Below are 111404 nucleotides of genomic sequence, written 5' to 3'. Positions count from 1 at the left end.
AGACCTCGCGCAAGCTGATCCTGCCGACCTCGGACCCCGCCGTGCGCGTGGTGATCGTGCGCGCTTCGGACGTGCCGACCTACGTGCAGTACGGCGCCGCCGACTTCGGCGTGGCCGGCAAGGACGTGCTGATGGAGCATGGCATGGCCGGCCTGTACGCGCCGATCGACCTCAATATCGCCCGCTGCCGCATGTCGGTGGCGGTGCCGGCCGGGTTTGACTACGCCAGCGCGGTGCGCCAGGGCGCGCGCCTGGCGGTGGCCACCAAGTACGTGCAGACCGCGCGCGAGCATTTTGCGAAAAAGGGCGTTCACGTCGATCTGATCAAGCTGTACGGTTCGATGGAGCTGGGCCCGCTGGTGGGCCTGTCCGATGCCATCGTCGACCTGGTCAGCACCGGCAGCACGCTGCGCGCCAACAATCTGGTCGAAGTGGAAGAGATCGTGCAAATTTCGTCGCGGCTGGTGGTGAACCAGGCTGCGCTCAAACTCAAGCGCGAGCGGCTGGCGCCGATCCTCGACGCTTTCGAACGCGCTTCGGCGGCGCTGGTGTAGGGCCACATCGGGCCACATCAGGCCGGTACCGACCGAGAAGGAAAAGAAGTCATGAACGCAACCGTATCCGAAATGGAAAACCTGCCGATCCGCCGGCTTGATTCCAGCGAGCCGGGCTTTGCCGAGGCGCTGCGCCAGGTGCTGGCCTTCGAGGCCGGCGAGGACGAGGCCATCGACCGCGCCGCGGCACAGATCCTGGCCGACGTGAAGGTCCGCGGCGACGCCGCGGTGCTGGAGTACACGAAGCGCTTCGACCGCATGGAAGCGCCGTCGATCGCGGCGCTCGAGCTGTCCCAGACTGAACTGGAAGCCGCTCTCGAAGACCTCGAGCCCAAGCGCCGCGCCGCGCTGGAAGCCGCTGCCGCGCGCGTGCGTGCCTACCACGAGAAGCAGAAGATCGAGTGCGGCAGCCACAGCTGGGAGTACACCGAGGCCGACGGCACCATGCTGGGCCAGAAGGTGACGCCGCTGGACCGCGTCGGCATCTACGTGCCGGGCGGCAAGGCCGCCTACCCATCGTCGGTGCTGATGAACGCGATCCCGGCGCGTGTGGCCGGCGTGAAGGAGATCATCATGGTCGTGCCCACGCCCGGCGGCGTGCGCAACGAGCTGGTGCTGGCCGCCGCGCAGATCGCCGGCGTCGACCGCGTCTTCACCATCGGTGGCGCGCAGGCCGTGGGCGCGCTGGCCTACGGCACCGCGACGCTGCCGCAGGTCGACAAGATCGTCGGCCCGGGCAATGCCTATGTGGCCGCGGCCAAGCGGCGCGTGTTCGGCACCGTCGGCATCGACATGATCGCCGGGCCTTCCGAGATCCTGGTGATCTGCGACGGCACCACCGACCCCGACTGGGTGGCGATGGACCTGTTCTCGCAGGCCGAGCACGACGAACTGGCGCAGTCGATCCTGCTGTGCCCGGACTCGGACTACATCGCCCGCGTCGAAGCCAGCATCCAGCGCCAGCTGCCGACCATGCCGCGCCGCGACGTGATCGCTTCGTCGATCTCCGGCCGCGGCGCGCTGGTCAAGGTGCGCGACATGGAAGAAGCCTGCGAGATCGCCAACGCGATCGCGCCGGAGCACCTGGAAATCTCCGCCGAGAACCCGCGCCAGTGGAGCGAGAAGATCCGCCACGCCGGCGCCATCTTCCTCGGCCGCTATACCAGCGAATCGTTGGGCGACTACTGCGCCGGCCCCAACCACGTGTTGCCGACCTCGCGCACGGCGCGCTTCTCGTCGCCGCTGGGCGTCTATGACTTCCTGAAGCGCTCGAGCCTGATCGAGGTCAGCGAGGGCGGGGCGCAGATGCTTGGCCAGATCGCCGCCGAGCTCGCGTATGGCGAAGGTCTGCAGGCCCACGCCCGCAGCGCGGAATACCGTTTCAAGCGCAGTTGATTTACTGAACCAACGCAGTCAAACCAGGAGTTTCCATGTCAGCCGTAGAGCCCTCCCTGATCGAACGCATCATCCGTGACGACGTGCGCGCCATGGGCGCCTACCACGTCCCGGATTCGCACGGTCTGGTCAAGCTCGACGCGATGGAAAACCCGTACCGCCTGCCGCAGGAGCTGCGCCAGCAGCTGGCCGCGCGGCTGGGCGAGGTGGCGCTAAACCGCTACCCGGTGCCCAGCAGCGAAGCGCTGCGCGCCAGGCTCAAGGATGTGATGCAGGTGCCCGCCGGCATGGACGTGCTGCTGGGCAACGGCTCGGACGAGATCATCAGCATGCTGGCGCTGGCCGCGGCCAAGCCGGGCGCCACGGTGATGGCGCCGGTGCCGGGCTTTGTCATGTATGCGATGTCGGCGCAGTTTGCCGGGCTCGAGTTCGTCGGCGTACCGCTGCGCGCCGACTTCACTCTCGATCGCGACGCCATGCTGGCGGCGATGGCCGAGCACCAGCCCGCCATCATTTACCTGGCCTATCCGAACAACCCCACCGGCAACCTGTTCGACGCGGCCGACATGGAGGCCATCCTCCGTGCCGCGCAAGGCGATGTCTGCAACAGCCTGGTGGTGGTCGACGAGGCCTACCAGCCGTTCGCGCAGCAAAGCTGGATGCCGCGCCTGACGGACTTCGGCAACCTGCTGGTGATGCGCACCGTGTCCAAGCTCGGCCTGGCCGGCATCCGCCTGGGCTACCTGGCCGGGGCGCCGGAGTGGCTGGCGCAGATCGACAAGGTGCGCCCGCCCTACAACGTCAACGTGCTGACCGAGGCCGCCGCGCTCTTCGCGCTGGAGCATGTGTCGGTGCTGGACGAACAGGCCGCGCAACTGCGCGCCGAGCGCACCCGCGTGGCCGACGGCATGGCCGCGCATGCAGGCGTCACGGTGTTCCCAAGCGCCGCCAACTTCCTGCTGGCGCGCGTGCCGGATGCGGCACAGACCTTCGACCGCCTGCTGGCGCGGAAGGTATTGATCAAGAACGTGAGTAAAATGCACCCGTTGCTGGCCAATTGTCTGCGCGTCACGGTCAGCACGCCCGAAGAAAACGCGCAGTTCCTTGAGGCATTCGCAGCGTCGCTGCAGGATTAACACCATGCGTGTTGCAGAGGTCACCCGCAATACTTCGGAAACGCAAATCCGCGTTTCCCTGAATCTCGACGGCACCGGCCGCCAGAAGCTGGCGTCGGGCGTGCCGTTCCTCGACCACATGCTCGACCAGATCGCCCGGCATGGCATGTTCGACCTGGAGGTCGAAGCCACCGGCGACACGCATATCGACGACCACCACACGGTGGAAGACGTCGGCATCACGCTCGGCCAGGCCGTCGCCAGGGCCATTGGCGACAAGAAGGGCATCACCCGCTACGGCCACAGCTACGTGCCGCTGGACGAATGCCTGTCGCGCGTGGTGATCGACTTCTCCGGCCGCCCCGGCCTGGAATTCCACGTGCCGTTCACCCGTGCGCGCGTGGGCAGCTTCGACGTCGACCTGACCATCGAGTTCTTCCGCGGTTTCGTCAACCATGCGGGCGTGACCCTGCATATCGACAACCTGCGCGGCATAAATGCCCACCATCAGTGCGAAACCGTGTTCAAGGCCTTTGGCCGGGCACTGCGCATGGCGGTGGAGCTGGATCCGCGCGCGGCCAACACGATCCCGTCGACCAAGGGTACGCTCTGAGCTTCCTGAACCCGTAGGCGTGCCGGCTGGTTGCGGCGCCCGCCCACCTCTCTATCCAATACCGCCAGCGATGCTGGCAACCCGCAACCGATGGATACGCTCAAGTCGTTTATCTCGCTGCTGGCGCTGATCAACCCGATCGGGGCGATCCCGTTCTTCATCAGCCTGACCAGCCAGCAGACCGAAGCGGAAAAGCTGCGTACCATCAAGATCGCGTCGATCTCGGTGGCGATCGTGGTGGCGGTGTCGGCGTTGCTGGGGCAGCAGATCATCGAGTTCTTCAATATCTCGGTGGCATCGCTGCAGGTGGGTGGCGGCCTCATCATGATCATGATGGCCATGAACATGCTGAACGCGCAGACCGGCCGCACCAAGGCCACGCCGGAAGAAGAGGATGAGGCCGAGGTAAAGTCCAGCATCGCGGTGGTGCCGCTGGCGCTGCCGCTGCTGACCGGGCCGGGCTCGATCAGCACGGTGATCGTCTATGCCGGCAAGACCCAGCACTGGTACCAGCTGCTGATTTTGGTGGGCATTGGCGCGCTGCTGGGTTCGGTGGTGTACATGGTGTTCCGCGCGGCCGACCCGATCGCCCGGGTGATCGGCCGCACCGGCATCAATATCGGCACGCGCCTGATGGGGCTGATCCTGTCGGCGCTGGCTGTTGAATTCATCGTGGACGGGCTGAAGACATTGTTGCCTGTTTTGAAATCATGACTACCATAGCAATTGTGGATTACGGCATGGGCAACCTGCGCTCGGTGGCGCAGGCACTGCGTGCCGCGGCACCGGAAGCGGACGTGCGGGTGGTGGATGCCCCCGAAGGCATCCGCAGCGCGGATCGCGTGGTGCTGCCCGGCCAGGGCGCGATGCCGGACTGCATGTCGGCACTGGGCGCCTCGGGCTTGCAGGAAGCGGTGGTCGAGGCCGCCGGCAGCAAGCCGATGCTTGGTGTGTGCGTCGGCGAACAGATGCTGTTCGAGTTCAGCACCGAAAGTCGTGCTGGCGCGGACCGCACACCGGCGCTGGGGCTGATGCCCGGCCAGGTGGTGCGTTTTGCGCTGGACGGCATGACGCAGCCCGATGGCTCGCGTTTCAAGGTGCCGCAGATGGGCTGGAACCGGGTGCGCCAGGCGAAGCCGCACCCGCTGTGGGCCGGGATTCCCGACGACAGCTGGTTCTATTTCGTCCACAGTTACTACGTGCAGGCGCAGGATCCGGCCCATATCGCCGGCGAAACGGAGTATGGAGTCGTGTTTACCAGCGCGGTAGCCCGCGATAATATTTTCGCGACGCAGTTCCACCCCGAGAAGAGCGCGGCCCTGGGCCTGCAGCTGTACCGGAACTTCGTCCACTGGAATCCATAAGGCGCACCGGACACCCCGAATCGCTTGTTTGACGATTGTTCGACCGAGAACCAGACAGACCCGTCACCGGACCCTGACCCTGACCCTTCACGCAACCCGTCAAGCGACCAGTTCCCGATCGAACATCGACCCCGACCTGACCGGCCTCGCCGGTCTCGCTCAACCTCACTTACTCAACCACGCTCGTCACGCATATGTTGCTCATTCCGGCCATCGACCTGAAGGACGGTCAGTGTGTACGCCTCAAACAAGGCGACATGGACCAGGCCACCGTCTTTTCCGAAGATCCCGCCGCCATGGCACGCCACTGGGTGGAGCAGGGCGCGCGGCGCCTCCACCTGGTGGACCTGAACGGCGCGTTCGTGGGCAAGCCCCGCAACGAGGCGGCCATCAAGGCCATCATCGCCGAGGTCGGCGATGAGATCCCGGTGCAACTGGGGGGCGGTATCCGCGACCTGAACACCATCGAACGCTGGCTGGACGACGGCTTGTCGTACGTCATCATCGGCACCGCGGCGGTGAAGAATCCCGGCTTCCTGAAGGACGCCTGCTCGGCCTTCGGCGGCCACATCATCGTCGGCCTCGATGCCAAGGACGGCAAGGTCGCCACCGACGGCTGGAGCAAGCTGACCGGGCATGAAGTGGCGGACCTGGCGCGCAAGTATGAAGATTACGGTGTCGAAGCCATCATCTATACCGACATCGGCCGCGACGGCATGCTGCAGGGGATCAATATCGACGCCACCGTCAAGCTGGCGCAGTCGATGTCGATCCCGGTGATCGCCAGCGGCGGCCTGTCCAACCTGGCGGATATCGACAACCTGTGCGCGGTCGAGGGCGAGGGTGTGGAAGGCGTCATCTGCGGCCGCGCGATCTACTCCGGTGATCTGAACTTTGCCGATGCGCAGGCCCGTGCCGACAAGCTGCGCGACGGCCAGTAAGGCCAACGCGGGCCCAACGCAAGCCAACGCGCCCGCGGGCGCAGCCGCTGTCGCACCGGTGCCTTGCCGGCGCGGCGGCGGACAAGGACTCTCATGCTAGCCAAACGTATCATCCCCTGCCTGGACGTGACCAACGGGCGGGTGGTCAAGGGCGTCAACTTCGTTGAGCTGCGCGATGCGGGCGACCCCGTGGAAATCGCGCGCCGCTATGACGAGCAGGGCGCCGACGAAATCACATTCCTCGACATCACCGCCACCAGCGACGGGCGCGACCTGATGCTGCATATCATCGAGGACGTCGCCTCGCAGGTGTTCATTCCGCTGACGGTCGGCGGCGGCGTGCGCACGGTCGAAGACGTGCGGCGCCTGCTCAATGCCGGCGCGGACAAGATCAGCGTCAACTCGTCGGCCATCGCCAACCCGCAGCTGGTGTCCGACGCCACCGCCAAATACGGTTCGCAGTGCATCGTGGTGGCGATCGATGCCAAGCGCAGCTCCGCCCCGGGCGAGCCGTCGCGCTGGGAAGTCTTCACCCACGGCGGGCGCAAGGCTACCGGCCTGGACGCGGTCGAATGGGCGCGTGAAATGGCCGCGCGCGGCGCCGGCGAGATCCTGCTGACCAGCATGGACCGCGACGGCACCAAGAGCGGCTTCGACCTGGAACTGACCCGCGCCGTCAGCGACGCGGTGCCGGTGCCGGTGATCGCCTCGGGCGGCGTCGGCGGGCTGCAGGACCTCGCCGACGGCATCACCAAGGGCCGCGCCGACGCGGTGCTGGCCGCCAGCATCTTCCACTACGGCCAGCATACCGTGGGCGAAGCCAAGGCATTCATGGCCCGCGAGGGCATTCCCGTGCGGATCTGATCATGGCAAAGAAGTGGCTCAACAAGGTCAAGTGGGACGATAACGGCCTGGTGCCGGTGATCGTGCAGGAAGTGGGTTCGAACGACGTGCTGATGTTCGCGTTCATGAACCGCGACGCGCTGCAGCGCACCGTGGAACTGGGCGAGGCCGTGTTCTGGTCGCGCTCGCGCAAGCGCCTGTGGCACAAGGGCGAAGAGTCCGGCCACGTGCAGAAGGTGCATGAGATCCGCCTCGACTGCGACGAGGACGTGGTGCTGCTCAAGGTCACGCAGGTGGACAGCATCGCCTGCCATACCGGGCGCCATTCCTGCTTCTTCCAGAAATTCGAGGGCGATGCGGAGGCGGGTGACTGGCAGACCGTCGAGCCCGTGTTGAAAGACCCTGCACAGATCTATACCAAGCCATGAGCGACACCCAACCGAGCAGCAGCGATGTGCTGGCACGCGTGGCCGAAGTGCTCGAATCGCGCAAGCCCGCCAATGGCGGCGACCCCGCCAAGTCCTATGTTGCCAAGCTGTACAGCAAGGGCGACGACGCGATCCTGAAGAAGATCGGCGAGGAAGCCACCGAGACCGTGATGGCGGCCAAGGACGCGCGCGCTGCCGGCCACAGCGGCAGCGAGGCCGGCAAGCTGGTCTATGAGGTGGCGGACCTGTGGTTCCACACCCTGGTGTTGCTGGCAAACTTCGGGCTGGGCCCGGACGACGTGGTCAACGAACTGGCACGGCGAGAAGGGCTCTCCGGCCTGGAAGAAAAAGCCCGGCGCAAGGAAGAGGGCTGACCTGCTGACCAGTCGCTGTGCTGGCCAGTTTCCCGCCTGCCGCGAGGCAGGCCATCGCAGAACAAGGGCAAACATGGCGAACGACTATACCGCGCAGGTTACCGGCCCCAGCAGCGAACAGCAGAGCAGCCTGCGCAAGCTGCTGCATATCCTGTACGCGCTGTACGCGATCTTCTGGCTGACCGGCGGCATTACCGCGCTGATCGCTATCATCATCGACTACGTCAAGCGCGACGACGCGCGCGGTTCGCTGTATGCCTCGCACTTCGCATGGCAGATCCGCTCGTTCTGGTGGTCGGTGGCGTGGGCGGTGCTGGGCGGCGTGCTGTTCGCCACCGTGGTGCTGATGCCGCTGGCGTTTGCGGTGTGGGCCGTGCTGTCGCTGTGGATGCTGTATCGTATCGTCAAGGGCTGGCTGTACCTCAACGACAGCAAGCCGATGTACCCGGATCAGCAGTTCTGATGCCGGGCGGACACGGTACCCTCGGGGTGCAGGGTTCGCCGCAATGAAATTTTCATGAACGTTCAGGATAATTGCATCTTCTGCAAGATCGTGGCCGGCCGGATACCGTCGCGCAAGGTGTACGAAGACGACGACATGGTGGCCTTTCACGATATCCATCCCAAGGCCCCGGTACACCTGCTGGTCATCCCCAAGTCGCATGTCGGCTCGCTGGCCGATTGCGGCGCCGGCGAAGGGGAGGTGCTTGCTAGAATGATGCTGAAGGTGCCTGAACTGGCGCGCGCGGCAGGCTGTGGCAACGGCTTCCGGACGGTGATCAATACCGGGCCGGACGGCGGCCAGGAAATCTACCACCTGCATCTGCATGTGCTCGGTGGGCCGCGCCACGAGTGGAAGGGACCGCTGCCCTGAACGGGCAGCCTTGGCATGGGAGCGCCCGGGCGGCAACGCCGGGGCAAATGCTGCGCCGGCAACCGTCGCCCGGCGCGGCCATAACGGGACGGAACAACGGGTCCGGGCGACTATGACTACGCCCGAGGCTTCACCAGGAGCAAGAGATGGGTTCGTTTAGCATTTGGCACTGGCTGATCGTGCTGGTGATCGTCATGCTTGTGTTTGGCACCAAGAAGCTGCGCAATATCGGCCAGGACCTGGGCGGCGCGGTCAAGGGTTTCAAGGATGGCATGAAGGACGGCGAAGACAAGGAAAAGTCGGCCCAGGCCGCCCAGTCCAAGGAACTGCGCGACTCCACCACCATCGACGTAGAAGCCAAGGAAAAGTCGCGCCAGCAGCAGTAAGCCGGCGGTGCGCTATCCCCTTCCCGCGATCGTGGCTGCCTGTGCGCAGCCCCGCGTCTCCGCTGTCTTCCGCATGATGTCCGCATGATTGATCTCGGCATTTCCAAGCTGGCACTGATCGGTGCCGTGGCACTGATCGTGATCGGTCCCGAGCGGCTGCCCAAGGTCGCCCGCACCGTTGGCGCTCTGGTCGGCCGCGCGCAACGCTATATCAATGACGTCAAGGCCGAGGTCAGCCGCGAAGTCGAGCTGGAAGAATTGCGCAAGATGCGCTCTGAATTCGAGGAAGCGGCGCGCGACGTCGAGCGCACCATCCACAAGGAAGTCAGCGAGCAGACCCAGGCACTGAACGAAGCGCTCGGCGGCACTGAAGCGGGCACCGAAGGCGTCAGCGCCGGCGGCGACAGCTTCGTGCCAAGCTGGGACGCGGCGCACAAGGCTCACAACGGCCGCAAGAGCTGGCGCGTGAAGCAGGGCGCGCGGCCGCTGTGGTTCAAGCGCCAGCACAATGTGCGGGTCTGGGTGCAGTCGGGCGCCGCGCGCGTGAAGCGCCACCGCCCGGCCAGCCGGCCGTCCCGTTCCTTCTTCGAGTGAGCATGTTGCGCGTGCCGGCCCATGCCGGGGCTGCCGCCGCCATCGCCATGCCCGTCCAACCGCGCCGCGCCGAGCGGCATCATCGATCCCACCTTGCCAGCCTGCGCGGCTGAGCGGTCCACGCCATGAGCGACACCCGGTCCCCAGATCCCCAAGACCCGCAAGACGAGTCGCAGCAGGAAACCTTCATTTCCCACCTGATCGAGTTGCGCCAGCGCCTGGTCAAGGCGGTGGCCGGGATCATCCTGGTCTTCGTTTGCCTGGTCTACTGGGCGCCGGTCATCTTCAACCTGTTTGCGGCGCCGCTGATGCAGTCGCTGCCCAAGGGCGGCAAGATGATCGTGACCGACGTCACCGGCTCGTTCTTCGTGCCGATGAAGGTCACGTTGCTGGTGGCGTTCCTGATCGCGCTGCCATGGGTGCTGTACCAGGTCTGGCAGTTTGTCGCGCCCGGGCTGTACCAGCATGAGAAGCGGCTGATCCTGCCGCTGGTCTCGAGCAGCTACATCCTGTTCCTCTGTGGCGTGGCGTTTGCGTACTTCCTGGTGTTCCCGACGGTGTTCCACTTCATGGCGCACTACAACGCGCCGCTGGGTGCGGACATGTCGACCGACATCGACAAGTACCTCAGCTTCGCCATGACTACCTTCCTGGCCTTCGGCATCACCTTCGAGGTGCCGGTGGTGGTGATCGTGCTCGTCCGGTTCGGCGTGGTCGAACTGGAAAAGCTCAAGCAGATCCGCCCGTATGTGATCGTGGGGGCGTTTATCATCGCCGCCATCGTGACGCCGCCCGATGTGCTGTCGCAGTTGCTGCTGGCGGTTCCGCTGGTGCTGCTCTATGAACTTGGGCTGGTCATGGCGCGCTTCGTCGGCCGTCCGGCCGCGCAAACCGAGGCTTCAGCGGAAACGCAGACGGACTAATACCGCTGAGGTAGGTATACCGAGCCATCCACCCCGTTTTTGCACCAAAACGGGGATTTTTTTGCCCGGCCGTGTTGTTCGATCACAACAAAAACCGTTGGTAAGCGTGGTTTACGCCGAAAAAGCCTTCTGAGGGCTGGGGGGGCTGGCACATAATACGCAGCAGACGTGAATGTAAATACGTCGCCCAAGCACTTGGGCAACCAAGATTTCCCAATCAGTTGACAAGGAAAGTGTCGATATGAAGATGAAACTGTTTGCTGCTGCCGTCGCCGCTCTGGCCGCTGGCGGCGCGTATGCCCAATCGAGCGTGACCCTGTACGGCGTGGCTGACGTTGGCCTCGAGTACAACACCAATGCCAACGCCGCTGGCGACGACCTGTTCCGTATGGCGTCGGGTAACCAATCCGGTTCGCGCTGGGGCCTGCGTGGCGTGGAAGATCTGGGCGGCGGCCTGAAGGGCGTGTTCGTGCTGGAAAGCGGTTTCGAACTGGACAACGGTACTTCGGCCCAAGGCGGTCGTCTGTTCGGTCGTCAAGCTTACGTCGGTCTGCAAAGCCAATACGGCTCGCTGCTGCTGGGCCGTCAACAGACCTCGTTCTATGACTTCGGTCTGATCTATGACCCGATGGCCATCTCGTCGCGTTATGGCATCCTGGCTCAAGACTCCCAGTTTGCTGCTCGCGCTGACAACACCGTCAAGTACATCGGCACCTTCGGTGGCCTGACCGCATCGGCTTTCTACAGCTTCAACAACAACGGCCAAGAAACCGCTGGCGCGTTCCGCCGCGGCCAACAGTACGGCGCGCTGCTGAACTACGCAGCTGGCCCGTTCTCGGTTGGCGCTGCCTACGACGAAATCCACGGCACCGTGTCGGCTGCTGGTGTTGACCAAAGCGGTCAGCGCACCCGCCGCGCTACCGTTGGCGCCAACTACGCCTTCGGTCCGGCCAAGGTGTACGCTGGCTATCGCTGGGCCAAGGCTTTCGACGGCGCCCCGCTGACGGGCGGCACGACGGTTGACAACGGTGTTGTCACCACGTCGACCTCGTCCAACCTGTACTGGCTGGGTCTGGGCTACCAACTGACCCCGGCGTTCTCGCTGTCGGGCGCTGCTTACTACCAGGACTTCCGCAAGAGCGACGCAGATCCGTGGCAATTCGTGATCACGGCCGACTACGCGCTGTCGAAGCGTACCGACGTGTACACCTCGCTGTCGTACGCTCTGAACGACAAGGGCTCGGCCCTGGGCGTGAACGGCTTCAACACCGCCACGACCACCAACGTTCAGCCGAACAAGGATCAGTTCGGTGCTGTGGTTGGTCTGCGCCACAAGTTCTAATCCAGCGCGAGCGTAAGCTCGCTTGAGATTGGCTTGCAGAAGGCCGGCGTCCGCAAGGATGCCGGCCTTTTGTCTTGTCTGAGAAGTCTTGGCGTCGGGGCAGAGGCTCACGAGCAGGCGGGAGCCAGCCGGGACCTCTGTACAGCGTCGCGGCGCGTACTATTACGCAGCAGGAGGGTCGTGGTTCGTGGCTCGGGGTTCGGGGTTCGGGCATGGGCAACGGGCTACGAGCTGAACTGGGCCGCAACGATCGGAAAAAGTGCGCGGCACTGATTCGACTTTCGCGCATTCGTTCGCTTGTCTAGCCCACCGGCAGTCGCGCCGCTGCCCGTCAACCTTCACTGGGTCAGCCCATCCTTCGCGCAATAAAAAACCCCGCCATCGCTAGCGGGGTTTTGCATCCAGGCCGGGAACGACTCGGTCTCACTCCTCCTCTTCGAACGGCATCGCCCGGCGCGGCGGAGGCGGGCGCTTGCCAATCGTTACCGTCAGTTCGGTAGGCTTGCCGCGTCGGATCACCATCATCTTGATGTCGACACCCGGCTTGAGCTGGGCGATGGCATTCAACAGCGCTGTCGTGTCGGTGATCGACGAGCCATCCACCTTGGTCAGCACATCGCCCGGCTTCACGCCGGCCTTGTCGGCCGGGCCGCCCTGGACCACCGCGGCGATCAGTGCGCCTTCCTTGGCATCGAGGCCGAACGATTCGGCGATTTCCGGCGTCATGTCCTGCGGCTCGACGCCGATCCAGCCGCGTGTGACGCTTCCGGTGGAAATTATCGACTCCATCACTTGCTTGGCCGTGGATACCGGGATCGCAAAGCCAATCCCGAGCGAGCCGCCCGAACGCGAGTAGATCGCCGTATTGATGCCCAGCAGGTTGCCCTGTGCGTCAACCAGCGCACCGCCCGAATTGCCCGGGTTGATCGCCGCGTCGGTCTGGATGAAATTCTCGAAGGTATTGATGCCGAGATGGCTCCGACCCAGCGCCGACACGATGCCCATCGTCACCGTCTGGCCCACGCCGAACGGATTGCCGATCGCCAGCACCACATCGCCGACCTTGACGTTCTCCAGCCGGCCCAGCGTGATCGCGGGCAGGTCCTTCAGCGTCACCTTGAGCACAGCCAGGTCGGTCTCGGGGTCGGAGCCGACCACCTTGGCGTTGGCCTTGCGGCCATCGGTCAGCGCGATCTCGATCTCGTCGGCGCCATCCACTACGTGGTGGTTGGTTAGAATGTAACCCTCGGCACTGACAATCACTCCTGATCCCAGGCTCGACACCGGCTCCTGCCGCTCAGGCAGGCGGTCGCCAAAGAAGAAGCGGAACCACGGATCCTCGGCCTGCGGGTTGGGCGAGCGCTTGTTGCCGTTCTTGCTGGTAAAAATATTCACCACCGCCGGCATGGCGGACTGTGCGGCTTCACTGTAAGACCCTTCGGCGGCAGGGCCGGACACGTTAGGCACGACTTCCTTGAGCGCCACGATCGGCGACCCGGATTGGACCGCGACGCGCCCCCTCTGCAGCCAATCAGGCTTGAGCGTTGCCACGACGAACCAGACCGCCAGCACGACGGTGACAGCCTGGGCAAAGAACAGCCAAAAGCGCCGCAACATATTGGAGTTTTGAGCAGGAAATGAAAACAAAAGAGCTTGAATTGTACTTGAACGACCTGTTAGAGGTTTCCCGTTACAAGGACTATTGTCCCAACGGGCTGCAAGTGCAAGGTCGACCGGAAGTCACTCACGTCGTCACCGGCGTCACGGCGAGCCTGGCACTGGTCGAGGCCGCGGCCGAAGCCGGCGCCGATGCCATCCTGGTCCATCACGGCTATTTCTGGAAAAACGAAGATGCGCGTGTGGTCGGGCAGAAGCACGCGCGTTTGAAGCGGCTGCTTGGCGCCGACATCAACCTGTTCGCCTTCCACCTGCCGCTGGACAACCATCCGGAATTCGGCAACAACGCGCAGCTCGGGCTGCAACTCGGCTTCACGCCGACCGGGCGTTTCAGCGATGACCAGCTCGGCTGGACCGGCACCTTGCCCGCGCCGATGCCGCTGTCCGCGCTGGCGGCACACGTCGGCGGCGTGCTCGGGCGCGAGCCGCTGTCAATCGGAGAGCCGGAGCAGATGATCCGCACGATCGGCTGGTGTACTGGTGGGGCGCAGGGTTATTTCGATGCGGCGGTAGCCGCGGGCGTCGATGCCTACCTCAGCGGCGAGGTCTCGGAGCAGACCACGCACCTCGCGCGCGAGAGCGGCGTGGCGTATCTGGCCGCCGGCCATCACGCCACCGAGCGCTACGGCATCCGCTCACTGGGCGAACATGTGGCGCAACGCTTCGGATTGCGGCACACATTCATCGATATTCCCAATCCTGTCTGACCCAAAACAATACGGCCCCATCGGGGCTAATGCCGTTCAGTTAAGGTCCTTTCTGAGGAACCGGACGGTGTAGCGCTTAGGCAGGGCTTTGACTTCACGGGGGCACTTACGCCCCCGTCGCTTTTGGACGATCGCCAACTGAAGTTTGGCGCGCATGCGCTGCAGGTGGGCCGGCAGCTTGCCTGGGGCCATGCCGGCTGCCCAGATCAACTCGCCCTGTATCAGGCGCAAGGCCAGCACAAAGCTCAAGTCGGTGGGCTCGGCGCGGGCCTCGAGCGCAGCCTTGGCCATCTCCAGACGCACCAGGTTGTACGCAATCAGTGCCCCCCAGATTTCCTGATGCACGCCCTCAGGCTGGCGGCTGCGCAAGGTCAGTTCGGCCCCGAGCATCGTCTGCTTCAGTTCCCGATAGCTGGTTTCGATTTCCCAACGGCGCTTGTAGCACCCAATGATGTCGGCTGCCTTGAAGCGCCGACGGTCTGTCAACGAGGTCAACAGGACGCGGTCTGAGTCCTCGTCCCGGATCGCGCGAGCTGTCCAAGTCTCTGGCAAGGCAGGATTCTTGCGGCGAGCCTGAGGCGAGACCTTCATCTGGACGATGCCATCGCCCTCGTTGCCTGAGAGCAACTCCCACTGCAGATTCTTCTTAGCGGGGATCAGGAAGTGGCGCTCGCTGCCGCCCATGCGCAAGCCCCACAGGATCTCTGCGGCCAGAAAGCCCTTGTCAAAGATCGTTAACGAATGATCCGGGATCCGCTCAATGAGCTCCTTGGCATAGAGCATCTCGTTGCGCCCATAGCAGCCAAAGGCGATATCGGCAACAAGATGGGTGGGAACAGCCGTGAGCGAGACCCCGCGGACTTGTGGATAGCTGGCGACCTTGCCGCTGGCGTAGCTCTGCGCGCCAAAGTGGAGGCGATTCTCAGGGCTATCGGCAGTGCGGAAGGTGGTCCCATCCATGGCGTAAAGCGCCAAGCCCTTCCATTTGTAGTGCGCAGCATCCTGAGCCACCCACGCCCGTGCGGTCTGCTCGAACAGCCACAACAGAGGCTTGTCTCCAAGCCGCTCGCGGGCTTGGGCGATCCCGCTCTTGCTGACACAGGCGTTGGCATCGTTGGGCAGTGCCAGGTCCAGCGTCTCCAGCACATCGGGAATCGATTGGTGCCGATAGAGCGCCAGCGCGATGACCAGCCAGACCACCTGCTCTGCTGGCAGTCGGCGCCGGCGAGCGGACGCTGTCCCCGAGGCTGCCAGCGCTTGCTCAATCCAAGCCATCGGCAGGTGCTCGCTGAGCCGGGCAAAACTGGCCGGCTCACTAAGCTCAAGGGTGGCGTGGACTTGTTCCGATAGCATCGGAACGGCAAGTTAACAGCTCGACACCTTGTTTACAACCCCTGCAAAGAAAAATGCCGTTCAGACTTAACTGAACGGCATTACCCCATCGGGGCCGTTTTATCGTTCTGGGCTCAGCGCGTCTTGAGGGCGTCGCGGATCTCGCGCAGTAGCACCACTTCTTCAGGCGGCGCGGCCGGCGGCGGGGGCGGCTCCTTCTCGCGCATCTTGTTGAACGCGCGCACCATCATGAAGATGATGAAGGCCAGGATCACAAAGTTGACAACGATAGTCAGGAAACTGCCATAGGCAAATACGGGCACACCAGCCTTCTTCAACGCGTCCAGCGTCAATGGCGTTCCAGGCGGTGGATCGGCCAGCGTGACGAACATACTAGAGAAGTCCAGCTTGCCGACGACGCGGCCCACTACCGGCATGATCAGGTCATTGACCACTGAATCCACAATTTTTCCGAATGCAGCGCCAATGATCACACCGACCGCGAGGTCGATGACGTTGCCGCGCATTGCGAAGGTCCTGAATTCCGAGACCATGCCCATGGGGGGTTCTCCTTCTTGTTGCTAGCGATGAACGGTATCAAGCTGTCAGCCTGCCGCATCACTGCCCGGAAAGCAAGTCTGGAGGCGGATTCCCGGCTTGCATGTCCGATTATCGATCAAGGACAAGGCAATTTGCGCCTATCTAGTGCGCAGATGTCTAAGGTACACTTTATGGTTGACGCAAAATCTAAATTGACTTCCCCTGGGGTTTGGAATGAGTGACCAGCAAGACGTGAAGAGCGTGGATAAAGGTCGCCGCAATTGGTTGATCGCGACATCCGTCGCTGGCGGCGTCGGAGGCGTGGCGGTAGCGGTTCCTTTCGTCAGTACCTTTGCACCATCGGAGAAAGCCAAGGCCGCGGGTGCGCCAGTCGAAGCAGATATCGGTGCGCTGAAGCCGGGCGAGATGATGACTGTCGAATGGCGCGGCAAGCCGGTCTGGATCATGAAGCGGACCGAGGAACAGCTGGCGTCGCTGAAGAAGACGGACGGCGAGGTGGCCGATCCGAATTCCGAAATTCCTTTTACCATGCAGACGCCGGATTACTGCAAGAACGAAACCCGTTCGCGCGCAGAACACAAGGACGTCCTGGTCGTGGTCGGCATCTGTTCCCACCTTGGCTGCTCGCCTTCCGGCCCCTTCGCTTCCGGTGCCAATCCCCAACTCGGCGCCGATCCCGGTTTCCTTTGCCCTTGCCACGGCTCCACGTTCGACCTGGCCGGGCGCGTCTTCAAGAACAAGCCGGCTCCGCAAAATCTCGATGTTCCCCCCTACCAATTCCTGACTGACACCAAGATCGTGATCGGCAAGGATGAGAAAGGAGAAGCCTGATCATGGCGGCCGAAAAACAAGTCAAGACGACCGGCCTGATGGGCTGGATCGACGCCCGTTTCCCGGCAACGCAACTGTGGGAAGACCACCTTTCCAAGTACTACGCGCCGAAGAACTTCAACTTCTGGTACTTCTTCGGTTCGCTGGCGCTGCTGGTGCTGGTGATTCAGATCGTCACGGGTATTTTCCTGGTGATGAACTACAAGCCGGACGGCACGCTCAACGCCGCCGGCATTCCCGTGGCCTTCGCCAGCGTGGAATACATCATGCGCGAAGTCCCGTGGGGCTGGCTGGTGCGCTACATGCATTCGACCGGCGCCTCGGCCTTCTTTGTCGTGGTCTACCTGCATATGTTCCGCGGGCTGCTGTACGGTTCGTACCGCAAGCCGCGTGAACTGGTCTGGATCTTCGGCTGCCTGATCTTCCTGTGCCTGATGGCGGAAGCCTTCATGGGCTACCTGCTGCCGTGGGGCCAGATGTCGTACTGGGGCGCGCAGGTGATCGTGAACCTTTTCTCGGCGATTCCCGTGATCGGCCAGGACCTGTCGCTGTTCATCCGCGGCGACTACGTGGTGAGCGATGCCACGCTGAACCGCTTCTTCTCGTTCCACGTCATCGCGGTGCCGCTGGTGCTGCTGGCCCTGGTGATCGCGCACATCATCGCGCTGCACGAAGTGGGCTCGAACAACCCGGACGGCGTCGAGATCAAGGCCAAGAAGGACGAGAACGGCGTGCCGCTGGATGGCATCCCCTTCCACCCGTACTACTCGGTGCACGACACGCTGGGCGTTGCCGGCTTCCTGATCATCTTCTCGGCGGTGATCTTCTTCTTCCCGGAAGTGGGCGGCTATTTCCTGGAGCATAACAACTTCTTCCCGGCTGACCCGCTGAAGACTCCGCCGCATATCGCGCCGGTCTGGTACTTCACGCCGTTCTACTCGATGCTGCGTGCCACCACGTCGAACTTCCTGCCGATCCTGTGGGTGTTCTTCGCGCTGCTGCTCGGCATGGTGTTCCTGCGCAGCAAGGACGCACGCGTCAAGATCGGTGCGATTGCCATCGCCGTGATCCTGGCCGTGGGCTTCTACTTCATCGACGCCAAGTTCTGGGGCGTGCTGGTGATGGGCGGCTCGGTCGTGATCCTGTTCTTCCTGCCGTGGCTGGACTGCTCGCCGGTCAAGTCCATCCGCTATCGTCCCGCTTTCCACAAGTCCATCCTGATCGTCTTTGTGGTGGTGTTCCTGGTGCTCGGCTATCTCGGCGTGCAACCGCCGTCGCCGGTTGGTGAGAAGGTTTCGCAGCTCGGTACGCTGCTGTACTTCGCCTTCTTCCTGACCATGCCGCTGTGGAGCCGTGCCGGCGAGTTCAAGCCGGTGCCTGAGCGTGTCACGTTCCACCCGCACTGAGCGACGCGAACCCCGACAAGAGCACAAGGACACAAGATGAAAAAGCTGCTTTCGATCATCGCGCTGGCCGGCGCCTGCTTTGCCGGCGCGCCCGCCATGGCATCAGAGGGAGGCTTCCCGCTGGAGCCGGCACCGGTGAACACTGCCGACCTGTCGTCGCTGCAGCGCGGCGCCAAGCTGTTCGTCAACTACTGCCTGAACTGCCACGGCGCATCGATGATGCGCTACAACCGGCTCAAGGACATCGGCCTCACCGACGACCAGATCCGCCAGAACCTGCTGTTCACAGCGGACAAGGTTGGCGAGACCATGACCATCGCCATGCAGCCGAAGGAAGCCAAGGCCTTCTTCGGCGCGCAACCGCCGGACCTGTCAGTGATCGCGCGTGCCCGCGGCGACGACTGGCTCTATACCTACCTGCGCACCTTCTACCGTGACGACAGCCGCGCGACGGGCTGGAACAACCTCGTGTTCCCGAGCGTCGGCATGCCGCACGTGCTGTGGGAACTGCAGGGCCAGCGCGCCGCCAAGTTTACGGAAGTGGAAGAGCATGGCGAGAAGGTGCACAAGTTCGCCGGCTTCGAGCAACTGAGCCAGGGCAAGATGAGCAAGGTCGAATATGACCAGGCCACCGCCGACCTGGTCGGCTTCCTCGACTGGATGGCAGAACCCGCGCAGAATCACCGCAAGCGCCTTGGCGTGTGGGTGCTGCTGTTCCTGGGCATATTCACCGTCTTTGCATGGCGCCTGAACGCGGCCTACTGGAAGGATGTGAAGTAAGTCTTGCTGGTGGCGGCCCGGAGGCGGGCAGCCACGCCGAAGGCCAGATGCGGACGTTGCGAAGGCAGCATCGCTCTGGCCTTTTTCATTGTGCCAGGGTGATGAAATATGCCGGGGTAAGTGGATTAAATGCCACTTATTTGCTTTTCGGTGTCCGCTTTTGGCAGAATGGCAGACCTTACCGTCCGACCCAGCTCCGGCTAAGCCCAAGGAATCCAACCATGATGGTGTTGTATTCGGGTACGACTTGCCCGTTTTCCCAACGTTGCCGCCTTGTCCTGTTCGAAAAGGGCATGGATTTTGAAATCCGCGACGTCGACCTGTTCAACAAGCCCGAAGATATTTCGGTGATGAACCCCTACGGCCAGGTACCCATCCTGGTCGAGCGCGACCTCATCCTGTATGAGTCGAACATCATCAACGAATACATCGACGAGCGCTTCCCGCACCCGCAGCTGATGCCGGCCGACCCGGTCCAGCGCGCCCGTGCCCGACTGTTCCTGTTCAATTTCGAAAAGGAACTGTTCACGCACGTGTACACGCTCGAGAACGAAAAGGGCAAGGCCGCGGAGAAGAACCACGAACGCGCCCGCGCCGCGATCCGCGACCGTTTGACGCAGCTCGCGCCGATCTTCGTCAAGAACAAGTACATGCTGGGCGAAGAGTTCTCGATGCTCGACGTCGCCATCGCGCCGCTGCTGTGGCGCCTGGACCACTACGGCATCGAGCTGTCGAAAAACGCCGCGCCGCTGTTGAAGTATGCTGAACGCATTTTCAGCCGTCCCGCGTACATCGAAGCGCTCACCCCCTCCGAGAAGGTGATGCGCCGCTAATCGGCACCGGCCCGAAGGCATCCGCCCTCGGGCCACCCGGCGCCACTGGAAGCACAATGCCTGAAACCTCCACCAAGCCTTACCTGATCCGCGCCATTTATGAGTGGTGCACGGATAACGGCTTCACGCCGTACATCGCCGTGTTCGTCGATGCCAACACCAACGTGCCGCGCGAGTTCGTCAAGAACAACGAGATCGTGCTCAACGTGAGCTTCGACGCCACTAGCGGCCTGGATATGGGTAACGAGTGGATCACCTTCAGTGCGCGCTTTGGCGGTGTCTCGCGCAAGATCGACGTTCCCGTCGAGAACGTGCTGGCCATCTACGCCCGCGAGAACGGGCAGGGCATGGCCTTCCCGGTCGAACGCAGCGTGCCGGAAACGCAGGCCGCCACCGAGCGCGAAAGCAACCCGCCGCCCAAGCTGGCCCCGGTGGAAGCCGAGACCCCGGCCACCACCGCCGACTCCGACCCGGGCGACGACGAAACGCCGCCCCCGGTGCCTCGCATCGGCGGCAAGAAGCCAGCGTTGAAGGTGGTGAAGTAAGCCATCCCCAAGTGGGCTGCGATGCAGTAGAATCGCGGTCTGCACCAGACATGCCGGCTTAGCTCATCAGGTAGAGCAGTTGATTTGTAATCATCAGGTGGCGGGTTCGAGTCCTGCAGCCGGCACCAGGAATATAAATGGCCTCCCGATTCGGGAGGCCATTTTCATTTGGGTAGTGCATTAGCAACATTCGACGATATCTAAGATTGGCGGCATATCAGGCAGGCTCGCCAAAGTCGAGCAATATCTTGCAGCTCTCGCGCGGGTTGTGTTCGGCAAGGTCCAGGGCATCGGCGACATCGTGGAAATCGATCCGATGCGTGACGATGCAGCCGGGGTCGACCAGCCCCTGGGAGATCCAGTCGATCACGGTGGTAAACATGTCGCAGTTCAGGCGCGAGGCATAGAGCGAGAGTTCCTTCCGGGTCAGCTCCAGTTGCGGAACGGCCGATGGCATCGCGGAAAAGCCCAGTATGCCGATGCGTCCTGCCGGGGCGGCAATGCGCACGGCTTCCTCCAGGATCGATGGGTGGCAGACGGCGTCGTAGATAAGTGTCGGGCCCTCTGCCACGCCGCGTTTTGCAAGGGCCTGTCCGATGTCCTCATGTGAGGTGTTGATGACGTCATCCGCATCGGCGCCGCAATGGCGGGCCAGCGCCAGCCGTTCGTCAAGGTGGTCGGTGATCAGAACCCGTGCACCGTAGACGCGCTTGAGTACTTGCAGCAGGTTCAAACCGATAGGGCCGGCGCCATAGATCAACGCGATGTCTTCGCGCAGCACGCCGGTGCGGTGGGTCATGTTTGCCGCGACGGCGAAGGGCTCGATCACCGCCGCGCTCGTCGCCGCCAGGCCAGCCGGCACCGCGTAGGCATTGCACGCCGGCACGCACGTGTATTCGCTGAAGCCGCCGTCACGGTGCACGCCGATTACCTGCATGCGGCTGCAGACGTTGCGCCGGCCAATGCGGCAGGCGTGGCATTGGCCACAACTGATGACCGGATCCACCGCCACGCGTTCGCCGATGCGCTGCGCGCTGATGCCCGCGCCGACAGCGTCGATATGACCCATGAATTCATGGCCGATAACGCGGGGATACGCTGCGAACGGATTCTTGCCGTGGAAGATGTGCAGGTCGGAGCCGCAGATGCCGGCATAGCGCACGCGCAGGCGGACTTCGCCGGGGGCGGGGGTGGGGATGGGGCTTGCGCACAAGGACAGGCCGTGGGGTTGGTTAACGACGATGCTCAACATGTTGGGTGCTGGTGGCATGGGGGACGGCATTGTGTGGAAGTGAGCGTCATCTATCGCGTGCCAGGCTACCAGTTCCACATCGCTCCATCGCGTAGCCTTGCCACAGGCAGGTAGGCACGCTCATACGGGTACCTGGCGGCCAGCGCTTCGTCGATGTCGACGCCAAGTCCAGGCACCTCGTCCATGACCAGATGGCCGTCCGCAAAGCGATAGTTGTGCGGGAACACTTCGTCGGTCAGCGCGTTGTGCGGCATCAGTTCCTGGATGCCGAAGTTCGGCGCCCACAGCCCGAAGTTGACCGCCGCCGCCATGCACACCGGCGACAGGTCGGTGGCGCCGTGGAATCCGGTGCGCACCTGGTGCATCGCGGCGAAGTCCGCGATGCGCCGCACATGCGTGATGCCGCCGGCATGGACGATGGTGGTGCGGATGAAGTCGATCAGCTGGTTGCCGATGAGGTCCTTGCAATCCCAGATCGAATTGAAGACTTCTCCTACCGCCAGCGGCGTGGTGGTGTGCTGGCGGATCAGGCGGAAGGCGTCCTGGCTTTCGGCCGGCGTGGCGTCTTCCAGCCAGAACAGGCTGAACGGCTCGAGTGCCTTGCCAAGGCGGGCCGCTTCGATCGGCGTCAGCCGGTGGTGCGCATCATGCAGCAGGTGTGGCCCGAAGCCGATGGCATCGCGCACCTTGCGGAACAGTTCCGGCGTGTGGCGCAGGTAGAGGGCAGTGTCCCACGGTTCTTCCGGCGGGAGCCCCTTCTCCGCGGGTTCATAGTGGCCGGCTTGCTTGCCCACGCCATACACCTTGGAGAGTCCCGGCACGCCGGATTGCACACGGATCGCCTTGAAGCCCTCCTCGATATGCCGGTGGACGGCATCGACGGCTTCCTCGTGGTCGCGGCCGTTGGCGTGCCCGTAGACCAGCAGCCGTTGCCGGCTCTTGCCGCCCAGCAACTGGTACACCGGCATGTTCGCCAGCTTACCGAGAATATCCCACAGCGCCATGTCGATCGCGGCGATCGCGGTCATCGTGACGGGGCCGCGCCGCCAGTAGGCGCCGCGATACAGGTATTGCCAGATGTCTTCGATGCAGCGCGGGTCGCGGCCGATGAGGCAGGGGATGACATGCGCGTCGAGGTAGGTGCTGACCGCAAGCTCGCGGCCGTTGAGCGTGGCATCGCCAAGTCCGTAGACGCCCTGGTCCGTCATCACCTTGACCGTGACAAAGTTGCGGCCCGGACAGGTGACGATGGTTTGTATCCGTTCGATCTTCAAGACGTGCTCCGGCAGTTGTGCGCTTCCCACTGCTGCGTCATCGCATGCGGGGTGCGCACGGGCATGACCGTATGGGAAGGATGCGAAGCAGGTTACCGCGCGAAGGGAGGGGCGGATACGAGCGGATTCTGCAGCGGGAAAGCGCATGGGCTGCACAAATCTTGCGAAACGGCTGCACGTCTGCAGCATTTCTCAATGGTACGTTTTGCCATGGTCAACAGCACGGATGCCACGCACGATGCCGCAATACAAACAATCGAGGGTCAGGGCATGAGGCTGGCGCAGCGTACCGTCTGCAGCGCCGACGCCGCCGTGCAACAGCCCGGCTACGAGCGCAGCCGTCTGTCGCGCGGCGTGGTGCATATCGGGCTCGGCGCCTTCCACCGCGCGCACCAGGCGCTGTACACCGAGGCAGCGATCCATGATGGCGACACGCGCTGGGGCATCGTGGGCGTCAGCTTGCGGGAACCGCGCATGGCGCGCGCGCTGACTGCGCAGGATTGCCTGTACGCGGTCATCGAGCGACAGGGTGCCGAGGCCACGGGGCGCATCGTGGGGGCGCTGGTGCAGGCCCTGTATGCGCCGCATGCACTGGAGCAGGTGATCGGCGCCATCGCCGATCCCGCCGCGTCGGTCGTAACCTGCACCGTGACTGAAAAAGGCTACCACCGGCATCCGTCGACATCCGACCTCGACACCAGCGATCCGGAAATCCGTCATGACCTGGCCCATCCCGAGGCGCCGCGCAGCACGCTCGGCGTGCTGGCGGCGGGGATACGCCGCCGGCCGTTCGGCGCGCCGCTGAGCATTGTCTGCTGCGACAACATGGCCGACAACGGCGACACGCTGCGCAAGCTGCTGACGCAGTACGCGTCGCAGGCCGATCCGGCGCTGGCCCGGCGTATCCACGATGAGGTGGCGCTGCCGAACACCATGGTCGACCGCATTGTGCCGGCCGCGACGCCAATGTCGCTGAACTGGGCGCAGCAGCGCCTCGGACTACGCGATGAAGCCGCCATTGTCTGCGAGCCGTTCACGCAATGGGTGATCGAAGACCGCTTCGCCGGAGCGCGGCCCGCGTGGGAGGCTGGCGGCGCGCTGATGACCGGTGATGTCCGGCCGTTCCAGGCCATGAAGCTGCGCATGCTGAACGGCACGCATTCGGCGATCGCCTATGCCGCGCAGTTGTGCGGCATAGAAACCGTGGCCGGGGCGATGGCCGATCCGGTTCTCGGTGCCTTCGCGCGCGGGGTGATGGAGGACCTGCATGCCACCGTCACCGCGCCGCCGGAGTACGACGTCGCCCGCTACGGCAATGCGTTGCTGTGCCGCCTGCGCAACGCGGCGATCGCGCATCACACCGCGCAGATTGCGATGGATGGCACGCAGAAGGTCCCGGTGCGCTGGCTGCCGGCCTTGCGCGAAAGCCTGGCCGCGGGCATCGAGCGGCCATGCCTGGAGCGTGCGCTGGCGCTGTGGCTCCACTATCTGCGCTGCGACATCAACGAGCGTGGCGAGCCGCTGGTCGCCAGCGATCCCGGTGCGCCGCCGCTTGCCGCAGCGCTGTGCGGCACGGACAGCGATGCGGACGCGGTGCGCCGGGCCCTGGCGCACGGCGCCGTATTTGGCGACGCCCCGTGGCCGCAGCAGTTCCGGCGCCGGCTTGCCGCACACCTGACGGTATTGCGCGAGCGCGGCGCGGCAGCACTGCTGTCCTTCCCGGCCACAACTTGAACAACAGGAGACAAGCACATCATGGCCCATCGGTTCACTCGCCGGCAGTTCGGCGCACTCGCCGCCGGCGGACTGGCGCTGGCATTGCCCGCGCGCAACGCGTTCGCCCAGAACGCCACCATCAGGCTGAAGTACGGCACGGCCTTCCCGGCCGACCATCCGGGCACGCTTCGCATCAAGGAGGCCGCCGAGGCCATTCGCCAGGACACCGGCGGCAAGGTCGACCTGCAGGTCTATCCCAATAGCCAGTTGGGCAGCGAGCCGGACATGGTCTCTCAGGTCCTCGCCGGTGCCATCGACTTCATGTCCACGGCCAGCACCAACCTGCAGACACGTGTCCCGGCCGCCAGCATCAACGGTGTGGCCTTTGCCTTCAAGGACTACGCCGCGGTGTGGGCCGCGATGGACGGCGGACTGGGCGCCTATGTCCGGGGCGCGCTGGGCAAGGTGAACCTGCACGTGTTCGAGAAGTGCCTCGACAACGGCTATCGCAACATCACCTCCGCTACCCGCCCGGTGAACACGCCAGCGGACCTGAAGGGGTTCAAGATCCGCGTCCCGGCGATCCCGCTGTGGGTCTCGATGTTCAGGATGCTGGGCGCGGCGCCGACGGTCATACCGTTCGCCGATCTCTATTCGGCGCTGCAGACACGCGTGGTGGATGGCCAGGAGACGCCGCTGTCGCTGATCCGCAGCGGCAAGCTGTATGAAGTGCAGAAGTTCTGCTCGATGACCGCGCATACCTGGGACGGCCACTTTATCTTCGGCAACGCCAGGAAATTCCAGGCACTGCCGCGCGAGGTGCAGGCTTCGCTGACGACACGCTTCACCACCGCGGCGCTGAAGCAGCGCGAGGATATCGCGCGGGTCGACGTCGAGGCGCAGGCGGAGATGACCCGGCTTGGCATCAAGTTCAACCAGCCGGATCCGGCGCCGTTCCGCAAGCTGCTGCGGGACGCGGGCTTCTACGCCGAGTGGCGCAGGAAGTTTGGCGACGAGGCATGGCAGATGCTGGAAAATTACACCGGGCCGCTGGTCTGAGGCAGGCACCATCAAGCCGACATGCAAGAGGAGACAAAGATGGAGCACACCGCCGAGACCCTGGACCGGCCCGCCAGTACCCCCTCCACGGCCAGCGCACGCTGGAGCCGCGTCCTGGCCTGCGTGGTCGAGGTTCCGGCCGCGCTGATCGTCGTGGCCGAGACCCTGATCCTCGGGGGCGGCGCGTTTGCGCGTTATGCCTTGCATGCGCCGCTGCCCTGGACGGAGGAACTCGCCGGCATCCTGTTCCTGTGGCTGGCGATGCTCGGCGCCATCATTGCCCTGCAGCGCAGCGCGCATATGCAGCTCACCACCTTCATCAGCAAGCTGCCGCCGCACCGGCGCGCATGGCTGGATGCCTGTGGCATGTGGATGGTGGTGGCGTTCCTGTTGCTGCTGGTGCGGCCGGCTTGGGAACATCTCGTCGAACACGTGGACGTGCTGACGCCGACCCTGGAGGTCAGCGAAGCCTGGCGCGCCGGGGCGGTGCTCGCCGGCACCGTGCTGATGCTCGTGACCGCCGCGATCCGCCTGCTGGAGACCGCAAGCCGCAGGCAGGTGGCCCTCAGTGGCCTGCTGGTCGGGCTAGGCGCTGGCGCGTTGTGGCTGCTCTCGCCGGTGCTGTTGGGACTGGGCAACGCCAACCTGGTGATTTTCTTCCTGCTGATGCTGGTTGGCTGCGTTGCCATCGGCGTGCCCATTGCCTTCGCTTTCGGGCTCTCCACGCTGTGCTACCTGGCGCTGTCCACGACCACGCCGCTGTCCATCATGCCGAACCGCATGCAGGAGGGCATGTCACACCTGATCCTGCTGGCGGTCCCGCTGTTCATCTTCCTCGGCGGGCTGATCGAGATGACGGGCCTGGCGCGCGCGATGATCCAGTTCCTGGTCAGCCTGATCGGGCACGTACGCGGCGGCCTGCAGTATGTGCTGCTTGGGGCGATGTACATCGTCTCGGGCATCTCCGGTTCAAAAGCTGCCGATATGGCGGCGGTCGCGCCGGCGCTGTTCCCGGAGATGAAGCAGAGCGGCGCGAAGGATGGCGACCTGATCGGCCTGCTGTCGGCGTCCGGTGCGATGTCGGAAACGATTCCACCCAGCATCGTGCTGATCACGGTGGGGTCGGTCACGGGCGTGTCGATCACCTCGCTATTCATTGGCGGGTTGATGCCGGCGCTGGTCGGCCTGGCGATGATGGCACTGGTGGTCTGGTGGCAGACGCGCAAGGAGGACAGGGGCGGCATGGTGCGGCCATCGAGCAGGACGTTGCTGAGATTGCTGGTGGTGGCCCTGCCGGCGCTGGCGCTGCCGGTCATCATTCGCACGGCGGTGGTGGAGGGCGTGGCCACTGCCACCGAGGTATCGACCATCGGCATCTTCTATACGGTGCTGGCCGGCTTGCTGGTGTACCGGCAGTTCGAACTCCGGCGCATTTATCCGATCCTGCTCGATACCGCGGCGTTGTCCGGTGCGATCCTGCTGATCGTGGGCTGTGCCACCACCATGGCGTGGGCACTGACGCAGTCCGGGTTTGCGGAGGACCTGGTCAGCATCATGTCCGCTGTGCCGGGCGGAAAGACTGGCTTCCTGCTGGTGTCGGCGCTGGCTTTTGTGATCCTGGGCAGTTTGCTGGAAGGCATCCCGGCCATCGTGCTGTTCGGGCCGTTGCTGTTTCCGATTGCCAGGCTGGTCGGCGTGCATGAGGTGCACTACGCCATGGTGGTGATCTTCGCCATGGGGCTGGGCTTGTTCGCGCCGCCGTTCGGCGTGGGCTTCTATGCCGCCTGCGCCATCGGGCGCGTGTCGCCGGACGTTGCCATGCCGCGGGTCTGGCCGCATATGGCGGCATTGGCCGTTGCGCTGTTGCTGCTGACGCTGGTGCCGTGGTTCTCGATCGGGTTCCTGTGAGGGAGGCTTCCCGGCGTCGCAGTCATCAGCGCTTTTGCCGGGAAGCCATTCCCGCTATGCTGCAAGCAACTCATCGGCCAACACACCTTCCAGCTGCGTCTTCACCAGCGCCAACAAGCAAAACCCACTAAAGCAGGCTTCTGACCGCTCACTATGCTGTTCTAGCAGTGCGAGCACGCCTTCCAACCCAGCCAACACCGCCCCAAGGCTGTACTGCAACGTGGACAAATGAATTTCCGACATAGGACCTCCCATCGTTTGATGAAGGTCTGCCGCACAGCCGTGAAGGGGGCGGCAGGCCCGACAGCGAGGGTGGAACTCCGGTGCATACACTAAGCCGGCCAGCCTTGCGGCTGCCTCGTGTCGGCCCGCCATGGATGACAAGCGCGTACGCGAAAACAGGCGGCGTCAAGGACGCCGGCCTGTAATGTTTGCACTCGGGGTTCCACGCCCGGTCATCGTTGTGTGCGATGACGGTGCCAGTCTCTCGCGCCGCTATCAACAGCGCGATAAGACACTTCGCATTCCCATACGGACGCCGCATCCTGCCTGAGCGCAATCGGCCAGCAAATAGCCAAACGCCGAAACACCCTCGCTCATCTTCCGATTTGTACTGCGCGTCCTTGTACGTGGGCAGAAAGTCGAAGACGGGCACATCGCGGAGTCAGCCGGCGCGCTGGCGTCTTTTGCATGGCCTCCTGCGAGTGCAGGGCTCGCTGTCCCCCGATCGCCTCGCCTACAATGAATCAGACTGCACAATTCGACCCGGACCCATCGCACAGGCAAGCAGGTCACGGACGACAGTGCGGCAAAGGAGCATGATCGATGCGCTCGCCAGCGATGGATGCCACGCGCCTGAGACGCCTCGCGACCTGGGTAGTGGCCGTCATCGTCGCGCTGGTCGCTGCCGGGCGCGTCAGCGACCTCATCGTTGACTGGCTGTGGTTTACCTCCGCTGGCTACGCCGGGGTTTTCCGCACGATATTCACGACCCAGGCGCTGCTGTTGCTTGCCGTCTTCGGCGTGTCGGCGGGTGCGATCTGGGTATCGGGCTGGCTGGCGCACCGCTGCGCGAGGCAGGCGCAGGCCTGGACGCCGGAGGCCCGGGGCGAACCGGTCGGCGAGATGGCGATGCGCCTGCCCTGGCGCGCCGCCATTGCCGGCGTTGCCGTCTTTGTAGGGCTGCTGATGGCCGTCGGAGAGCTGTCGAGCTGGGACACTGCGCTGCGCTACATCAATCAGGTTCCATTCGGAAAGTCCGATCCGATCTTCGGCAAGGACATCGGCTTCTACTTCTTCTCGCTGCCTGCGTATCTGGCACTCAGGAACTGGCTGCTCCTGCTGCTGGGCTGCTGCGCAGTGATTGCCGGCGCGGTCTATGGGTTGCGCGGCGATATCGCGTTGGTCCAGCCGCCGCGCGGGCTTTCAGCGGCGGCCGCTATCCATGCTGCCGCGTTGCTGGGCTTGTTCTTCGCGTTGCAGGCGTGGTCCTACTGGCTTGACCGCTACCTTTTGCTCTATGGCGATAACGGCGTCGTGGTCGGCGCGAGCTATACCGACATCCATGTGGGGCTGCCGGTCCTGTGGCTGCAGTGCAGCCTGTCTGCCGCGGCTGCCGCCGCTTCATGGGCCTATCTGCGCTGGCGGGACTACCGGGTGCCTGCGGCCGGGGCAATCCTGGTGGCCGGCAGCGCGTTCCTGCTCGGCACGGTCTATCCGGCGCTGTTCCAGCGATTCTATGTCAAGCCCAACGAACTGCAACTGGAGACGCCGTACCTCGAACACAATATCGCGCTGACACGTGAGGCCTATGGCGTAACGCAGATCGAGGCAAAGCCGTTCCCGGTCGAACAGAACCTGAATCTTGCCTCACTCCAGGCCAATCGCCCGACCATCGACAATATCCGCCTGTGGGACCTGCAGCCGCTGCGCGATACCTATGCGCAGCTGCAGGAGATCAGGACCTATTACAAGTTCCTCGCGACGGATATCGACCGCTACCAACTCGACGCCGGTTACCAGCAGGTCATGCTGTCGGCGCGGGAGCTGGAGCCGGCGCTGATCCCGCCCAATGCCCAGACCTGGGTGAACCTGCATCTCTTGTTCACCCATGGCAATGGCGTGGTCATGTCGCCGGTCACCGAGAAATCCGCCGAAGGCCTGCCCTTGCTCTATCTGCATGACATTCCACCGCTCTCCGACGGCGGCCCGGTCATCCACGAGCCGCGCCTCTACTTCGGAGAAGGCGGCAAAGGCTATGTCATCGTCAACGGCAGTGCGCCCGAGTTCGACTACCCCAAGGGCAAGGACAACGTCTATACGGCCTACCGCGGGCGCGACGGCATCGACGTCGGCAGCCTGGCGCGCCGGGTCCTGTTTGCCTGGCAGCTCGACGATCCCAATATCCTGCTGAGCGGCTACATCACGCCGCAGAGCCGCATCCTGCTCCATCGCAACATCCGGGACCGGGTGCGCACGATTGCCCCGTTCCTCATCCTCGACCGCGACCCCTATATCGTGGCAAGCGACGGGCGCCTTTACTGGATCCAGGACGCCTACACCACCAGCCGCTGGTTCCCTTACTCGCAGCCTGGCACCGGCGACGGCGACAACTACATCCGCAACGCAGTCAAGGTAGTGATCGATGCCTACAACGGCACGGTGGACTTCTACGTCAGCGACCCCGCTGATCCAATCCTGCGGGTGTACCAGCGCATCTTCCCGGGCATGTTCAGGCCGCTGGGCGCAATGCCGCGGGACCTGCAGCGGCATATCCGCTACCCGGAAGACCTGTTCCTGGTCCAGGCGCAGATCTACCGCGCCTACCACATGGAAGCGGCGGAAGTCTTCTATAACCGCGAGGATCTCTGGGAGTTCCCGCGCCAGTTGTCGGGCATGAGCGCAGGGAACACGCCCGCCGAGCGGATGATGCCCTACTACATGATCCTGCGGCTGCCTGAGGAAGCGAGCGCCGAGTTCGTGCTCATGCTGCCGATGGTGCCCAGCCAGCGCGAGAACATGATCGCGTGGCTCGCGGCGCGCTCCGATCCGCCCAACTACGGCAAGCTTGTCGCCTACACCTTCCCCAAGGAGAAGCTGGTCTACGGGCCGTTCCAGATCGAGGCGCGCATCCAGCAGAATACCGAGATCTCGCAGCAGATTTCGCTGTGGAACCAGATGGGCTCGCGCGTCATCCGCGGCCATCTGCAGGTCGTGCCGATCGAGAATTCCATCCTCTATGTCTCGCCGCTCTACCTGCGCGCGGAGTCCGGCCAGTTACCCGAACTGAAGCGGGTGATCGCCGCCTATGGTGATCGCGTGGCCATGGAGGACACCCTGGGCGCGGCCCTTGCGGCCCTTTTCGGGGGATCCGCCCCGGTGGCGATATTTGAGCAGGGCGCTGCGAACACCCGTGCGCGCGAGGCACTCGCGCACTATGACCGCGCCATCGAGCGCCTGAAAGCAGGGGACTGGGCCGGCTTCGGCGCGGAACTCGATGCCTTGCGGCCGCTGCTTGAGGCGCTCGGGGGCGGGGGTGCCGACAGGCAAAGGTGAACGGCCCGTCTAAGGCTCCGCTGTCGCCGCCCTCTGGGGGAGGGGGGCGCTGCACGAGGGCCGGCCAGAGTGCGCCGGGCTGAAGGTGTGGATGGCGCATGATCCGCTTGTACTCCTGCTGCCGCTCAAGCATAGCCCCTTGGGATCGTGGCGCCGGCGCCATCCCGCCGGGCTTCAGCCATCTCCTATCATGTAGTCACGCCTTACCTCTGAACGAGCAGGCAAACGGGGCCCGGCGCGAACCAGCTGATTCATGTCGATGGCGTCTGCGACGCCGCTCTCACGGCCGGTTACGCGGCGGCGGTTCCTCCTTTGGCTTACCTGGCGGCGCCAAAGCTGCGCGTCGCCTGAATGCGTGTTGGGAGAATGCCATGGGCGACAACCAGCAACAAACTGTCTTGGCGCTGAACCAGCTGATCGAAGCTGGCAAGGACAGCGAACTGGCCTGCATGAGCGGTGCCGGTGAAGTGCGCGATGCACAGCTTCGCGACATCCTGACCGCTACGGCGGACACCTACCGGGCGTCGGTGAAGGAATTGCAATCGATGGTCAGTGCCATGGGCGGCCGGCCGACCGACCGGGGCACCATGAATGGCACGCTGTTCCGTGGCTGGATGGCGTTCCGTCACATGCTGCAGCCAAACAACGACGACGCCGTGCTGGGAATGTGCGAGCACGAGGAAGATGCCGCCAGGCGCGAGTATCAGTCCGTCATGATGAAGACACTGCCACCCGATGCCAGCGCGACACTTCAGCGCCAATATGACGCGTTGAAGCGGCAGCATGAGCGGATACATGCCATGCGCGGCATGCAGGTTCATTGAGGGCTCGCAGTCACACCAAGCGGAGGTGCATTACCGCCGCGTTGCCGGCGGTAATGCGACTTCGCCAATCCGGCCGACGATTCGCGAAGAAGCTGTAACTATTGAGATTTACAAAAAACATGACAACGGATTCAGGGCTGGCGCGTTTCATCTCTAACGGGTTGATTGGAGATACGCGCCGTGTCGAAGAAGCCGTTAGACGATGCAACGAAGAAGCGCTTGCGAGCTGGTCGGATGCTGTTGGCTGGCAAGCGACCAGCCGAGGTGGCATTGGCCGTGGGGGTAGCCCGACAAACGGTGTACACGTGGAAAGCTCTGCTCGATGAAGGCGGAATTGATGCGCTACGGGCTGTGCCAGGTCGAGGCCGCCCAGCCAAGCTCGAGCCGGAGCAATTGGCCGAATTGCGCGGGGCGTTGCTGCAAAGCCCGACTGCGCATGGCTTTGGGACCGAGCTATGGACACTCAAGCGCGTCGGCTCGCTCATCAAGCGGACGTATGGCGTCGAGTTCAGCCAAACGCAGATCTGGCGCATTCTTGGGGCGTTGGGTTTCAGCGCGCAAAAGCCAGATCGTCGCGCGATCGAGCGAGACGAAGACGCGGTGCGCCACTGGAAGCGCCACACTTGGCCTGCGCTTAAAAAAAAGCCCAGCGCGAAGGCCGATTGATTGTCTTTATCGACGAGACTGGCATCAGCGAGCGGCCCACGCGTGTGCGCACCTGGGCGCCGAAGGGGCAAACACCCATCATCCAGTTTCATTTCAACTGGAACCATGTGTCGGCGATCGCCGGCCTGAGTCGCACCAACTACCTGTTTCGGCTGTACGAAGGCAGCGTCAAGAAAGAACAGGTGGTCGAGTTTCTTAAGGCGCTCAAAGCGCATCTGAAGCAGCCGTTGCTGATCATCTGGGATGGGGCCAGGCCCCATCGCGCCGCAATGGTCCGCGAATATCTGGATTCTCTCGAGGGACATATTCATATGACCTTCCTGCCACCGTACTGCCCTGAGCTCAACCCAGTTGAGTACCTGTGGGCATGGCTCAAGCGTCACGCGATTGCGAACTTCTGCCCCGACAACCTCAACGAGTTGCATACCGTCGCCCGCAACAAGCTCAAAAGCGCTCAACACCGGCCTTCGATCATCGCCGCGTGCTGGGTTCAGGCAACGTTGTGGTGATGTCATGATTTACGGAAAGATCAATAGCTTCCCGCCTTGTCCAGTTCGCGCCACGCCAGCCACAGGCGCGTGTCGAATTCCAGCTGGTGGTAGCGCGGCTCCATGTGTTCGCAGAGCCGGTAGAAGGCCTTGTTGTGGTCGCTCTCCTTTAAGTGCGAGAGCTCGTGCACGACGATCATGCGCAGGAATTCCGTCGGCGCTTCCTTGAACAGCGACGCCACGCGGATTTCCTTCTTGGCTTTCAGCTTGCCGCCCTGCACGCGCGAGATCGCGGTGTGCAGGCCCAAGGCCTTGTGCGCCGAGTCGAGCGTGGCATCGAAGCCGACCTTATGCAGCGGCGGCGCGCTGCGCAAAAATTCCTGCTTCAGTTCGGTGGCGTAGTCGTACAGCGCGCGATCGGTCTGCACGGTATGGCGGCCGGGATAGCGGCGGGCGAGGTGGTCGCCCAGGCGGCCGGCGGCGGCGAGTTCGCGCACCTGGTCGAGCACTTCGGGCGGATAGCCGCCCAGGAAGCGCATCGGGTCCTTGCCGGCGGGGCGCCAGGTTTCCGTCACTGCTGCAGCCTGCTTAGTGGTGATGGTGATGCATCCAGCTGTTGTCCAGCGAGTTCACGAAGGACTCGACTGCGTCCTTGTCGCCGGTGGCGTGGCGCATCATCTCGCCGCACTTGCAGAAGCCCTGGTACGGAGTGATGTGCGAGCACGCGGACGTCTTCTGCAGGTACAGGGTGACGGGTTTCGCGCACTTCTTGCACTTGAACTTCAGGGTCAGGGCGGGTCTGCTCATGGCGATGGCTCGGAAAATCAGCGGAAAGTCGAACCTGCGATTGTACCGGCGGGGGCCAAAGCTGGCTGGAGCCGGCTGCGCGCCCCGGCGTGCCTGATACACTCCCGCCATCCCGCACCAATACCAACACGCACCCATGGCACAGTACGTTTTCACCATGAACCGCGTGGGCAAGATCGTTCCGCCCAAGCGTCACATCCTGAAGGACATCTCGCTGTCGTTCTTCCCCGGCGCCAAGATCGGCGTGCTGGGCCTGAACGGCTCGGGCAAGTCCACGCTGCTCAAGATCATGGCCGGCCTCGACAAGGAGATCGAGGGCGAGGCCACGCCGATGCCGAACCTGAACATCGGCTACCTGCCGCAGGAGCCGCAGCTCGATCCCGAGCAGACCGTGCGCGAATCGGTGGAGGCGGCGCTGGGCGGCGTGTTCGAGGCGCGCAAGAAGCTCGATGAGATCTACGCCGCCTATGCCGAGCCGGACGCCGACTTCGACGCGCTTGCCGCCGACCAGGCCAAGTACGAAGCCATCCTGGCCGCCAGCGATGGCAACAACGTCGAGCTGCAGCTGGAGATCGCCGCCGACGCGCTGCGCCTGCCGCCGTGGGACGCGAAGATCGGCCACCTGTCCGGCGGTGAAAAGCGCCGCGTGGCGCTGTGCCGCCTGCTGCTGTCGCGCCCCGACATGCTGTTGCTCGACGAACCGACCAACCACCTGGATGCCGAGTCGGTCGACTGGCTGGAACAGTTCCTGACGCGCTTCCCGGGCACCGTGGTGGCCGTGACCCACGACCGCTACTTCCTCGACAACGCCGCCGAGTGGATCCTGGAGCTGGACCGCGGGCAGGGCATCCCCTGGAAGGGCAACTACAGCTCGTGGCTGGACCAGAAGGAAGCGCGCCTGAAGCAGGAAGAGGCCAGCGAGTCGGCGCGCCAGAAGGCCCTGCACAAGGAACTGGAGTGGGTGCGCCAGAACCCCAAGGGCCGCCAGGCCAAGTCCAAGGCGCGCCTGGCCCGCTTTGACGAGCTCAACAGCCAGGAATACCAGAAGCGCAACGAAACCCAGGAAATCTTCATCCCGGTCGGTGAGCGCCTGGGTAACGAAGTGATCGAGTTCGACAACGTCAGCAAGGGTTTCGGCGACCGCATGCTGATCGAAAACCTGAGCTTCAAGGTGCCGCCGGGCGCCATTGTCGGCATCATCGGTCCGAACGGCGCCGGCAAGTCGACGTTCTTCAAGATGCTCACCGGCAAGGAACAGCCGGACAGCGGCGAAATCAAGATCGGGCCGACCGTGAAGATGGCGTTTGTCGACCAGAGCCGCGATGCGCTGGACGGCACCAAGACCGTATTCGAGGAAATCTCCGGCGGCGCCGACGTGCTGACCGTTGGCCGTTACGAAACCCCGTCGCGCGCCTATATCGGCCGCTTCAATTTCAAGGGCGGCGACCAGCAAAAGCAGGTCGGCACGCTGTCGGGTGGCGAACGCGGCCGCCTGCACATGGCCAAGACGCTGATCGCCGGCGGCAACGTACTGCTGCTGGACGAGCCGTCGAACGACCTCGACGTGGAAACGCTGCGCGCTCTGGAAGATGCGCTGCTGGAGTTCGCCGGCTGCGTAATGGTGATCTCGCACGATCGCTGGTTCCTGGACCGGATCGCGACGCACATCCTGGCGTTCGAGGGCGACTCGCATGTGGAGTTCTTCCCGGGCAATTACCAGGAATACGAGGCGGACAAGAAGAAGCGGCTGGGTGAAGAAGGGGCCAAGCCGAAGCGGATTCGGTACAAGCCGATTGCGCGGTAAGGTACTGCTGAGTGTGAAAGAGAACCAGGCCTGCGGGCCTGGTTTTTTTATGGCTTTTTTATGGCTGTAACGCTCGCGAGCGCATTGGCGATGCTGCTTAGTCCTACGCCCGCACCAGCCGCAACCGCGTAATCTCCGAAGGCGCCCCGAACCGTTTCGGCGGCCCCCAGTACCCCGTCCCCCTGCTCACATAGACCCACATCGCGCCATGCCGCACCAGCCCCGCGGTGTACGGCTGCTGCATCGGCACGAACAGGTTCCACGGCCAGAACTGCCCCCCGTGGGTATGCCCTGATAGCTGCAAGTCAAAGCCAGCCTCCGCGGCGGCGGCGGCAGTGCGTGGCTGGTGCGCCAGCAGCACGCGCACGCCGGCCTGCGCCGGAGCGCCGGCGATGGCGCGGTGCGGGTCGCTGCGGTGGCTTTCATGGAAGCGGCCGGCGGAGTAGTCGGTCACGCCCGCCAGCACCAGCGGCTGCCCACCGTGCTCCACCACCACGTGCTCGTTCATCAGCACGCGCAGGCCGAGCCGGCGCAGTTCGTCGATCCATGGCTGCGCGCCGGCGTAATACTCATGGTTGCCGGTGACGAAGTAACTGCCATGGCGCGCCTGCAGCCGCGCCAGCGGCGCGGTATGCGCGGACAGTTCGCGCACGGTGCCGTCGACCAGGTCGCCGGTGATGGCCACGGCGTCCGGCTGCAGGCTGTTAACGCGCTCGACGATGCGGTCGAGGTAAGGCCCCTTGATGGTGGGGCCGACGTGGATGTCGCTGATCTGCGCGATGGTGAAGCCGTGCAGCGCCTCGGGCAGGTCGGCCACCGGCACGTCGACCTCGACCACGCGCGCCACGCGGCGGGCGTTGATATAGCCGGCCAGCGTGACCAGCAGTGCCAGCAGCGGCACGGCGAGGGCGCTGCCCGATGCCAGTCCGGCGGCCTGCCAGCCGAGCAGCTTGCCCGCCAGCCAGGCGGCGGCCAGCGCGACGTCGCGCGCCAGCGTCAGCACCAGCAGGGATGAGAAGAATCCCATTGCCAGCATGCCGATCCAGGAAATCCGGTCCGCCCACGGCTGGCTGAAGCGCCGCGCCAGCAGCCCGGCGGGCAGCAGCGCGCAAGACAGGGCGAGCCAGACAACAGCAAGCATCTTGACCAGCATCGGCACGGGCATTGCCGGCAAGAGGCGCAGCCCGATGTAGGCGTGCAGCAGCGCCGTGATCAGCGCGGCAGTCAGGATCGTGGTGCGAGGAGGCATGGGGCGCGGCAATAGCCAGGGAAACACTGGAGATGAGGCCGTGGCGCGGTCGCTTCAAGGGCGGCGGCTGGTGGCTGGCGCAACGGCGCATCGCGCCTCGGTGTCTTCCTGACCACCAGGCGCCGCAGGGGCGGTGCATCATGCACGCAGACGGCCCGATCTGTCTTTTTTTGCAAGCGCCCTGAATGTTTTCAAATGCGATTGTTCGCCTGTCCGGCCTAATTTAGATTGCCAGCATGGGCCGCCTGCTGTGCTGCATCGTGCCCTCCACGCTGGAGAAAGCCATGCCTTTTCGCCTCAAGCAGACCAGCGCCCTGATCGTGGCGGCGTGGCTTGCCCTCGCGCCCCTCGCGCCGCAGGCCGCTACGCCACCGCAGCCAACCGCCGCAGCGCTGGCCTGGCCGCGCAATTTCGACGCCGCCAACGACCATGTCGAGCTGTACCAGCCGCAGGTCGAGACATGGGACGGCAACCGCCTGTCGGGCCGTGCCGCCGTGGCGGTAGGCGAGAAGAGCGGCTCGCCTACCTACGGCGTCGTGCATTTTTCGGCCACCGCCGATATCGACAAGCCGTCCGGGCTGGTGCAGCTGAGTGCGCTGCGCATCGAGAGCGTGGAAGTCCCCACCAGGCCGGACGCCGCCGACCGGGTACGCCAGGCGCTGGTGTCCCGGCTGCCGGCCAACGGCCTGACGGTGCCGCTGGACCAGTTGCAGGCCAGCTATGCCGTGTCACAGCAGCTGGCCCGCGCCGGCCGCGTGCCGGTCCGCAACGACGCCCCGCAGATCCTGTTTGCGACCACGCCGACACTGCTGGTGCTGGTCGACGGCGACCCCGCCTGGCGCGCCGTTGCCGGCACGCAATATGAACGCGCGCTCAACAGCCGCGCCCTGCTGCTGCGCGAGTCGGGCGGCGAGCTGTACCTGAAGGCCGCTGGCTACTGGTACCGCTCGGAATCCGCGGGCGGCGCATGGGAGGTCATGACGACGGTGCCGAAGGCGCTGGAGCATGCCGCCACCAAGGCCGCCGCCGGCATGAAACCGGACGCGATGCTGCCCGCGGACGGCAAGCGCCCGGCGCGGGCACCGGCCATCGTTTTCGCCACCCGGCCGACCGAGCTGGTGATCACCAGCGGCGCGCCGCAGATGACGCCGGTCAGTGGCGTGGGCCTGCTGACGGTCTCCAACGCCGATCACGCCATCTTCGTCGACCCGGCCACCAACCAGTATTACGTGCTGGTGTCAGGCCGCTGGTTCCGCGCGCCGATGCTGACCGGGCCGTGGGAATACGTGCCTGGCCGCGAGTTGCCGGCCGACTTTGCCAAGATCCCGACGACCGATCCCAAGGCCAACGTGCTGGTGTCGGTGCCGGGCACGCCGCAGGCGCGCGAGGCCGAGATCGCCGCCACCATCCCGCAGACCGCCACGGTCTCGCGCAGCAAGGCCAGCCTGAACGTCGCCTACGACGGCGCGCCGCGCTTTACGCCGATCACCGGTACCTCGCTCAGCTATGCGGCGAACACGGGCACGCCGGTGATCGAGGTCGATGCCAGCCACTACTACGCGGTCGCCAATGGTGTCTGGTTCGCGGCGCCCGCACCGTCGGGACCGTGGCGCGTCGCCACCGAGGTGCCGTCGGCGATCTACACCATCCCGCCGGCCTCGCCGCTCCACTACGTGACCTATGTACGGATCTACTCGGTCACGCCTGACACCGTCGTGGTCGGCTACACCCCCGGCTACATGGGCGTGGTGGTCAGCCCCGACGGCACGGTCGTGTACGGCACCGGCTACGTCTATCCGGCCTACGTCGGCGCGGTCTACTACGGCTACCCGGTTACCTATGGATACGGCGCAGGCTTTGGCGTCGGCATGGCCGAGGGGTTTGCCTTCGGCTTCGCCGCGGGTGCGTTCTGGGGTGCGGCGTCGCCGTACTGGGGACCGTACTGGTGGGGCGCCCCGTTTAACTGGAACTACGTCAATGTGAACCAGGCCAATTTCTATGGCCGCTGGGGGCAGGGCACGGTGACGCATGCGCAAGGCTGGAATGCCTGGACCGGCACCGAGTGGCGCGGCAGCGCGGCCTCGGGCATCAACCCGGCGACCGGCGCGCGCTACCAGGGCAGCCGCGGCGCGGCGTTCAACCCATATTCCGGCAACTACGCGGCCGGCCACCAGGGCTCGTTCGCCAAACCGTCGACCGGCCGCGAAGGCGCCGCGCGCGGCGGCGTGGCCGGCAACACCTATACCGGCGACTACGCGGCCGGACGCCAGGCGGCGGGCTACAACGCGCAGACCGGCCGCATCGGCGCGGGCGAGGCCGGTATTGCCGGCAACACCCGGACCGGCACGCACACCGCCGGCAGCCGCGGCTTTGTCGCCAACCCCGGCAAGGACAACGCCCTGGTGTGGAACAACGGCAACGTCTACGCCGGCCACGACGGCTCCGTGTACCAGCACACCGACGACGGCTGGCAGAAACACACCGCCGGCGGCTGGGAACCGGTGCAGCCGAACAACGACGCCACCAGCCGGCTGGAGTCGCAGCGCCAGGCACGCGAGGTCGGCCAGCAGCGCTGGCAGGGCATGGCGCAGCACTGGCAGGGCGCAGGGCGCTTTGGCGGCGGTGGCTTCCGCGGGGGCGGCTTCCATGGCGGATTCCGGCGCTGAAGCGGTGGCCGGACAACTGCCGCCAGCCCGGTCCCGGCTGTCGAAATGAGTAAACACGGGCACAAGAAAGATTGAATTGGCGCGTCCATGGGCGCGCCTTAACCTGCCTGAACAGGCACAGGATCGGCGGCGGGCGCCGCTGCGTCCGGCATCGGGGGCGGCCATGGTTGCTGGCGGAGGAGGCTTTGTGAGGACAATGCTTAACGGGTGCGGCGTGGCGGGCCTGCTGGCCCTGCTGCTGGTGGCGGGTTGCAGCAAGGAAAAACCGGCGGCGGTGGCGCCGCCGGCAGCCGAGGTGGGTGTCATCACCGTGGCGCTGCGCGACGTGCCGCTCGTCTATGACTTCGTCGGCCAGACCCAGAGTTCGCAGCAGGTGGAGATACGTGCGCGCGTCAATGGCTTCCTGGAGAAGCGGGTCTATACGGAAGGCGCCCTGGTCAAGACGGGCGAGACCCTGTTCCTGATGGATCCCAAGCCGTTCGAGGCCACGCTGAAGGCGGCCGAGGCCGAAATGGCGCAGCAGCAGGCGCGCCTGAATACAGCACGCGCCGACCTGAACCGCGTGCGCCCGCTGGCGGCGCGCAATGCCCTCAGCCAGCGCGACCTGGATGACGCCACCGGCAAGGAGCAGGAGGCAGCAGCCGCGGTGGAGCAGGCGCGCGCCAATGTGATCAATGCCAAACTGAACCTGAGCTACACCACGATCAAGTCGCCGGTGGCGGGCCTGTCGAGCTTTGCCAAGCGGCAGGTGGGCTCCTATATCGATACCACCAACAGCCTGCTGACCTATGTCGCCAAGCTGGATCCGATGTGGGTCAACTTCAGCCTGTCCGAGAACGAGGTGCTGTCGTTCCGCTCGTCGGAGAAGTCGGGGGCGGTCCGGTACCCGGCGCAGGAAGCCTTCGACATCGTCATCGTGCTGGCCGACGGGACGGAGTTCCCGCACCATGGCAGGATCGCTTTCGCCGACGCCTCGTTCAGCCAGGAAACCGGCACCTACCTGGTCCGCGCCGAGGTCGCCAATCCGCAGGGCACGCTGAGGCCGGGTCAGTTCGTGCGGGTCAAGGTGCATGGCGCGATGCGCACGCAGGCCATTGCCGTGCCGCAGGAAGCCATCGTGCAAGGCCCGCGCGGGCAGACGGTCTGGGTGATCGGCCCGGACAGCAAGGCGCAGCAGCGCGTGGTCGACGTGGGGGAATGGACCGGCTCCAACTGGGTGGTGCGCTCGGGCCTGAAGGCCGGTGAGCGCGTGGCGGTGAGCGGCCTGGTGCGGCTGATGCCGGGCGCGACGGTCAAGGCCGTGCCGGCGACCGAACTGGCCGCGCATGGCGCGGCCAGCGGTGCCCAGCCCACGGGTGCCCAGCCTGCTGCCGCGGGCTCGGCCACTCCGGCCACTCCGGCTGCATCCGGTGCAGGCGCGCAGCAGGCGGCGGGCTCCACCGGGGGCAAGCCATGAAGCTTGCCCATTTCTTTATCGACCGGCCGATCTTCGCATCGGTGCTGTCCATCATCATCACGGTGGGCGGCCTGGTGGCGCTGACCAAGCTGCCGATCGCCCAGTTCCCGGATATCACGCCCCCGTCCATCACGGTCACGACCAAGTACCCCGGCGCCAGCGCCGAGGTGGTGGCGCAGAACGTGGCCGCGCCGATCGAGCAGCAGGTCAACGGCGCCGACCACATGATGTACATGAACTCGACGAGTTCCTCGACCGGCGACCTGACGCTGACCACGTATTTCGAGATCGGCACCGACCCCGAGCTCGCGCAGGTGGACGTGCAGAACCGCGTCAACCTGGCGCTGCCCACGCTGCCCGATGCCGTGACGGCGCAGGGCGTCTCGGTGCAGAAGCGGTCGTCGGCGTTCATGATGGTGATTGCCATCTATTCACCCGACAACAGCTACAACCAGACCTTCGTCGGCAACTACGCCAACATCTACGTGCTGGATGCGCTCAAGCGCATTCCCGGCGCCAACCAGTCGTCGATCTTCGGCAGCCCGGACTACGCCATGCGCATCTGGCTGCGGCCCGACCGCATGGCGTCGCTGGGCATCACCACCGAGGACGTCAAGAACGCGGTCTCCAACCAGAACCAGCAGTTCTCCGCGGGGCGCATCGGCCAGTCGCCGACCACCGGGCCGGTGCAGCAGACCTTCCCGATCGCCACCAAGGGCCGCATGACCGAGCCGGCCGAGTTCGACAACATGATCCTGCGCGCGCAGTCCGGCGACGCCGCGCTGGTGCGCCTGAAGGACATCGGCCGCGCCGAGCTCGGGTCCAAGGACTACTCGCTGCGCAGCCGCTACAACGGTAAGACCGCCACGCTGCTGGCGGTGTACCAGCAGCCGGGAGCCAATGCGCTGGATGTGGCCAAGCAGGTGCGGTCCACGCTGGCGGAGCTGAAGAAGAGCTTTCCGCCCGGGCTGGAGTACGAGATCGCGCTCGACACCACCGAGTTCGTGCAGGAGTCGATCGACGAGGTGGTGCACACGCTGCGCGACGCGGTGATCCTGGTGATCCTGGTGGTGTTCCTGTTCCTGCAGAGCCTGCGCGCCACGCTCGTGCCGATCCTGGCCGTTCCCGTGTCGATCATCGGCGCCTTCGTCGGCATGAGCGCGTTCGGCTTCTCGGTGAACATGCTGACCTTGTTCGGCATGGTGCTGGCCATCGGCATCGTGGTCGACGACGCGATCGTGGTGATTGAAAACGTCGAGCGCAACATGACGGAGTTCAACCTGCCGCCCAAGGAGGCGGCCAAGAAGGCGATGGACGAGGTCAGCGGCCCGGTGGTCGCGATCGTGCTGGTGCTGCTGGCGGTGTTCATACCGGTGGCGTTCCTGTCGGGCATCACCGGGCAGCTGTACAAGCAGTTCGCCATCACCATCGCGGTCTCGGTGGTGCTGTCCGGCGTGGTCGCGCTGACGCTGTCGCCGGCGATGGCGGCGATCCTGCTCAAGCCCGGCCAGCACAAGAAGAACCGCTTCTTCACCTGGTTCAACAATTCCTTCGACCGGCTCATTGCCGGCTATGACAGGTCGCTGCAGATCGTGATCCGGCGCACGGTGATGTCGATCGCCATCATCCTGGCGATGGTGGCGGTCAGCGTGGTCATGTTCATGCGCATCCCGACCTCGTTCCTGCCGGTGGAGGACCAGGGCTATCTGTTCGGCGCGGTGGTCATGCCGGACGCGGCCAGCCTGGATCGCACCCAGACGCTGTCGAGCCGGGCCGAATCCTGGCTGTCCAGGCAGCCCGGCGTGTCATCGGTGGCCACGGTCGATGGCTACAGCCTGATCGATTCGCAGAACAAGGCCAATGCCGGCACGCTGTTCATCACGCTCAAGGGCTTCCATGAGCGTGGCGAGGGCGAGTCCGCGGCCGACCTGATCCAGAAGTCGATGCGGGAATTCTCGCGCTACCAGGACGGCGTCGTGATCCCGCTGAATCCGCCTTCGATCCCGGGCCTGGGCACCACCGGCGGCTTCGAGTTCTGGCTGCAGAGCACAGCGGACGGGACTTACCAGCAGCTGGAGCAGAAGGTCCACGAGTTCATCGCCAAGGCCCGCCAGCGGCCGGAGCTGACCGGCGTGAACTCCACCATCAATTCGCGCTCGCGCCAGTTCCTGGTCGAAGTCGACCGGGAGCGCTCCGAGACCCAGGGCGTGCCGGTCGAGAACGTCTATTCTGCGCTGCAGACCATGTTCGGCTCGCTCTACGTGAGCCAGTTCCCGAAGAACAGCCGCTTGTTCCAGGTGATCCTGCAGGCCGAGCCCGAGTTCCGCTCGCGCCCGGAAGACCTCGACAAGGTCTACGTGCGCAACCACAACGGCGAGATGGTGCCGATCAAGGCGGTGACCTCCACCAAGTATGTGCCGGGGGCGGACATCGTCACACGCTTCAACAACTTCCCGGCCGCCAAGGTCATGGGCGACGCCGCGCCGGGCTACAGCTCGGGGCAGGCTATCTCGGCCATGGAGGAGGTGGCGCAGGAGGTGCTGGGGCCGGGCTACGCCTATGCCTGGAGCGGCCAGGCTTATGAAGAAAAGACCGCCGGCTCCACCGCGGTCTACGTCTTCGCCTTTGCCTTGCTGATGGTGTTCCTGATCCTGGCGGCGCAGTACGAGAAGTGGTCGCTGCCGCTGGGCGTGCTGCTGGCGGTGCCGTTCGCGCTGTTCGGCGCGCTGCTCGGCATCCTGATGCGCGGCATGGAGAACGACGTCTACTTCCAGATCGGCCTGACCGTGCTGATCGCGCTGGCGGCGAAGAACGCGATCCTGATCTTCGAGTTCGCGGTGGAAATGCGCGAGAAGGAGGGGCTGAGCGCCTACGATGCCGCTATCCACGCGTCCAAGCTGCGCCTGCGGCCGATCATCATGACCTCGCTGGCCTTTATCCTGGGCTGCGTGCCGCTGGCCATCGCCAGCGGCGCCTCGGCCGCCAGCCGGCAGTCGCTCGGCACGGGCGTGATCGGCGGCATGCTCGGGGCGACGGTGATCGCGCTGTTCTTTATCCCGATGTTCTTCTGGGGCCTGGAGCGCATGTCCGAAGGCAAGCCCAGGAAGCCCGCCAAGGCCGGCGATGCACAGCAGCCACCCACTACTCCACCCACCGCGCCGTCGGCCGGAGAAACGCTATGAGCCCGCGCGTGTGGATGCTGGCGGCCTGTGCGGCGGCAACGCTGGGCGGCTGCGCGATCGGCCCCAACTACCAGCGCCCCGAGACCCCGGACGCGTCGCAGTACCGGCTCGACACCGGCGCGCTGGCGATCGCCGCCGACAGCGACTGGTGGAACCAGTTCAGCGACCCGGTGCTGAACGCGCTGGTGGATGAGGCGCTGGCAGGCAACTACGATATCCGCATCGCCGCCGCACGCATCGACGAATTCCGTGGCCAGCTGATGGTGGCGCGCGCCGGCTTTTTCCCGCAGCTCAATCTTTCCGCGTCGGCCGCGCGCCAGAGCATCGGCAGCCTGAACAGCACGCAGTTCGGCAGCGGCACCGGCAATACTTACCAGTTGCTGGCCAACGCCAACTGGGAGATCGACCTGTGGGGCCGCATCCGCCGGCAGGCCGAGGCGGCCGAGGCCAGCCTGTGGAATGCCGAGTATGCGCGCCGCGGCGTGGTGCTGGCGCTGGCGGCTTCCGTGGTGCAGGGGTATGCCACGCTGCGCGGGCTCGATGCGCAGCTCGATGTCGCGCAGCAGACGCTGGCATCGCGCGCGAGCGGGCTGGATATCTTCCGCCAGCGCTATGAAGGCGGCGTGATTTCGCAGCTTGAACTGGCACAGGCCGAGAATGACTACTACGTGGCCGAGGGCTCGATCCCGCCGCTGCGTGCCAGCATCGCGCAGACCGAGAACGCGCTGTCGGTGCTGCTGGGCCGGCCGCCGGGCCCGATCGAGCGTGGCAAGCCGATCCACGAGCTGCAGGCGCCGCCAGTCGGCGCCGACCTGCCGGCCGCCTTGCTCTCGCGCCGGCCCGATGTGCTGCAGGCCGAGCAGGCCGCCATCGCCGCCAATGCGCAGCTGGGCGCGGCGCAGGCGCTGTACCTGCCGGCGGTCAACCTGAGCGGCCTGTTCGGCGCCGTGGCGGCGTCGCCGGGCGCGCTGTGGGACAGCGCGTCGCGGGTGTGGGCGTTCGGCGCGGGGCTGACCCAGCCGATCTTCCAGGGCGGCGCCATCCGCGGGCAGGTGCAGACCGCGTCCGCGCAGCGCAACCAGGCCATGTTCGCTTACCAGGGCACGGTGCTCGCGGCGCTGGCGGATGTGAACAGCGCGCTGGCCAACGGCGTCGAGACCCGCACGCGGCTGGGCAGCCTGCGCCGGCAGGAACAGAGCCTGTTCATCTATGCCGACCAGGCTTTTGCCCGGTACGAGGGCGGGTATTCGAGCTACCTGGAGGTCACCAATGCGCGCGAGAAGCTGTTCGATGCGCAACTGGCGGCGATCCAGGGCCAGGTCGACGTGCTGACCAGCACCGCGGCGCTGTACAAGTCGCTGGGCGGCGGCTGGCCGTCGGTGCCGCAGGCCGTGCGCGAGGCGGGGATGCAAGGGGATGCGAAGGTGCTGGCGAGGTAGGACCGAAGCCGAAGCCGAAGCCGACGGTGTTGGGTGCTCCAAGCCGCCCGAGCTGGCCCAAGCAAGGTGTTCTCACTCTCCCCTCAGCGGGAAAGATGACCAAACCGGCGGGATGCGACAGTCATCCCTACCGCGCCGACCACTCCCCCTGCCTGACCCCCAGCGCGGTCACCACCCCATACGCCGTAATTCCCAGCGCCACCCCCAGGAAATGCCCGTCCAGCCCCATCCCGAACACATTCGCCAGCACCCAGCCGCCCCCCGCCGCCAGCGCGATCCGGCATAGCCCCGCCGCCACCGGCCAGCGCATCCGCCCGGCGCCCATCGAGGCAAAGTACAGCGCCATTCCCAGCCCGAAGCCGCCGAACGCCGGCCCCACCCATGACAGCGCGCGCGCCGCGATGGCGATGACTTCCGCATCGTTGGTGAACAGGCCGGCAAAGCGCACCGGCGCCAGCCCGACCGCCGCACCGGCCGTACCCGCGATCGCCAGCGCAAGGAAGGCGCCGACCCAAGCGGTGCGGCGCGCCGTATGCCAGTCGCCCGCACCGACCGCGCGCCCGACCAGCGCCGTCAGCGCCGAACCCACGCCGAACGCCAGCGGGATCATCAGGAATTCCAGCCGCGCCGAGATCCCATAGGCCGCCACCGCCGCGGTGCCATGATGGCGCAGCTGCGCGGTGACCAGGATGGTAGTCAGGTTGGCCACCGACGCCAGCGCGCACGCCACCAGCCCCACCGACAGGATGCGCGAGAACAGCGCCCACGACGGCCGCACCCGCAGCACCGGCACGAAGCCGGCGCCGCCGCGTGCGACCACGATCGCCATCGCCAGTGCCGCGGCCCACGAGACCGCGGCCAGCGCGGCGCCGATGCCGGCCAGCCCCATGCCGGCGGGTTCGGCCAGCAGCCATGCCAGCACCGGGAAGGCCACCCACATCAGCGCCAGCACGCGCGCCGCCAGCGCATGGCGACCGCCGCCGCGCAGCACCGAGGCCAGCGTATTGGCCAGCCACGCCGGGATCGCGCCAGCGCCGAACAGCCAGATCGCATAGCTGGCGGCAGCTTCGGCAGCGGTGCCGCCGGCCACGGCGCCGAGCACCCCGCGCGGGAAGCCGGCCAGCACCACCGCAAAGGCCAGCCCGGCCGTGACCGCGATCAGCAGCGCATGCATCACCAGCGCCGAGGCTTCCTCGCGCTTGTTGGCGCCCAGCGCCCGCGCGATCGCCGCGACCACGCCGCCGCCCATGGCGCCGGCCGACATCTGCTGCAGCAGCAGCGCAAACGGCAGCACCACCGCCCAACCCGCCAGCGCGGCGGTGCCCTGGCGCGCGGCCAGCCAGGTTTCGATCAGCTGGCCCACCGCCTGCAGCACCGCAATCAGCGCGGTCGGGCCGGCCAGGCGGCCGATGCGGCGGGCGAGTTCCGTGGCGGGGACTGTCTCGGCCGGTACGGTGCCGGCGGGCAAGGCGCCGGTTTCACTCATGTCCGTGCTCCGCGCCGTGGCCCACGCTGTCGGGTTCGCCGAAGCGGCGCTGCAGGAAGCGGCCGGCGCCAGGGCCCGGCAGCACGCGCACGTCGTCCAGCGTGATCGGCGTGCCGTCGGCGCGCGCCAGTGCGGGCTCGGCGATTTCCTGGCCGGTGCGGCGGTCCTGCAGCAGCGTCAGCGGACCTTTCTCATCGGTCATCCAGCGGTCGGCCCAGGCCTTGAGCGCGACATAGGCCGGAAAAAAGTCACGGCCCTTGTCGGTCAGCCGGTAGACATGGCGGCCGCCGCCCTCTGGCGTGACGCGGGCCAGCAGGCCGTGCGCCACCAGCGTCTTGAGCCGCGCGCTGAGGATATTGGGGGCGATGCCCAGGTTGCGTTCGAACTCGTCGAAGCGCGTGCTGCCGTAAAAGGCCTCGCGCAGCACCAGGATGGCCCAGCGCTCGCCCAGCACCGCCATGGATCGGGCGACCGGGCAGGGCATGGAAGTGAAATCGGTTGGGGTGGGTGGCATGGTCTCGGCGCCTCGGTCGGTCTCTTGCTTTCAATTTGCAAGTTTCATGAAGCATAGCTTGCAGAATGAAAGTTCGTTCAGCATCGGGAGGGGGCCGCAGGGGATTCTGTTCGATTACCGGCCACCGTCGCCAACGGGGCGGCGCTGGCTGAACCTGCCGGCCATGTCGAGCTTCAGGCTGCAAAGACTTCGATCTTGCCCAGCTCTTCCCGCATGAAGCCGATCAGCGCGCGGGTGGCCATCGACGGATGCAGGTTCGGCGTGGTGATGATGTAGAGCCGGTTGCCCAGTCCTTCCGGCCGCCAGTCCGGCAGCACGGGCACCAGCGTGCCGGCTTGCACCGCCTCCCAACCGATATAGACCGGCAGCAGGCCGATGCCATGCCCCTCGCTGACCGCGCGCGCCAGGAACAGGAAGTGCTCGGATTGCAGCGTCGGCGTCAGCGCCACGTCGACACGCTGGCCCTCGCGGTACAACGACAGCGCAAACTGGCGCGGCGTATAGGGCGGGCAAAGAAAGCTGCACCCCGCCAGGTCCGGCGGCACTCGCACGGGCGGAATGGTCGCGAGGTAATCCGGCGATGCATACAGTTGCCAGCGGATATCGCAGATTTCGCGCGCCACATGGTCCAGCGGCGGTGCCGAGGTGACCTTCAGCGCCACGTCGATCTCGGCCGCGATCAGGTCGTTGACGCGGTTGGCGAAGAACACCCGCAGCGTGATCCCGGGATGCAGCTTGGCGAAACGCAGCAGCAATGGCGCGATATAGGCGTCGCCCAGCCCGGTCGGCACGCTCACGCGCACATGGCCGCGCAGGGTCTTGCCCAGGCTGTCGATCTCCGCCTGTGCCGAAGTCACCTCCTGCAAGATGCGCACGCCGTGCTGGTACAGCGCGTGGCCGGGCTCGGTCAGCTCCAGCCGGCGCGTGGTCCGGCGTAGCAGCTGGGCGCCGGCCTGGTGCTCCAGCTCGCGCAACTGGCGGCTGACCTGCGAGCGCGTGACGCCGCGCCGCCGGCCCGCTTCGGCAAGATTGCCGGCGTCGACGATATCGACGAAGGCCTGGATCAGGTTGAGGTCCATCCGGGATTGCCTGTGGGATTGTCGAGTCTGGCGCAACATTGTGATTCCGCTGCGCGTGATTGTCGATGAATGACCGTGCCGATACAGTGGCAAGCTGATAGTCAGCTAAGCGAGAAAGGGAGACAACGGATGGCCACGGACCTCTGGTTTGAAGACATGCACCGCACCGCCGACGAACTGGTGGCGCGCGGCGCACAACTCGCCGGCGGCCTGCGCCGGCTGGGCGTTGAGCAGGGCGACGTGGTCGCCGTGCTACTGCGCAACGATCCCGCCTACGCCGACGTGGTCAACGCTTGCCGCACCGCCGGCTGCTACTACTGCCCGATCAACTGGCACTTCACCGCCGAAGAGGTGCGCTTCCTGCTGGCCGACAGCGGCGCCAAGGTGCTGCTGGTTCAGTCCGACCTGCTGGCCGCGGTGCGTGACGCCGTGCCCGCCGGCATGACGGTGCTGTCGGTCGGCGGCAGCGCCGAGGGCGCCACCGAATATGAAGGCTGGCTGGCGCAGCAGCCGGCCTATGACGGCCCGCGCGTGGCGCCGCGCGGCCATATGGCCTACACGTCCGGCACCACCGGCCGGCCCAAGGGCGTGATACGCGCTCCGGTCCCGCTGGACCAGCTCGAAGCGCAGCAGGCGCGCGCGCGCTCGCTGGTGCGGCAGACCTACGGCCTGGAGCCGGGCTGCCGCGCGCTGATGTCGGCGCCGCTGTATCACAGCGCGCCCAGCTCGTTTATCCAGAACGCGCTGCAGATGGCCGAGCGCCTGGTGATCACGCCGCGCTTCGACGCCGAGCAGGTGCTGGCGCTGATCGAAAAGCACCGCATCGACGTGGTCTACCTGGTGCCGATCATGTACGTGCGCCTGCTCAAGCTGGCGCCCGAGGTGCGCGCCAGGTACGACCTGTCGTCGCTGCGCTTCGTCGCCTCGACCGGCTCGCCGTGCGCGCCGGAGGTCAAGCGCGCCATGCTCGACTGGTTCGGCCCGATCATCCACGAGACCTATGCCTCCAGCGAGGCCGGCATGATCACCGTGGCCACGCCGGCAGACGCCGCCGCGCGTCCCGGCACCGCCGGCCGCCCGGTCGACGACGCGCAGCTGCGCATCCTGGATGAAGACGGCCGCGAGTGCGCGCCGGGCGAGATCGGCCTGGTCTACGTGCGCCAGCCCGCCTATCCCGACTTCAGCTACCGCAACAACGAGGCCGCGCGCTGCGCGATCGACCGCGGCGGGCTGGTGACGCTGGGCGACATGGGCTACGTCGACGCCGACGGCTACCTGTTCATCTGCGACCGCGCGTCCGACATGGTCATCTCCGGCGGCGTCAACATCTACCCGGCCGAGATCGAGCACGAGCTGGTGCGCTATCCCGGCGTGGCCGACTGCGTGGTGTTCGGCGTCCCCGACGACGAGTACGGCGAGCGCCTGCTCGGCATGGTGCAGCCGATGCCGGGCGTGGAAATCCGCGAGGCCGAGGTCATCGAATGGCTGCGCCAGCGGCTGTCGGGCTTCAAGGTGCCGCGTAGCATCGTGGTCGAGCCGCAGCTGCCGCGCGACGAGACCGGCAAGCTCGCCAAGCGCCGGCTGCGTGACCGATACTGGGAAGGCCGCCAGCGGCGCGTCTGAGTCTACCGGGCAGCGCGGCGATACAGAGATAACCACAGGAGGAGACGCGATGCACAAGGACAAGAAAGGACGGCGGGCCTGGCTCGCCGCGATGGCAGCCGGCGCCGGATGCGCACTGGCTCTGTGGGGCGGCGCCGCGCTGGCCGCCTATCCGGACCGGCCGCTCAAGCTGGTGGTGCCGTACACGCCGGGCGGCTCGACCGACCAGTTCGGACGCGCGCTCGCCGACGGCATGTCGCGACAGCTGGGCCAGACCGTGGTGGTGGAAAACCGCCCCGGCGCCGCCACCATGATCGGCACCAACAGCGTGGCACGCGCGCCCGCCGACGGCTACACCATGGTGCTGGCGACCAACGGCAGCATGGTGCTGAACCCCATGCTGTACAAGAAGATCAGCTACGATCCGCCCAAGGACTTCAAGATCTTCACGATTGGTGCCGAGGCGCCGCTGGTGGTGGTGACCAACACCCAGGTGCCGGCCGGCAACATCAAGGAATTCGCGGCCTACGCCAAGTCGTCCGGCGGCAAGCTCAACTATGCATCGGTGGGGCTGGGCAACGCGCTGCAGCTGGCCACCGAGATGCTCAAGACCGAGCTCGGCATCAACGTCACGCATGTGCCCTACAACGGCAGCGCGCCCGCGCTGGCGGCGCTGCTGGCCAACGACGTGCAACTGATGGTCGATGTGGTCAGCACCTCGCTGCCGCATATCAAGGCCGGCAAGCTCAAGGCGCTGGCGGTCACCGGCCGCACCCGGCTGGAGGTGCTGCCCAACGTGCCGACCGTGGCCGAGAGCGGCTATCCCAATTTCCAGGCAGCGACGTGGTTCGGGCTGGCGGTGCCGGCGCAGACGCCGCCTGAAGCCGTAGCCAAACTGCAGGCGGCCGCTTCGCACGTGCTGAAGGACCCGCAGTTCCGCGCGACCTTCAGCGCGCTCGGGCTGATCGTGCAGCCGCCGCGCACGCAGGCGGAGATCGACCGGTATATCGAGGCGGACCGGGAGCATTGGGGGAAGGTGATCAAGGCGAACAATATTTCGCTGGACTGAGTACGCTGGCTTTCGCTGACTGAGGCTTTGCTCCCCTCTCCCACTTCGCGGGAGGGGAGCGTTCACCACGGGCGGCAGCTTACTCAATTGCTCGCGAGCCGATCACCGGCCACCCTTGGCCCACGCCGCAACGATGGGCGTATAGTTCTCGCTGATCCCGGCCGTGCAAGTCCCGTCACCGCGCCGAATGCCCCAGCAACGCCCCCCGTGTCATGACCGAGCGCGAGCCCACCGATCCTAAAGATCCCGATTCCGCCAATCCGTCATCCGCGGAGCCGGGGCAGCGTCCAGACGCCGAGGCCCAGCCTGACCCCACCGCACCGCATCCCGATCCCCGCCTGCTGAACAAGCTCACCCGCCGCGCCCGCGTTGCCGCCTCGCGCAAGTCGCGCCAGGCCAGCCGCATATCGCGCACCACGCTGCGCTACACGGTGTTCATGTTCGGCGCCGGTTGCGTTGGCCTGTTTTCGCTGGTGTTCGCATGGATCGCCGAGGTGGCGCTGCGTTGGAACCACCACCTGACGCAGGCCACGCCGTGGCTGGCGTTTGTAATGCTGCCGTTCGGGCTGGCAGCGCTGCGCTGGCTGACGATCCGCTTTGCGCCGCAGGCGCGCGGCAGCGGCATTCCGCAGGTGATCGCCGCGTTCACGTTGCCGCCGAATGGTCCGGCACAGACCGCGCTGGTGTCATTGCGGCAATCGATGTGGAAGGTGTTGCTGACCACGCTGGCATTACTGGCCGGCGCGTCGGTGGGCCGCGAAGGGCCATCGGTGCAGGTCGGCGCCGCGGGTATGCTGGCGTGGGGCCACTGGTGCCAGGAGAAACTGCGCTTCCGCATCGGCTTCCATCCCAATGCGCTGATCGCCGCGGGTGCGGCCGGCGGGCTGGCGGCCGCGTTCAATACACCGCTGGCCGGCGTGGTGTTCGCCATCGAGGAACTGGGGCGCGGCACCGCCGTGCGCTGGGACCGGCTGGTGCTGTCGGGTGTGCTGACCGCCGGTTTCCTGTCGCTGGCGGTGCTGGGCAACAACCCGTATTTCGTGGTCAAGGTGCCGATGCTGGTGTTGAGCAATGCGTGGGGCCCGGTGCTGGTGTGCGCGCTGCTCAATGGCGTGCTGGGCGGCTTCTTTGCCAAGGCGCTGGCCGGTGGCGTTTCCGGGCTGCTGCCCGCGCGCTGGGGCTGCCTGGCTACGCAGCATCCGGTGTGGGTGGCGTTCGGCTGCGGGCTGGTGGTGGCCGTGCTCGGCGTGGCGACCTCGGGCGCTACCTTTGGCACCGGCTACGAGCAGGCCGCGGCGCTGATCAACGGCGAGTCCCACGCCACGCTGTGGTTCGGCATCGCCAAGCTGGTGGCGACGGTGGTGTCCTACTTTGCCGGCACCCCGGGCGGGATCTTCACCCCCGCGCTGGCGATCGGCGCAGGCATCGGCCAGAACGTGGCGCAGTTCGTCACCGGCATGGCCGAGCCGCGCGTGCTGGCGCTGGTGTCGATGGCGGCGTTCCTGGCCGCGGCCACGCAGGCGCCCATCACCGCCAGCGTGATCGTGATGGAGATGACGCGCACGCAGGACCTGACCGTGTTCCTGCTGGCGGCGTCGCTGCTGTCGTCGTTTATCGCGCGGCAGTTCTCGCCGCGCCCGTTCTACCACCAGGTGAGCCACGGCTTCCGGCGCGAGGCGCAGGCGCTGGCAAGCAAGGCGCCAGCCTGAGAGTCGCACCGCGGCGCTATGTGCAGGAGCCGCCGGGGCGATCGGTTAAGCTAGCGCTCGCCCCGATCCGCAGGCTGTAAGGTGACTTGTGCGGCACTTACGTCGCAGCCCCGCTGCCATGCGTGAGCGGTGCCGCCCCCCGGCCCGTGGAACATCCCGGCCGGGGCGCGCTCCAACCCGGAGCCGATTTCCAGGAGTCAGACTTTGAAATTCCCCGTTGCCGGGCTGGCGCTCGCCGGCCTGCTGGGCGCCGCCGGCGCCATTGCCGCCCCCGCCGCCAAGCCCGCTGCCGCGGCAGCAGAATCCAAGACCGCCAAGACAGCCAGCAGCCCCGAAAACAGCGCGCTGGCGCCGCTGCTGGGCATGCTCGAGATCGGCAATCCGCTGCCCGCGCTGCCCGACTGCGCCGACAAGCGCTCGCCCGATGGCCGCGACGTGACCGCGTTCTGCGTGGAACTGAAGGGCGACGGCCTGGTGCGCCAGGTTGGCGTGCCGCGCGACAAGCGCCCGGGCTTCATGGATGGCCCGCACTTGGTGGCCTTTGTCGACCGCAATGCGCTGGTGGGCCTGGTGGTCCCGACCGCCGGCGCCAATTCGCAGCAGGCCGCCGTCGACAGCATCAACGCGCTGTATGGCAAGCCGTTCCGCCAGGAACAGGAAGAGATGCGCGACAAGGCCGGCAAGACCGTCAAGACGATCCATGCCGGGTGGACGAAGAGGCCACTGACCGTCGAGCTGTATGCGATGCCGGAAGACCCGGCCACCGGCACCATCGAGATGCTGCTGCCCCAGGCGCGCGCGCTGATGGCGGAAAAGGATGCCGAGGTGGACGGCAAGTTGAACCCCGCATCGGCGCCCGCGGCGAAAGGCAAGGCTGACAAGCCTGAAAAGACCGAAAAGGCGGCCGCCAAGCCGCCTGCCAAGCCGGTCAATCCCGGCAGCTGGTAAGCAGCGCGAGGCTGTGGCGGCCCGCGGCCGTCACAGGCCTTCCATCACCTTGTCCAGCCCCCGCACCACGCCGCGCACGGTGTGGACCTTGCGGATCGCCAGCAGCGCGCCGGCGACATAGGGCTTGGAGCCGTCGCCGGCCTCGTGCTTGAGGTGCAGGCGCTGGCCGTCGGCGCCGAAGATCACCTCCACGCCGAGCTGGTAGCCTGGCAGCCGCACCGCGTGCACCTGCGTGCCCGACATGGTCGCGCCGCGGGTTTCCTTCGGGCCGTTGACCTGGTCCACCGGCACCGCCTGCGCGGCGGTCTTGACCTGGCCGAGCCGGTAGGCCAGTTCGCGCACCGTGCCCGACGGCACGTCGACCTTGCCGGCCTTGGCGTAGTCGATGATCTCCCAGTGTTCCAGGTGGCGCGCCGCCATCTCGGCAAACTTCTGCAGCAGCACCACGGTGATGGCGAAATTGCCGCATGCCAGCACGCCGCGCTCGGCCTGGCGCGCGGCCGCGTCGATCTCCGCGTAGTCCTCGTCGGTCAGCCCCGAAGTGCCCACCACCACGTGCGCGCCGTGCGCCAGTGCCTGCAGGATGTTGTGCTTGGCGATGGCCGGCTTGGTGTACTCGACATAGACGTCATAGGGCGTCTGTCCCAGCGCTTCGATGCTGGCAGCAGCCACGCCCGGCGTGTCGGCATGGCCGGTCAGCTGCGCCAGCGGCTGCCCGGCGGCGCCGCGCGACAGGCCTGCCACCAGCGCCATGTCGGAGGCATGCGCCACGCCGCGCGCCAGTTCACCGCCGGCCCAGCCGGTCACGCCGCCTACGGCGACACGGATCGGATTGCTCATTGGATATCTCCGCTTTGGCTTGTTCGGTCTGCGAGCATACCGCTTCAGCCGGCAGCGCGCCGGCGGTCGAGCTTGCGCGCCAGCACGATCGAGGTGGTGGTGTGGTTCACGCCGTCGAGCATGCCGATCTCGTCCAGCAGCCGGTCCAACCGGTCGTGCGTGTCGCAACGGATCGCCACCAGGTAATCGACCGGCCCGCTGACCGAGTTGACCTCTTCGATCTCGGGCAGGCGCTGCAGCGCGCGCAGGATCGCCGGCGCGGCCTTGGGCTGCACCGAGAGCCCGCAATAGGCCAGGATCACGTTGTCTTCCATCTTCTGCCCCAGGCGCACGCCATAGCCTGCGATCACGCCGCTGCGCTCCAGCCGGGCAATGCGGGCGACCACGGTGGTGCGGGCGATGCCCAGCTGCCGTGCGAGGTTGGCGGCGCTTTCGCGCGCATTCGCCTGCAGCAACGACAGCAAATGGCGGTCGGTCACGTCGAGTTCGGTCATAACGTCGGACAGGTTCGTCGGTTCGTTCGATTATGGCGGGTTTTCGTCGTTCTTGTGCCTTCATTCCGTCGCAGTCGCTATCCATACTCCAGTCACGGGACAACCTTTCTTGTGGACGGAGGCACCATGCAACCCTCGAACCTGGGCCGGCAGGCCCCACCAGACCTGCCCAAGGCGAAACGCCCGCTGCATGTGACGGTGCTGGGCGCGGGCAAGATCGGGCGCACCATTGCCGCCATGCTGCATGACACCGGCGACTACCGCGTCAGCGTGGTCGACCATGACGCGCGCCGCCTCGACGGCCTGCCGCGGGGCGTGCTGGCGCGCGCCGGCGATCCTACCGAGCCGGGCACCTGCGCCGCGCTGCTGGCCGGCGCCGACGCGGTGCTCAATGCGCTGCCTTTCCACGCCGCCATTGCCGTGGCCTCGGTCGCGGCGCGCCTGGGCGTGCATTACTTCGACCTGACCGAGGACGTGGCCGCCACCCATGCGATCCGCCAGCTGGCGCAGAACGCGCGCTCGGTTCTAATGCCGCAGTGCGGGCTGGCGCCGGGCTTTATCGGCGTGGTCGGGAATGACCTGGCGCGGCGCTTCATGCGTGGCGGCGGCGAGCTGCTGGACCTGCAGATGCGGGTCGGCGCGCTGCCGCGCTACCCCAGCAACGCGCTCAAGTACAACCTGACCTGGAGCACCGAGGGACTGATCAACGAATACTGCAACCCGTGCGAAGCCATCGTCGACGGCCGCCGCGTCGAACTGCCGGCGCTGGAAGGGCTGGAAAGCTTTGCGCTGGACGGTATCGAGTACGAAGCCTTTAATACATCTGGGGGCCTTGGCACGCTGCCCGAGACGCTGGCCGGGCGCGCGCGCCACGTCGACTACAAGTCCATCCGCTACCCCGGCCACTGCGCGCTGATGAAGCTGCTGCTCAACGACCTGCGCCTGCGCGAGCGCCGCGACTGGCTGCGCGAGATCTTCGACCGCGCCATCCCGGTGACCGAGCAGGACGTGGTGATCGTGTTCGCCACCGCCACCGGCTACCCGGCCGGCGGCGAACGCGGGCGCGGGCCGCTGACGCAGGCTTCGTTCTCGGCGCGCATCGGCGGGGTCGACAACAAGGACGGGCACCTCAACGCGATCCAGCTGACCACCGCGGCGGGCATCTGCACCGCGCTGGACATGGTAGCCACCGGCGCGTTGCCGCAGGCCGGCTTCGTGCGCCAGGAGACGATGCCGCTCGACGCCTTCCTCAAGAACCGCTTCGGCCGCCACTACACGCAGCATCCGCTGCAGGAGACCCACGTATGAAAGCGCAAGAGTTTGCAGCCTGCTGGGATTCGCTGGGCCTGCCGCGCCCATGGCAGGACGGCACGCCTGCCGGCGCGGTGACGGTGCGCTCGCCGGTAGACGGCGAGGCCATCGGCCATGTGCCGGCCTGCACGCCGGCGCAGGCCGATGCGCTGATCGCGCGCGCGCACGCGGCGCAGAGCACCTGGGCGCTGCTGCCGGCACCGGCACGCGGCGAGATCGTGCGGCGCTACGGCGAGGTGCTGCGCGAGCACAAGCCCGCGCTCGGCCGGCTGGTGTCGCTGGAATCCGGCAAGATCCTGCAGGAAGGGCTGGGCGAGGTGCAGGAGATGATCGACATATGCGACTTCGCCGTGGGCCTGTCGCGCCAGCTGCACGGGCTGACCATCGCCTCGGAGCGCCCGCAGCATGCCATGCGCGAGACCTGGCATCCGTACGGCCTGTGCGGCGTGATCTCGGCCTTCAATTTCCCGGTGGCGGTGTGGGCGTGGAACGCGGCGCTGGCGCTGGTGTGCGGCAACGGCGTGCTGTGGAAGCCGTCGGAGAAGGTGGCGCTGTGCGCGCTGGCCGCGCACGGGCTGCTAGAGCGCGTGCTGGCTGCGGCGGCGCCGCAGCATGCCGGCATCACCGCGGTGCTGCCGGGCGGGCGCATGCTTGGCAACCACCTGGTGCAACACGCGGCGGTGCGGCTGGTCAGCGCGACCGGCTCTACCCGCATGGGTCGCGAGGTCGGCATCGCCTGCGCCGGGCAGTTCAAGCGCAGCATTCTCGAGCTGGGCGGCAACAACGCCGCCATCGTCGCACCTTCGGCCGATATCGAGCTGGCGGTGCGGGCCATCACCTTTGCAGCGGCGGGCACGGCGGGCCAGCGCTGCACCACGCTTCGCCGCTGCTTCGTCCATGCCGACCTGATGGATACCATGGCGAGCCGGCTGGTCACGGTGTTCGACCGGCTGCCGGTCGGCGATCCGCTCGACGACGGCACGCTGATCGGCCCGCTGATCGACAACGCCGCGGGCGACGCCATGGCCAACGCGCTTGCCGCGTGCCGCGCGCAGGGCAATATCGTCACTGGCGGCGAACGGCTGCTGGCCGCGCGCTTCCCGCATGCCTGCTACGTGCGGCCGGCGCTGGTGATGACCGACGTGCAGCACGACACCATGCTGACCGAGACCTTCGCGCCGATCCTGTACCTGATGCCGTACACCAGCTTCGACGAGGCGATCGCGCTGAACAATGCCGCCGCGCACGGGCTGTCGTCGTGCATCTTCACCGAGTCGATGCGCGAGGCCGAGCGCTTCCTGTCGTCGTCGGGCAGCGACTGCGGCATCGCCAACGTCAATATCGGCACCAGCGGGGCGGAGATCGGCGGCGCCTTCGGCGGCGAGAAGGCGACCGGCGGCGGGCGCGAGTCGGGATCGGATGCGTGGAAGGGGTATATGCGCCGGGCGACCAACACCATCAACTACGGCGATTCATTGCCGCTGGCGCAGGGGATCAGGTTCGAGATCTGAAGGCGGCATCACGAGCGCCGTAGGGAACGGTAACAAGCCTTACATGCCTTTGACGCCGTATTACGCAAACTGCCCGTATAACGTCAGCAGGGCAGGCACATGCCCGTTTCCGGCCCTGAGGCCCCCTAGGAAAACACCATGAAACTGCTGACGATTGGACTGGCTGCCGCGGCGGCATCGGTCACCCTGCTGGGCGGCTGCGCCGTCTATCCCACTCCCGCCGGTCCCGCCGTGGGTCCCGCGCCGGTCTATGTTGCCCCCGCGCCGGTCGTGGTCGCTCCGCGGCCGTATTACTACGGCGGCTACGGCTACTACGGCCGTGGCTATCGTCGTTGGTAATGACAGCTGGAATGACAGCTGGAATGACAGCTGGAATGACAGCAGCACCGCCGCGATTGCCGGAGGTTGCGGCAAGGTAGGCAGGATTGAAGCAACGGCGGGGAGCCCGGCAACAGCGTTCAGTTGCCGCCCGCCGCGTCACCGGGCCGGGCGTTGAGCCCGCCCCAGCTGGGCGTGAGCGTCTGGCCGATCTCGGGCAGGTCGACCAGGTCCAGCACCCGGCCGACCGTATGGTCGACCAGCTCGGCAATGCTTTGCGGCTTCTGGTAGAAGCCCGGCACCGGCGGGAACACGATCCCGCCCATTTCCGTCACCGCCGTCATATTGCGCAGGTGCGCAAGGTTCAGCGGCGTTTCCCGCACCATCAAGACCAGCTTGCGCCGCTCCTTCAGCGTGACGTCGGCGGCGCGCGCGATCAGGTTATCCGACAGGCCATGCGCGATCGCGGCCAGCGTGCGCATGGAGCAGGGCGCCACCACCATCGCGTGGGCGCGGAACGAGCCGCTGGCAATGGTGGCGCCGATATCGCGCACGTTGTGCACGACACTGGCCAGCGCTTCCACCTCGGCACGGCCGATGTCGAGCTCGTGCTGCAGGTTCATCACGCCGGCCGGCGAAATCAGCAGGTGGGTTTCCACCGCGGGCGCCGCGCGCAGCACCTGCAGCAGGCGCACGCCGTAGATGGCGCCGGTGGCGCCCGTGATCGCGACGATCAGCCGCCGCGGTGGTACAGACCCCGCCGTGGCCGGCGGGGCAGCGCTCACGGGCATGGCGGGCTCAGCCCTTCAGCAGGGTTTGCAGCTCGCCGTTCTGGTACATCTCCATCATGATGTCCGAGCCGCCGATGAACTCGCCGTTCACGTAGAGCTGCGGGATGGTCGGCCAGCTGGCGTATTCCTTGATGCCCTGGCGGATGCTGTCGTCGTCCAGCACGTTGACCGTGGTCGGCGCGTCGACGCCGCAGGCCTTCAGGATCTGGATGGCGCGGCCCGAGAAGCCGCACATCGGGAACTGCGCGGTGCCCTTCATGAACAGGACTACCGGGTTGCCCTTGACGATCTGGTCAATCTTTTGCTGCACGTCGCTCATGGTCTGCTTTTCAGTTGGATGGCGCCGCCGTCGGGCGCCGCCTGGGAAAAGGGATGCCGCGCGGCAAGCCACGCGGCGGGAATCTGCCGCCGATTTTACCGGAATCGCCGGCGGGCTTCAGGCTTGCGCCCCAGACCAGCGTCCGCCGGTGCAGCGCTCCTGGCCGGCGAGGTCGCGCGCGGTGAAAACGTCTGTAAAGCCGGTCTCCTGCAGGAGCGCGCGCGTCGCCTGGGCCTGGTCGTAGCCGTGCTCCATCAGCAGCCAGCCGCCCGGCAGCAGCCGTTGCGGCGCGCCGTCGACGATGGTGCGCAGGTCGGATAGGCCGTCCTGGTGGTCGGTCAGCGCATCGATGGGCTCGAAGCGCAGGTCGCCTTCGGCCAGGTGCGGGTCGCCCGCGGCGATATAAGGCGGGTTGCTGACGACCAGGTGGAAGCGCAGCCCGGGCGGCAGCGCGGCGTACCAGTCCGATACCAGGAAGTTGATACGGTCGGCGCCAAGCGCGCTGGCGTTGTCCTGCGCCACCATCAGCGCGCCGGGCGAGATATCGGTCGCCCATACCTGCGCATCGGTGCGTTCTCGCGCCAGCGTCACGGCCAGGATGCCCGAGCCGGTGCCCAGGTCCAGCACCAGCGGGCGGGGCACGTCGGCCAGCCGGGCCAGCGAGGCTTCGGCGGCGATCTCGGTGTCGGGGCGCGGGATCAGCACATCGGGCGTGACGCGGAACTTGCGGCCGAAGAATTCGCGCTCGCCCAGCAGGTAGGCCATCGGCTCGCCAGCGAGGCGCCGCGCCAGCAGCGTGGCAAAGGCATCGCGCTGGGCCAGCGTGAGCGTGTCGGTATCGCGCGTGATCAGCTGCGTGCGGGTGAGGCCGGTCACGTGCGTCAGCAGCATGCGCGCTTCCAGCGTGGGCAGGCCCACCATGGCAGCGAGGGTCTGGGCTTCGCGCAGCGTTGGCGTGGCCGGCAGCGCGGCAGTGTTAGGGGAAGACATCGGGTAGGGACGGTTCTGTTGCCGGCCACAAAAAACCCCACCTGCGCAGGGCCTGGCGGGGCTTTGAGGCGGGATCTCCGGCGTTTCGCCAAGTGTACCGCCCATCGGAGGCGGGCGGCTGAAAGCCCCCCGCCGGCACGATTACTTATTGACGGCGTCCTTGGCCTTGTCGGCGCCGGCATTGACGGCGTCCTTGGCTGCCTGCTTGGCATTGGCCATGGCGCTGCCGGCTTCTTCCTTGGCCTTCTCGGCGGCAACCTGCGCGCTCGAAGCGGCATCGCTGGCGGCAGCCCTGGCGGCGTCGGCAGCGCTGCCAGCTGCTGCGGCGGCGTCGCTGGCAGCGGCCTTGGCGGATTCAGCGGCGCTTTGCATGGCGCTGTCGGCGCTGGAAGCTGCGGGGGCTTCTTCCTTCTTGCTGCAAGCGGCCATGGCTGCGGTGATCATCAACAGCGCGAGCAGTTTTTTCATGATTTCGTCCTAGGAAATGTTTTGGGAGAGACTCACCCGGCACCATTCTCCGTTTGCCGGTCGAAATCGATTATAGACAGCGCGTTTACCCCTACCAGTGCTGTTTCAAGCATTTACAAGAAATACAAAGTCTTGTGGGACGTTACGCGCTGTTCGCGCACGAAGCGGGCCTGAGCGGTGCTTAAGCCGCTTATGCGTCCTCGCCGAGCGCGGCCAGCTGGTCCGCCTGGTGCTCCGCGGCCAGCGACGACAGCAGCTCGTCCATGTCGCCGTCCATGATCATGTCGATCTTGTAGAGCGTCAGGTTGATGCGGTGGTCGGTCACGCGGCCCTGCGGGAAGTTGTAGGTGCGGATGCGGTCGCTGCGGTCGCCCGAGCCGATCAGGTTGCGCCGCGTGCTGGCTTCCTTCGCCTGGGCGGCGCGGGTCTGCATGTCCTTGATGCGCGCGGCCAGCACCTTCATCGCCTTGTCCTTGTTGCGGTGCTGCGACCGGTCGTCCTGGCACTCGACCACGATGCCGGTCGGCAGGTGGGTCAGGCGCACGGCCGAATCGGTCTTGTTCACGTGCTGGCCGCCGGCGCCCGAGGCGCGGAAAGTGTCGATGCGCAGGTCGGCCGGATTGATCTCGACCTCGCCGACCTCATCGGCTTCCGGCATCACCGCCACCGTGCAGGCCGAGGTATGGATGCGCCCTTGTGCCTCGGTGGCGGGCACGCGCTGCACGCGATGGCCGCCGGATTCAAACTTCAGCTTCGAAAACGCGGCATCCCCGGCGATCCGCACGATGACTTCCCGGAAGCCGCCCAGGTCGGACTCGGACTCGCTCATGATCTCGACCTGCCAGCGCTGGCGCTCGGCGTAGCGCGTGTACATCCGCAGCAGATCTGCGGCGAACAGCGCGCTTTCTTCGCCGCCGGTGCCGGCGCGGATTTCGAGCAGCAGGTTGCGGTCGTCGTTGGGATCCTTGGGCAGCAGCAGGCGCTGCAGGCTCTGCTCCAGCGCTTCCAGCCGCTCGCGCGCGCTGGCGATCTCGTCGGCGGCGAAGTCCTTCATCTCGGGATCGTCCAGCAGCGCCTGCGCGGTGCCCAGGTCGTCCTGCGCCTGGCGGTATTGCCCGTACTGCTCGGCCACCGGCGACAGCTCGGCATGCTCGCGGCTGAGCTTGCGGTACTGGTCGATGCTGGCGGTCGCGTCTTCGCGCGCGAGCAGGGCGTTGACTTCATCGAGTCGCTCGGCCAGTTGGTCGAGCTTGGCAAGCATGCTGGCTTTCATCGGGATGCGGGGGAATGGAGGGAGGCCAGTGGGCCGGGGCTGCCGGAATGCGGCGGCGGCGTGCCAGCGCGGTCGGCGTGCGGCAAGACCGGAGCGCGGCTAGCGCTCGGAGTGGCTGCTGTGGCGGAACAGGCCCGGCACCAGGCGCAGCAGCGCCTCGCGGTCTTCGCCCTGGGTGTGGTTCAGCGCGTGGGTCGGGCCGTGCAGGAACTTGCGGGTCAGTGCGCCGGACAGGGCTTCGAGCACCGCCTCGGGGTCGTCGCCGCGTGCCAGCATGCGGCGCGCGCGTTCCAGCTCGGCCTGGCGGATGGCTTCGCCGCTGGTCTGCAGCTCGCGGATGACCGGCACCACGCTGCGCGTTTCGAGCCAGTGCATGAAGTTCTGCACGCGGCTTTCGATGATGGCTTCGGCCTGCGCGACGGCGGCCTGGCGCAGCGCGTTGCCTTCGCGCACGATCGCGCCGAGGTCGTCGACGGTGTACAGGAAGACGTCGTCCAGGCGCGCGACCTCCGGTTCCACGTCGCGCGGCACGGCCAGGTCGACCATCATGATCGGGCGGTGCTTGCGGCGCTTGACCGCGCGCTCCACCGCGCCCAGGCCGATGATCGGCAGCGAGCTGGCGGTGCAGGACACCACGATGTCGAATTCATGCAGCCGCTCGCCCAGGTCGGTCAGGCGGATCGCCTGCGTGATCAGGCCCTGGCCAGACAATTGCTCGGCCAGTTTCTCGCCGCGCTCGACGGTGCGGTTGGCCACCACGATCTGGCGCGGCTGCTGCGCGGCGAAGTGGGTCGCGCACAGCTCGATCATCTCGCCCGCGCCGATAAACAGCACGCGCTGGGTCGAGACGCTTTCAAAAATCCGTTGCGCCAGCCGCACCGCGGCGGCGGCCATCGATACGGAATGCGCGCCGATCTCGGTCTGGCCGCGCACTTCCTTGGCCACCGCGAAAGTGCGCTGGAACAGCTGGTTCAGGTACGTCCCCAGCGAGCCGGCCTCGCCGGCGGTGCGCACCGCGTCCTTGAGCTGGCCCAGGATCTGGGTCTCGCCCAGCACCATCGAATCCAGCCCGCTGGCCACGCGGAAGGCGTGGCGCACGGCTTCGGACTGCGGCAGCGCGTACAGGTGCGGGGCCAGGTCGCCGGCCGGCACGTTGTGGTGCTGCGACAGCCACCGCAGGGTGTGCTCGAAACCTTCCTGGCCCGGCTTCAGGACGTCGGTGGCGCAGTAGATCTCGGTGCGGTTACAGGTGGAAAGGATGGCGGCTTCGGTGCCGCTGCGGCCGGACAGGTGCTCGCGCAGCGCTCCCAGTGCCGGTTTGATCTGCTCGAGCGGAAACGCCACCCGCTCGCGCAGCGAGACTGGTGCCGTCGTGTGGTTGATGCCGATCGCGAGCAGTTGCATTTGTTGGGGACAGGTACGATCCGGAGCGTGGCCGGACCGGTTGCCATTATACCGCCGGCACCACAGATTGCAGGCGCATACCCAGTATGCGTCGCAGCCGTCTGGTTTGCAGTATCGTTACGACGCAGCCGGATGCGGCTGTGATTCAGGCTACACAGGAGAATTGGATGCTGGGCACTTTGATCGTGGGTTTGCTGGTGGGACTGGCTGCGCGCCGGCTGCATCCGGCAGGACGCGTCGTGACCCTGCCGGCCGCGCTGGTGCTGGGCGCGGCGGGCGCGGCGGCCGCTTTCTACGGTGGCCGCGCGCTGCACCTGTTCGTCGACGGGCAGCTCAGCAGCTGGCTGGCGGTGATTGCCGGCGCCGCCATCCTGGTCGGCGCCTGGGGAGCCGTCCGGCCGCGCGGACGGTAAGGACAGAACCGACGCGGCGGCCTGGAATCTGCGCGCCGCTTGATCCTGGTCAGGTGCGCACGGGATCCGCTTCAGCCCGCGCGGCCAGCAGCCGGCGCAGCACGCCATTGGAATAGTGGCTGGCCACCTCCTTCAGGAATGCCGCGAAATCCACATGGGCGGTATCGTCCGCCCGGTCCGACACCGTGCGCATGACCGCGTACGGGACGCCGTATTCATGGCACACCTGCGCCACCGCGGCGCCTTCCATTTCCACCGCCAGCAGGCCGGGCAGCCGCTCGCGCAGTTCCGCCACCGCAGCCGGGGCCCCGATAAACTGGTCGCCGCTGGCGATCATGCCCTTGTGCAGCCCCGGCGTGGCCACGCCGAAGCGGGCCAGCACCTCGGGCGGCACGTCGGCGCCCAGGTCGAGGCGCAGGAAATCCGCCGCGGCGCCTTCCAGTTCGGCGGTCAGCGCCGGGTCGGCCGGGAACTCGGCGCGGTCCAGCAGCGGCACTTCATGGCGGCCGAAGAACGGGCGCGCGTCGAGGTCGTGCTGGATCGTCCGGTCCGCGATGACGATGTCGCCGACATTGGTGTCGGCGCCGACGCCGCCCGCCAGCCCGGTAAACACCACCTGGGTGGCGCCGAACTCCCGGATCAGCGTGACCGTGGTCGCCGAGGCTGCCACCTTGCCCATGCGCGCCAGCACCAGCACGCACGGCTGGCCGTACAGGTTGCCGACGTAGTAGTCGCGCATGCCGATGGTGTGCACCGTGGCGCGGCTGTCGTCGTGGCGCATCGCGGCCACCAGGCCGTCGACTTCATCGTGGATGGCGGCAAGGATTCCCAGGGTCATGGGGCAGGCGGAGTGGAAGGCGAAACCCAGAGCATACCGGCGCCCATGCGGCAGGCATAGCGCCGGCACGCCGCAAGGTGCGGCCCGGGCTGCGCTTTGCTAAAGTCCCACGCATCGGGGCACGCAAGGGCGAGCATGCAAACCTCCACCGTGGCAAACGGCGAACGGCGCGCCATCCGCCGGGCGCTGGCCGACTGGCGCGCACGCGGACGGCTGGCTGCCGAGGCGATCGCCGCCCCCTGGGCACGCACCGAGCCGGCCGCTACCGACTGGCGCCGCTGGCTCGACCAGGCGCTGATGGCGCTGGGCACCGCCCTGCTATGCGCCGGCGTGATCGTCTTCTTTGCCTTCAACTGGCAAGACCTGCACAAGTTCTCCAAATTTGGCTTGCTCGCCGCCGCCATCACGGTGCTGGCAGCGTTCGCGTGGCTGCGACCCGCCGCCGACGCCGCCGGCCGCGCCGCGCTCGGGGGCGCGCAGGTGCTGTCCGGCGTGCTGCTCGCCGTGATCGGCCAGAACTACCAGACCGGCGCCGATGCCTGGCAGCTGTTTGCGCTGTGGGCGCTGCTGGCGGTGCCGTGGGCGCTGGCGGCGCGCGCTGCGCCGCACTGGTGGCTGGTGCTGGTGGTCGGCAACGTGGCGCTGCTGCGCTACTTCAGCATCCGTTTCGGCATGGAAGGCCTGTTTGCGCTGCTGTTCGACAGCCGCTACCTGCGCACCGCCACGCTGGCGTTGCTGGGGGCGGTGCTGCTGCAACTGGCGCTGTGGCACCTGCTGGCCGCCCGCGCGTCCGGGCTGGGCTTCCGGGGACAGACCGGCAGCCGCCTGCTGGCTGCGCTGGCCTGCGTGCAGGCCGGCTCGCTGGGCCTGACCAGCCTGTTCGACAGCCGCTTCGATGCGGCATCATTCGTGGTTGCGCTGGCCGTGCTGGCAGGTCTGGCGTGGTGGTACCGGCAACGCGCCTTCGATATCGTCGTGCTGAGCCTGACCTGCCTGACCGGCATCGTGCTGGTGGTGGCCGGACTCGGCAAGCTGCTGTTCGAGGGCAAGGGCGACTTCGGCGCATTCCTGCTGCTCGGGCTGGTCACCATTGGCCTGGCCGCAGGCGCGGCGGCGTGGCTGATGCGCGCTTATCGCGCTCAACTGCGCGCCCAACCGGAGCAGGCATGAGCACCACCTTGCAGACCGAGCAACGGCTCTGGCAGGAACTGGCCGCGCGCGGCGCGGTGCAGGGCGAATGCCCGGAGCACAGCCACGCGCCGTGGGCGGTGCGCTGCCTGATGGGCGCGGCCGGCTGGCTTGGCGCCTTGTTTTTCCAGATGTTCCTGGTTGGGACGGTGTTCGTGGCCGCGCGCGAGAACGGCATCGCCATGGCCGTGACCGGGCTGGCCATGATCGCGCTGGCCGCGTTGCTGTACTGGCGTGGCGGCGGGATCGCGGCGAGCCAGTTCGCGCTGGCGGTCAGCCTGTGCGGGCAGGGGATGGCGGTGTATGGGCTGGTGGAGGCGCTTGGCTTTGCGCGCGTGACCGGGACCGCCGGATTCTGGGCCGGCATCGCGCTGTTCGAAGGCGTGCTGGTGTTGCTGGTGCCCAACCGGTTGCACCGGCTGCTGTGCGGGCTTGGCGTGTGGATCGGGCTGGCGGGCGCACTGCATCTTGCCCTGCCGCACGGATCCTCCGATGACTGGCGCGCGCTGACGTGGACGCTCGGCTGGCTGGCGCCGCTGGGCTGCGCGCTGGTGACCGCCTTCACGCTGGCAGAGGCGCGCGTGTGCGCGGCGGGGCGGCATGCACTGCTGGAGCCGCTCGCCGATGCCACGCTGCTGGCCGCGCTCGCCATGGCGCTGGTGGTGACCGGGATGAGTCATCCGATGACGTGGCTGTTCGGTCCGGAGGCGGGGCGGCTGTCGGTCGCGCACTGGATGGGGGGCGCGCTGCTGACGCTGGTGCTGGCGGGGTTTTCCCTGGCCGAGTGCCGCCGCCTGGCCACTGGCTCCGCCATGCAGGCGGCAGTGCTCGCCGGCACGCTCGCCTTTGGCGCACTGATGGCCGCGGCGCCTGCCGTCGTGGCCGGCGCGCTGGCGCTGGCACTGGCCCTGCGCCGGGCTTCCATGGCCTGGATGGGCTTGGGCGTCACCGCCATTGCCGTCGGCTTCGTCTGGTACTACAGCGCGCTGCACTGGACCCTGCCGGCCAAGTCCGTCACGCTGGCAGCGGCGGGTGTGCTGTTGCTGGCCGGGCGCCACTGGCTGCTGCGCGGTCGCACCGGCAAGGAGTTCGCATGAAGCGCTGGATCGTGACCGCCTGGGCGCTGACCCTGGCGCTGGCCGCCGCCGGCATCGCCGGCAAAGAAACGCTGCTGGCACGCGGCGACACCGTCTTGCTGCGGCTCGCGCCGGTCGATCCGCGATCGCTGATGCAGGGCGACTACATGGCGCTGAACTTCGCCATCGGCAACCAGATCCGCACGGCGCAGGGGCCGGCGCAGCGCCCGCCGCGCGACGGCGTGGCGGTGATCCGGCGCGACGCGCAGGGCGTGGCCAGCTTCGTGCGGCTGCATGACGGCGGGCCGCTGGGCGTGGGCGAGCAGTTGCTGCGCTTCCAGGCGGCGCGGTCGCGCTGGGGCGGGGCGCAGGTGCAGGTGTCGACCGATGCGTATTTCTTCCAGGAGGGGCAGGGCGAGCGCTTTGCCCAGGCCATGTATGGGGAGTTCCGCGTGGGCGCGGACGGCCAGGCGCTGCTGGTGGGGCTGCGGGGGAAGGAAATGGAAAAGCTGTGAAGCGGCGGGCGGTTCCCCCGCGCCCGGCAGAAAACAAAAAACCCGCGAAATCGCGGGTTTTTTGGCGTCGGGGGCTGGCTCAGACGTTGAACAGGAAGTTCAGCACATCCCCATCCTTCACCACGTATTCCTTGCCTTCCGCCCGCATCTTGCCGGCTTCCTTGGCGCCGGTCTCGCCCTTGAACGAGATGTAGTCGTCGAAGGCAATGGTCTGCGCACGGATAAAGCCGCGTTCGAAGTCGGTATGGATCACGCCGGCCGCCTTGGGCGCCGTGTCGCCGACATGGATGGTCCAGGCGCGCACTTCCTTCACGCCGGCAGTGAAGTAGGTCTGCAGGCCAAGCAGCTTGAAGCCGGCGCGGATCACGCGGTCCAGGCCCGGCTCTTCCATGCCCAGGTCGGCCAGGAATTCGGCCTTGTCGGCGTCGTCCAGGTCGGCGATCTCGGCTTCGATGGCGGCGCACACGGCTACCACCGGCGAATTGGTCTGCTTGGCGTACTCGCGCACCGCGTCCAGGTGCGGGTTGTTCTCGAAGCCGTCTTCACGCACGTTGGCGACATACATGGTCGGCTTGGCGGTGATCAGGCAGAACGGACGGATGGCGTCCCATTCTTCCGGGGCCAGGTCGAGGGTGCGCACGGCCTTGGCCTGGTCGAGCACGGCTTGCGCCTTTTCCAGCACGGCGACCAGGCGCTGCGCTTCCTTGTCGCCGGCGCGGGCCGGCTTGATATAGCGGGCCAGGGCCTTTTCCACGGTGGCCAGGTCGGCCAGTGCGAGTTCGGTGTTGATGACCTCGATGTCCGACAGCGGATCGACCTTGCCGGCCACGTGGATCACGTTGTCGTCTTCGAAGCAGCGCACCACGTGGGTGATGGCATCGGTTTCGCGGATATTGGCCAGGAACTGGTTGCCCAGGCCTTCACCCTTGGAAGCGCCCGCGACCAGGCCGGCGATGTCGACGAACTCGACCGTGGCCGGCAGGATGCGCTCAGGCCTGACGATCTCGGCCAGGCTGGCGAGCCTCGGATCCGGCACTTCGACCACGCCCACATTGGGCTCGATCGTGCAGAACGGATAGTTTTCGGCGGCGATGCCGGCCTTGGTCAGGGCATTGAACAGCGTGGACTTGCCGACGTTGGGCAGGCCGACGATGCCGCATTTGAGGCTCATGGTCTTGTCTTAGAAATCAAGGGTTTGCAGGATGCGGTCCGGTGCCGGGCGGGCTGGCGACGGGCGCCTGGCGGGGCCAGTGGCGGGACTGCATCGGACGAGACAAACACGTCACATCGAGCTCGGGCTCGACGGCTATACGGGGTCTGCCACGGAAAACGGCAATTGTAACCCTATCGGGCCTCCGGGTTGCTGGCCGGTCGCCGTTCCACCCGCATATAAAACAAGACGGCCAGGAAAGTCTTCCTGGCCGTTGCGTGAGCGCCGCTTCCGCTCAATCGAGGTTCACGACGTTCATGCGCCGTCCGTGAACTGGTCCCGCTTATCCGTCGTCTTGGCGCCGTCCGTAAACATGTCGCGCCTGTCGATTGCCCTTGCACCATCCAGGAATACATCCCGCCGGTCGATTGACCGTGCTCCATCCGAATACACATCGAATTTGGAGACCTTGGCGCCGTCGGTATAAACGTCCCGCGGGCCAGTCGTGCCTCCGAATGCCGATCCCCCTGCAACCGCGATACCAACCGCGGCAATCCAAAGCGCCCTCTTCATTGCTCCACCTCCCTTCAGGTGGTTCGTCCCCGGTCAGAAACAATTCGTTTCAATATAGGCTGTGCGTTTCCGAACTTTGACCCACGCACCGACAGTTTTGTCATATGCCTAATGACCTGAGGAAATAATGAGCGGCCGCGCCCGAAGGGCCCCGGAGTGACGTGGCTATAATCCAGCCATGACCCGATCCCACGCGTCCGCGCGCACCGCTGCGCGCAATTCTTCCGCTTTCCAGGTGGCCGTCGTCGGCGGCGGCATCGTCGGCAAGTCCTGTGCCTTGTTGCTGGCCCAGCAGGGCATGGACGTGGCGCTGGTGGCGCCGAAGCCGCCCCGCGGCGTCGGCCGCGCGCCAGCCGAGGATTGGGACAGCCGTATCTATGCCTTCTCCGCCAGCTCGCAGGCGCTGCTGGAGCGGATGCGCGTGTGGGAGGCGCTGGACCCGGCTCGCATCCAGCCGGTGCGCGACATGCGTGTCTTTGGCGACGTCAGCGCCGCCGAGACCTCGCCCAGCCTGGACGGCGACCTGCATTTCTCCGCGTACGCCGCGGCGGTGCCGCAACTGGCGTGGATCATCGAATCCGGCCATGTCGAGCGCGCGCTCGACACCGCGCTAGGCTTCCAGCACCAGGTGACCTGGCATGACGGCACCGCCACCGTATGCGAGCGCGATCCGGAGGGCATTACCCTGACGCTGGACAACGGCAACAAGCTGCGCACGGCGCTGGCGATCGGCGCCGACGGCGCGCGCTCGTGGCTGCGCCAGCAGTGCCATATCGGCGTCAGCACGCGCAAGTACCGCCAGCTTGGCGTGGTCGCCAACTTTGCCTGCGAGCGTCCGCACCACGAGACCGCCTGGCAGTGGTTCCTGGGCGCGCCGGAAAAGCTGATGGCCGACGAAGAGCCTGCCAACGGCGAGGTACTGGCGATGCTGCCGCTGCCGGGCAACCATGTCTCGATGGTCTGGTCGGCAGACGAAGCGCACGCGCGCGACCTGCTCGCGCTGTCGCCCGAGGCGCTTGCCGCCACCGTGATGCAGGGCGCCGCCGGCGCGGTCGGCAGCCAGTTCGGCACGTTGCGCTGCGTGACGCCGGCGCAGGGCTTCCCGCTGGTGCTGCAGCGCGCCGACCAGTTCGTGCAGCCGCACGTGGCGCTGGTCGGCGACGCCGCCCACGTGGTGCACCCGCTGGCGGGGCAGGGCATGAACCTGGGCCTGCGCGATGTGGCGGAACTTGGCCGCGTGATGGCCGACAAAGAACCTTTCCGCAGCGAGGGCGACCTGCGCCTGCTGCGCCGCTACGAGCGCGCGCGCGCCACCGACCTGCTGTCGCTGACCGCGGCCACCGACGGGCTGCACCGGCTGTTCTCGCTGCCCGGCGGCGTGGCGCGGGTGGTGCGCAACACCGGCATGCGCGCGGTAGGCGGCCAGCCGCTGCTCAAGCGTTTCCTGATCGGGCGCGCGCTCGGCTGACGCCGCCACCGCGCCCCGAACGATCACCCGATCACCGAACACCCCTGGAGTCCACATGTTCCAATTCCTGCGCCGCCACCCTGTCCGCAGCGCCACCGTCACCGCCGTCGCTGGCGGCCTGGCCGCGGCCGGCTTTGCCCTGCATGCCATGGCGGCGGGTGAACCCGGCACCGACCGCATCAAGGAGTCGCTGCAGAAGGTGCTGGGCGGCCGCGCCGAGGTGAAAAGTGTCAGCAAGACTCCGGTGCCGGGGCTATTCGAGGCCAATATCGGCGGGCAGGTGGTCTACACCGACAGCACCGGCCGCTACATCCTCAACGGCGAGATGATCGACACCCGCACCGGCACCAACCTGACCGAAGAGCGGATGGCCGAGATCAACCGCATCAAGTGGTCGGACCTGCCGCTGGCGCGCGCGATCAAGTGGACCAAGGGCGATGGCAGCCGCCAGATCGCGGTGTTCTCCGACCCGAACTGCGGCTACTGCAAGCGCATCGAGCAGACCTTCCAGCAGATGGACAACATCACCGTGTACACCTTCCTGTACCCGGTGCTGTCGCCCGACTCGGAAACCAAGGCCAAGCAGGTCTGGTGCGCGGCCGACCGCACCAAGGCGTGGCGCGACTGGATGCTCAAGCAGGTCGCGCTGACCGGCAACGGCAGCTGCCAGACGCCGTTGCAGGAAAACCTGGCGCTGGGCCATAGCATGAACGTGACCGGCACGCCGGCAGTGTTCTTCATGGATGGCACCCGCATCCCGGGCGCGGCCGACGTGGCCACGCTGGAGAAGAAGCTCGCCAGCATCAAGAAATAAGCGCGCGCCGGCCCCGTCCCGGCTTGATCGACGGCCGGACTTGTCCGGCCGTTCTGCTTTCCGCATTCCCCTCATTCCCAAGCGATCGCCGCCAGGCGACTAGGAGACACCATGACGTTCCAGGCATTGCTGCTGACCCAGGCCGACGGCGCCACCCAGGCCAATCTGGCCACGCTAGACGAAGCGCAGTTGCCCGCCGATGGCGACGTGCTGGTCGCCGTGGACTACTCCACCATCAACTTCAAGGACGGCCTGGCGATCACGGGCCGCTCGCCGGTGGTGCGCAAGTGGCCGATGGTGGCGGGCATCGACGGCGCCGGCACGGTGCTGGAATCGTCCAGCGCGCGCTGGCAGGCCGGCGACAAGGTGGTGCTGAACGGCTACGGCGTGGGCGAGACCCACTGGGGCTGCCTGGCGCAGCGCGCGCGGCTGAAGGGTGACTGGCTGGTGCGCCTGCCCGATGCCTTCACCACGCGCCAGGCCATGGCGATCGGCACCGCCGGCTATACCGCGATGCTGTCGGTGCTGGCGCTGGAGCGCGGCGGCGTCAACGGCCCGGTGCAGCCCGGCGATGGCGAGGTGCTGGTGACCGGCGCTTCCGGCGGCGTGGGCTCGGTCGCGATCGCGGTGCTGAGCAAGCTGGGCTACAAGGTGGTGGCGTCGACCGGCAAGACCAATGAAGCCGACTTCCTGAAGGCGCTGGGCGCTGCCGATGTCATCGACCGCGCCGAGCTTGGCGCGCCCGGCAAGCCGCTGCAGAAGGAGCGCTGGGCCGCGGTGGTGGATTCGGTCGGCTCGCATACCCTGGTCAACGCGTGCGCGCAGGTGCGCTACGGCGGCGTGGTGACGGCGTGCGGGCTGGCGCAGGGGATGGACTTCCCGGCATCGGTGGCGCCGTTCATCCTGCGCGGCGTTACGCTGCACGGCATCGACAGCGTGATGGCGGCCATGCCGCTGCGCGAGCGCGCGTGGCAGCGGCTGGCGAGCGACCTGGAGCCGGATCGCCTGAACGCGATCACGCGCGAGATCGGGCTGGCCGAGGCGATCGACGCCGGCCGCAGGATCGTGGAAGGCGGCATGCGCGGCCGCGTGGTGGTCGACGTCAATCGTGCCTGAGCGGCGACCGGCTGCTTCACCAGCGTCGGCGAGGCCAGCGGTGCGCCGACGTTACAATCCTGCCCATGACGCCGATCCGCTACGCCATCGCCCCGCTTGCGCCTGAGGCGCACCTGTTTGCCGTCACCGTCACGGTGAGCGAGCCCGATCCCGCCGGCCAGCGCTTCACGCTGCCCGCGTGGATCCCGGGCAGCTACATGATCCGCGACTTCGCCCGCCATATCGTGCGCATCCGTGCCGATGCCGGCGGCCGCGAAGTCCCGCTGACCAAGCTCGACAAGCAGAGCTGGCAGGCCGCGCCGGTGAGCCTGTCGGACGGCCCGCTGATGCTGAGCTACGAAGTCTATGCCTGGGACCTGTCGGTGCGCGCCGCGCACCTGGACGCCACCCATGGCTTCTTCAACGGCAGCTCGGTGTTCCTGTGCGTCGAAGGCCAGGCCGAGCGGCCATGCACCGTCGATATCCACGCGCCCGAAGGCGAGGCCTACCGCGGCTGGCGTGTCGCCACCGCGATGCCGGAAGCGCCGGGCCGCGACGGCGCGAAGCGCTACGGCTTCGGCCGCTACCAGGTTGCCGACTACGACGAACTGGTCGACCACCCTGTCGAGATGGGCAACTTCCAGCTCGCCAGCTTCCGTGCCTGTGGCGCGCAGCACGACGTGGTCTTCACCGGCCGCGTGCCCAACCTCGACCTCGAGCGCGTGTGCCGCGACCTCAAGCGCATCTGCGAAAACCAGATCCGCCTGTTCGAACCCCGCAGCGCCGAGGCGCCGTTCCTGGACAGCAACCGCCGCTACGTCTTCATGACGATGGTCACCACCGACGGCTACGGCGGCCTCGAGCACCGCGCCAGCACCGCGCTGATGTGCGCGCGCAATGACCTGCCGGTGCGCGGCGACAGCGACACCAGCGAGGGCTATCGCACCTTCCTGGGCCTGTGCAGCCACGAGTATTTCCACACCTGGAACGTCAAGCGCATCAAGCCCGCCGCGTTCGTGCCGTACCGGCTGGCCGACGAAGCCTACACGCCGCTGCTGTGGCTGTTCGAGGGCTTCACCAGCTACTACGACGACCTGGTGCTGGTGCGCTCGGGCTGCGTGACCGAGGCGCAGTACGTCGAGATGCTGGGCAAGACCTGGAACGGCGTGCTGCGCGGCAACGGCCGCACCAAGCAGAGCGTGGCCGAAAGCTCGTTCGATGCCTGGACCAAGTACTACCGCCAGGACGAGAACGCGCCCAACGCCATCGTCAGCTACTACACCAAGGGGTCGCTGGTGGCGCTGGCGCTGGACCTGACCATCCGCGCCAAGTCGCGCGGACGGCGCTCGCTCGACGACGTCATGCGCGCGCTGTGGCGCCGCTACGGGCGCGGCTTCTATGCGCCCGGCGCGATGCAGCGCGGCGTGACCGAGCCGGAGGTGTATGCGCTGTTCGACGATGTGACCGGCCTGAAGCTGGGCAGCCTGCTGCGCTCGCTGACCGAAGGCACCGGCGAACTGCCGCTGGCGGCGCTGTTCAGGGACTTCGGCGTCAAGGCCGAGGCGCAGAAGCCGTCGCGCACCGCGGCGCTGGGCATCAAGGTCAAGACTGACGACGGCTGGGTACGCGTCACGCAGGTGCTGGACGGCGGCGCGGCGCAGGCCGCGGGCCTGTCGGCCGGCGACCTGCTGGTGGCCATCGACGGCCTGCGCGTGGCGCCCGGCCAGGTCGACAAGCTGCTGGGACGCTACCGCACCGGCGACCGCATCGACCTGCACGCCTTCCGCCGCGACGAGCTGCAGGTGCTGCCGGTCACGCTGGCGCGCGAGCCCGCGGCGCAGTTCAAGGTCAAGCTGGCGGACGGCCGGCATGCGGCGCGCTCGCGCTGGCTGGGCCAGTGACGTAGCGCAGCGATCCCCCACAACCCAGCCACCGCCCCGGCCGCATCGCCGTATGCAATACGCGCACGACCCCCGCACCTTCCTGTATTCGCACTACGTATATCGGGGGCTGCGCTCGGCCACCGGGGTGATCGGCGCCACGCTGATCGCGCTGCATTTCTCCGACCTGCCCACCGCGATGGTGGTGTCGATGGGCGCGCTGTGCACCAGCCTGATGGACCTGCCCAGCCCGCTGAACCACAAATTCAACGAGATGCTGGCGAGCGTGCTGCTGTGCAGCGCGGTGACGCTGGTGGTGGCGCTGACCACGCCGTTCCCGCGGGTGATGCCGTTCGTGCTGGTGCTGGTGACGTTCCTCGCCGCCATGATGACGGTGTACGGCAACAAGACCTTGCCGCTGCAATTCGCCGCGCTGTTCGTGATGACGCTCACGATCAACGAGGACTTCGTGGTCGAGCGCGCGCTGGTCCATGCGGCGCAGTTCAGCGCCGGCGCGGTGGCCTACCTCGGCTACGCGATGCTGGTGAGCTGGCTGACCGAGCGGCGCACCAGGCAACAGGTACTGGCCGAGTCGCTGTACGAGCTGGCCGGCTACCTCGAGATCAAGGCCGGCTTCTACGACGCCGGCCATGACTACGATGCCCAGTTCAACCAGCTGGTGCGCCAGCAGATCGTGGTGGCCGAGCGCCAGCAGGCCGCGCGCGACCTGGTGCTGCGCGGCAACCGCACGCCGCATGACGGGCTGCTGGTGCAGGTGCACCTGCGCATGCTCGACCTGTACGAGTACGTGCTGTCCACCAACACCGACTACCCGCTGCTGCGCCAGACCTTCGGCGGCACGCCGGTGCTGGACCACCTGCGCGGGCTGGTAGTGCTGATGTGCAAGGACGTGGAAGAGATCGCCTACGAGGTCACGCGCGGGCGCGGCTCTTACGCGACGGTGGAATACCGCGAAGGCCTGCGCGCGGTCGAGGCCGAGATCGCGCAGCTGCGCCACCACCACATCAAGCCCGCGGCGATGACGGCGCTGGCCGAGACGCTGGACATGATCCGCGGCGCGATCACGCTGATCGGGCAGCTGCACGAGGCCTCGCGCACGCCGGTGGAGCCGGCCAAGGTGCTGCCGGGCAGCGACATGACGCCGTTCCTGACGCGCCAGAAGTACGAGCTGGGCGTGCTGCGCGAAAACCTGCACTGGCGCTCGCCGGCGTTCCGCTTTGCGCTGCGCATGTCGATGGCGGTGGCGCTGGGGCTGTGGATCACCAACCACCTGCCGTACGCCTCGCACAGCTACTGGATCCTGCTGACCATCATCGTCATCCTGAAGCCGAACTTCAGCATGACCAAGCAGCGCTACAACGACCGCGTGATCGGCACGCTGATTGGCTGCGTGGTGGCGGTGGGGATCCTGAAGGTGGTGGACGAGCCGCTGATACTGCTGGGCGTGCTGTTTCTGGCGCTGGTGGCCAGCGCCGCGTTCGTGACCATCAAGTACCGCTACACCGCGATCGCGGCCTGCATCCAGGTGCTCATCCAGATCAACCTGCTGATGCCGGGCAGCCCGACGGTGGCGGGTGAGCGGCTGGTCGATACGGTGATCGGCGGCATCATCGCCTCGTTGTTCAGCTTCGTGCTGCCGAGCTGGGAATACCGCGCCATCCCCAAGCTGGTGGAGAACGTGCTGCAGGCCAACCGCCGCTATATCGCCGCAACGCGCGACCTGCTGCTGCGCCGGGCCAAGGACGACTTTGCCTATCGCGTGCAGCGCAAGCAGTTCATGGACAACCTGTCGGCGCTGATCTCTTCGTTCCAGCGCATGCTGGACGAGCCCAGGAGCCGGCATCGCGCGGTCGACAACCTGAACCGCTTTATCGTGCAGAACTACCTGGTGGCGGCGCACGTGGCGGCGGCGCGGATCCAGGTGCGGCAGCACTACGATGAGCTGGATATTCCCGCGGCCGAGGCGGCCATCGAGCAGGCTACCGAAGCGGCGCGCAACAGCCTGCAGCTGGCCAGCGAGCGGCTGCATGCCGACGAGCGTGGCGGCGGGCGCGGCGCGGGCTTTATCCGCCGCGAACGCGCGCCTGTGTTGGCCGAAGCGCAGGCGCCGCTGGCGGTAGCGGCAGGGCCGGTCGTGGCCGATGTCGCTGAAGCCGAGGAGGATGCGGCGGCCGAGCGCCGCGCGCGGCTGGCGGACTCGGCGGACAAGCGCCGCACCGATACGCTGGTACAGGCTGCCGCTCTGGGCGAGTCTAGCGAGCAGGCCGGGCCGACGTCCAGCTCCACTGGCCGTCCCGCCAACGCAGTGCTGGAGCGCCGGCTGCGCGCGCTGCGCGAGGACGCGGCCAAGATCGCGCTGCGTACCGGGGCGATCGGGCGGGCGATGCGGGCGCGTTCTTAATCACGCGTTCGAGTCCCGATGGGTTTTCTCCCCTCTCCCGCTTGCGGGAGGGGAGAAAATCTGTCGCGGCGTTAAAGGCCGTGCCCCTCCGGCATCTCATCCTCAGGCAACGTCAGCATCCCGCTGTTATAGCTGTACTCAAAGATCTCCCCATACCGCCCCCCAGCGCCGGCACCAGCACCTTCTCGGCGGTGCGGCTCTTGGACGCCAGTGCCGCGAACGCCAGCGAGAACAGCAGCGACGCCGCCAGTGCCGCCAGCATGCGGATGCTGGTGCGCATCAGGTAGTAGGGCAGGGTAGGCCACGTCCAGGTGCACCGCCAGCTGCTGGTCGGGGTGGAAGGCATTCATCTGCTGCGCAGCGAACGCGATCATCAGGATCACGGCCAGGATGATCGGACTTACTGGCGCATGCAGCCGGCTTCACCCGGGCGGCGCGCATCCCTTTGTAACGCCCGGCATGGCGGTCTAGTTTACTTGGTGTCGATCACAGAACGCGCACGCCTCGCGTGCGCTCACGGGGAAACGGCCATGAAGAAGGCAACCTGGCGCCTGGTCGCGCATGGGCGCGTGCAGGGCGTCGGCTATCGCGCCGCCTGCGCCGACGCCGCGGATGAACTCGGGCTGGGCGGCTGGGTGCGCAACCGGGTCGACGGCACCGTCGAGGTGATGGCGCACGGCACCGTCAAGCAGCTGGAAGCGCTGCAGGCGTGGATGGAAACGGGCCCGCCGGCGGCGCAAGTGACGTTTGTCGAGGTCGGGCGCGGGGAAGGGGAGTTCGCCGGCTTCGAGTTCCGGCCGACGATCTAGTCGATCAGGCCGCGGTCCAGTCGACCGGCGTGCGGCCGTGCGCTTCGAGCCAGCGGTTGGCTTCGCGGAAGTGGCCGCAGCCGAGAAAGCCGCGATGCGCCGACAGCGGCGAAGGATGCGGCGCTTCGAGCACGCGGTGGCCGTCGCCGAGCAAGGGTTTCTTCGCCTGGGCGTGGCTGCCCCACAGCATGAACACCAGGTTCGGGCGGCTTGCCGCCAGCGCGTGGATCAGGCAGTCCGTGACCGCTTCCCAGCCGCGGCGCGCGTGGCTGGCGGCCTGGCCCTGCTCGACCGTCAGCACGGTGTTGAGCAGCAGCACGCCCTGGCGTGCCCAGCCTTCCAGGTTGCCCGAGGTGCGCGGCGGGGTGCTATCCACGCCGAACTCGGCGGCGATTTCCTTGAAGATGTTGCGCAGGCTGGGCGGCACCTTGATGCCTTCCTGCACTGAGAAGGCCAGGCCGTGCGCCTGCGGCAGCTCCACGCCGCCGACGGTGCCGGTGCCGTGGTATGGATCCTGGCCCAGGATCACCACCTTGACCGCATCCGGCGGCGTCAGGTGCAGCGCGTGGAAGACGTGGTGCGGGAACACCGGTTTGCCGGCGGCGCGTTCACCATCGACAAAGGCGGCCAGCTCCTGCCATGCCGGCACGGTGATGCAGGGCGCCAGCAGCGCGCGCCACGCGGCGGGGAGGGCATCGGCCTGGGCCTGCAGGCTGGCGGCGGGGGAGGGCTCGCCGGGGGCACAGGGCGCTTCGGCGGCGAAGAGATCGGCTTGCATGCGTAAGGAATGCCTGGCGGGAAAAACCGCGATTATGACGCCTTGCCTTCGGCGATTCCCGCGAGGCGGTAGCCGCGCGCGGCTTTGCTGAGATCGGAAGGCGCCAGCGTGGCCACGGCGCCAAGCCGTGCGGCGAAGGCGCGCAGGGCATCGGCCGCGTGCGCGGCGTCGCCGTCGAGCCATTCCAGTTCGAGTTCCTGGATGCGTTCCTGCGCGGCGCTGGCCGGCGCGGTAATGGTGCCGGTGTCGAGGGCAGCCTCGATACGCGCGCCGTCCTGCGTGACGATCCAGGTGCGGCGGATGAAGTCGGTACGGAACACCGGTGCCAGCTTGCTGACCAGTGGCGCGAGCACGGATTGCGCTTCAGCGGGGAAGGTCTGCAGCTCGATGGCCTCCCCGGCGATTCCGGTTTCCCATTCATGGCGCGTGGCCAAGCCTGCCTGGCTGCTGCCGGCGGTCTTCAGCGTCTGCAGCCATTGCGCGCCCTTGCGGCGCAGGCGCAGCGCGGCGCGGGCCTGCGCCAGGTCGTGTTCGGGCGTGTCGAGGTAGACGTTGAGCAGGGTCGCTTCGCCCTGCGGCTGGCCGTTGGCGTCGAGCCAGGCGGCCAGCGGGGCGAGGGCGGCGTCGGGGACGGCGAGTTTGAGTTCGATTTCCTGGGGCATGGCGAGGATTTAACGGTGGGCAATGGCGATGGCTTCCCAATCACCACCAGCCGGTCCCCTCTCCCGCTTGCGGGAGAGGGGAGCAAACAAGCGGTAGGTCTTTACCCTCAGCCAAACAACCGCGCCAGCTCCACCCCCGGATCCGGCGCCCGCATGAACGCCTCGCCCACCAGGAACGCATGCACATTGGCATCGCGCATGCGCTTCACATCCGCCTGGCCGAGGATGCCCGATTCGGTCACCACCAGCTTGTCAGCCGAAATATGCGGCAGCAGGCCCAGCGTATTGTCCAGCGACACCTCGAACGTGCGCAGGTTGCGGTTATTCACGCCCAGCAGCGGCGTCTTCAGCCGCAGCGCGGCGTCGAGCTCATCGTCGCCGTGCACTTCCACCAGCACGTCCATGCCGAGTTCCAGCGCACAGGCTTCCAGCTCGGCCATCAGGCCATGGTCCAGCGCGGCGACGATCAGCAGGATGCAGTCGGCGCCCCAGGTGCGGGCCTCGTAGACCTGGTACAGGTCGACCATGAAGTCCTTGCGCAGCGCAGGCAGCGGGCACGCGCCGCGCGCGCGCTTCAGGTAATCGGCATGGCCCTGGAAGAAATTCACGTCGGTCAGCACCGACAGGCAGGCCGCGCCGTGGGTAGCATAGCTCTCGGCGATGGCTTCGGGCACGAAGTTCTCGCGCAGCACGCCCTTGGACGGCGAGGCCTTCTTCACCTCCGCGATCACGCCGGCATGGCCAGCCGCGATCTTTTCGCGCAGCGCGCGCTCGAAACCGCGCGGTGCCAGGCCGGGCTCGGTGCGCAGGCTCTCGGCCTCGGCGCGCAGGCTGGGCAGGTCGCGCTTCTTGCGCGCGGCGGCCACTTCATCGGCCTTCACGGCCAGGATTTTGTCCAGGATATCTGACATATCAGCGCCTCTTATTTGAATTGCTGCGTGGCGCGCACGAACTGGTCGAGCTTCTCGCGCGCAGCGCCGCTGGCGATGGCCTCGCGCGCGCGGCGGATGCCGTCCTCGATCGAGTCGGCCACATTGGCGGCGTACAGCGCGGTGCCGGCGTTCAGCGACACGATCTCGCGCGGCGTGCCGGGCACGTCGGACAGCGCTTCCAGCAACATCTCCTTCGATTCCCCCGCATCGGCCACCTTCAGGCCGCGGTTGGAGACCATCGACAGGCCGAAGTCTTCCGGGTGGATCTCGTACTCGCGCACCTCGCCGTCCTTCAGCTCGCCGACCAGCGTGGCGGCACCGAGCGACACCTCGTCCATGCCATCCTTGCCGTAGACGACAATCGCGTGCTTTGCGCCCAGGCGCTGCATCACGCGCACCTGGATGCCGACCAGGTCGGGGTGGAACACGCCCATCAGGATATTGGGCGCATCGGCCGGGTTGGTCAGCGGGCCCAGGATATTGAAGATGGTGCGCACGCCCATTTCCTTGCGTATCGGCGCGACGTTCTTCATCGCCGGATGGTGCGTAGGGGCGAACATGAAGCCGATGCCGGTCTGCTCGATGCACTGGCCGACCTGCTCGGGCGTGAGCATGATGTTGACGCCGAGCGCCTCCAGCACGTCGGCGCTGCCCGACTTGGAGCTGACGCCACGGTTGCCGTGCTTGGCGATCTTCGCACCCGCCGCGGCGGCGACGAACATCGAAGCAGTCGAGATATTGAACGTATGCGAGCCATCGCCGCCGGTGCCGACGATATCGACGAAATTCTCGCGGTCTTTCACCGGCACCTTGTTGGCGAACTCGCGCATCACCTGCGCGGCGGCGGAGATCTCGCCGATGGTTTCCTTCTTCACGCGCAGGCCGGTCAGGATCGCGGCGGCCATCACCGGCGAGATCTGCGCCTGCATGATCTGCCGCATCAGGTGCAGCATCTCGTCATGGAAGATTTCGCGGTGCTCGATGCAGCGCGTCAGGGCTTCTTGCGGCGTGATCATGGCGTTCTCGTTGACAGTCTGGATGGCGTGTTGGGTGCTGGAAGGCGCGGCGTCGAGCAGTCTCATCGCGGCGCCTTGACGAAGTTGGCCAGCATCGCATGGCCATGCTCGGACAGGATCGACTCGGGATGGAACTGCACGCCTTCGATGGCGAGCGCCTTGTGGCGCACGCCCATGATTTCGCCGTCCGGGGTCCAGGCGGTGATCTCCAGGCAATCGGGCAGGGTCTCGCGCTCGATTGCCAGTGAATGATAGCGCGTCACGTCGAAGTGCTTGGGCAGGCCGCTGAACACGCCTTGCTGCGTGGTCTCGATGGTGCTGACCTTGCCGTGCATCACCTGCTTGGCGCGGATCACCTTGCCGCCGAACGCCTCGCCGATAGCCTGGTGGCCCAGGCACACGCCCAGCATCGGCACCTTGCCGGCAAAATGCTGCAGCGCCGCCACCGAGATACCGGCTTCCTTGGGGCTGCACGGGCCGGGCGAGACGCAGATATGGTCGGGCTTCATCGCCTCGATCTCTTCGATGGTGATCTCGTCGTTGCGGTAGGTGTGCACCTCCACCCCCAGTTCGCCAAAGTATTGGACCAGGTTGTAGGTGAACGAATCGTAGTTGTCGATCATCAGCAGCATGGCGTCTGTCTCCTGTTCTCTCAGATATCGGAGTCCAGGCCATCCTGGACCTGCTCGGCGGCGCGGATCACGGCGCGCGCCTTGGCTTCGGTTTCCCTCCATTCGGCCTCGGGGTCCGAATCGGCAACGATGCCGGCGGCGGCCTGCACGTAGAGATTGCCGTCCTTGATGATGCCGGTGCGGATGGCAATGGCCAGGTCCATCTCGCCGCCGAACGAGAGGTAGCCCACCGCGCCGCCGTAGATGCCGCGCTTGCGCGGCTCCAGCTCGTCGATGATTTCCATCGCATGCACCTTGGGCGCGCCCGACAGCGTGCCGGCGGGAAAGGTCGCGCGCAGCACGTCGAGGTTGCTCATGCCTTCGCGCAGCGTGCCTTCGACCGAGCTGACGATATGCTGCACGTGCGAGTACTTCTCGATCACCATCTTGTCGGTGACCTTGACCGAGCCGGTCTGGGCGATGCGGCCGATATCGTTGCGCGCCAGGTCGATCAGCATCACGTGCTCGGCGATTTCCTTGGGATCGTTGAGCAGCTCGGTGGCAAGCTGGGCGTCCTTTTCCGGCGTATTGCCGCGCGGACGGGTGCCGGCCAGCGGGCGGATGGTGACGATGTGTTCGCTGCGGGTGTCGCCGCCGTTGTCGCCATTGGTGCCGACCTTGCGTTCCTCCTGGCGCACCAGGATTTCCGGCGACGCGCCCACCACCTGGAAGTCGCCGAAGTTGTAGAAATACATGTACGGCGACGGGTTCAGCGAACGCAGAGCGCGGTACAGCGACAGCGGCGAGTCGCGGTAGGGCTTCATCAGCCGCTGGCCGATCTGCACCTGCATCATGTCGCCGGCCATGATGTATTCCTTGGCCTTGTGCACGGCGTTCAGGTAGTCCGCCTTGGCGAATTCGCGGTAGACCTCGGTCTGCACCGACGGGCTGGTTACCGGCACGTCCACCGGCTGGCGCAGCTTCATGCGCAGCTCGCGCAGGCGCTGGCGGGCGCGGGGATAGGCTTCGGGCGTGGTCGGGTCGGCGTAGACGATCAGGTAGAGCTTGCCCGACAGGTTGTCGATCACGGCCAGCTCTTCGCACAGCAGCAGCTGGATATCGGGCAGGTTCAGGTCGTCGGGCTTCTGCGTGCTGGCGAGTTTCTTCTCGATATAGCGCACCGCGTCGTAGCCGAAGTAGCCGGCCAGGCCGCCGCAGAAGCGGGGCAGGCCCGGGCGCAGCGCGACCTTGAAGCGGCCTTCAAACTCGGCGATGAAGTCGAGCGGATTGCCTTCGTGCGTTTCCACCACCTTGCCGTCGGTCACCACCTCGGTGCGGTTGCCGAAGGCGCGCAGCAGCGTGCGCGCATGCAGGCCGATGAAGGAATAGCGCCCGAAGCGCTCGCCGCCGACCACCGACTCCAGCAGGAAGGTGTTGACCCCGCGCGTCTGCGACTGGGCCAGCTTCAGGTACAGCGACAGCGGCGTTTCCAGGTCGGCAAAGGCCTCGGCGATCAGCGGGATGCGGTTGTAGCCCTGGTCGGCCAGCGATTTGAATTCCAGTTCGGTCATGTCGGTCCTCTTGCGGTCCTCTTGTGCGGCGTCGCTGCGCGATGAGGTTGGGCGCGGCGCCGCATTTCGGCAATCAGGCTGGAGCGAATGGATACCCGCCCCGTTTGGCGGGCCGTGGTGCAGGCAAGTTGCGGACAAGACTGCACACGGCCGGGGAAGGGCGTGCGGCGCGTTCTTGAGCTAAACGTAGCAGAGAATTTCCGCTGCGCTGGCTTTTGGCGGGTTTGGGTGGGATGCCCGGCACGGGGTTGGACCCTCAGCCGGTTGTCACGACGCCCTCGGGTAGAGGGCGCGTCAGCAGACTCGCGAACGCACTTTACGCCTGTTGGAAGGCGCGCCAGCGACGCCAGGGCCAAGCCTGCCGATCACTGCCAGAAGAGATGCGTTTGCGGTTGAGAAACATTGAATGTTCAGGGATTTCAGTCGCGATCGACCTGATGATCGACCTTGTTGAGAGCGACCCTATCGATGACCTGCCCGGTGTGCCGCAAACAGCGCTGCGGCGTGGGCAATGGTGTCGACTATACCATCGGCCTCGACGGCTTGTACAGGATTGCCATGGTTGTAGCCATAGGGCACCAGCAGCACGCCCATGCCCGCCGCTCGGGCCGCCTGGGCGTCGTTTTCCGAGTCACCAAGGGCCGCCATCGCCGACGGATCCAGCCGGAACACTTCCGCCACCTTGAGCAGCGGGAACGGGTCGGGCTTGCGCAGCTGGAACGCATCGCCGCCGTAGACCAGCTCGAAATATGCCGCCAGCCCGGTCTTGGCCAGCAGCGGCTCGGTGAAGCCGAAGGGCTTGTTGGTCACGCAGGCCAGCCTCAGGCCGGCTGTCTTCATTGCCGCCAGGCCTTCGCGAACGCCCGGGTAGACCTGCGAGAACTGGCCGTTGATGCGGATGTACTCGCGGTCGTACAGCGCGTAGGCATCGGCAAAGAGGCTGTTGGCGTGCAGCGGCGAGAAGCGCGCGTCGAGCACGCGCCGGATCAGGTTTTCCGAGCCCTTGCCGACGTAGCTGACGATTTCCTGCTCGGACATCGGCGCCACCGGCCCCAGGTTGGGGTGCTGGCGGCCCAGCGCCAGCAGCATGGCGTTGATCGAGGCGTGGAAGTCGCCCGCCGTATCGACCATGGTGCCGTCCAGGTCGACGATCACCCCTTCGATGCCGCTCCAGTCGGTGCGGCGCAGTGCCACGCCCGCAGTCATCGGCCAACCTTCGCCAGTTCGCCGCGCAGCGCCGAGATGATGCCGCGGTAGCCGCCGTCGCCGTCGGGCTTGCCGAACACGGCCGAGCCCGCCACGAACGTGTCTGCGCCGGCCGCGGCGATCTCGGCGATATTGTCGACCTTCACGCCGCCGTCCACTTCCAGCAGGATGGTGCGGCCGGTGCGGGCAGTGTATGCGTCGATACGCTGGCGCACCGCGCGCAGCTTGTTCAGCGTCTCGGGGATGAACGACTGGCCGCCGAAGCCGGGGTTGACCGACATCAGCAGGATCACGTCCAGGCGGTCCATCACGTGGTCCAGGTGGTGCAGCGGGGTGGCGGGGTTGAACACCAGGCCGGCCTGGCAGCCGTTATCGCGGATCAGCGCGAGCGAGCGGTCGACGTGCTCGCTGGCTTCCGGGTGGAAGGTGATGATATTGGCGCCGGCCTTGGCAAAGTCCGGGATGATCCGGTCTACCGGGCGCACCATCAGGTGCACGTCGATGGGGGCGGTCACGTGGGGACGGATCGCCTCGCACACCAGCGGGCCCACGGTCAGGTTGGGCACGTAATGGTTGTCCATCACGTCGAAGTGGATCCAGTCGGCGCCGGCCTCGGTCACGCGGCGGACTTCCTCGCCCAGGCGGGCGAAATCGGCGGACAGGATGGAGGGGGCGATGCGGAAGGTGGGTTGGGTCATTTTGGCGGGCGGTGAATGCAGGGAATGCTGTTATCGCCGCTGCGGCGGGCCGAAGGCGCCGCCGCAGCAGGGGCGGCCGGGGCGCACGGCGGGCGGCGGCAAGGCGTTGAAAGACCGATATTCTACGCCCGCCCGGTGCGATCGCGTCCGGCCGGCACCCTTGCCCGTCCCGCGGCCATCCCGCACAATGCGGCTACCCCATTCCCCTGCCGGCCGATGCTGCCGCCGGCCCTGCCCAAGATGAGCGAATACGCCTTCTCCGTGTCGGTGCGCACCCAGTACCTGCCGGACCAGTCCGATCCCGAGCGCGGGCGCCATGCCTTCGCCTACACCATCACCATCCACAACACTGGCGAGGTGGCGGCGCAGCTGATCTCGCGCCACTGGATCATCACCGACAGCGACAACGGCACGCAGGAAGTCGCCGGCCTGGGCGTGGTGGGCCACCAGCCGCTGCTGAAGCCGGGCGAGCATTTCGAATACACCAGCTGGGCCACCATCTCGACGCCGGTCGGGTCGATGAAGGGCGAATACTTCTGCGTGGCCGAGGACGGCCACCGTTTCGAGGTGCCGATCCCCGAATTCGCGCTGGTGCTGCCGCGCATGCTGCACTGAGCGCGCGCCCAGCCGGAAGCCGGGAAGCCTCGAAGCGGGAACCTACTGGCGCTTCGCGCTGTCCTGTTCCTGCGCCGGCGTTTGCCGGCCCTGCGTGGATTCCTGCGGCTGGCGCGACGGGTGGTCGTCGGGCGCGCGGGTCGGGCGCGGGTTCTTTTTGGCCGTGCCCATGGTCCAGACCACGATAAAGATCAGCAGGAACAGCGCCACGCCGGCCTCGAGGGCGAACAGCAGCATGGGATGGGCTTCGAAGAACTTGCTCATGGCGGATGCGGCGGTGGCGATGACAGATGACAGATGACGGTGGGATTGTAGGGCAACTGCCCGGTGCGATCCCTGCCGGGCCGGCACCGGTCGCGGGACACTGCGCGGGACACTGAACAACAAGCAAGATGGCATACGCGGATTCGCTTTCGATTTCTCTCCCAGGTTTCACTGCGCGCGCTGGCGCCCGTGCCCGCGCCTGGCTGGCGCTCGCCGGCGCCGGCGCGCTGCTGGCCGGCTGCATGAGCGGCCCGCCGCCGCGCATCGAGACCGGCCCGTCCGGCAGCACGCCGCCCGCTTCGTCGACCCAGAAAGGCCAGCTGCAGGCCGCCAGCTGGAACGACATCGGCGGCTGGACCCAGGACGACGTGCGCGCGGCCTGGCCCGCGCTGCAGGCCAGCTGCCAGGCGCTGAAGAAGCGCGCCGAGTGGAGCCGAGCCTGCGCCGCCGGCATGATGGTCGACGCCGGTGACCTCAACGCCATGCGCGCCTATTTCGAGACCAACTTCCAGCCGTTCCGCGTGGTCAACGGCGACGGCACCGACAGCGGGCTGATCACCGGCTACTACGAGCCCATCCTGCACGGCTCGCGCACGCGGCAGGGGCGCTTCCAGGTGCCGCTTTACCGCAAGCCGGCGCAGTTCGGCAACCGCCCGCTGCCGGGCCGCGCCGAGCTGCTGCAGAACCCGGCCATGCGCGGCAACGAGCTGGTGTGGGTGGATGACGCGGTCGAGGCCGCCTTCCTGCAGATCCAGGGCTCGGGCCGGATCCGCATGGCGGACGGCACCATGATGCGGGTCGGCTTCGGCGGCACCAACGACCAGCCGTTCCGCTCGTTCGGCAAATGGCTGCTGGACCGCGGCGAGATCACGCCGGCGCAGGCCACCATGCAGGGCATCAAGGCGTGGGCGCGGGCCAACCCGGGGCGCGTCGACGAGATGCTGAACGTCAATCCTCGCTTCGTGTTCTTCCGCGAGCTGCCGCCGAACAATGACGGCCCGGTGGGCGCGCTGGGCGTGCCGCTGACCGCCGAGCGCTCGATCGCGGTGGACCCCGCCACCATTCCGCTGGGCGTGCCGGTGTTCCTGTCGACCACGCGCCCGCTGTCGACCGAACCGATCCAGCGGCTGATGTTTGCGCAGGATACGGGCAGCGCCATCAAGGGCGGCGTGCGCGCCGATTTCTTCTGGGGCGCCGGCGATGCGGCGGGCGAGACGGCGGGGCGGATGAAGCAGGGCGGCCGGATGTGGGTGCTGATGCCGCGTAGCTGAGGCCAGCCGATCAGGCTAATACTGCGAATGTTGTCTCCCCTCTCCCCCAACCGCTCTCCCGCAAGCGGGAGAGGGGAGCAAAGCGGCGGAATTCTTAATGGCCCTGGGCCATCACCGCGGCCGCTGGTCCACGATCCGCTTCGCCTTCCCCACCGAACGCTCGATGCCTCCCTCCGGCAGCACCTCGATGGTGGCGGTCACCCCGATATAAGACTTGATCTCGTGCGCCAGCCGCTCGCGCGCAGACTGCGCACGCGCCAGCTCGCTGCCATGGGCGCATTCCACACGCACCGTCAACGTATCCATATGGCCGTCCTTGCCCAGCACGCACTGGTAGTGCGGCGCCAGCTCGGCCTGCTTCAGGATCAGTTCCTCGATCTGTGACGGGAACACGTTGACGCCGCGCACGATCATCATGTCGTCGGTCCGGCCGGTGACCTTTTCCATGCGGCGGAAGGCCGGCCGCGCCGTACCCGGCAGCAAGCGGGTCAGGTCGCGGGTCCGGTAGCGCACCACCGGCATCGCTTCCTTGGTCAGCGAGGTAAAGACCAGCTCGCCGAATTCGCCATCGGGCAGCACTTCGCCGGTATTCGGGTCGATGATTTCCGGGTAGAAGTGGTCTTCCCAGATGGTCGGGCCGTCCTTGGTTTCGGCGCATTCATTGGCCACGCCCGGGCCCATCACCTCGGACAGCCCGTAGATATCGACCGCGGAAATGCCCATGCGCTTCTCGATCGCCAGCCGCATTTCGGGCGTCCACGGCTCGGCGCCGAAGATGCCCACGCGCAGCGAGCTGGTGGCCGGGTCGACGCCCTGGCGCTCGAACTCGTCGGCGATCGCCAGCATGTAGCTGGGCGTGACCATGATGATCTCGGGCTTGAAGTCCAGGATCAGCTGGACCTGGCGCTCGGTCTGGCCGCCGCCGAACGGGATTGCCGTCAGGCCGGCTTTCTCGACGCCGTAGTGCGCGCCCAGCCCGCCGGTGAAGAGGCCGTAGCCATAGCTGATATGTACCTTGTCGCCCCGGCGCGCGCCGGAGGCCCGGATCGAGCGCGCCATCACCGTCGCCCAGTTATCAATGTCCTGGAGCGTGTAGCCGACCACCGTGGGCTTGCCGGTGGTGCCGGACGAAGCATGCACGCGCGCCACGCGGTCCTGCGGCACGGCGAACATGCCGAACGGGTAATTGTCGCGCAGGTCCTGCTTGCTGGTGAACGGAAAGCGCGCCAGGTCGGCCAGCGATTGCAGCTGGTCGGGATGGACGCCGGCCTCGTCGAACTTGCGGCGGTACACCGGCGAATTGGCGTAGGCGTGGTGGAGCGACCATTTCAGCCGCTCCAGCTGCAGGGCCTGCAGCTCGGCGCGGCTGGCGGTCTCGATCGGGTCCAGGGGCAGATCGGTCAGGCGCGTGCTCATGTCGTCTCCTGCACGGGGGGCGGTTATCTTGGTGGCTGCGGTGTTCAGGCGACGGTATCCGGCGGCACGACATGGCCCTTGATATGCGCCGACTTGCCGCGGAACAACGCCACCACCTCGCCGGCGGCGTTGGTCACGCGGATGTCGTAGATGCCGTGGCGGCCCGACAGGGTCTGCTCGATCCCCTCTGCGGTCAGCACGTCGCCGCCGTGCACGGGTTTGAGGAACTCGATGCTGCAGCCGGCTGCCACGGTATTGATGTTATGGCTGTTGCAGGCGAACGCGAAGGTCGAATCGGCCAGCGTGAACATCAGGCCGCCGTGGCAGATGCCGTGGCCGTTCAGGAATTCATTGCGTACCGGCATGGTCAGCCGGGCATAGCCGGGGCGGACCGCTTCAACGGTGATCCCGAGCCAGCGGCTGCAGGTGTCGGCTTCATACATGGCGGCCGCGGCCGCTTCGGCGAGGGCCTGGGGGTCCTTGTGCAACGTGGTCTCCTTGGGGGGCGGGGTGGCGCCGTGCAGGCGCCCTGAAGCGCTTACTTGCCGGTAAATCGGGCGGCGCGCTTTTCCAGGAAGGCATTGACGCCTTCCGCATAGTCCGCCGACTGGCCGAGCTCACGCTGCAGGTCGCGTTCCAGGTCGAGCTGGGTGTCGAGGGTGGCGGTCGCGCTGGCGTACATGGCGCGCTTGATCGAGGCCAGCGCCCGGGTCGGCTGCGCGGCCAGGTGCGTGGCCAGCGCCAGCGCCTGCTCGGGCAGCAGCGGATCGTCCATGGCTTCCCAGATCAGGCCCCATTTCTCGGCTTCCTCGGCGGACAGGCGCTCGCCGGTCATCGCCAGCCCGAGCGCGCGCGCCATGCCGATGCGCTTGGGCAGCAGCCAGGTGCCGCCGGAATCCGGCACCAGCCCGATCTTGACGAAGGCCTGGATAAAGTTGGCCGAGCGCGCGGCCAGCACCATGTCGCAGGCCAGCGCCAGGTTGGCGCCGGCGCCGGCGGCGGTGCCGTTGACTGCGGCTACCACCGGCAATGGCAGCGCCTGCAGCCGACGGATCAGCGGGTTGAACCAGGTGTCGATCAGTTCGCCGAGGTCGGTCATCCGGCCGGGCGTGAAATCCAGGTCGGCCAGGTCCTGACCAGCGCAGAAGCCGCGCCCGGCGCCGGTCAGCAGCAGCGCCCGCGCGCCGCCGGCCTCGACATGGTCGAGCGCCTGCTGCAGCGCCTTGTGCATCTCGCGGGTGAAGCTGTTGAGCTTGTCGGGGCGGTTCAGCGTGATTACCGCGACGGACCCCTGCCATTGGAGCAGGATGGGGCCGGCATCGAGGCTGACCGGCTGGCCAGCGGGCGTGGACATCGGGGGCATGTTTGTCTCCTGCCTGGTGTTCTTTGCGGTCGGCGCGGGGCTGGCGCCGCTAAAATAAACCGACCAGTCGGTCGGCAAATGGTAGCACTAAATACTGCATGCGTGAGCTATTCGCTCAGCGTAAGGGCGCCGGACCGAGGTGCCTTATTAGTACTAACCCGCGATCGCGTTCCGCAATCGGGATGGCGACCGCAATGCCGGCACCCCGTGTCGCTCTATAATCGCGCTGCCAACAACAATTGCAGCATCGCTGGTGCCCGTTACGCGCCGGCACGCAAGACTGTTTCACTGATTCCCCCATTTCCGCACTGGATCTCCCTATGAAGAAGTTCGCAGCACTCCTTTTGGCCTCGTCCGTGGCGCTGTTCGCCGCGTGCGGCAAGAACGAATCCGCACCGGCCGCCGGCACGGGCAGCGCCGCCGCCAGCAAGATCATCGTCGGCCTGGATGACAATTTCCCGCCCATGGGCTTCCGCGATACCAATAACGAGCTGGCCGGCTTCGATATCGATATGGCGAAAGAGGCCAGCCGCCGTCTCGGCATGGCCGTCGAATTCAAGCCGATCGACTGGAGCGCCAAGGAAGCCGAACTGAACGGCAAGCGCGTGGACGTGCTGTGGAACGGGCTGACCATCACCGACGAGCGCAAGAAGAACATCAGCTTCACCGCGCCCTATATGACCAACCACCAGATCGTCATCGTCGGCACCAATTCGCCGGTGAAGGCCAAGGCGGACCTGGCCGGCCGCATCGTCGGCGCGCAGGACGGCAGCAGCGCGGTGGACGCCATCAAGAAGGAAGGCCAGGTCTCCGCCAGCCTGAAGGAGCTCAAGACTTTCGGCGACAACGTGACAGCACTGATGGACCTGTCCGCCGGCCGCCTCGACGCGATCGTGGTGGATGAAGTGGTGGGCCGCTACCTGATCAGCAAGCGCGCCGGCGAATACCGCGTGCTCGAAGAGAACTTCGGTACCGAGGAGTACGGCGTCGGCGTCCGCAAGGATGACGCCGATCTGCTCGGCAAGCTCGACAAGACCCTGGCATCGATGAAGCAGGACGGCACCGCCGCCCGCATCGCCACCCAGTGGTTCGGCACCGATATCACCAAGTAATCCAGGCGCCAGCCGGCGCCCTGCGCGGTTCGGGCAGGGTGCCGGCTTCCTTCCGGACTCGGGCGCTGGCCGCGCGACGGCCCGCTGCCTGGAATCCTTCCTCCTTCTGTTCGCGCGAACATGGATTACGTCTTATCTCTACTGGGGCCATTGGCGCAGGGTGCGAAAGTCACGCTCACCCTGTTCGTCATCACGCTCGCCCTGTCGGTGCCGCTGGGGCTGGCGCTGGCGCTCGCGCGCATCTCGTCATGGCCGCTGCTGAGCGGTGCGGTCAATGGCTACATCTGGCTGATGCGCGGTACGCCGCTGATGCTGCAGATGCTGTTTATCTATTTCGCGCTGCCGTTCGTGCCGGTCATCGGCGTGAGGCTGCCCGATTTTCCCGCGGCGGTGGTGGCGTTCGCGCTCAACTACGCCGCGTACTTCGCGGAAATCTTCCGCGCCGGGATCAAGTCCGTCGACCGCGGCCAGTATGAAGCCAGCAAGGCGCTGGGCATGACGTACTTCCAGACCATGCGCCGGGTCGTGCTGCCGCAGATGGTCAGCCGCGTCCTGCCGCCGGTCAGCAATGAAACCATCACGCTGATCAAGGACACGTCGCTGATCTACGTGCTCGCCCTCAACGATATCCTGCGCACCGCGCGCGGCATCGTGCAGCGCGATTTCACGACCACGCCTTTCCTGGTCGCCGCGCTGTTTTATCTGGTGATGACGCTGATTCTGACCTGGTTCTTCCAGAATCTCGAAAAACGCTATGCCAAACATGATGACTAGCCCGAATGGCGCCACCTCTGACCAAGCGCCCGGCATCATGATCGCGGCGCGGGACATCTTCAAGTCGTTCGGATCGCTGCAGGTCCTGCGCGGCGTCTCGCTGACGCTGCGCAAGGGCGATGTCACCGCGGTGATCGGGCCGTCGGGCTCGGGCAAGAGCACCTTGCTGCGCTGCCTGAACCATCTCGAGGTGATCGACCGCGGCACCATCGACATCGAAGGCGAAGCGCTGGCGGCCGCTGGCCCCGACGGTGCCTCCAGGTATGTGCCGGAGGCGGAAGTCCGCCGCATCTGCCGCAAGATGGGTATGGTGTTCCAGTCGTTCAACCTGTTCCCGCACATGACGGTGCTGCAGAACATCATCGAGGCACCGATGACCGTCAAGGGGCTGTCGCGCGACGCGGCGGTGCCCAAGGCCGAGGAACTGTTGCGCAAGGTCGGGCTGCTGGCCAAGCGGGACAACTATCCGGCGCGCCTGTCCGGCGGGCAGAAGCAGCGCGTGGCGATTGCGCGCGCGCTGGCGATGGAGCCCGACATCATGCTGTTCGACGAGCCGACCTCCGCGCTCGATCCGGAACTGACCGGGGAAGTACTGCGCACCATGCGGCAACTGGCGGACGAGCATATGACCATGCTGGTTGTCACGCATGAGATGGGGTTTGCGCGCGAAGTGGCCAACCACGTCGTGTTCATGGACGAGGGCAGGATCCTCGAGGAAGGCGCGCCTGCCGAGGTGTTCGGCTCTCCCGCCCATGCACGCACCCGGGAATTCCTGGCGCACATGCTCTGAACAGGGAACAGCGCCGCCAGGCCGCGACAGGTGGCAGAATAGCCCGCAGCCGGTGGCGGACGCTGCCATTTGATTGCCAATACATAGGAGAAGACATGCCGTACGAAAACATCCTGGTCGAGACGCGCGGCCGCGTTGGTCTGGTTACGCTGAACCGCCCCAAGGCGCTGAACGCGCTCAACGACGCGCTGATGGATGAACTGGGTGCCGCGCTGACGGCGTTCGACCAGGATGAGGGCATCGGCGCCATCGTCATTACCGGCAGCGACCGCGCCTTCGCCGCCGGCGCCGATATCGGCATGATGGCCAAGTACTCCTTCATGGATGTCTACAAGGGCGACTACATCACCCGCAACTGGGAAACCATCCGCAAGATCCGTAAGCCGGTGATTGCTGGCGTGGCGGGGTACGCGCTGGGCGGTGGCTGCGAACTGGCGATGATGTGCGACATCATCATCGCGGCGGACTCGGCCAAGTTCGGCCAGCCGGAGGTCAAGCTCGGCACCATGCCCGGCGCCGGCGGCACGCAGCGCCTGCCGCGCGCGGTGTCCAAGGCCAAGGCGATGGACCTGTGCCTGACCTCGCGCATGATGGACGCCGCCGAAGCCGAGCGCTCGGGCCTGGTGTCGCGCGTGGTGCCGGCCGACAAGCTGCTGGACGAAGTGCTGGCCGCCGCCGAAACCATCGCCGGGTTCTCGCTGCCGGTGGTCATGATGATCAAGGAGTCGGTCAACGCCGCTTACGAGACCACGCTCAATGAAGGCGTGCACTTCGAGCGCCGGCTGTTCCATTCCACCTTTGCCAGTGAAGACCAGAAGGAAGGCATGGCCGCTTTCGTAGAGAAGCGCGCCCCTAATTTCCAGCATCGCTGAAAACTTGATAGGGGAATACCTGACGGCAGCGCGGGGGTATTCAAGGGCCGCCGCGCTGGCCATCTTGAGGTTTTCCTTTATTGCTCAAAGGGTTACGACATAATCACGCGAACCCCTAGCTGAGCGCTGTGACAAAGATGTTGCAAGGTCCGTGGAACCGGCCTAATATTCGCCCCCTCGCAACACACAACGCAGCGCTGCAAGGCAGACGCAGCAAGGGTTGCGAGGTCGACCGCAAGGTTGGCGCAGCGAAGTTGGCAGCGCTGGCCGCAGCAAAAAAAGATTGCTGCAACGGTTGACGAAACGAAGAAAGCTCTGCATAATCTCGTTTCTCTGCTGCAGACAACGCAGCGCGCTGAACGGCAAAGCCGGGAAGCGAAGTTCTTTAACAAACAAACAACCGATAAGTGTGGGCGCTGGGTAGCGGACGCCGCTGTCTTCGGACAGTGTTGCTTCACAAGTTATACAGTGCTCGCACAGCAAAACGTGACTGGGTCTTCGGATCTGGTCAGTCAGTTTTCTGAGAGTGAGCGACCGCTCGAAAGAGCGAGGGTCTTCGGACCCACACAGAGATTGAACTGAAGAGTTTGATCCTGGCTCAGATTGAACGCTGGCGGCATGCCTTACACATGCAAGTCGAACGGCAGCACGGGCTTCGGCCTGGTGGCGAGTGGCGAACGGGTGAGTAATACATCGGAACGTGCCCTGTAGTGGGGGATAACTAGTCGAAAGATTAGCTAATACCGCATACGACCTGAGGGTGAAAGCGGGGGACCGTAAGGCCTCGCGCTACAGGAGCGGCCGATGTCTGATTAGCTAGTTGGTGGGGTAAGAGCCTACCAAGGCGACGATCAGTAGCTGGTCTGAGAGGACGATCAGCCACACTGGGACTGAGACACGGCCCAGACTCCTACGGGAGGCAGCAGTGGGGAATTTTGGACAATGGGGGCAACCCTGATCCAGCAATGCCGCGTGTGTGAAGAAGGCCTTCGGGTTGTAAAGCACTTTTGTCCGGAAAGAAATCGCGCTGGTTAATACCTGGCGTGGATGACGGTACCGGAAGAATAAGCACCGGCTAACTACGTGCCAGCAGCCGCGGTAATACGTAGGGTGCGAGCGTTAATCGGAATTACTGGGCGTAAAGCGTGCGCAGGCGGTTTGATAAGACAGGCGTGAAATCCCCGAGCTTAACTTGGGAATGGCGCTTGTGACTGTCAGGCTAGAGTATGTCAGAGGGGGGTAGAATTCCACGTGTAGCAGTGAAATGCGTAGAGATGTGGAGGAATACCGATGGCGAAGGCAGCCCCCTGGGACGTCACTGACGCTCATGCACGAAAGCGTGGGGAGCAAACAGGATTAGATACCCTGGTAGTCCACGCCCTAAACGATGTCAACTAGTTGTTGGGGATTCATTTCTTCAGTAACGTAGCTAACGCGTGAAGTTGACCGCCTGGGGAGTACGGTCGCAAGATTAAAACTCAAAGGAATTGACGGGGACCCGCACAAGCGGTGGATGATGTGGATTAATTCGATGCAACGCGAAAAACCTTACCTACCCTTGACATGCCACTAACGAAGCAGAGATGCCTTAGGTGCCCGAAAGGGAAAGTGGACACAGGTGCTGCATGGCTGTCGTCAGCTCGTGTCGTGAGATGTTGGGTTAAGTCCCGCAACGAGCGCAACCCTTGTCTCTAGTTGCTACGCAAGAGCACTCTAGAGAGACTGCCGGTGACAAACCGGAGGAAGGTGGGGATGACGTCAAGTCCTCATGGCCCTTATGGGTAGGGCTTCACACGTCATACAATGGTGCGTACAGAGGGTTGCCAACCCGCGAGGGGAGCTAATCCCAGAAACGCATCGTAGTCCGGATCGTAGTCTGCAACTCGACTACGTGAAGCTGGAATCGCTAGTAATCGCGGATCAGCATGCCGCGGTGAATACGTTCCCGGGTCTTGTACACACCGCCCGTCACACCATGGGAGTGGGTTTTGCCAGAAGTAGTTAGCCTAACCGCAAGGAGGGCGATTACCACGGCAGGGTTCATGACTGGGGTGAAGTCGTAACAAGGTAGCCGTATCGGAAGGTGCGGCTGGATCACCTCCTTTCCAGAGGCTTGTGTCTCAAGCCTAGCGTTCACACTTATCGGTTTGTTTGCTGTTACAGCCAAGGGTCTGTAGCTCAGGTGGTTAGAGCACCGTCTTGATAAGGCGGGGGTCGTAGGTTCAAGTCCTACCAGACCCACCAAGTTATCCGAGGGGGGATTAGCTCAGCTGGGAGAGCACCTGCTTTGCAAGCAGGGGGTCGTCGGTTCGATCCCGTCATCCTCCACCACTGCCTGGTAACTTTGGTTGGCCGCCAAATGCAAGCGCTTAAGAATTGAGCGTTTGCATTTGGCATTGCCAAGCGATCGCGGGTCTGACCTGCGGATCGGCTGTTCTTTAACAATATGGGATGTAGTAAAGGTGTCGCGCGAGCGTTGATGAGACGCTGCAGTAGCAAACGCGATACCGGGTTGTGATTGTATCAACCAAAATGTATTTAAAGTGATCGAAAGATGACTTGGAATACGGCACAAATGCGAGAACTCAACCTGTAGTGAGCGGTGTCATGAGCGCAAGCTTGAGACACACTTGTTATAGGGTCAAGCGAACAAGTGCATGTGGTGGATGCCTTGGCGATCACAGGCGATGAAGGACGCGGTAGCCTGCGAAAAGCTTCGGGGAGCTGGCAAACAAGCTTTGATCCGGAGATGTCCGAATGGGGAAACCCGGCCCGTATGGGTCATCCCACACTGAATCCATAGGTGTGGGAAGCGAACGCGGCGAACTGAAACATCTAAGTAGCTGCAGGAACAGAAATCAACCGAGATTCCCAAAGTAGTGGCGAACGAAATGGGAAGAGCCTTGTACTCTTTAGCAGTGTTGTTAGCAGAACGGGATGGAAAGCCCGGCCCTAGCAGGTGATAGCCCTGTATGCGAAAACAGCGTTGTGGAACTAGGTGTACGACAAGTAGGGCGGGACACGTGAAATCCTGTCTGAAGATGGGGGGACCATCCTCCAAGGCTAAATACTCGTGATCGACCGATAGTGAACCAGTACCGTGAGGGAAAGGCGAAAAGAACCCCGGGAGGGGAGTGAAATAGATCCTGAAACCGCATGCATACAAACAGTCGGAGCCTGGAAACGGGTGACGGCGTACCTTTTGTATAATGGGTCAGCGACTTACATTCAGTGGCAAGCTTAACCGATTAGGGCAGGCGTAGCGAAAGCGAGTCCGAACAGGGCGTTGAGTCGCTGGGTGTAGACCCGAAACCAGATGATCTATCCATGGCCAGGTTGAAGGTGCGGTAACACGTACTGGAGGACCGAACCCACTAACGTTGAAAAGTTAGGGGATGAGCTGTGGATAGGGGTGAAAGGCTAAACAAATCTGGAAATAGCTGGTTCTCTCCGAAAACTATTTAGGTAGTGCCTCGTGTCTCACCTTCGGGGGTAGAGCACTGTCATGGTTGGGGGGTCTATTGCTGATTACCCCGCCATAGCAAACTCCGAATACCGAAGAGTGCAATCACGGGAGACAGACATCGGGTGCTAACGTCCGGTGTCAAGAGGGAAACAACCCAGACCGCCAGCTAAGGTCCCCAAATATAGCTAAGTGGGAAACGAAGTGGGAAGGCTAAAACAGTCAGGAGGTTGGCTTAGAAGCAGCCACCCTTTAAAGAAAGCGTAATAGCTCACTGATCGAGTCGTCCTGCGCGGAAGATGTAACGGGGCTAAGCTATATACCGAAGCTGCGGACGCACGCAAGTGCGTGGTAGGAGAGCGTTCTGTAAGCCTGTGAAGGTGTCTTGTAAAGGATGCTGGAGGTATCAGAAGTGCGAATGCTGACATGAGTAGCGATAAAGGGGGTGAAAGGCCCCCTCGCCGTAAGCCCAAGGTTTCCTACGCAACGTTCATCGGCGTAGGGTGAGTCGGCCCCTAAGGCGAGGCAGAGATGCGTAGCTGATGGGAAGCAGGTTAATATTCCTGCACCGTCGTATGATGCGATGGGGGGACGGATCGCGGAAGGTTGTCCGGGTGTTGGAAGTCCCGGTCCCTGCATTGGAGAAGGCGCTCAGGCAAATCCGGGCGCGGGATTCAAGGATGTGGGGCGAGCGGCCTAGTGCTGCGAAGCAATTGGAAGTGGTTCCAAGAAAAGCCTCTAAGCTTCAGTCATACGAGACCGTACCGCAAACCGACACAGGTGGGCGAGATGAGTATTCTAAGGCGCTTGAGAGAACTCGGGAGAAGGAACTCGGCAAATTGGTACCGTAACTTCGGGATAAGGTACGCCCTGGTAGCTTGACTGGCCTGCGCCAGAAGGGTGAAGGGGTTGCAATAAAATGGTGGCTGCGACTGTTTAATAAAAACACAGCACTCTGCAAACACGAAAGTGGACGTATAGGGTGTGACGCCTGCCCGGTGCCGGAAGATTAAATGATGGGGTGCAAGCTCTTGATTGAAGTCCCGGTAAACGGCGGCCGTAACTATAACGGTCCTAAGGTAGCGAAATTCCTTGTCGGGTAAGTTCCGACCTGCACGAATGGCGTAACGATGGCCACACTGTCTCCTCCCGAGACTCAGCGAAGTTGAAGTGTTTGTGATGATGCAATCTCCCCGCGGCTAGACGGAAAGACCCCATGAACCTTTACTGTAGCTTTGCATTGGACTTTGAACCGATCTGTGTAGGATAGGTGGGAGGCTTTGAAGCGTGGACGCCAGTTCACGTGGAGCCGTCCTTGAAATACCACCCTGGTTTGTTTGAGGTTCTAACCTTGGCCCGTGAATCCGGGTCGGGACAGTGCATGGTAGGCAGTTTGACTGGGGCGGTCTCCTCCCAAAGTGTAACGGAGGAGTTCGAAGGTACGCTTGGTACGGTCGGACATCGTACCTAAAGTGCAATGGCAAAAGCGTGCTTAACTGCGAGACCGACAAGTCGAGCAGGTGCGAAAGCAGGACATAGTGATCCGGTGGTTCTGAATGGAAGGGCCATCGCTCAACGGATAAAAGGTACTCTGGGGATAACAGGCTGATACCGCCCAAGAGTTCATATCGACGGCGGTGTTTGGCACCTCGATGTCGGCTCATCTCATCCTGGGGCTGTAGCCGGTCCCAAGGGTATGGCTGTTCGCCATTTAAAGAGGTACGTGAGCTGGGTTTAAAACGTCGTGAGACAGTTTGGTCCCTATCTGCCGTGGGCGTTGGAATCTTGACGGGGGCTGCTCCTAGTACGAGAGGACCGGAGTGGACGTACCGCTGGTGTACCTGTTGTCTCGCCAGAGGCATCGCAGGGTAGCTATGTACGGAAGAGATAACCGCTGAAAGCATCTAAGCGGGAAACTCGCCTGAAGATGAGGATTCCCTGGAGGCTTGACCTCCTTGAAGGGTCGTTCGAGACCAGGACGTTGATAGGCTGGGTGTGGAAGCGCAGTAATGCGTTAAGCTAACCAGTACTAATTGCCCGTAAGGCTTGATCCTATAACCAGTGTGTTTCACCTGGTGTGTGTGATCGTGTCTGTGCCAGATACGCACAACCCCAACTACATCCCGATTCGTGACGCTGGCTTGAACCCCAGCGCCACAACCCCTCATGCCTGGTGACCATAGCGAGCTGGAACCACCCCTTCCCATCCCGAACAGGACCGTGAAACAGCTCCGCGCCGATGATAGTGCGGATTACCCGTGTGAAAGTAGGTCATCGCCAGGCTCTTATTGTGCAAAACCCCTCGACAGCGTGTGCTGCGAGGGGTTTTTGCTTTTTGAGTTTTGATTTTTGCTACAAGGTGGTTGGCGCCATGCTGGCGTTGCTGGTGACAGCTGTCGGCCGTTGAAGCGCCTGGTTCCGCCCTCCTGGGCGGGTCACTTATATGAACGCGCCCCGTTTGCAAGGTAAGACGACCATTCTGGCTTGAGCAGGACTGGTTGCAGACTTATATCCGGCCTTGCGGTCTGTCGGTTCAACGGCCGACAGCACGTCATCAGCAGCGACGGCGAAGCCTCAACGGCGGGCCTGTCACCAACCGCGACAAAGCCGCTCCCACAACCGACAACACCTCACAAACGGCGACAACATCAAAAACCCCGTTGTATTCCCGCCGCATCCCGGGTACGTCAGCATTCCGGCCCCGCAAACCTTCTGCTATGTTCGACCTTTAAGTGTCCACAAGCGGCACGAAGCCGTTTGCAGGCAGCAAGCAGTGAGCAATAGACAGGTCCTTGCCAAGGAAGCAGGGCCAGTTTCGGGATTCGAGGGGTTACATGACGGCCAAGGTGTTTCGGCTGGTTTTTACTGGCGCGGCCAGCGCGCTGATGCTGGCAGGATGCGCATCCATTTCTCCTGGTTCCACGGGTTCTTCCGCTTCCACTGCTGACACGCCATCCCTGGCAACGGCCTCGGCGGTCGATTGTCAGGCGTTTGCCAAGCGCATGGGCGCTTACGCCGCGGCCCAGGTCGCCGCCGAGCAGCGCGCGGCCGGCGGCGAGGTTGCGCCGGCCGCCCCGAGCGATCCGCTTGCCGCCGCCAGTGCCCGGGCTGCGGAGGCAGACGCCGGGGACGACGGTGAAGACGCCGCCGACGAGCCCCAGACCCGTGCCACGCTGCCGCTGTTCTCGGTTGCCCCGCGTGACGGCCGCCTGCCGATCGGCTGGCAGCCCTGGACCATCAACCGCAACAAGACCCCGACGCGCTATTCGATAGTCGAAGTCGACCAGCGCGTCGTCGTCCACGCGCAGGCCGAAAGCTCGGCGTCAGGCCTCTACGTTCCCCTGCACGACCGCGATGCCGGCATGGTGCGCTGGAGCTGGAAGACCAGCGGCATCATCCGCAATGCCGACAACAGCCACGGTCCGCGCGAGGATTCTCCGCTGCGCCTGTTCGTCGCCTTCGATGGCGACAAGGGCAGCCTGCCGCTGAAAGACCAGCTGATGTACGAGATGGCACGGCTCACCACCGGGCGGGAAATGCCCTACGCCACACTGATGTATATCTGGGGCGGCAAGCGCGCCGAAGGCTCGGTGGTGGCCAATCCGCATACCGACCGTGTGCGCATGATCGTGGTCGATAGCGGCACGAAGCATGCCAATGAGTGGCGATGCCACGAACGCGACCTGCGCGCCGATTACCGCAAGGCGTTCGGCACCGATCCTGGGCGAGTGATTGCGGTCGGCATCATGACCGATACCGACAACACCCGGAGCAACGCGGAATCCTGGTACGGGGACATCGCGCTGGACTGATGGCAAAGCGGCGGCTTCAGCCGCCGACCGGCTCGGCCATCGCCAGCACCGCGAACGAGGCCAGCCAGTGTGTCGAGACATACTCGCCGGCAACGGCATAGGGCAGCGATGCCTCGATATGGTCGGACCAGGCGCGCACGGCCAGCGGGCGCAGCGATTCCGGCAACGCCGGCTCCAGCAGGCGCCAGCACCAGGCGCGCGACAGGTTCAGCCCGTCGAGATGTGACGTCTTGGGATCGCTGCGATTAGCGACCTCCACTGGCGTCAGCCAGTTGGCCAGTTCCGCCGCGCCCGGCACGAACATTTCCCACCATTGCCCGAATGCGCTGCCGTCCATGACGGCATGCATCAATACGGCTTCGGTCATGCCGCCCGACAGGAACTCATCGCCGCCTGGCTCATAGCGCGCCGGATAGCTGCGGTCGTGCCCGAACCAGCGGTGCGCGCGCCGCACAATGGCGCGCCGCAAGGCCGTGTCCTGCGTCGCGCGCGCGTAGGCCAGCGCCATTACGCAGGCAAAGGCGCTGTTGAAGTGCGTGCCGGTGCGCACCGGGAAATCCGCCGCGTCCAGAAACTCGGCCAATTGCCGCGACAGGTGCGAGGCGAGCGGCGCGCACGCGTCGGCCCATGCCGCGGCGCGCGGATCCTGCTGCGCCAGTGCCAGCAATTCCGCCTGCAGCTTCAGCACCCAGCCCCAGCCATACGGACGTTCGAACGTCCGCGAACCGGGTCGATGGAAATAGTCCAGTTCGACCGCGATATGCTGCGGCCGCAGCTGCGCGTCGAGGGCATCGCGGAGTTCGGCAGCTTCATCGAGGTCCGGGTACAGCGCCAGCAGCCGCACCAGCAGCCAGTGCATATGCACGCTCGAATGCCAGTCGTAGCTGCCGCAGAAGGCCGGGTGCCAGGTCGCCGGCTCGGCCACGTCGCCGGTGGCGCACATCATGTGATCCACCTTGTACGGATAGCGGCGCAGGATATTGTCCAGCGCCACGCGCGCAAAGCTGCGCGCCGTCCCGCGATCAAGCGCCGAGCGGCCCATGCAGATGCTCCCCCTGTCTTGCGCGAATGCGCTGTTATCGATTTTGCCTGCAGGCTGCGCCTTGAGTTCTAGTTGTCACGCGGGCGCCAGCCATTTCTCCACCAGCCGCACGAAGAAGGTCGAGCCCACCGGCAGCAGTTCGTCGTTGAAATCGTAGCTGGGGTTATGCAGCATGCAGGGCCCCATGCCATGCCCGCTGTCGCGATGCGCGCCGTCGCCGTTGCCGAGGAACAGGTAGCAGCCTGGCTTTTCCTGCAGCATGAAGGAGAAATCCTCGGCGCCCATGGTCGGCTCGATATCGCTGTCGACATTGGCTTCGCCCACCAGTTCGGCGGCCACCGTGGCGGCAAAGCCGGTCTCGGCCTCGGTATTGATCGTGGGCGGATAGTTGCGGTGGAATTCGTAGTCGACGGTGCAGTCGAACGCGCTCGCGACGGCGCGGGACACTTCCTCCATGCGGCGCTCGATCAGGTCGAGCACCGGCACCGTGAACGTGCGCACCGTGCCCCCGATCCAGGCTTCGTTCGGCACGATATTGGTGGCGTCGCCGGCATGGAACTGCGTGACCGAGATCACTGCGGTATCGATCGGGCGCTTGTTTCGGGTGATGATCCCTTGCAGCGCCGAGACGATCTGCGCGGCAGTGAAGACCGGATCGTTGCCATTGTGCGGCATGGCCGCATGCGCACCCTTGCCGCGCACGACGATGCGGAATTCATTGCTCGAAGCCATCAGCGGACCCACGCGCGTGCCGAAAGCGCCGACCGGCATGCCGGGCCAGTTGTGCACGCCGAACACCGCATCGCAGGGAAAACGCGAGAACAGCCCGTCCTTGATCATCTCGCGCGCGCCGCCACCGCCTTCCTCGGCCGGCTGGAAGATCAGGTGCACGGTGCCGTCGAAGGGCTTGTGCTGCGCCAGGTAGCGCGCCGCGCCGAGCAGCATCGCGGTATGGCCATCGTGGCCGCACGCATGCATCTTGCCCGCATGCTGCGAACAGTGGCCGAAGGTGTTGGCCTCTTGCAGCGGCAGGGCGTCCATGTCGGCGCGCAGGCCGATGGTGCGCGCGCTGCCGCCATTGCGGATCACCCCGACCAGCCCGGTGGTGCCGAGGCCGCGATGCACTTCGATGCCCCACGACTCGAGGTTGCGGGCGACCACGTCGGCGGTGCGCTGTTCTTCGAAGCAGAGTTCCGGATGCGCGTGGATATCGCGGCGGATCGCGCGGATTTCAGCTTGCGCCTGCAGGATTTCGGGGATGAGCTTCATGATGCCGGAGTCTGGGCGTGGCGCGCCGGGTAGGCGTCGGATACCCCCGATCATACGATGCCTCTCGGAAAAGCGCCAAAATGCGCCGGTTCGTGCCTCATGCAGCGAATGGCGCGGTGCAATATGCCAAACGGTGTGGGTTTCCCCGCATTGCCGGGATATGTCGACTGCTGGAACAGTTCATGCTTGAAGTGTCCGGCCGGCAAATTGCCGTTTTGCGCTGCATCGCTGCGCCAGATAGCGCACCAAAAAGCAGCGCCCGTGCGCGACCTGCCGCGTGACCCGCGGCGCGTGCATTGCCGATCCTAAAACGTCTGCTTCACTTCCTACAGGGAGAATTGCGCGATGTCCCTTCGCACTTTCAAGAAGGCAATCGGTGTTGTCGCCGTGGCCGGGGCCCTTGGCCTGGCATGGTCCGGCAGCGCCCAGGCCGCGGACCTCAAACTGGCCATGAGTTCGCCGCCGACCTCGATGGATCCGCATTTCTACAACCTGTTCTCCAATATCAACGTGTCGGAGCACATCTTCGACTCGCTGGTGAAGATGGACCCGGACAGCCGCATCATTCCCGGCCTGGCCGAGTCCTGGAAGCTGGTCAACAACCTGACCTGGGAATTCAAGATCCGCCAGGGCGTGAAGTTCCATGACGGTTCCGAGCTGACCACCGAAGACATCGTCTGGTCGCTGGACCGCCCGGCTACCATCCAGAACAGCCCGGGCAAGTTCGATGTCTACACCAAGGCGATCGTCAACAAGAAGGTGATCGACAAGTACACCATCCAGCTGACCACCAACAAGCCGTACCCGCTGATGCTGAACGACCTGACGTCGATCTTCATCGTGCAGAAAAAGGCGACGCAGGGCCTGAGCTCGGACGACTTCGCCCAGGGCAAGGGCATGATCGGCACCGGGCCGTTCAAGTTCGTCAGCTACGCCCGCGACGACCGGGTCGAACTGGTGCGCAACGACAACTACTGGGGCGCCAAGCCGGCGTGGGAAAAGGCCACGCTGCGCTTCATCCCGAATCCGGCCACGCGTCTGGCGGCGCTGCTGTCGGGCGACGTGCAGGCGATCGAGAACGTGCCGACGCCCGACCTGCCCAAGGTGCGGCAGGATCCCAAGCTGTCGTTCTTTTCCAAGATCTCGCACCGCGTGATCTACCTGTATTTCGATGCCAAGCGCGACAAGTCGCCCTACGTCACCACGAAGGAAGGCGCGCCGCTGGACAAGAACCCGCTGAAGGATGCGCGCGTGCGCAATGCCATCAGCATGGCGATCAACCGGCAGGGCATCAAGGACCGCCTGATGGAAGGCCTGTCGGAGCCGACCAACAACCTGGTGCCGCCCACGCTGTTCGGCTACAACCCCAACCTGAAGACGGTCAAGTACGACCCCGAAGGCGCCAAGAAGCTGCTGGCCCAGGCAGGCTACCCGAACGGCTTCGGCGTGACGCTGCACACGCCCAACAACCGCTACGTCAACGACGAGAAGATCGCGCAGACGATCGCGCAGAACCTGACCCGCATCGGCATCGCCACCAAGGTCGAAGGCATGCCGATGGCGACGTACTCGTCCAAGGGCATCAAGCACGAGTGGTCGTTCGGCCTGCTCGGGTGGGGCGCGCAGACCGGCGAGGTCAGCTCGCCGCTGCGCGCGCTGCTGGCGTGCGAGGACAGCAAGAAGGGCTTTGGCACCACCAACTGGGGTGAATACTGCAACCCCAAGATGGATGTGGTGCTGGAACAGGCGCTGTCTACCGTGAATGACGCCGAACGCTCCAAGATGCTGCAGGAAGCCACCGCGATCGCGATCAACGATGGCGGTATCATCCCGATCCACCAGCAGGTGACCACCTGGGCCACGCAGAAGGGCATCGTCTACGTGCCGCGTACCGACGAGCGCACCTACGCGCATAACTTCAAGCCCCAGTAAGTCAAGCCCCGGTAAGCAGGCTGCCTGCTGCTGAGTTCGCGGTGCCGCGCATGGCTGCCGCGCCGCCTGGAAGCGCATGGCGCTCCCGGGCGGCGTGCGCATTCGCGCGCGAAAGGATAGTGGTCTTTATATGCTGGTTTTCATCATCCGGCGCCTGATGCAGAGCGTAGTGGTGCTCTTCGTCATGTCGCTGCTGGTTTTCCTCGGCGTCTTTGCCATCGGCAATCCCGTCGACATCCTGATCAACCCGCAGGCCGACCAGGAGGACATCAAGCGCACCATCGCGGCGCTTGGCCTGGACAAGCCGCTATGGGAGCAATACTGGGTGTTCCTGCAGAATGCGCTGCAGGGCAACCTCGGTACCTCGTTCGCGCACGGCACGCCGGCGCTCAAGCTGATCTTCGAGCGCATGCCGGCCACCATGGAGCTGGCCGTGTGCGCGATCCTGCTGGCGATCGTGCTCGGCATCCCGCTGGGGCTGTGGGCCGGGTTGCGGCCCAACGGCGTGGCGGGCAAGTCAATCATGACGGTGTCGATCCTGGGCTTCTCGCTGCCCACGTTCTGGGTCGGCCTGATGCTGATCATGGTGTTCGCGGTGCAGCTCGGCTGGCTGCCGTCCAACGGCCGCGGCGAGACCGTGCGCGTGCTCGGCATCCCGCTCAGCTTCCTGACCGTCGACGGCATCCGCCACCTGGTGCTGCCGGCGGTGACGCTGTCGCTGCTGAACATCGCCATGGTGATCCGGCTCACGCGCGCCGGCACGCAGGAGGCGATGCTGCAGGACTACGTCAAGTTCGCGCGCGCCAAGGGCCTGTCCAATACGCGCATCGTCGGCGTGCATGTGCTGAAGAACATTTTGATCCCGATCGTCACCGTGATCGCGCTGCAGTTCGGCTCGATCATCGCATTCGCGATCGTGACCGAATCGATCTTTGCCTGGCCCGGCATGGGCAAGCTGATCATCGACTCGATCCAGCTGCTGGACCGGCCGGTGATCGTCGCCTACCTGATGGTGATCGTGACGCTGTTTATCCTGATCAACCTGGTGGTGGACATCGTCTACAGCATGCTCGATCCGCGCGTGCGCATTGCCGACAACAAGGGCTGAGCCATGACTGCCGCAACCGTTGAACCGCAAGACAAGACTTCGCCGGCCGCGCGCGAACAATCGCCGTGGCGCCGCTTTGCCACGGAGTTCTTTTCCAGCAAGATCGCGGTGGCCGGGCTGGCCACGCTGGTCACCATCATCCTGATTGCGATCCTCGCGCCGTGGCTGGCGCCGCAGAACCCGTATGACCTGGCTACGCTCGACGTGCTCGACGCGCGCCTGGCGCCGGGCGAGAAGGCCGGCACCGGCATGACCTTCCTGCTCGGCTCGGACGAGCAGGGGCGCGACATCCTGTCGGCGGTGATGTACGGGCTGCGCATCAGCATCGGCGTGGGCGTGGTCAGCACCGTGATTGCGCTGCTGCTGGGTGCCACGCTGGGCCTGCTGGCCGGCTTCCTGGGCGGGCGCACCGAGGCCTTCATCATGCGCGTGGCCGACCTGCAGCTGTCGTTCCCGCCGATCCTGCTGGCGCTGATCCTGCTGGCGTTCCTGCGCCCTGGGCTGGGCAATATCGTGATCGCGCTGGTGGCGGTGCAGTGGGCCTACTACGCGCGCACCACGCGCAGCGCCGCGCTGGTGGAGCGCCGCAAGGAATATATCGAGGCGGCCACCTGCCTGGGCCTGCCGCCGCGCCGCATCATGTTCCGCCACCTGCTGCCCAACTGCCTGCCGCCGCTGATCGTGATCGCGGCGCTGCAGGTGGCGTCGGCGATCACGCTGGAGGCGACGCTGTCGTTCCTCGGGCTGGGCGTGCCGATCACGGAGCCGTCGCTGGGCTCGCTGATCTCCAACGGCCAGCAATACATGCTGTCGGGCAAGTACTGGATCAGCTTCTTCCCGGGCATCGCACTGGTGGTCACCATCGTGGCGATGAATCTGGTGGCCGACCAGTTGCGCGACGTGCTCAACCCGCGCCTGCAGACGCAATAACCCGCGGGAGACCGACATGGCACAACCTACGCTGGTCGTAGAGAACCTGAAGACGCATTTCTATACGCGCGGCGGCATTGCCAAGGCTGTCGACGACGTGTCCTTTACCGTGGGCCGCGGCGAGATCATGGGGCTGGTGGGCGAGTCCGGTTCCGGCAAGTCGATGACCGGCTACTCGATCATGGGCCTGATCGACCCGCCCGGGAAGGTGGTCGACGGGCGCATCGCGCTCACCAGCCGCGACGGCATTACGCGCGACCTGCGCGCGCTGACGCCGGCACAGCAGCGCGACGTGCGCGGCAACCGCATCGCGATGATCTTCCAGGACCCGATGATGACGCTCAACCCGGTCCTGCGCATCGACACGCAGATGATCGAGGCGGTGCTGGCGCACGAGAACGTCGGTAAGGCGGTGGCCCGCGAGCGCGCGCGCAATGCGCTGGCGCGGGTCGGCATCCCATCCCCGGACGAGCGCCTGCTGGCTTATCCGCACCAGTTCTCGGGCGGCATGCGCCAGCGCGTGGCGATCGCGATCGCGCTGCTGAACAAGCCCGACCTGATCATCGCCGACGAGCCGACCACGGCGCTCGACGTCACCATCCAGGGCCAGATCCTTTACGAGATGCAGACCCTGTGCCGCGAATCCGGCACGGCACTGATCTGGATCACACATGACCTGTCGGTGGTGGCGGGACTGGCCGACACCGTGTGCGTGATGTATGCCGGCAAAATTGTCGAAGCCGGCGATGTGCGCCAGGTGCTGGAACATCCCGAGCACCCGTACACGCACGGCCTGATCGGATCGGCACCGTCGCGCAACCCGCGCGGCGCGCCGCTGCGGCAGATCCCCGGCATGACGCCATCGCTGCTGAACCTGCCGGGCGGCTGCTCGTTCCGCGAGCGCTGCCCGTATGCGACCGCCGCGTGCAAGACCGAGCCGCCGCTGGAGACCGCTCCCGACGGCCGCCGCCTGCGCTGCTTCCATCCGGTGCTGGCCAACCAGGAGGCGGCATGACCACGACTGAACTGCAATCCCGACCGATGGCAAATACTGCATCCGCTCCGGGCGAGACACCGGCGGCGCCGCTGCTGGAGCTGCGCGGCGTGTCCAAGCGCTTCGTCAAGTCGCTCGACACCGCCGCGCGCATCGCCAACCTGTTCGGCGCCCATGCGCGCGAAGAGGTGGTGCATGCGGTCGACCGCGTCGACCTGAGCATCCGCACCGGCGAGGTGGTGGGGCTGGTGGGCGAATCCGGCTGCGGCAAGTCCACGCTGGGCCGCATGGCCGTGGGCCTGCACACGCTGACGGAAGGCGATCGGCTGTGGCGCGGCACCAACCTCGACCACCTGCCGCCGGACAAGCGTCGCGAGAAGCAACTGGCGATCCAGATGATCTTCCAGGATCCGTACGCCTCGCTCAATCCGCGGCTGCGGGTGCTGGATATCATCGGCGAGGCGCCGGTGGTGCACGGCATGGTCGACCGTGGCGGGCAGAAGGGCTATGTCGAGGACATGCTGGTGCGCGTCGGCATGGACCCGACCGTGCTGCGGCGCTTCCCGCACCAGTTCTCGGGCGGGCAGCGCGCGCGCATCGGCATTGCGCGGGCGTTGGCGGTAAAGCCGGAGTTCCTGGTCTGCGACGAGTCGGTGGCGGCGCTCGACGTATCGATCCAGGCGCAGGTGCTGAACCTGTTCATGCGGCTGCGCGAAGAGCTGAACCTGACTTACCTGTTCATCAGCCATGACCTTGGCGTGGTCAAGCACATCAGCGACCGCGTCGTGATCATGTACCTGGGGCGGGTGGTGGAGTCGGCGCCGACCGAGGACGTGTTCGCCGCGCCGAACCATCCCTACACGCAGGCGCTGCTGGCCGAAGCGCCGAAGCTGGAGGTCGGCAAGAAGACCTATGTGGCGATCAAGGGCGAGATTCCCTCACCGTTGAATCCGCCGTCGGGGTGCCATTTCCATCCGCGCTGTCCGTATGCGATGCCACGTTGCAAGGAAGAGCAGCCGGCGCTGAAGGAGATTGCGCCGATGCGGTTTTCGGCTTGTCATTTGAATGACATGAAGTAGCGCGGCGGCTTACGCAATCCCGCTGCCTTGCTCCCCTCTCCAAGAGGGAGAGGGGAGAAAACAGGCGCGGGCAGGAAAACTCACCGGATCACCTGCCCCTTCGAATTGATCACCGTCATCTCCACGAACCGCGACCCCACATGGTTCTCCGGCGTGAAGTTGACGATGAAGCCGCCCAGGTCAACGCTTCGCATCGATTCCAGCGCGGTCACCAGCTTCTCGCGCGTCAGGTCCTTGCCCGCGCGGCGCAGTCCTTCGGCAAACGCCTTCGCCGCAATGTAGCCTTCGATGCTGGCGTAGTCGAACTCGTTCGGCTTGCCCGCGGCCTGCAGCAGGCGCAGGTATTCGCGCACCACCGGCAGCGTGGCATTGCCCGGATGCGGCATCACCTGCGAGATGATCACGCCGCTGCCTTTCGCGCCGACCTCGTTGGCCAGCGCCTGCGTGCCGACGAACGAGACGTTATAGAACTGCCCGTTGTAGCCGCGGCGCAGCGCTTCCTTGACGAAGGCGCCAGCGGTGCGATAGGCGCTGATCATCACCACGGTGTCCGGGCTGGCCTTGAGCACGCCCTGCATGGCGTCACCGATTTCCATCGTATTGCGGACCACGGCTTCGCGCGCAACCAGCTGCACGCCGCTGTCGGCGGCGCTCTTCACTGCGCGTTCCAGCTCCTCCAGTTCGGCCTTGCCATAGGCATCGTCGTTGTAGACCACCGCCACGCGCTTCAGGCCGGTGGTCTGGATCTGGCGCAGGATCGCCGTGGCCTCGTCGCTGTAGCCGGCGCGGACATGGAAGACGTAGCGGCTGCGCGGCTCGCGCACCGAGCGCGCGCCGGTGTACGGGCCGAAGAACGGCACCCTGGCCTGTGTCGCCAGCGGCAGCGCTGCCTGGCTGGTGGGCGTGCCGACGTAGCCGAACAGCGCGAAGACGCGCTCTTCCTCGATCAGCTTCCGGGTGTTCTTGGCGGCAGGCTCGGGCTCGTAGTAGTCGTCCAGCACTTCGAGCCGGATCTTGCGGCCGAAAATGCCGCCCTGCTGGTTGATGTGGTCGAAATACAGTCGCGCGCCCGCGTTCATCTGCTTGCCGAGCGACCTGGCCGGGCCCGTCAGTGCCGCGGATTGCCCCAGCAGGATGGTGTCGGCGGTGACGCCGCTTTCGGATATGGCAGTGCTGGCGATGGCAGCGCCGGATGCGCCGCACGTGCCGATGGCGCACGCCACCAGCAGGCCGGCAAGCCGGCCCTTGACCCCGGATCGGAAAAACATAAACCCCCGCAAAATGTGGTTCGGTTACCCGTTCGCCGCCATGGGCCGGTCTGCGCCGGCATTGGTCGGCAAGCGCGCTGCCAGCATGGGGCCGGCCGCGCGCCGGCACATCATATCGAATACAATCCGATCGAGATACTCCCCGCCCTGGCTCCTCACGCCCGCACGGACGGGGACGCGCCGCGGCGCCGGCCCGCGACCCGCGGAAACCGCGCCACAAACCTCACGTTCCGACCGAACGAAAGATAACGACAGACCGCCAGCCCCCGGAGATCCCATGGCTTCCCGCATCGTCCGCGCCGCCTGCCCGCATGACTGCCCCGACACCTGTGCCTTGCTCGTCACCGTCGAGGACGGCCGCGCCGTCAAGGTGGCCGGCGATCCGGACCATCCCGGCACGCAGGGCGTGCTGTGCACCAAGGTATC

The 111404-nt window shown here is 65.8% G+C and carries 100 protein-coding genes, 3 tRNA genes, 3 rRNA genes and 1 pseudogene (2 of these 107 running past the window's edge); 69 read left to right on the top strand and 38 right to left on the bottom strand.

Annotated features, from left to right (window positions below; genetic code table 11):
- From hisG to AC5WJ1_RS15365, 16 genes are all read left to right on the top strand, one after another.
- Nucleotides 1–554, top strand: partial view of an ATP phosphoribosyltransferase gene (hisG, locus tag AC5WJ1_RS15440; RefSeq protein ID WP_029047631.1) — the 3' portion only. The gene continues 121 nt to the left of window position 1, outside the view; the window shows 554 of its 675 coding nt (coding positions 122–675); the start codon falls outside the window, past its left edge; the stop codon is at nt 552–554.
- A 51-nt stretch (nt 555–605) separates the two neighbouring features.
- Nucleotides 606–1949 carry a histidinol dehydrogenase gene (gene hisD, locus AC5WJ1_RS15435; RefSeq protein ID WP_133093463.1) on the top strand — a complete coding sequence of 448 codons (1344 nt, stop codon included), beginning with the start codon at nt 606–608 and terminating at the stop codon, nt 1947–1949.
- Between the two features lie 35 nt (nt 1950–1984).
- The gene (gene hisC / locus AC5WJ1_RS15430; RefSeq protein ID WP_135706055.1) at nt 1985–3085 is read left to right on the top strand and encodes a histidinol-phosphate transaminase; all 1101 of its coding nucleotides are present in this window, start codon (nt 1985–1987) and stop codon (nt 3083–3085) included.
- Nucleotides 3086–3089: 4 nt separating this feature from the next.
- Nucleotides 3090–3677 carry an imidazoleglycerol-phosphate dehydratase HisB gene (hisB, locus tag AC5WJ1_RS15425; protein ID WP_019451384.1) on the top strand — a complete coding sequence of 196 codons (588 nt, stop codon included), beginning with the start codon at nt 3090–3092 and terminating at the stop codon, nt 3675–3677.
- A 90-nt stretch (nt 3678–3767) separates the two neighbouring features.
- The gene (locus AC5WJ1_RS15420) at nt 3768–4391 is read left to right on the top strand and encodes a YchE family NAAT transporter (RefSeq protein WP_133093465.1); all 624 of its coding nucleotides are present in this window, start codon (nt 3768–3770) and stop codon (nt 4389–4391) included.
- On the top strand, nt 4388–5041 hold the full coding sequence (hisH, locus tag AC5WJ1_RS15415) for an imidazole glycerol phosphate synthase subunit HisH (protein WP_165971443.1): 654 nt from the start codon (nt 4388–4390) through the stop codon (nt 5039–5041). Before AC5WJ1_RS15420 ends, hisH begins: the two co-directional genes overlap by 4 nt.
- A 194-nt stretch (nt 5042–5235) precedes the next feature.
- Nucleotides 5236–5982 carry a 1-(5-phosphoribosyl)-5-[(5-phosphoribosylamino)methylideneamino]imidazole-4-carboxamide isomerase gene (gene hisA, locus AC5WJ1_RS15410; protein ID WP_029047635.1) on the top strand — a complete coding sequence of 249 codons (747 nt, stop codon included), beginning with the start codon at nt 5236–5238 and terminating at the stop codon, nt 5980–5982.
- A gap of 93 nt (nt 5983–6075) precedes the next feature.
- Nucleotides 6076–6846: an imidazole glycerol phosphate synthase subunit HisF gene (gene hisF, locus AC5WJ1_RS15405; RefSeq protein ID WP_063241228.1), complete on the top strand. Its 771-nt coding sequence runs from the start codon at nt 6076–6078 to the stop codon at nt 6844–6846.
- 2 nt (nt 6847–6848) lie between these two features.
- Nucleotides 6849–7253: a phosphoribosyl-AMP cyclohydrolase gene (gene hisI, locus AC5WJ1_RS15400; protein WP_063241227.1), complete on the top strand. Its 405-nt coding sequence runs from the start codon at nt 6849–6851 to the stop codon at nt 7251–7253.
- Nucleotides 7250–7627: a phosphoribosyl-ATP diphosphatase gene (locus tag AC5WJ1_RS15395; protein WP_133093467.1), complete on the top strand. Its 378-nt coding sequence runs from the start codon at nt 7250–7252 to the stop codon at nt 7625–7627. Before hisI ends, AC5WJ1_RS15395 begins: the two co-directional genes overlap by 4 nt.
- 73 nt (nt 7628–7700) lie before the next feature.
- Nucleotides 7701–8090 (top strand): DUF4870 family protein, encoded by a 390-nt coding sequence (locus AC5WJ1_RS15390; RefSeq protein WP_133093468.1) that lies wholly within the window; start codon nt 7701–7703, stop codon nt 8088–8090.
- Between the two features lie 54 nt (nt 8091–8144).
- Entirely contained in the window at nt 8145–8501 is a 357-nt protein-coding gene (locus tag AC5WJ1_RS15385) for a histidine triad nucleotide-binding protein (protein ID WP_494476208.1), read from the top strand.
- 146 nt (nt 8502–8647) lie between these two features.
- Nucleotides 8648–8887: a Sec-independent protein translocase subunit TatA gene (tatA, locus tag AC5WJ1_RS15380; protein ID WP_133093470.1), complete on the top strand. Its 240-nt coding sequence runs from the start codon at nt 8648–8650 to the stop codon at nt 8885–8887.
- An 84-nt stretch (nt 8888–8971) separates the two neighbouring features.
- Nucleotides 8972–9481, top strand: coding sequence for a Sec-independent protein translocase protein TatB (tatB, locus tag AC5WJ1_RS15375; RefSeq protein ID WP_133093471.1), 510 nt, complete (start codon nt 8972–8974; stop codon nt 9479–9481).
- Between the two features lie 125 nt (nt 9482–9606).
- Nucleotides 9607–10404, top strand: coding sequence for a twin-arginine translocase subunit TatC (tatC, locus tag AC5WJ1_RS15370; protein WP_133093472.1), 798 nt, complete (start codon nt 9607–9609; stop codon nt 10402–10404).
- Nucleotides 10405–10645: 241 nt separating this feature from the next.
- Nucleotides 10646–11746 carry a porin gene (locus AC5WJ1_RS15365; RefSeq protein ID WP_133093473.1) on the top strand — a complete coding sequence of 367 codons (1101 nt, stop codon included), beginning with the start codon at nt 10646–10648 and terminating at the stop codon, nt 11744–11746.
- Nucleotides 11747–12169: 423 nt separating this feature from the next.
- On the opposite strand, the gene AC5WJ1_RS15360 is transcribed toward AC5WJ1_RS15365, so the two are convergent.
- Nucleotides 12170–13363: a Do family serine endopeptidase gene (locus AC5WJ1_RS15360; protein WP_133093474.1), complete on the bottom strand. Its 1194-nt coding sequence runs from the start codon at nt 13361–13363 to the stop codon at nt 12170–12172.
- A gap of 20 nt (nt 13364–13383) precedes the next feature.
- Here AC5WJ1_RS15360 and AC5WJ1_RS15355 point away from each other — a divergent pair, with 20 nt between their 5' ends.
- Nucleotides 13384–14130, top strand: coding sequence for a Nif3-like dinuclear metal center hexameric protein (locus tag AC5WJ1_RS15355; RefSeq protein WP_133093475.1), 747 nt, complete (start codon nt 13384–13386; stop codon nt 14128–14130).
- A gap of 36 nt (nt 14131–14166) precedes the next feature.
- Here AC5WJ1_RS15355 and AC5WJ1_RS15350 read toward each other — a convergent pair whose 3' ends face one another.
- Together AC5WJ1_RS15350 and mscL are read right to left on the bottom strand one after the other, a co-directional pair.
- Nucleotides 14167–15483, bottom strand: a complete 1317-nt coding sequence (locus AC5WJ1_RS15350) for an IS4 family transposase (RefSeq protein ID WP_494476172.1) — start codon at nt 15481–15483, stop codon at nt 14167–14169.
- A 113-nt stretch (nt 15484–15596) separates the two neighbouring features.
- Complete coding sequence (mscL, locus tag AC5WJ1_RS15345) at nt 15597–16022, bottom strand: large conductance mechanosensitive channel protein MscL (RefSeq protein ID WP_133093476.1); 426 nt, start codon at nt 16020–16022, stop codon at nt 15597–15599.
- Nucleotides 16023–16236: 214 nt separating this feature from the next.
- On the opposite strand from mscL, the gene petA reads away from it, so the two are divergent.
- The 6 genes from petA (at nt 16237) to AC5WJ1_RS15315 (ending at nt 20546) form a co-directional block, all read left to right on the top strand.
- Nucleotides 16237–16854, top strand: a complete 618-nt coding sequence (petA, locus tag AC5WJ1_RS15340; RefSeq protein ID WP_133093477.1) for a ubiquinol-cytochrome c reductase iron-sulfur subunit — start codon at nt 16237–16239, stop codon at nt 16852–16854.
- Nucleotides 16855–16856: 2 nt separating this feature from the next.
- Complete coding sequence (locus AC5WJ1_RS15335) at nt 16857–18260, top strand: cytochrome b (RefSeq protein ID WP_133093478.1); 1404 nt, start codon at nt 16857–16859, stop codon at nt 18258–18260.
- 36 nt (nt 18261–18296) lie between these two features.
- Nucleotides 18297–19040: a cytochrome c1 gene (locus AC5WJ1_RS15330; RefSeq protein ID WP_133093479.1), complete on the top strand. Its 744-nt coding sequence runs from the start codon at nt 18297–18299 to the stop codon at nt 19038–19040.
- 221 nt (nt 19041–19261) lie between these two features.
- Nucleotides 19262–19873, top strand: coding sequence for a glutathione S-transferase N-terminal domain-containing protein (locus AC5WJ1_RS15325; RefSeq protein WP_010812311.1), 612 nt, complete (start codon nt 19262–19264; stop codon nt 19871–19873).
- 56 nt (nt 19874–19929) lie between these two features.
- Complete coding sequence (locus AC5WJ1_RS15320) at nt 19930–20418, top strand: ClpXP protease specificity-enhancing factor (RefSeq protein WP_494476207.1); 489 nt, start codon at nt 19930–19932, stop codon at nt 20416–20418.
- Between the two features lie 52 nt (nt 20419–20470).
- Nucleotides 20471–20546, top strand: a tRNA-Thr gene (locus tag AC5WJ1_RS15315).
- Between the two features lie 89 nt (nt 20547–20635).
- Here AC5WJ1_RS15315 and AC5WJ1_RS15310 read toward each other — a convergent pair.
- Nucleotides 20636–21670 carry a Zn-dependent oxidoreductase gene (locus tag AC5WJ1_RS15310; protein ID WP_494476546.1) on the bottom strand — a complete coding sequence of 345 codons (1035 nt, stop codon included), beginning with the start codon at nt 21668–21670 and terminating at the stop codon, nt 20636–20638.
- Between the two features lie 65 nt (nt 21671–21735).
- Nucleotides 21736–22944: a D-mannonate dehydratase ManD gene (manD, locus tag AC5WJ1_RS15305; RefSeq protein ID WP_434033358.1), complete on the bottom strand. Its 1209-nt coding sequence runs from the start codon at nt 22942–22944 to the stop codon at nt 21736–21738.
- Between the two features lie 270 nt (nt 22945–23214).
- Here manD and AC5WJ1_RS15300 point away from each other — a divergent pair, with 270 nt between their 5' ends.
- The 3 genes from AC5WJ1_RS15300 to AC5WJ1_RS15290 are packed head-to-tail and all read left to right on the top strand — an operon-like array spanning nt 23215 to nt 27627.
- Complete coding sequence (locus AC5WJ1_RS15300; protein WP_494476545.1) at nt 23215–24678, top strand: mannitol dehydrogenase family protein; 1464 nt, start codon at nt 23215–23217, stop codon at nt 24676–24678.
- Between the two features lie 21 nt (nt 24679–24699).
- Complete coding sequence (locus AC5WJ1_RS15295; RefSeq protein ID WP_494476206.1) at nt 24700–25719, top strand: TRAP transporter substrate-binding protein; 1020 nt, start codon at nt 24700–24702, stop codon at nt 25717–25719.
- 39 nt (nt 25720–25758) lie between these two features.
- A complete protein-coding gene (locus tag AC5WJ1_RS15290; protein ID WP_494476205.1) occupies nt 25759–27627 on the top strand; it encodes a TRAP transporter large permease in 1869 nt (622 codons plus the stop codon).
- Between the two features lie 54 nt (nt 27628–27681).
- Here AC5WJ1_RS15290 and AC5WJ1_RS15285 read toward each other — a convergent pair whose 3' ends face one another.
- Nucleotides 27682–27870 (bottom strand): DUF1484 family protein, encoded by a 189-nt coding sequence (locus AC5WJ1_RS15285; RefSeq protein WP_133093484.1) that lies wholly within the window; start codon nt 27868–27870, stop codon nt 27682–27684.
- Between the two features lie 582 nt (nt 27871–28452).
- Between AC5WJ1_RS15285 and AC5WJ1_RS15280 the strand changes: the two genes are divergently transcribed.
- From AC5WJ1_RS15280 to AC5WJ1_RS15270, 3 genes are all read left to right on the top strand, one after another.
- Nucleotides 28453–31182 carry a UPF0182 family membrane protein gene (locus AC5WJ1_RS15280; RefSeq protein ID WP_494476204.1) on the top strand — a complete coding sequence of 910 codons (2730 nt, stop codon included), beginning with the start codon at nt 28453–28455 and terminating at the stop codon, nt 31180–31182.
- A gap of 371 nt (nt 31183–31553) precedes the next feature.
- Nucleotides 31554–32006, top strand: a complete 453-nt coding sequence (locus tag AC5WJ1_RS15275; protein WP_133093486.1) for a PA2169 family four-helix-bundle protein — start codon at nt 31554–31556, stop codon at nt 32004–32006.
- Nucleotides 32007–32186: 180 nt separating this feature from the next.
- A protein-coding gene (locus AC5WJ1_RS15270) for an IS630 family transposase (protein ID WP_464225665.1) occupies nt 32187–33181 on the top strand; the annotation gives its coding sequence in 2 pieces (ribosomal slippage) (nt 32187–32652 and nt 32652–33181; 996 coding nt in all).
- A gap of 20 nt (nt 33182–33201) precedes the next feature.
- Here AC5WJ1_RS15270 and AC5WJ1_RS15265 read toward each other — a convergent pair.
- Complete coding sequence (locus AC5WJ1_RS15265; protein WP_494476544.1) at nt 33202–33699, bottom strand: M48 metallopeptidase family protein; 498 nt, start codon at nt 33697–33699, stop codon at nt 33202–33204.
- A 49-nt stretch (nt 33700–33748) separates the two neighbouring features.
- Nucleotides 33749–33967, bottom strand: a complete 219-nt coding sequence (locus AC5WJ1_RS15260) for a hypothetical protein (RefSeq protein ID WP_133093487.1) — start codon at nt 33965–33967, stop codon at nt 33749–33751.
- Between the two features lie 136 nt (nt 33968–34103).
- On the opposite strand from AC5WJ1_RS15260, the gene ettA reads away from it, so the two are divergent.
- A complete protein-coding gene (gene ettA, locus AC5WJ1_RS15255) occupies nt 34104–35771 on the top strand; it encodes an energy-dependent translational throttle protein EttA (protein WP_029048366.1) in 1668 nt (555 codons plus the stop codon).
- Nucleotides 35772–35874: 103 nt separating this feature from the next.
- Here ettA and AC5WJ1_RS15250 read toward each other — a convergent pair whose 3' ends face one another.
- The gene (locus AC5WJ1_RS15250) at nt 35875–37020 is read right to left on the bottom strand and encodes a metallophosphoesterase (protein ID WP_133093488.1); all 1146 of its coding nucleotides are present in this window, start codon (nt 37018–37020) and stop codon (nt 35875–35877) included.
- Between the two features lie 284 nt (nt 37021–37304).
- On the opposite strand from AC5WJ1_RS15250, the gene AC5WJ1_RS15245 reads away from it, so the two are divergent.
- The 4 genes from AC5WJ1_RS15245 (at nt 37305) to AC5WJ1_RS15230 (ending at nt 45763) form a co-directional block, all read left to right on the top strand.
- Nucleotides 37305–39686 (top strand): carbohydrate-binding family V/XII, encoded by a 2382-nt coding sequence (locus AC5WJ1_RS15245; RefSeq protein WP_494476203.1) that lies wholly within the window; start codon nt 37305–37307, stop codon nt 39684–39686.
- A 196-nt stretch (nt 39687–39882) separates the two neighbouring features.
- The gene (locus tag AC5WJ1_RS15240) at nt 39883–41142 is read left to right on the top strand and encodes an efflux RND transporter periplasmic adaptor subunit (protein WP_494476543.1); all 1260 of its coding nucleotides are present in this window, start codon (nt 39883–39885) and stop codon (nt 41140–41142) included.
- Nucleotides 41139–44324: an efflux RND transporter permease subunit gene (locus tag AC5WJ1_RS15235; protein ID WP_135706015.1), complete on the top strand. Its 3186-nt coding sequence runs from the start codon at nt 41139–41141 to the stop codon at nt 44322–44324. Before AC5WJ1_RS15240 ends, AC5WJ1_RS15235 begins: the two co-directional genes overlap by 4 nt.
- Entirely contained in the window at nt 44321–45763 is a 1443-nt protein-coding gene (locus AC5WJ1_RS15230; RefSeq protein ID WP_133093491.1) for an efflux transporter outer membrane subunit, read from the top strand. Before AC5WJ1_RS15235 ends, AC5WJ1_RS15230 begins: the two co-directional genes overlap by 4 nt.
- A gap of 127 nt (nt 45764–45890) precedes the next feature.
- Here the strand turns inward: AC5WJ1_RS15230 and AC5WJ1_RS15225 are convergent, their stop codons facing one another.
- The 3 genes from AC5WJ1_RS15225 to AC5WJ1_RS15215 form a co-directional block, all read right to left on the bottom strand.
- Nucleotides 45891–47249 (bottom strand): MATE family efflux transporter, encoded by a 1359-nt coding sequence (locus AC5WJ1_RS15225; protein ID WP_135706014.1) that lies wholly within the window; start codon nt 47247–47249, stop codon nt 45891–45893.
- A complete protein-coding gene (locus tag AC5WJ1_RS15220; protein ID WP_135706013.1) occupies nt 47242–47763 on the bottom strand; it encodes a winged helix-turn-helix transcriptional regulator in 522 nt (173 codons plus the stop codon). The genes AC5WJ1_RS15225 and AC5WJ1_RS15220 overlap by 8 nt, the downstream gene beginning before the upstream one ends.
- Before the next feature lie 173 nt (nt 47764–47936).
- Nucleotides 47937–48842: a LysR family transcriptional regulator gene (locus tag AC5WJ1_RS15215; protein WP_133093494.1), complete on the bottom strand. Its 906-nt coding sequence runs from the start codon at nt 48840–48842 to the stop codon at nt 47937–47939.
- 129 nt (nt 48843–48971) lie between these two features.
- Between AC5WJ1_RS15215 and AC5WJ1_RS15210 the strand changes: the two genes are divergently transcribed.
- From AC5WJ1_RS15210 to AC5WJ1_RS15195, 4 genes are all read left to right on the top strand, one after another.
- Entirely contained in the window at nt 48972–50465 is a 1494-nt protein-coding gene (locus tag AC5WJ1_RS15210) for an acyl-CoA synthetase (protein WP_494476202.1), read from the top strand.
- Nucleotides 50466–50514: 49 nt separating this feature from the next.
- Nucleotides 50515–51513: a Bug family tripartite tricarboxylate transporter substrate binding protein gene (locus AC5WJ1_RS15205; RefSeq protein ID WP_195431023.1), complete on the top strand. Its 999-nt coding sequence runs from the start codon at nt 50515–50517 to the stop codon at nt 51511–51513.
- Nucleotides 51514–51725: 212 nt separating this feature from the next.
- Entirely contained in the window at nt 51726–53222 is a 1497-nt protein-coding gene (locus tag AC5WJ1_RS15200) for a chloride channel protein (protein WP_494476201.1), read from the top strand.
- Between the two features lie 204 nt (nt 53223–53426).
- Nucleotides 53427–54170, top strand: a complete 744-nt coding sequence (locus AC5WJ1_RS15195; RefSeq protein ID WP_133093497.1) for a hypothetical protein — start codon at nt 53427–53429, stop codon at nt 54168–54170.
- 30 nt (nt 54171–54200) lie between these two features.
- On the opposite strand, the gene dapB is transcribed toward AC5WJ1_RS15195, so the two are convergent.
- On the bottom strand, nt 54201–55010 hold the full coding sequence (gene dapB / locus AC5WJ1_RS15190; RefSeq protein WP_133093498.1) for a 4-hydroxy-tetrahydrodipicolinate reductase: 810 nt from the start codon (nt 55008–55010) through the stop codon (nt 54201–54203).
- 44 nt (nt 55011–55054) lie between these two features.
- The gene (locus AC5WJ1_RS15185; protein ID WP_029048352.1) at nt 55055–55504 is read right to left on the bottom strand and encodes an Lrp/AsnC family transcriptional regulator; all 450 of its coding nucleotides are present in this window, start codon (nt 55502–55504) and stop codon (nt 55055–55057) included.
- A gap of 126 nt (nt 55505–55630) precedes the next feature.
- Between AC5WJ1_RS15185 and AC5WJ1_RS15180 the strand changes: the two genes are divergently transcribed.
- The 3 genes from AC5WJ1_RS15180 to AC5WJ1_RS15170 all read left to right on the top strand — a co-directional run bounded on the left by AC5WJ1_RS15180 (nt 55631) and on the right by AC5WJ1_RS15170 (nt 58665).
- Entirely contained in the window at nt 55631–56812 is a 1182-nt protein-coding gene (locus tag AC5WJ1_RS15180) for a saccharopine dehydrogenase family protein (protein ID WP_494476200.1), read from the top strand.
- On the top strand, nt 56809–58326 hold the full coding sequence (gene amaB, locus AC5WJ1_RS15175) for an L-piperidine-6-carboxylate dehydrogenase (protein WP_195431017.1): 1518 nt from the start codon (nt 56809–56811) through the stop codon (nt 58324–58326). The genes AC5WJ1_RS15180 and amaB overlap by 4 nt, the downstream gene beginning before the upstream one ends.
- 144 nt (nt 58327–58470) lie before the next feature.
- Entirely contained in the window at nt 58471–58665 is a 195-nt protein-coding gene (locus AC5WJ1_RS15170; RefSeq protein WP_029048349.1) for a hypothetical protein, read from the top strand.
- A gap of 119 nt (nt 58666–58784) precedes the next feature.
- Here AC5WJ1_RS15170 and AC5WJ1_RS15165 read toward each other — a convergent pair whose 3' ends face one another.
- The 6 genes from AC5WJ1_RS15165 to hemA all read right to left on the bottom strand — a co-directional run bounded on the left by AC5WJ1_RS15165 (nt 58785) and on the right by hemA (nt 63889).
- Nucleotides 58785–59435 carry a UbiX family flavin prenyltransferase gene (locus tag AC5WJ1_RS15165; protein WP_135706007.1) on the bottom strand — a complete coding sequence of 217 codons (651 nt, stop codon included), beginning with the start codon at nt 59433–59435 and terminating at the stop codon, nt 58785–58787.
- Between the two features lie 7 nt (nt 59436–59442).
- Complete coding sequence (gene grxD / locus AC5WJ1_RS15160) at nt 59443–59754, bottom strand: Grx4 family monothiol glutaredoxin (protein ID WP_029048347.1); 312 nt, start codon at nt 59752–59754, stop codon at nt 59443–59445.
- A 117-nt stretch (nt 59755–59871) separates the two neighbouring features.
- A complete protein-coding gene (prmC, locus tag AC5WJ1_RS15155; protein ID WP_240745902.1) occupies nt 59872–60744 on the bottom strand; it encodes a peptide chain release factor N(5)-glutamine methyltransferase in 873 nt (290 codons plus the stop codon).
- A gap of 141 nt (nt 60745–60885) precedes the next feature.
- Nucleotides 60886–61212: a hypothetical protein gene (locus tag AC5WJ1_RS15150; RefSeq protein WP_133093503.1), complete on the bottom strand. Its 327-nt coding sequence runs from the start codon at nt 61210–61212 to the stop codon at nt 60886–60888.
- Nucleotides 61213–61402: 190 nt separating this feature from the next.
- On the bottom strand, nt 61403–62485 hold the full coding sequence (gene prfA / locus AC5WJ1_RS15145) for a peptide chain release factor 1 (protein ID WP_135706005.1): 1083 nt from the start codon (nt 62483–62485) through the stop codon (nt 61403–61405).
- A 99-nt stretch (nt 62486–62584) separates the two neighbouring features.
- A complete protein-coding gene (hemA, locus tag AC5WJ1_RS15140; RefSeq protein WP_195431014.1) occupies nt 62585–63889 on the bottom strand; it encodes a glutamyl-tRNA reductase in 1305 nt (434 codons plus the stop codon).
- Nucleotides 63890–64056: 167 nt separating this feature from the next.
- On the opposite strand from hemA, the gene AC5WJ1_RS15135 reads away from it, so the two are divergent.
- A complete protein-coding gene (locus AC5WJ1_RS15135; protein ID WP_133093506.1) occupies nt 64057–64302 on the top strand; it encodes a hypothetical protein in 246 nt (81 codons plus the stop codon).
- Between the two features lie 49 nt (nt 64303–64351).
- On the opposite strand, the gene AC5WJ1_RS15130 is transcribed toward AC5WJ1_RS15135, so the two are convergent.
- On the bottom strand, nt 64352–65140 hold the full coding sequence (locus tag AC5WJ1_RS15130) for a 5'-methylthioadenosine/adenosylhomocysteine nucleosidase (protein WP_133093507.1): 789 nt from the start codon (nt 65138–65140) through the stop codon (nt 64352–64354).
- Nucleotides 65141–65275: 135 nt separating this feature from the next.
- On the opposite strand from AC5WJ1_RS15130, the gene AC5WJ1_RS15125 reads away from it, so the two are divergent.
- The 3 genes from AC5WJ1_RS15125 to AC5WJ1_RS15115 are packed head-to-tail and all read left to right on the top strand — an operon-like array spanning nt 65276 to nt 67919.
- Nucleotides 65276–66310, top strand: a complete 1035-nt coding sequence (locus AC5WJ1_RS15125) for a DUF2157 domain-containing protein (protein ID WP_494476199.1) — start codon at nt 65276–65278, stop codon at nt 66308–66310.
- Nucleotides 66307–67425 carry a DUF4401 domain-containing protein gene (locus AC5WJ1_RS15120; RefSeq protein WP_135706001.1) on the top strand — a complete coding sequence of 373 codons (1119 nt, stop codon included), beginning with the start codon at nt 66307–66309 and terminating at the stop codon, nt 67423–67425. The genes AC5WJ1_RS15125 and AC5WJ1_RS15120 overlap by 4 nt, the downstream gene beginning before the upstream one ends.
- The gene (locus AC5WJ1_RS15115; protein ID WP_135706000.1) at nt 67422–67919 is read left to right on the top strand and encodes a GDYXXLXY domain-containing protein; all 498 of its coding nucleotides are present in this window, start codon (nt 67422–67424) and stop codon (nt 67917–67919) included. Before AC5WJ1_RS15120 ends, AC5WJ1_RS15115 begins: the two co-directional genes overlap by 4 nt.
- 79 nt (nt 67920–67998) lie before the next feature.
- Here the strand turns inward: AC5WJ1_RS15115 and ychF are convergent, their stop codons facing one another.
- Complete coding sequence (gene ychF / locus AC5WJ1_RS15110; RefSeq protein ID WP_133093511.1) at nt 67999–69090, bottom strand: redox-regulated ATPase YchF; 1092 nt, start codon at nt 69088–69090, stop codon at nt 67999–68001.
- A 730-nt stretch (nt 69091–69820) separates the two neighbouring features.
- On the opposite strand from ychF, the gene AC5WJ1_RS15105 reads away from it, so the two are divergent.
- The 5 genes from AC5WJ1_RS15105 to AC5WJ1_RS15085 all read left to right on the top strand — a co-directional run bounded on the left by AC5WJ1_RS15105 (nt 69821) and on the right by AC5WJ1_RS15085 (nt 77321).
- Nucleotides 69821–71110 (top strand): UbiH/UbiF family hydroxylase, encoded by a 1290-nt coding sequence (locus tag AC5WJ1_RS15105; protein ID WP_135705998.1) that lies wholly within the window; start codon nt 69821–69823, stop codon nt 71108–71110.
- Nucleotides 71111–71165: 55 nt separating this feature from the next.
- Nucleotides 71166–71924 (top strand): DsbC family protein, encoded by a 759-nt coding sequence (locus AC5WJ1_RS15100; protein ID WP_133093514.1) that lies wholly within the window; start codon nt 71166–71168, stop codon nt 71922–71924.
- A 111-nt stretch (nt 71925–72035) separates the two neighbouring features.
- Nucleotides 72036–73040, top strand: a complete 1005-nt coding sequence (acuI, locus tag AC5WJ1_RS15095) for an acrylyl-CoA reductase (NADPH) (protein ID WP_133093515.1) — start codon at nt 72036–72038, stop codon at nt 73038–73040.
- A gap of 65 nt (nt 73041–73105) precedes the next feature.
- The gene (locus tag AC5WJ1_RS15090; protein WP_195431010.1) at nt 73106–74920 is read left to right on the top strand and encodes a M61 family metallopeptidase; all 1815 of its coding nucleotides are present in this window, start codon (nt 73106–73108) and stop codon (nt 74918–74920) included.
- 52 nt (nt 74921–74972) lie between these two features.
- Nucleotides 74973–77321: an FUSC family protein gene (locus AC5WJ1_RS15085; protein WP_494476198.1), complete on the top strand. Its 2349-nt coding sequence runs from the start codon at nt 74973–74975 to the stop codon at nt 77319–77321.
- A gap of 163 nt (nt 77322–77484) precedes the next feature.
- On the opposite strand, the pseudogene AC5WJ1_RS15080 reads toward AC5WJ1_RS15085, so the two are convergent.
- Nucleotides 77485–77722, bottom strand: a pseudogene (locus tag AC5WJ1_RS15080) (sulfonate ABC transporter permease); the annotation flags it as partial.
- 129 nt (nt 77723–77851) lie between these two features.
- Here AC5WJ1_RS15080 and AC5WJ1_RS15075 point away from each other — a divergent pair.
- Nucleotides 77852–78130 carry an acylphosphatase gene (locus AC5WJ1_RS15075; RefSeq protein ID WP_029048328.1) on the top strand — a complete coding sequence of 93 codons (279 nt, stop codon included), beginning with the start codon at nt 77852–77854 and terminating at the stop codon, nt 78128–78130.
- 4 nt (nt 78131–78134) lie between these two features.
- Here the strand turns inward: AC5WJ1_RS15075 and AC5WJ1_RS15070 are convergent, their stop codons facing one another.
- The 8 genes from AC5WJ1_RS15070 to rpe form a co-directional block, all read right to left on the bottom strand.
- On the bottom strand, nt 78135–78908 hold the full coding sequence (locus tag AC5WJ1_RS15070; protein WP_135705993.1) for a uracil-DNA glycosylase: 774 nt from the start codon (nt 78906–78908) through the stop codon (nt 78135–78137).
- A 32-nt stretch (nt 78909–78940) separates the two neighbouring features.
- Entirely contained in the window at nt 78941–79570 is a 630-nt protein-coding gene (locus AC5WJ1_RS15065; RefSeq protein ID WP_133093520.1) for a CYTH domain-containing protein, read from the bottom strand.
- 107 nt (nt 79571–79677) lie between these two features.
- Nucleotides 79678–80481, bottom strand: coding sequence for an indole-3-glycerol phosphate synthase TrpC (trpC, locus tag AC5WJ1_RS15060; RefSeq protein ID WP_133093521.1), 804 nt, complete (start codon nt 80479–80481; stop codon nt 79678–79680).
- 11 nt (nt 80482–80492) lie between these two features.
- The gene (gene trpD / locus AC5WJ1_RS15055; protein WP_133093544.1) at nt 80493–81518 is read right to left on the bottom strand and encodes an anthranilate phosphoribosyltransferase; all 1026 of its coding nucleotides are present in this window, start codon (nt 81516–81518) and stop codon (nt 80493–80495) included.
- Between the two features lie 62 nt (nt 81519–81580).
- Entirely contained in the window at nt 81581–82150 is a 570-nt protein-coding gene (locus AC5WJ1_RS15050; protein WP_133093522.1) for an aminodeoxychorismate/anthranilate synthase component II, read from the bottom strand.
- 20 nt (nt 82151–82170) lie between these two features.
- Entirely contained in the window at nt 82171–83700 is a 1530-nt protein-coding gene (gene trpE / locus AC5WJ1_RS15045; protein WP_133093523.1) for an anthranilate synthase component I, read from the bottom strand.
- Between the two features lie 462 nt (nt 83701–84162).
- Complete coding sequence (gene gph, locus AC5WJ1_RS15040; RefSeq protein WP_135705991.1) at nt 84163–84906, bottom strand: phosphoglycolate phosphatase; 744 nt, start codon at nt 84904–84906, stop codon at nt 84163–84165.
- On the bottom strand, nt 84903–85604 hold the full coding sequence (gene rpe / locus AC5WJ1_RS15035; RefSeq protein WP_133093525.1) for a ribulose-phosphate 3-epimerase: 702 nt from the start codon (nt 85602–85604) through the stop codon (nt 84903–84905). The genes gph and rpe overlap by 4 nt, the downstream gene beginning before the upstream one ends.
- A 240-nt stretch (nt 85605–85844) precedes the next feature.
- Between rpe and apaG the strand changes: the two genes are divergently transcribed.
- On the top strand, nt 85845–86219 hold the full coding sequence (apaG, locus tag AC5WJ1_RS15030) for a Co2+/Mg2+ efflux facilitator ApaG/CorD (protein WP_012353991.1): 375 nt from the start codon (nt 85845–85847) through the stop codon (nt 86217–86219).
- A gap of 42 nt (nt 86220–86261) precedes the next feature.
- Here the strand turns inward: apaG and AC5WJ1_RS15025 are convergent, their stop codons facing one another.
- Complete coding sequence (locus AC5WJ1_RS15025) at nt 86262–86483, bottom strand: hypothetical protein (protein WP_133093526.1); 222 nt, start codon at nt 86481–86483, stop codon at nt 86262–86264.
- Nucleotides 86484–86611: 128 nt separating this feature from the next.
- Between AC5WJ1_RS15025 and mltA the strand changes: the two genes are divergently transcribed.
- A complete protein-coding gene (mltA, locus tag AC5WJ1_RS15020) occupies nt 86612–87754 on the top strand; it encodes a murein transglycosylase A (protein ID WP_195431006.1) in 1143 nt (380 codons plus the stop codon).
- A gap of 111 nt (nt 87755–87865) precedes the next feature.
- Here the strand turns inward: mltA and paaK are convergent, their stop codons facing one another.
- The 3 genes from paaK to paaG are packed head-to-tail and all read right to left on the bottom strand — an operon-like array spanning nt 87866 to nt 90533.
- Complete coding sequence (gene paaK, locus AC5WJ1_RS15015) at nt 87866–89170, bottom strand: phenylacetate--CoA ligase PaaK (RefSeq protein ID WP_135705989.1); 1305 nt, start codon at nt 89168–89170, stop codon at nt 87866–87868.
- Between the two features lie 44 nt (nt 89171–89214).
- Nucleotides 89215–89658 (bottom strand): hydroxyphenylacetyl-CoA thioesterase PaaI, encoded by a 444-nt coding sequence (paaI, locus tag AC5WJ1_RS15010; RefSeq protein ID WP_133093529.1) that lies wholly within the window; start codon nt 89656–89658, stop codon nt 89215–89217.
- A gap of 50 nt (nt 89659–89708) precedes the next feature.
- Nucleotides 89709–90533 (bottom strand): 2-(1,2-epoxy-1,2-dihydrophenyl)acetyl-CoA isomerase PaaG, encoded by an 825-nt coding sequence (gene paaG / locus AC5WJ1_RS15005; protein ID WP_434033371.1) that lies wholly within the window; start codon nt 90531–90533, stop codon nt 89709–89711.
- 320 nt (nt 90534–90853) lie between these two features.
- Between paaG and AC5WJ1_RS15000 the strand changes: the two genes are divergently transcribed.
- The 10 genes from AC5WJ1_RS15000 (at nt 90854) to AC5WJ1_RS14955 (ending at nt 101356) form a co-directional block, all read left to right on the top strand.
- Nucleotides 90854–91645, top strand: coding sequence for an amino acid ABC transporter substrate-binding protein (locus tag AC5WJ1_RS15000; RefSeq protein ID WP_135705988.1), 792 nt, complete (start codon nt 90854–90856; stop codon nt 91643–91645).
- A 120-nt stretch (nt 91646–91765) separates the two neighbouring features.
- Nucleotides 91766–92419: an amino acid ABC transporter permease gene (locus AC5WJ1_RS14995; protein WP_029048313.1), complete on the top strand. Its 654-nt coding sequence runs from the start codon at nt 91766–91768 to the stop codon at nt 92417–92419.
- Nucleotides 92420–92456: 37 nt separating this feature from the next.
- Nucleotides 92457–93209 (top strand): amino acid ABC transporter ATP-binding protein, encoded by a 753-nt coding sequence (locus AC5WJ1_RS14990; protein ID WP_135706316.1) that lies wholly within the window; start codon nt 92457–92459, stop codon nt 93207–93209.
- A gap of 95 nt (nt 93210–93304) precedes the next feature.
- Nucleotides 93305–94081, top strand: coding sequence for an enoyl-CoA hydratase (locus tag AC5WJ1_RS14985; protein WP_133093532.1), 777 nt, complete (start codon nt 93305–93307; stop codon nt 94079–94081).
- Nucleotides 94082–94656: 575 nt separating this feature from the next.
- A 16S ribosomal RNA gene (locus tag AC5WJ1_RS14980) occupies nt 94657–96186 on the top strand.
- Nucleotides 96187–96248: 62 nt separating this feature from the next.
- Nucleotides 96249–96325: transfer RNA gene (locus AC5WJ1_RS14975), tRNA-Ile, on the top strand.
- 11 nt (nt 96326–96336) lie between these two features.
- Nucleotides 96337–96412 (top strand) — tRNA-Ala (locus tag AC5WJ1_RS14970).
- A 308-nt stretch (nt 96413–96720) separates the two neighbouring features.
- A 23S ribosomal RNA gene (locus AC5WJ1_RS14965) occupies nt 96721–99598 on the top strand.
- 115 nt (nt 99599–99713) lie between these two features.
- A 5S ribosomal RNA gene (gene rrf / locus AC5WJ1_RS14960) occupies nt 99714–99827 on the top strand.
- Together the 16S, 23S and 5S rRNA genes with 2 tRNA genes alongside form the textbook arrangement of a ribosomal RNA operon.
- Nucleotides 99828–100378: 551 nt before the next feature.
- Complete coding sequence (locus tag AC5WJ1_RS14955; protein WP_135705987.1) at nt 100379–101356, top strand: DUF3047 domain-containing protein; 978 nt, start codon at nt 100379–100381, stop codon at nt 101354–101356.
- Between the two features lie 16 nt (nt 101357–101372).
- On the opposite strand, the gene AC5WJ1_RS14950 is transcribed toward AC5WJ1_RS14955, so the two are convergent.
- Nucleotides 101373–102398, bottom strand: coding sequence for a DUF2891 domain-containing protein (locus AC5WJ1_RS14950; RefSeq protein ID WP_135705986.1), 1026 nt, complete (start codon nt 102396–102398; stop codon nt 101373–101375).
- Between the two features lie 75 nt (nt 102399–102473).
- Nucleotides 102474–103667: a M20 aminoacylase family protein gene (locus tag AC5WJ1_RS14945; RefSeq protein ID WP_133097972.1), complete on the bottom strand. Its 1194-nt coding sequence runs from the start codon at nt 103665–103667 to the stop codon at nt 102474–102476.
- Between the two features lie 345 nt (nt 103668–104012).
- Between AC5WJ1_RS14945 and AC5WJ1_RS14940 the strand changes: the two genes are divergently transcribed.
- The 5 genes from AC5WJ1_RS14940 (at nt 104013) to AC5WJ1_RS14920 (ending at nt 109710) form a co-directional block, all read left to right on the top strand.
- On the top strand, nt 104013–105599 hold the full coding sequence (locus AC5WJ1_RS14940) for an ABC transporter substrate-binding protein (RefSeq protein ID WP_133097973.1): 1587 nt from the start codon (nt 104013–104015) through the stop codon (nt 105597–105599).
- Nucleotides 105600–105729: 130 nt separating this feature from the next.
- Nucleotides 105730–106707 carry an ABC transporter permease gene (locus AC5WJ1_RS14935; protein WP_133097974.1) on the top strand — a complete coding sequence of 326 codons (978 nt, stop codon included), beginning with the start codon at nt 105730–105732 and terminating at the stop codon, nt 106705–106707.
- 3 nt (nt 106708–106710) lie between these two features.
- Nucleotides 106711–107637, top strand: a complete 927-nt coding sequence (locus tag AC5WJ1_RS14930) for an ABC transporter permease (protein WP_133097975.1) — start codon at nt 106711–106713, stop codon at nt 107635–107637.
- Nucleotides 107638–107653: 16 nt separating this feature from the next.
- Nucleotides 107654–108652, top strand: a complete 999-nt coding sequence (locus AC5WJ1_RS14925) for an ABC transporter ATP-binding protein (protein WP_029048054.1) — start codon at nt 107654–107656, stop codon at nt 108650–108652.
- Nucleotides 108649–109710 carry an ABC transporter ATP-binding protein gene (locus AC5WJ1_RS14920; protein WP_133097976.1) on the top strand — a complete coding sequence of 354 codons (1062 nt, stop codon included), beginning with the start codon at nt 108649–108651 and terminating at the stop codon, nt 109708–109710. Before AC5WJ1_RS14925 ends, AC5WJ1_RS14920 begins: the two co-directional genes overlap by 4 nt.
- 80 nt (nt 109711–109790) lie before the next feature.
- Here the strand turns inward: AC5WJ1_RS14920 and AC5WJ1_RS14915 are convergent, their stop codons facing one another.
- Nucleotides 109791–110978: an ABC transporter substrate-binding protein gene (locus AC5WJ1_RS14915; protein WP_494476197.1), complete on the bottom strand. Its 1188-nt coding sequence runs from the start codon at nt 110976–110978 to the stop codon at nt 109791–109793.
- Between the two features lie 277 nt (nt 110979–111255).
- Between AC5WJ1_RS14915 and AC5WJ1_RS14910 the strand changes: the two genes are divergently transcribed.
- Nucleotides 111256–111404, top strand: the 5' portion of a protein-coding gene (locus AC5WJ1_RS14910) for a molybdopterin-containing oxidoreductase family protein (protein WP_195431153.1). The gene runs 1960 nt beyond the window's last position; the window shows 149 of its 2109 coding nt (coding positions 1–149); its start codon is at nt 111256–111258; the stop codon falls past the right edge of the window.

The organism is Cupriavidus sp. MEYA8 (assembly GCF_059278825.1).
Note: the sequence above shows the minus strand (reverse complement) of the source record. Positions and strands in the feature narration are given on the sequence as shown.

What these genes read in the sequence shown, in the direction of transcription:
- AC5WJ1_RS15090 (WP_195431010.1), top strand. Translation starts at nt 73,106, where the DNA reads ATGACGCCGATCCGCTACGCCATCGCCCCGCTTGCGCCTGAGGCGCAC.
- trpD (WP_133093544.1), bottom strand. Translation starts at nt 81,518, where the DNA reads ATGATCACGCCGCAAGAAGCCCTGACGCGCTGCATCGAGCACCGCGAA.
- hisA (WP_029047635.1), top strand. Translation starts at nt 5,236, where the DNA reads ATGTTGCTCATTCCGGCCATCGACCTGAAGGACGGTCAGTGTGTACGC.
- AC5WJ1_RS15330 (WP_133093479.1), top strand. Translation starts at nt 18,297, where the DNA reads ATGAAAAAGCTGCTTTCGATCATCGCGCTGGCCGGCGCCTGCTTTGCC.
- AC5WJ1_RS14920 (WP_133097976.1), top strand. Translation starts at nt 108,649, where the DNA reads ATGACCACGACTGAACTGCAATCCCGACCGATGGCAAATACTGCATCC.
- AC5WJ1_RS15320 (WP_494476207.1), top strand. Translation starts at nt 19,930, where the DNA reads ATGCCTGAAACCTCCACCAAGCCTTACCTGATCCGCGCCATTTATGAG.
- tatC (WP_133093472.1), top strand. Translation starts at nt 9,607, where the DNA reads ATGAGCGACACCCGGTCCCCAGATCCCCAAGACCCGCAAGACGAGTCG.
- AC5WJ1_RS15125 (WP_494476199.1), top strand. Translation starts at nt 65,276, where the DNA reads ATGCAAACCTCCACCGTGGCAAACGGCGAACGGCGCGCCATCCGCCGG.
- AC5WJ1_RS14950 (WP_135705986.1), bottom strand. Translation starts at nt 102,398, where the DNA reads ATGGGCCGCTCGGCGCTTGATCGCGGGACGGCGCGCAGCTTTGCGCGC.
- AC5WJ1_RS15105 (WP_135705998.1), top strand. Translation starts at nt 69,821, where the DNA reads ATGACCCGATCCCACGCGTCCGCGCGCACCGCTGCGCGCAATTCTTCC.
- AC5WJ1_RS15050 (WP_133093522.1), bottom strand. Translation starts at nt 82,150, where the DNA reads ATGCTGCTGATGATCGACAACTACGATTCGTTCACCTACAACCTGGTC.
- AC5WJ1_RS15065 (WP_133093520.1), bottom strand. Translation starts at nt 79,570, where the DNA reads ATGCCCCAGGAAATCGAACTCAAACTCGCCGTCCCCGACGCCGCCCTC.
- AC5WJ1_RS15185 (WP_029048352.1), bottom strand. Translation starts at nt 55,504, where the DNA reads ATGACCGAACTCGACGTGACCGACCGCCATTTGCTGTCGTTGCTGCAG.
- AC5WJ1_RS15390 (WP_133093468.1), top strand. Translation starts at nt 7,701, where the DNA reads ATGGCGAACGACTATACCGCGCAGGTTACCGGCCCCAGCAGCGAACAG.
- AC5WJ1_RS15360 (WP_133093474.1), bottom strand. Translation starts at nt 13,363, where the DNA reads ATGTTGCGGCGCTTTTGGCTGTTCTTTGCCCAGGCTGTCACCGTCGTG.
- AC5WJ1_RS15215 (WP_133093494.1), bottom strand. Translation starts at nt 48,842, where the DNA reads ATGGACCTCAACCTGATCCAGGCCTTCGTCGATATCGTCGACGCCGGC.
- AC5WJ1_RS14925 (WP_029048054.1), top strand. Translation starts at nt 107,654, where the DNA reads ATGGCACAACCTACGCTGGTCGTAGAGAACCTGAAGACGCATTTCTAT.
- acuI (WP_133093515.1), top strand. Translation starts at nt 72,036, where the DNA reads ATGACGTTCCAGGCATTGCTGCTGACCCAGGCCGACGGCGCCACCCAG.
- AC5WJ1_RS15245 (WP_494476203.1), top strand. Translation starts at nt 37,305, where the DNA reads ATGCCTTTTCGCCTCAAGCAGACCAGCGCCCTGATCGTGGCGGCGTGG.
- petA (WP_133093477.1), top strand. Translation starts at nt 16,237, where the DNA reads ATGAGTGACCAGCAAGACGTGAAGAGCGTGGATAAAGGTCGCCGCAAT.
- AC5WJ1_RS14915 (WP_494476197.1), bottom strand. Translation starts at nt 110,978, where the DNA reads ATGTTTTTCCGATCCGGGGTCAAGGGCCGGCTTGCCGGCCTGCTGGTG.
- AC5WJ1_RS15200 (WP_494476201.1), top strand. Translation starts at nt 51,726, where the DNA reads ATGACCGAGCGCGAGCCCACCGATCCTAAAGATCCCGATTCCGCCAAT.
- grxD (WP_029048347.1), bottom strand. Translation starts at nt 59,754, where the DNA reads ATGAGCGACGTGCAGCAAAAGATTGACCAGATCGTCAAGGGCAACCCG.
- hemA (WP_195431014.1), bottom strand. Translation starts at nt 63,889, where the DNA reads ATGCAACTGCTCGCGATCGGCATCAACCACACGACGGCACCAGTCTCG.
- ettA (WP_029048366.1), top strand. Translation starts at nt 34,104, where the DNA reads ATGGCACAGTACGTTTTCACCATGAACCGCGTGGGCAAGATCGTTCCG.
- AC5WJ1_RS15260 (WP_133093487.1), bottom strand. Translation starts at nt 33,967, where the DNA reads ATGAGCAGACCCGCCCTGACCCTGAAGTTCAAGTGCAAGAAGTGCGCG.
- AC5WJ1_RS14995 (WP_029048313.1), top strand. Translation starts at nt 91,766, where the DNA reads ATGGATTACGTCTTATCTCTACTGGGGCCATTGGCGCAGGGTGCGAAA.
- AC5WJ1_RS15210 (WP_494476202.1), top strand. Translation starts at nt 48,972, where the DNA reads ATGGCCACGGACCTCTGGTTTGAAGACATGCACCGCACCGCCGACGAA.
- AC5WJ1_RS15355 (WP_133093475.1), top strand. Translation starts at nt 13,384, where the DNA reads ATGAAAACAAAAGAGCTTGAATTGTACTTGAACGACCTGTTAGAGGTT.
- AC5WJ1_RS15290 (WP_494476205.1), top strand. Translation starts at nt 25,759, where the DNA reads ATGGAGCACACCGCCGAGACCCTGGACCGGCCCGCCAGTACCCCCTCC.
- AC5WJ1_RS15350 (WP_494476172.1), bottom strand. Translation starts at nt 15,483, where the DNA reads ATGCTATCGGAACAAGTCCACGCCACCCTTGAGCTTAGTGAGCCGGCC.
- AC5WJ1_RS14935 (WP_133097974.1), top strand. Translation starts at nt 105,730, where the DNA reads ATGCTGGTTTTCATCATCCGGCGCCTGATGCAGAGCGTAGTGGTGCTC.
- hisC (WP_135706055.1), top strand. Translation starts at nt 1,985, where the DNA reads ATGTCAGCCGTAGAGCCCTCCCTGATCGAACGCATCATCCGTGACGAC.
- trpE (WP_133093523.1), bottom strand. Translation starts at nt 83,700, where the DNA reads ATGACCGAACTGGAATTCAAATCGCTGGCCGACCAGGGCTACAACCGC.
- AC5WJ1_RS15235 (WP_135706015.1), top strand. Translation starts at nt 41,139, where the DNA reads ATGAAGCTTGCCCATTTCTTTATCGACCGGCCGATCTTCGCATCGGTG.
- AC5WJ1_RS15115 (WP_135706000.1), top strand. Translation starts at nt 67,422, where the DNA reads ATGAAGCGCTGGATCGTGACCGCCTGGGCGCTGACCCTGGCGCTGGCC.
- trpC (WP_133093521.1), bottom strand. Translation starts at nt 80,481, where the DNA reads ATGTCAGATATCCTGGACAAAATCCTGGCCGTGAAGGCCGATGAAGTG.
- AC5WJ1_RS15000 (WP_135705988.1), top strand. Translation starts at nt 90,854, where the DNA reads ATGAAGAAGTTCGCAGCACTCCTTTTGGCCTCGTCCGTGGCGCTGTTC.
- rpe (WP_133093525.1), bottom strand. Translation starts at nt 85,604, where the DNA reads ATGACCCAACCCACCTTCCGCATCGCCCCCTCCATCCTGTCCGCCGAT.
- ychF (WP_133093511.1), bottom strand. Translation starts at nt 69,090, where the DNA reads ATGAGCCTCAAATGCGGCATCGTCGGCCTGCCCAACGTCGGCAAGTCC.
- AC5WJ1_RS15085 (WP_494476198.1), top strand. Translation starts at nt 74,973, where the DNA reads ATGCAATACGCGCACGACCCCCGCACCTTCCTGTATTCGCACTACGTA.
- AC5WJ1_RS15150 (WP_133093503.1), bottom strand. Translation starts at nt 61,212, where the DNA reads ATGAAAAAACTGCTCGCGCTGTTGATGATCACCGCAGCCATGGCCGCT.
- AC5WJ1_RS15420 (WP_133093465.1), top strand. Translation starts at nt 3,768, where the DNA reads ATGGATACGCTCAAGTCGTTTATCTCGCTGCTGGCGCTGATCAACCCG.
- AC5WJ1_RS15285 (WP_133093484.1), bottom strand. Translation starts at nt 27,870, where the DNA reads ATGTCGGAAATTCATTTGTCCACGTTGCAGTACAGCCTTGGGGCGGTG.
- AC5WJ1_RS15385 (WP_494476208.1), top strand. Translation starts at nt 8,145, where the DNA reads ATGAACGTTCAGGATAATTGCATCTTCTGCAAGATCGTGGCCGGCCGG.
- dapB (WP_133093498.1), bottom strand. Translation starts at nt 55,010, where the DNA reads ATGAGCAATCCGATCCGTGTCGCCGTAGGCGGCGTGACCGGCTGGGCC.
- mltA (WP_195431006.1), top strand. Translation starts at nt 86,612, where the DNA reads ATGGCATACGCGGATTCGCTTTCGATTTCTCTCCCAGGTTTCACTGCG.
- AC5WJ1_RS14990 (WP_135706316.1), top strand. Translation starts at nt 92,457, where the DNA reads ATGATCGCGGCGCGGGACATCTTCAAGTCGTTCGGATCGCTGCAGGTC.
- AC5WJ1_RS15300 (WP_494476545.1), top strand. Translation starts at nt 23,215, where the DNA reads ATGAGGCTGGCGCAGCGTACCGTCTGCAGCGCCGACGCCGCCGTGCAA.
- AC5WJ1_RS14940 (WP_133097973.1), top strand. Translation starts at nt 104,013, where the DNA reads ATGTCCCTTCGCACTTTCAAGAAGGCAATCGGTGTTGTCGCCGTGGCC.
- prfA (WP_135706005.1), bottom strand. Translation starts at nt 62,485, where the DNA reads ATGAAAGCCAGCATGCTTGCCAAGCTCGACCAACTGGCCGAGCGACTC.
- AC5WJ1_RS15100 (WP_133093514.1), top strand. Translation starts at nt 71,166, where the DNA reads ATGTTCCAATTCCTGCGCCGCCACCCTGTCCGCAGCGCCACCGTCACC.
- AC5WJ1_RS15325 (WP_010812311.1), top strand. Translation starts at nt 19,262, where the DNA reads ATGATGGTGTTGTATTCGGGTACGACTTGCCCGTTTTCCCAACGTTGC.
- paaG (WP_434033371.1), bottom strand. Translation starts at nt 90,533, where the DNA reads ATGCCCCCGATGTCCACGCCCGCTGGCCAGCCGGTCAGCCTCGATGCC.
- hisH (WP_165971443.1), top strand. Translation starts at nt 4,388, where the DNA reads ATGACTACCATAGCAATTGTGGATTACGGCATGGGCAACCTGCGCTCG.
- hisI (WP_063241227.1), top strand. Translation starts at nt 6,849, where the DNA reads ATGGCAAAGAAGTGGCTCAACAAGGTCAAGTGGGACGATAACGGCCTG.
- AC5WJ1_RS15075 (WP_029048328.1), top strand. Translation starts at nt 77,852, where the DNA reads ATGAAGAAGGCAACCTGGCGCCTGGTCGCGCATGGGCGCGTGCAGGGC.
- AC5WJ1_RS15240 (WP_494476543.1), top strand. Translation starts at nt 39,883, where the DNA reads ATGCTTAACGGGTGCGGCGTGGCGGGCCTGCTGGCCCTGCTGCTGGTG.
- AC5WJ1_RS15130 (WP_133093507.1), bottom strand. Translation starts at nt 65,140, where the DNA reads ATGACCCTGGGAATCCTTGCCGCCATCCACGATGAAGTCGACGGCCTG.
- AC5WJ1_RS15365 (WP_133093473.1), top strand. Translation starts at nt 10,646, where the DNA reads ATGAAGATGAAACTGTTTGCTGCTGCCGTCGCCGCTCTGGCCGCTGGC.
- AC5WJ1_RS15225 (WP_135706014.1), bottom strand. Translation starts at nt 47,249, where the DNA reads ATGAGTGAAACCGGCGCCTTGCCCGCCGGCACCGTACCGGCCGAGACA.
- AC5WJ1_RS14930 (WP_133097975.1), top strand. Translation starts at nt 106,711, where the DNA reads ATGACTGCCGCAACCGTTGAACCGCAAGACAAGACTTCGCCGGCCGCG.
- AC5WJ1_RS14985 (WP_133093532.1), top strand. Translation starts at nt 93,305, where the DNA reads ATGCCGTACGAAAACATCCTGGTCGAGACGCGCGGCCGCGTTGGTCTG.
- AC5WJ1_RS14945 (WP_133097972.1), bottom strand. Translation starts at nt 103,667, where the DNA reads ATGAAGCTCATCCCCGAAATCCTGCAGGCGCAAGCTGAAATCCGCGCG.
- AC5WJ1_RS15335 (WP_133093478.1), top strand. Translation starts at nt 16,857, where the DNA reads ATGGCGGCCGAAAAACAAGTCAAGACGACCGGCCTGATGGGCTGGATC.
- AC5WJ1_RS15265 (WP_494476544.1), bottom strand. Translation starts at nt 33,699, where the DNA reads ATGCGCTTCCTGGGCGGCTATCCGCCCGAAGTGCTCGACCAGGTGCGC.
- tatB (WP_133093471.1), top strand. Translation starts at nt 8,972, where the DNA reads ATGATTGATCTCGGCATTTCCAAGCTGGCACTGATCGGTGCCGTGGCA.
- AC5WJ1_RS15135 (WP_133093506.1), top strand. Translation starts at nt 64,057, where the DNA reads ATGCTGGGCACTTTGATCGTGGGTTTGCTGGTGGGACTGGCTGCGCGC.
- AC5WJ1_RS15275 (WP_133093486.1), top strand. Translation starts at nt 31,554, where the DNA reads ATGGGCGACAACCAGCAACAAACTGTCTTGGCGCTGAACCAGCTGATC.
- AC5WJ1_RS15120 (WP_135706001.1), top strand. Translation starts at nt 66,307, where the DNA reads ATGAGCACCACCTTGCAGACCGAGCAACGGCTCTGGCAGGAACTGGCC.
- AC5WJ1_RS15070 (WP_135705993.1), bottom strand. Translation starts at nt 78,908, where the DNA reads ATGCAAGCCGATCTCTTCGCCGCCGAAGCGCCCTGTGCCCCCGGCGAG.
- AC5WJ1_RS15205 (WP_195431023.1), top strand. Translation starts at nt 50,515, where the DNA reads ATGCACAAGGACAAGAAAGGACGGCGGGCCTGGCTCGCCGCGATGGCA.
- prmC (WP_240745902.1), bottom strand. Translation starts at nt 60,744, where the DNA reads ATGTCTTCCCCTAACACTGCCGCGCTGCCGGCCACGCCAACGCTGCGC.
- AC5WJ1_RS15180 (WP_494476200.1), top strand. Translation starts at nt 55,631, where the DNA reads ATGCAACCCTCGAACCTGGGCCGGCAGGCCCCACCAGACCTGCCCAAG.
- gph (WP_135705991.1), bottom strand. Translation starts at nt 84,906, where the DNA reads ATGACTGCGGGCGTGGCACTGCGCCGCACCGACTGGAGCGGCATCGAA.
- AC5WJ1_RS15165 (WP_135706007.1), bottom strand. Translation starts at nt 59,435, where the DNA reads ATGCCCGTGAGCGCTGCCCCGCCGGCCACGGCGGGGTCTGTACCACCG.
- AC5WJ1_RS15310 (WP_494476546.1), bottom strand. Translation starts at nt 21,670, where the DNA reads ATGTTGAGCATCGTCGTTAACCAACCCCACGGCCTGTCCTTGTGCGCA.
- AC5WJ1_RS15280 (WP_494476204.1), top strand. Translation starts at nt 28,453, where the DNA reads ATGCGCTCGCCAGCGATGGATGCCACGCGCCTGAGACGCCTCGCGACC.
- AC5WJ1_RS15250 (WP_133093488.1), bottom strand. Translation starts at nt 37,020, where the DNA reads ATGCCTCCTCGCACCACGATCCTGACTGCCGCGCTGATCACGGCGCTG.
- AC5WJ1_RS15220 (WP_135706013.1), bottom strand. Translation starts at nt 47,763, where the DNA reads ATGCCACCCACCCCAACCGATTTCACTTCCATGCCCTGCCCGGTCGCC.
- mscL (WP_133093476.1), bottom strand. Translation starts at nt 16,022, where the DNA reads ATGGGCATGGTCTCGGAATTCAGGACCTTCGCAATGCGCGGCAACGTC.
- AC5WJ1_RS15395 (WP_133093467.1), top strand. Translation starts at nt 7,250, where the DNA reads ATGAGCGACACCCAACCGAGCAGCAGCGATGTGCTGGCACGCGTGGCC.
- AC5WJ1_RS15230 (WP_133093491.1), top strand. Translation starts at nt 44,321, where the DNA reads ATGAGCCCGCGCGTGTGGATGCTGGCGGCCTGTGCGGCGGCAACGCTG.
- hisB (WP_019451384.1), top strand. Translation starts at nt 3,090, where the DNA reads ATGCGTGTTGCAGAGGTCACCCGCAATACTTCGGAAACGCAAATCCGC.
- hisD (WP_133093463.1), top strand. Translation starts at nt 606, where the DNA reads ATGAACGCAACCGTATCCGAAATGGAAAACCTGCCGATCCGCCGGCTT.
- amaB (WP_195431017.1), top strand. Translation starts at nt 56,809, where the DNA reads ATGAAAGCGCAAGAGTTTGCAGCCTGCTGGGATTCGCTGGGCCTGCCG.
- AC5WJ1_RS14955 (WP_135705987.1), top strand. Translation starts at nt 100,379, where the DNA reads ATGACGGCCAAGGTGTTTCGGCTGGTTTTTACTGGCGCGGCCAGCGCG.
- AC5WJ1_RS15295 (WP_494476206.1), top strand. Translation starts at nt 24,700, where the DNA reads ATGGCCCATCGGTTCACTCGCCGGCAGTTCGGCGCACTCGCCGCCGGC.
- paaK (WP_135705989.1), bottom strand. Translation starts at nt 89,170, where the DNA reads ATGAGCACGCGCCTGACCGATCTGCCCCTGGACCCGATCGAGACCGCC.
- AC5WJ1_RS15025 (WP_133093526.1), bottom strand. Translation starts at nt 86,483, where the DNA reads ATGAGCAAGTTCTTCGAAGCCCATCCCATGCTGCTGTTCGCCCTCGAG.
- hisF (WP_063241228.1), top strand. Translation starts at nt 6,076, where the DNA reads ATGCTAGCCAAACGTATCATCCCCTGCCTGGACGTGACCAACGGGCGG.
- tatA (WP_133093470.1), top strand. Translation starts at nt 8,648, where the DNA reads ATGGGTTCGTTTAGCATTTGGCACTGGCTGATCGTGCTGGTGATCGTC.
- apaG (WP_012353991.1), top strand. Translation starts at nt 85,845, where the DNA reads ATGAGCGAATACGCCTTCTCCGTGTCGGTGCGCACCCAGTACCTGCCG.